General features: G+C 36.8%; 96 protein-coding genes, 3 tRNA genes and 2 pseudogenes. 41 read left to right on the forward strand and 60 right to left on the reverse strand.

The genetic code is table 11. The features are described 5' to 3' along the window. From ACR2MV_RS12500 to ACR2MV_RS12515, 4 genes and pseudogenes are all read left to right on the forward strand, one after another. A pseudogene (locus tag ACR2MV_RS12500) lies at positions 1–125 on the forward strand (FKBP-type peptidyl-prolyl cis-trans isomerase); the annotation flags it as partial. Between the two features lie 182 nt (positions 126–307). Continuing rightward, positions 308–1,309 (forward strand): metal-dependent hydrolase, encoded by a 1,002-nt coding sequence (locus ACR2MV_RS12505; protein ID WP_434022256.1) that lies wholly within the window; start codon positions 308–310, stop codon positions 1,307–1,309. A 673-nt stretch (positions 1,310–1,982) separates the two neighbouring features. Next, positions 1,983–3,257: an alpha/beta hydrolase family protein gene (locus ACR2MV_RS12510; RefSeq protein ID WP_434022257.1), complete on the forward strand. Its 1,275-nt coding sequence runs from the start codon at positions 1,983–1,985 to the stop codon at positions 3,255–3,257. Positions 3,258–3,353: 96 nt separating this feature from the next. Beyond that, positions 3,354–4,580 carry a multidrug effflux MFS transporter gene (locus ACR2MV_RS12515; protein WP_434022258.1) on the forward strand — a complete coding sequence of 409 codons (1,227 nt, stop codon included), beginning with the start codon at positions 3,354–3,356 and terminating at the stop codon, positions 4,578–4,580. 2 nt (positions 4,581–4,582) lie between these two features. On the opposite strand, the gene ACR2MV_RS12520 is transcribed toward ACR2MV_RS12515, so the two are convergent. Beyond that, on the reverse strand, positions 4,583–4,765 hold the full coding sequence (locus tag ACR2MV_RS12520) for a CPXCG motif-containing cysteine-rich protein (protein WP_434022259.1): 183 nt from the start codon (positions 4,763–4,765) through the stop codon (positions 4,583–4,585). 97 nt (positions 4,766–4,862) lie between these two features. Here ACR2MV_RS12520 and ACR2MV_RS12525 point away from each other — a divergent pair, with 97 nt between their 5' ends. Together ACR2MV_RS12525 and ACR2MV_RS12530 are read left to right on the forward strand one after the other, a co-directional pair. Continuing rightward, positions 4,863–6,269 carry an exonuclease domain-containing protein gene (locus ACR2MV_RS12525; protein WP_434022260.1) on the forward strand — a complete coding sequence of 469 codons (1,407 nt, stop codon included), beginning with the start codon at positions 4,863–4,865 and terminating at the stop codon, positions 6,267–6,269. Between the two features lie 16 nt (positions 6,270–6,285). After that, on the forward strand, positions 6,286–6,885 hold the full coding sequence (locus ACR2MV_RS12530) for an SOS response-associated peptidase (protein ID WP_434022261.1): 600 nt from the start codon (positions 6,286–6,288) through the stop codon (positions 6,883–6,885). 64 nt (positions 6,886–6,949) lie between these two features. On the opposite strand, the gene ACR2MV_RS12535 is transcribed toward ACR2MV_RS12530, so the two are convergent. The 11 genes from ACR2MV_RS12535 to ACR2MV_RS12585 form a co-directional block, all read right to left on the reverse strand. Continuing rightward, the gene (locus ACR2MV_RS12535; RefSeq protein WP_434022262.1) at positions 6,950–7,546 is read right to left on the reverse strand and encodes a 3-keto-disaccharide hydrolase; all 597 of its coding nucleotides are present in this window, start codon (positions 7,544–7,546) and stop codon (positions 6,950–6,952) included. Positions 7,547–7,626: 80 nt separating this feature from the next. Then, positions 7,627–8,157 (reverse strand): 5' nucleotidase, NT5C type, encoded by a 531-nt coding sequence (locus tag ACR2MV_RS12540; RefSeq protein WP_434022263.1) that lies wholly within the window; start codon positions 8,155–8,157, stop codon positions 7,627–7,629. Positions 8,158–8,315: 158 nt separating this feature from the next. After that, positions 8,316–10,682, reverse strand: a complete 2,367-nt coding sequence (locus ACR2MV_RS12545) for a GH36-type glycosyl hydrolase domain-containing protein (RefSeq protein ID WP_434022264.1) — start codon at positions 10,680–10,682, stop codon at positions 8,316–8,318. A gap of 38 nt (positions 10,683–10,720) precedes the next feature. Then, complete coding sequence (locus tag ACR2MV_RS12550; protein WP_434022265.1) at positions 10,721–12,370, reverse strand: MFS transporter; 1,650 nt, start codon at positions 12,368–12,370, stop codon at positions 10,721–10,723. Between the two features lie 108 nt (positions 12,371–12,478). Further along, complete coding sequence (locus ACR2MV_RS12555) at positions 12,479–13,210, reverse strand: sulfite exporter TauE/SafE family protein (RefSeq protein ID WP_434022266.1); 732 nt, start codon at positions 13,208–13,210, stop codon at positions 12,479–12,481. A gap of 81 nt (positions 13,211–13,291) precedes the next feature. Then, positions 13,292–13,906 (reverse strand): nucleotidyltransferase family protein, encoded by a 615-nt coding sequence (locus ACR2MV_RS12560; protein ID WP_434022267.1) that lies wholly within the window; start codon positions 13,904–13,906, stop codon positions 13,292–13,294. Positions 13,907–14,023: 117 nt separating this feature from the next. Continuing rightward, positions 14,024–14,698, reverse strand: coding sequence for an OmpA family protein (locus ACR2MV_RS12565; protein WP_434022268.1), 675 nt, complete (start codon positions 14,696–14,698; stop codon positions 14,024–14,026). A gap of 11 nt (positions 14,699–14,709) precedes the next feature. Continuing rightward, positions 14,710–15,216: a hypothetical protein gene (locus ACR2MV_RS12570; protein WP_434022269.1), complete on the reverse strand. Its 507-nt coding sequence runs from the start codon at positions 15,214–15,216 to the stop codon at positions 14,710–14,712. A gap of 75 nt (positions 15,217–15,291) precedes the next feature. Continuing rightward, on the reverse strand, positions 15,292–17,271 hold the full coding sequence (locus ACR2MV_RS12575) for an alpha-ketoacid dehydrogenase subunit alpha/beta (RefSeq protein WP_434022270.1): 1,980 nt from the start codon (positions 17,269–17,271) through the stop codon (positions 15,292–15,294). A gap of 142 nt (positions 17,272–17,413) precedes the next feature. After that, complete coding sequence (locus ACR2MV_RS12580) at positions 17,414–17,899, reverse strand: Lrp/AsnC family transcriptional regulator (RefSeq protein WP_434022271.1); 486 nt, start codon at positions 17,897–17,899, stop codon at positions 17,414–17,416. Positions 17,900–17,993: 94 nt separating this feature from the next. Further along, positions 17,994–19,103, reverse strand: coding sequence for a M14 family zinc carboxypeptidase (locus ACR2MV_RS12585; RefSeq protein ID WP_434022272.1), 1,110 nt, complete (start codon positions 19,101–19,103; stop codon positions 17,994–17,996). A gap of 296 nt (positions 19,104–19,399) precedes the next feature. Here ACR2MV_RS12585 and ACR2MV_RS12590 point away from each other — a divergent pair, with 296 nt between their 5' ends. After that, positions 19,400–19,795 (forward strand): helix-turn-helix domain-containing protein, encoded by a 396-nt coding sequence (locus tag ACR2MV_RS12590; protein WP_434022273.1) that lies wholly within the window; start codon positions 19,400–19,402, stop codon positions 19,793–19,795. Between the two features lie 51 nt (positions 19,796–19,846). Here the strand turns inward: ACR2MV_RS12590 and ACR2MV_RS12595 are convergent, their stop codons facing one another. From ACR2MV_RS12595 to ACR2MV_RS12615, 5 genes are all read right to left on the reverse strand, one after another. Then, on the reverse strand, positions 19,847–22,309 hold the full coding sequence (locus ACR2MV_RS12595) for a M1 family aminopeptidase (protein WP_434022274.1): 2,463 nt from the start codon (positions 22,307–22,309) through the stop codon (positions 19,847–19,849). Positions 22,310–22,440: 131 nt separating this feature from the next. Then, positions 22,441–22,998 (reverse strand): DUF4252 domain-containing protein, encoded by a 558-nt coding sequence (locus ACR2MV_RS12600; RefSeq protein WP_434022275.1) that lies wholly within the window; start codon positions 22,996–22,998, stop codon positions 22,441–22,443. Positions 22,999–23,008: 10 nt separating this feature from the next. After that, a complete protein-coding gene (locus ACR2MV_RS12605; RefSeq protein WP_434022276.1) occupies positions 23,009–23,533 on the reverse strand; it encodes a DUF4252 domain-containing protein in 525 nt (174 codons plus the stop codon). A 25-nt stretch (positions 23,534–23,558) separates the two neighbouring features. Further along, positions 23,559–24,029 carry a hypothetical protein gene (locus ACR2MV_RS12610; protein WP_434022277.1) on the reverse strand — a complete coding sequence of 157 codons (471 nt, stop codon included), beginning with the start codon at positions 24,027–24,029 and terminating at the stop codon, positions 23,559–23,561. Next, on the reverse strand, positions 24,016–24,525 hold the full coding sequence (locus ACR2MV_RS12615) for an RNA polymerase sigma factor (protein ID WP_434022278.1): 510 nt from the start codon (positions 24,523–24,525) through the stop codon (positions 24,016–24,018). Before ACR2MV_RS12615 ends, ACR2MV_RS12610 begins: the two co-directional genes overlap by 14 nt. Before the next feature lie 140 nt (positions 24,526–24,665). On the opposite strand from ACR2MV_RS12615, the gene ACR2MV_RS12620 reads away from it, so the two are divergent. Genes ACR2MV_RS12620 through ACR2MV_RS12635 form a run of 4 tightly spaced genes read left to right on the forward strand, consistent with a single transcriptional unit; the run spans position 24,666 to position 27,662 of the window. Then, positions 24,666–26,192, forward strand: a complete 1,527-nt coding sequence (locus tag ACR2MV_RS12620) for a S41 family peptidase (protein WP_434022279.1) — start codon at positions 24,666–24,668, stop codon at positions 26,190–26,192. A 15-nt stretch (positions 26,193–26,207) separates the two neighbouring features. Then, on the forward strand, positions 26,208–26,585 hold the full coding sequence (locus tag ACR2MV_RS12625; RefSeq protein ID WP_434022280.1) for an RNA-binding S4 domain-containing protein: 378 nt from the start codon (positions 26,208–26,210) through the stop codon (positions 26,583–26,585). Continuing rightward, positions 26,575–27,159: an SAM-dependent methyltransferase gene (locus ACR2MV_RS12630; RefSeq protein ID WP_434022281.1), complete on the forward strand. Its 585-nt coding sequence runs from the start codon at positions 26,575–26,577 to the stop codon at positions 27,157–27,159. Before ACR2MV_RS12625 ends, ACR2MV_RS12630 begins: the two co-directional genes overlap by 11 nt. A 5-nt stretch (positions 27,160–27,164) precedes the next feature. After that, positions 27,165–27,662 carry a phosphoribosyltransferase family protein gene (locus tag ACR2MV_RS12635; RefSeq protein WP_434022282.1) on the forward strand — a complete coding sequence of 166 codons (498 nt, stop codon included), beginning with the start codon at positions 27,165–27,167 and terminating at the stop codon, positions 27,660–27,662. Between the two features lies 1 nt (position 27,663). Here the strand turns inward: ACR2MV_RS12635 and ACR2MV_RS12640 are convergent, their stop codons facing one another. Beyond that, positions 27,664–28,182 (reverse strand): shikimate kinase, encoded by a 519-nt coding sequence (locus ACR2MV_RS12640; protein ID WP_434022283.1) that lies wholly within the window; start codon positions 28,180–28,182, stop codon positions 27,664–27,666. A gap of 110 nt (positions 28,183–28,292) precedes the next feature. Here ACR2MV_RS12640 and ACR2MV_RS12645 point away from each other — a divergent pair. After that, positions 28,293–28,368 (forward strand) — tRNA-Lys (locus ACR2MV_RS12645). Between the two features lie 64 nt (positions 28,369–28,432). Then, positions 28,433–28,516, forward strand: a tRNA-Leu gene (locus ACR2MV_RS12650). Positions 28,517–28,590: 74 nt separating this feature from the next. Here ACR2MV_RS12650 and ACR2MV_RS12655 read toward each other — a convergent pair. From ACR2MV_RS12655 to ACR2MV_RS12665, 3 genes are all read right to left on the reverse strand, one after another. After that, the gene (locus ACR2MV_RS12655) at positions 28,591–29,334 is read right to left on the reverse strand and encodes a DUF6090 family protein (protein ID WP_434022284.1); all 744 of its coding nucleotides are present in this window, start codon (positions 29,332–29,334) and stop codon (positions 28,591–28,593) included. Between the two features lie 158 nt (positions 29,335–29,492). After that, positions 29,493–29,939 carry a lipocalin family protein gene (locus ACR2MV_RS12660; RefSeq protein ID WP_434022285.1) on the reverse strand — a complete coding sequence of 149 codons (447 nt, stop codon included), beginning with the start codon at positions 29,937–29,939 and terminating at the stop codon, positions 29,493–29,495. 302 nt (positions 29,940–30,241) lie between these two features. Next, positions 30,242–30,592, reverse strand: a complete 351-nt coding sequence (locus ACR2MV_RS12665) for a hypothetical protein (RefSeq protein ID WP_434022286.1) — start codon at positions 30,590–30,592, stop codon at positions 30,242–30,244. A gap of 314 nt (positions 30,593–30,906) precedes the next feature. Here ACR2MV_RS12665 and ACR2MV_RS12670 point away from each other — a divergent pair, with 314 nt between their 5' ends. Both ACR2MV_RS12670 and ACR2MV_RS12675 read left to right on the forward strand, forming a co-directional pair. Further along, on the forward strand, positions 30,907–31,338 hold the full coding sequence (locus tag ACR2MV_RS12670; protein WP_434022287.1) for a hypothetical protein: 432 nt from the start codon (positions 30,907–30,909) through the stop codon (positions 31,336–31,338). A 134-nt stretch (positions 31,339–31,472) separates the two neighbouring features. Beyond that, the gene (locus tag ACR2MV_RS12675) at positions 31,473–31,745 is read left to right on the forward strand and encodes a hypothetical protein (RefSeq protein WP_434022288.1); all 273 of its coding nucleotides are present in this window, start codon (positions 31,473–31,475) and stop codon (positions 31,743–31,745) included. Here ACR2MV_RS12675 and ACR2MV_RS12680 read toward each other — a convergent pair. The 3 genes from ACR2MV_RS12680 to ACR2MV_RS12690 form a co-directional block, all read right to left on the reverse strand. Then, a complete protein-coding gene (locus tag ACR2MV_RS12680) occupies positions 31,742–32,158 on the reverse strand; it encodes a hypothetical protein (protein ID WP_434022289.1) in 417 nt (138 codons plus the stop codon). The genes ACR2MV_RS12675 and ACR2MV_RS12680 overlap by 4 nt on opposite strands. 245 nt (positions 32,159–32,403) lie before the next feature. Then, entirely contained in the window at positions 32,404–33,417 is a 1,014-nt protein-coding gene (locus ACR2MV_RS12685; RefSeq protein WP_434022290.1) for a pirin family protein, read from the reverse strand. Between the two features lie 107 nt (positions 33,418–33,524). Next, a complete protein-coding gene (locus tag ACR2MV_RS12690) occupies positions 33,525–35,468 on the reverse strand; it encodes a hypothetical protein (RefSeq protein WP_434022291.1) in 1,944 nt (647 codons plus the stop codon). Between the two features lie 810 nt (positions 35,469–36,278). Here ACR2MV_RS12690 and ACR2MV_RS12695 point away from each other — a divergent pair. Continuing rightward, on the forward strand, positions 36,279–36,488 hold the full coding sequence (locus tag ACR2MV_RS12695) for a hypothetical protein (protein WP_434022292.1): 210 nt from the start codon (positions 36,279–36,281) through the stop codon (positions 36,486–36,488). Between the two features lie 32 nt (positions 36,489–36,520). Here ACR2MV_RS12695 and ACR2MV_RS12700 read toward each other — a convergent pair whose 3' ends face one another. Then, complete coding sequence (locus tag ACR2MV_RS12700; RefSeq protein ID WP_434022293.1) at positions 36,521–36,829, reverse strand: hypothetical protein; 309 nt, start codon at positions 36,827–36,829, stop codon at positions 36,521–36,523. Positions 36,830–37,040: 211 nt separating this feature from the next. On the opposite strand from ACR2MV_RS12700, the gene ACR2MV_RS12705 reads away from it, so the two are divergent. Then, positions 37,041–37,114: transfer RNA gene (locus ACR2MV_RS12705), tRNA-Arg, on the forward strand. Positions 37,115–37,489: 375 nt separating this feature from the next. Here the strand turns inward: ACR2MV_RS12705 and ACR2MV_RS12710 are convergent. The 12 genes from ACR2MV_RS12710 to ACR2MV_RS12765 all read right to left on the reverse strand — a co-directional run bounded on the left by ACR2MV_RS12710 (position 37,490) and on the right by ACR2MV_RS12765 (position 46,508). Further along, positions 37,490–37,645, reverse strand: coding sequence for a hypothetical protein (locus ACR2MV_RS12710; RefSeq protein ID WP_434022294.1), 156 nt, complete (start codon positions 37,643–37,645; stop codon positions 37,490–37,492). Positions 37,646–37,760: 115 nt separating this feature from the next. Further along, positions 37,761–38,336, reverse strand: a complete 576-nt coding sequence (locus tag ACR2MV_RS12715; RefSeq protein ID WP_434022295.1) for an electron transport complex protein RnfA — start codon at positions 38,334–38,336, stop codon at positions 37,761–37,763. Further along, positions 38,337–38,945 carry an RnfABCDGE type electron transport complex subunit E gene (locus tag ACR2MV_RS12720; protein WP_434022296.1) on the reverse strand — a complete coding sequence of 203 codons (609 nt, stop codon included), beginning with the start codon at positions 38,943–38,945 and terminating at the stop codon, positions 38,337–38,339. It lies immediately after the preceding gene. A 4-nt stretch (positions 38,946–38,949) separates the two neighbouring features. Continuing rightward, complete coding sequence (locus tag ACR2MV_RS12725) at positions 38,950–39,537, reverse strand: RnfABCDGE type electron transport complex subunit G (RefSeq protein ID WP_434022297.1); 588 nt, start codon at positions 39,535–39,537, stop codon at positions 38,950–38,952. A 2-nt stretch (positions 39,538–39,539) separates the two neighbouring features. After that, complete coding sequence (locus ACR2MV_RS12730; protein WP_434022298.1) at positions 39,540–40,547, reverse strand: RnfABCDGE type electron transport complex subunit D; 1,008 nt, start codon at positions 40,545–40,547, stop codon at positions 39,540–39,542. 1 nt (position 40,548) lies between these two features. Beyond that, positions 40,549–41,877, reverse strand: a complete 1,329-nt coding sequence (gene rsxC, locus ACR2MV_RS12735; protein WP_434022299.1) for an electron transport complex subunit RsxC — start codon at positions 41,875–41,877, stop codon at positions 40,549–40,551. After that, on the reverse strand, positions 41,870–42,811 hold the full coding sequence (locus ACR2MV_RS12740) for a Fe-S cluster domain-containing protein (protein WP_434022300.1): 942 nt from the start codon (positions 42,809–42,811) through the stop codon (positions 41,870–41,872). The genes rsxC and ACR2MV_RS12740 overlap by 8 nt, the downstream gene beginning before the upstream one ends. A 1-nt stretch (position 42,812) precedes the next feature. Continuing rightward, positions 42,813–43,235, reverse strand: a complete 423-nt coding sequence (locus ACR2MV_RS12745) for a SoxR reducing system RseC family protein (RefSeq protein ID WP_434022301.1) — start codon at positions 43,233–43,235, stop codon at positions 42,813–42,815. 225 nt (positions 43,236–43,460) lie between these two features. Further along, positions 43,461–44,402, reverse strand: coding sequence for a sugar phosphate isomerase/epimerase family protein (locus ACR2MV_RS12750; protein ID WP_434022302.1), 942 nt, complete (start codon positions 44,400–44,402; stop codon positions 43,461–43,463). Positions 44,403–44,584: 182 nt separating this feature from the next. Further along, positions 44,585–44,908 (reverse strand): hypothetical protein, encoded by a 324-nt coding sequence (locus ACR2MV_RS12755; RefSeq protein WP_434022303.1) that lies wholly within the window; start codon positions 44,906–44,908, stop codon positions 44,585–44,587. A gap of 104 nt (positions 44,909–45,012) precedes the next feature. After that, positions 45,013–45,576 (reverse strand): hypothetical protein, encoded by a 564-nt coding sequence (locus tag ACR2MV_RS12760; RefSeq protein ID WP_434022304.1) that lies wholly within the window; start codon positions 45,574–45,576, stop codon positions 45,013–45,015. Positions 45,577–45,629: 53 nt separating this feature from the next. Beyond that, positions 45,630–46,508 carry a PPK2 family polyphosphate kinase gene (locus ACR2MV_RS12765; protein WP_434022305.1) on the reverse strand — a complete coding sequence of 293 codons (879 nt, stop codon included), beginning with the start codon at positions 46,506–46,508 and terminating at the stop codon, positions 45,630–45,632. A 102-nt stretch (positions 46,509–46,610) separates the two neighbouring features. Here ACR2MV_RS12765 and ACR2MV_RS12770 point away from each other — a divergent pair, with 102 nt between their 5' ends. Both ACR2MV_RS12770 and ACR2MV_RS12775 read left to right on the forward strand, forming a co-directional pair. Then, entirely contained in the window at positions 46,611–47,042 is a 432-nt protein-coding gene (locus ACR2MV_RS12770; RefSeq protein ID WP_434022306.1) for a hypothetical protein, read from the forward strand. 239 nt (positions 47,043–47,281) lie between these two features. Next, on the forward strand, positions 47,282–48,355 hold the full coding sequence (locus ACR2MV_RS12775; protein WP_434022307.1) for a flavin monoamine oxidase family protein: 1,074 nt from the start codon (positions 47,282–47,284) through the stop codon (positions 48,353–48,355). On the opposite strand, the gene ACR2MV_RS12780 is transcribed toward ACR2MV_RS12775, so the two are convergent. The 4 genes from ACR2MV_RS12780 to ACR2MV_RS12795 all read right to left on the reverse strand — a co-directional run bounded on the left by ACR2MV_RS12780 (position 48,325) and on the right by ACR2MV_RS12795 (position 52,095). Then, on the reverse strand, positions 48,325–49,854 hold the full coding sequence (locus ACR2MV_RS12780) for a serine hydrolase (protein ID WP_434022308.1): 1,530 nt from the start codon (positions 49,852–49,854) through the stop codon (positions 48,325–48,327). The two genes, ACR2MV_RS12775 and ACR2MV_RS12780, sit on opposite strands and share 31 nt — an antisense overlap. 26 nt (positions 49,855–49,880) lie before the next feature. Then, positions 49,881–50,681 (reverse strand): aldose 1-epimerase, encoded by an 801-nt coding sequence (locus ACR2MV_RS12785; RefSeq protein WP_434022309.1) that lies wholly within the window; start codon positions 50,679–50,681, stop codon positions 49,881–49,883. 59 nt (positions 50,682–50,740) lie between these two features. Next, positions 50,741–51,571 (reverse strand): HAD family hydrolase, encoded by an 831-nt coding sequence (locus ACR2MV_RS12790; protein WP_434022310.1) that lies wholly within the window; start codon positions 51,569–51,571, stop codon positions 50,741–50,743. Between the two features lie 131 nt (positions 51,572–51,702). Further along, entirely contained in the window at positions 51,703–52,095 is a 393-nt protein-coding gene (locus ACR2MV_RS12795; RefSeq protein ID WP_434022311.1) for a (deoxy)nucleoside triphosphate pyrophosphohydrolase, read from the reverse strand. Positions 52,096–52,449: 354 nt separating this feature from the next. Here ACR2MV_RS12795 and ACR2MV_RS12800 point away from each other — a divergent pair, with 354 nt between their 5' ends. The 6 genes from ACR2MV_RS12800 to ACR2MV_RS12825 all read left to right on the forward strand — a co-directional run bounded on the left by ACR2MV_RS12800 (position 52,450) and on the right by ACR2MV_RS12825 (position 61,954). Continuing rightward, entirely contained in the window at positions 52,450–54,210 is a 1,761-nt protein-coding gene (locus ACR2MV_RS12800) for a sensor histidine kinase (protein WP_434022312.1), read from the forward strand. A gap of 1 nt (position 54,211) precedes the next feature. Next, entirely contained in the window at positions 54,212–54,877 is a 666-nt protein-coding gene (locus tag ACR2MV_RS12805; RefSeq protein WP_434022313.1) for a response regulator, read from the forward strand. A 259-nt stretch (positions 54,878–55,136) separates the two neighbouring features. Continuing rightward, a complete protein-coding gene (locus ACR2MV_RS12810) occupies positions 55,137–55,889 on the forward strand; it encodes a response regulator transcription factor (RefSeq protein WP_434022314.1) in 753 nt (250 codons plus the stop codon). 140 nt (positions 55,890–56,029) lie between these two features. After that, positions 56,030–58,525: a heavy metal translocating P-type ATPase gene (locus ACR2MV_RS12815; RefSeq protein WP_434022315.1), complete on the forward strand. Its 2,496-nt coding sequence runs from the start codon at positions 56,030–56,032 to the stop codon at positions 58,523–58,525. Positions 58,526–58,762: 237 nt separating this feature from the next. Next, positions 58,763–60,403 (forward strand): alpha-glucan family phosphorylase, encoded by a 1,641-nt coding sequence (gene glgP / locus ACR2MV_RS12820; RefSeq protein WP_434022316.1) that lies wholly within the window; start codon positions 58,763–58,765, stop codon positions 60,401–60,403. Positions 60,404–61,078: 675 nt separating this feature from the next. Next, positions 61,079–61,954: a helix-turn-helix domain-containing protein gene (locus ACR2MV_RS12825; protein WP_434022317.1), complete on the forward strand. Its 876-nt coding sequence runs from the start codon at positions 61,079–61,081 to the stop codon at positions 61,952–61,954. Between the two features lie 12 nt (positions 61,955–61,966). Here the strand turns inward: ACR2MV_RS12825 and ACR2MV_RS12830 are convergent, their stop codons facing one another. Together ACR2MV_RS12830 and ACR2MV_RS12835 are read right to left on the reverse strand one after the other, a co-directional pair. Beyond that, positions 61,967–63,082, reverse strand: a complete 1,116-nt coding sequence (locus tag ACR2MV_RS12830) for a pyridoxal phosphate-dependent aminotransferase (protein WP_434022318.1) — start codon at positions 63,080–63,082, stop codon at positions 61,967–61,969. Positions 63,083–63,519: 437 nt separating this feature from the next. Next, the gene (locus tag ACR2MV_RS12835) at positions 63,520–67,539 is read right to left on the reverse strand and encodes a hybrid sensor histidine kinase/response regulator transcription factor (RefSeq protein ID WP_434022319.1); all 4,020 of its coding nucleotides are present in this window, start codon (positions 67,537–67,539) and stop codon (positions 63,520–63,522) included. Between the two features lie 251 nt (positions 67,540–67,790). Here ACR2MV_RS12835 and ACR2MV_RS12840 point away from each other — a divergent pair, with 251 nt between their 5' ends. From ACR2MV_RS12840 to ACR2MV_RS12870, 7 genes are all read left to right on the forward strand, one after another. Beyond that, positions 67,791–69,173, forward strand: coding sequence for a DUF4625 domain-containing protein (locus ACR2MV_RS12840; RefSeq protein ID WP_434022320.1), 1,383 nt, complete (start codon positions 67,791–67,793; stop codon positions 69,171–69,173). Between the two features lie 108 nt (positions 69,174–69,281). Beyond that, a complete protein-coding gene (locus tag ACR2MV_RS12845; RefSeq protein ID WP_434022321.1) occupies positions 69,282–72,311 on the forward strand; it encodes a SusC/RagA family TonB-linked outer membrane protein in 3,030 nt (1,009 codons plus the stop codon). A 19-nt stretch (positions 72,312–72,330) separates the two neighbouring features. After that, the gene (locus ACR2MV_RS12850) at positions 72,331–73,836 is read left to right on the forward strand and encodes a RagB/SusD family nutrient uptake outer membrane protein (RefSeq protein WP_434022322.1); all 1,506 of its coding nucleotides are present in this window, start codon (positions 72,331–72,333) and stop codon (positions 73,834–73,836) included. Positions 73,837–73,859: 23 nt separating this feature from the next. Next, entirely contained in the window at positions 73,860–75,455 is a 1,596-nt protein-coding gene (locus tag ACR2MV_RS12855) for a glycoside hydrolase (RefSeq protein WP_434022323.1), read from the forward strand. 14 nt (positions 75,456–75,469) lie between these two features. Beyond that, positions 75,470–76,735: a serine hydrolase domain-containing protein gene (locus ACR2MV_RS12860; protein WP_434022324.1), complete on the forward strand. Its 1,266-nt coding sequence runs from the start codon at positions 75,470–75,472 to the stop codon at positions 76,733–76,735. Between the two features lie 6 nt (positions 76,736–76,741). Further along, entirely contained in the window at positions 76,742–79,921 is a 3,180-nt protein-coding gene (locus tag ACR2MV_RS12865; RefSeq protein ID WP_434022325.1) for a glycoside hydrolase family 2 TIM barrel-domain containing protein, read from the forward strand. 89 nt (positions 79,922–80,010) lie between these two features. Continuing rightward, a complete protein-coding gene (locus ACR2MV_RS12870; protein ID WP_434022326.1) occupies positions 80,011–80,940 on the forward strand; it encodes a ketopantoate reductase family protein in 930 nt (309 codons plus the stop codon). A gap of 48 nt (positions 80,941–80,988) precedes the next feature. Here ACR2MV_RS12870 and ACR2MV_RS12875 read toward each other — a convergent pair whose 3' ends face one another. Both ACR2MV_RS12875 and ACR2MV_RS12880 read right to left on the reverse strand, forming a co-directional pair. After that, positions 80,989–81,516, reverse strand: coding sequence for a hypothetical protein (locus ACR2MV_RS12875; protein ID WP_434022327.1), 528 nt, complete (start codon positions 81,514–81,516; stop codon positions 80,989–80,991). A gap of 19 nt (positions 81,517–81,535) precedes the next feature. Continuing rightward, complete coding sequence (locus tag ACR2MV_RS12880; RefSeq protein WP_434022328.1) at positions 81,536–81,889, reverse strand: 4Fe-4S dicluster domain-containing protein; 354 nt, start codon at positions 81,887–81,889, stop codon at positions 81,536–81,538. 62 nt (positions 81,890–81,951) lie between these two features. On the opposite strand from ACR2MV_RS12880, the gene ACR2MV_RS12885 reads away from it, so the two are divergent. Further along, positions 81,952–83,010: an acyl-CoA reductase gene (locus tag ACR2MV_RS12885; RefSeq protein ID WP_434022329.1), complete on the forward strand. Its 1,059-nt coding sequence runs from the start codon at positions 81,952–81,954 to the stop codon at positions 83,008–83,010. 5 nt (positions 83,011–83,015) lie between these two features. Here ACR2MV_RS12885 and folE read toward each other — a convergent pair whose 3' ends face one another. Next, positions 83,016–83,705, reverse strand: coding sequence for a GTP cyclohydrolase I FolE (gene folE, locus ACR2MV_RS12890; RefSeq protein ID WP_434022330.1), 690 nt, complete (start codon positions 83,703–83,705; stop codon positions 83,016–83,018). A 53-nt stretch (positions 83,706–83,758) separates the two neighbouring features. Continuing rightward, positions 83,759–85,129, reverse strand: coding sequence for a histidine--tRNA ligase (gene hisS, locus ACR2MV_RS12895; protein ID WP_434022350.1), 1,371 nt, complete (start codon positions 85,127–85,129; stop codon positions 83,759–83,761). 131 nt (positions 85,130–85,260) lie between these two features. On the opposite strand from hisS, the gene ACR2MV_RS12900 reads away from it, so the two are divergent. Then, entirely contained in the window at positions 85,261–86,682 is a 1,422-nt protein-coding gene (locus ACR2MV_RS12900; protein WP_434022331.1) for a M20/M25/M40 family metallo-hydrolase, read from the forward strand. Between the two features lie 2 nt (positions 86,683–86,684). On the opposite strand, the gene yidC is transcribed toward ACR2MV_RS12900, so the two are convergent. Then, the gene (yidC, locus tag ACR2MV_RS12905; protein WP_434022332.1) at positions 86,685–88,604 is read right to left on the reverse strand and encodes a membrane protein insertase YidC; all 1,920 of its coding nucleotides are present in this window, start codon (positions 88,602–88,604) and stop codon (positions 86,685–86,687) included. A 260-nt stretch (positions 88,605–88,864) separates the two neighbouring features. Next, entirely contained in the window at positions 88,865–89,515 is a 651-nt protein-coding gene (locus ACR2MV_RS12910; RefSeq protein ID WP_434022333.1) for a rhomboid family intramembrane serine protease, read from the reverse strand. Between the two features lie 141 nt (positions 89,516–89,656). On the opposite strand from ACR2MV_RS12910, the gene ACR2MV_RS12915 reads away from it, so the two are divergent. Together ACR2MV_RS12915 and ACR2MV_RS12920 are read left to right on the forward strand one after the other, a co-directional pair. Then, complete coding sequence (locus ACR2MV_RS12915) at positions 89,657–90,562, forward strand: lysophospholipid acyltransferase family protein (protein ID WP_434022334.1); 906 nt, start codon at positions 89,657–89,659, stop codon at positions 90,560–90,562. A gap of 74 nt (positions 90,563–90,636) precedes the next feature. Next, on the forward strand, positions 90,637–91,530 hold the full coding sequence (locus tag ACR2MV_RS12920) for a lysophospholipid acyltransferase family protein (protein ID WP_434022335.1): 894 nt from the start codon (positions 90,637–90,639) through the stop codon (positions 91,528–91,530). A 3-nt stretch (positions 91,531–91,533) separates the two neighbouring features. Here ACR2MV_RS12920 and ACR2MV_RS12925 read toward each other — a convergent pair whose 3' ends face one another. The 10 genes and pseudogenes from ACR2MV_RS12925 to ACR2MV_RS12970 form a co-directional block, all read right to left on the reverse strand. Further along, positions 91,534–92,094 (reverse strand): DUF1697 domain-containing protein, encoded by a 561-nt coding sequence (locus ACR2MV_RS12925; protein ID WP_434022336.1) that lies wholly within the window; start codon positions 92,092–92,094, stop codon positions 91,534–91,536. A 3-nt stretch (positions 92,095–92,097) separates the two neighbouring features. Beyond that, a complete protein-coding gene (locus tag ACR2MV_RS12930) occupies positions 92,098–93,573 on the reverse strand; it encodes an aminotransferase class V-fold PLP-dependent enzyme (protein ID WP_434022337.1) in 1,476 nt (491 codons plus the stop codon). Positions 93,574–93,595: 22 nt separating this feature from the next. After that, positions 93,596–94,987, reverse strand: coding sequence for a phosphoglucosamine mutase (glmM, locus tag ACR2MV_RS12935; protein ID WP_434022338.1), 1,392 nt, complete (start codon positions 94,985–94,987; stop codon positions 93,596–93,598). Between the two features lie 117 nt (positions 94,988–95,104). After that, positions 95,105–96,937: a 30S ribosomal protein S1 gene (gene rpsA, locus ACR2MV_RS12940; protein WP_434022351.1), complete on the reverse strand. Its 1,833-nt coding sequence runs from the start codon at positions 96,935–96,937 to the stop codon at positions 95,105–95,107. Positions 96,938–97,066: 129 nt separating this feature from the next. Continuing rightward, positions 97,067–97,378, reverse strand: a pseudogene (locus tag ACR2MV_RS12945) (DUF2853 family protein); the annotation flags it as partial. A 217-nt stretch (positions 97,379–97,595) separates the two neighbouring features. Beyond that, the gene (locus tag ACR2MV_RS12950) at positions 97,596–98,549 is read right to left on the reverse strand and encodes an AAA family ATPase (RefSeq protein WP_434022339.1); all 954 of its coding nucleotides are present in this window, start codon (positions 98,547–98,549) and stop codon (positions 97,596–97,598) included. A 5-nt stretch (positions 98,550–98,554) separates the two neighbouring features. Continuing rightward, complete coding sequence (locus ACR2MV_RS12955; protein WP_434022340.1) at positions 98,555–99,898, reverse strand: peptidylprolyl isomerase; 1,344 nt, start codon at positions 99,896–99,898, stop codon at positions 98,555–98,557. Position 99,899: 1 nt separating this feature from the next. Further along, on the reverse strand, positions 99,900–100,733 hold the full coding sequence (locus tag ACR2MV_RS12960; RefSeq protein WP_434022341.1) for a hypothetical protein: 834 nt from the start codon (positions 100,731–100,733) through the stop codon (positions 99,900–99,902). Then, the gene (locus ACR2MV_RS12965; RefSeq protein ID WP_434022342.1) at positions 100,730–102,622 is read right to left on the reverse strand and encodes a peptidylprolyl isomerase; all 1,893 of its coding nucleotides are present in this window, start codon (positions 102,620–102,622) and stop codon (positions 100,730–100,732) included. The genes ACR2MV_RS12960 and ACR2MV_RS12965 overlap by 4 nt, the downstream gene beginning before the upstream one ends. Positions 102,623–102,702: 80 nt before the next feature. Then, entirely contained in the window at positions 102,703–102,984 is a 282-nt protein-coding gene (locus ACR2MV_RS12970; protein WP_434022343.1) for a DUF493 family protein, read from the reverse strand. An 85-nt stretch (positions 102,985–103,069) separates the two neighbouring features. Between ACR2MV_RS12970 and ACR2MV_RS12975 the strand changes: the two genes are divergently transcribed. From ACR2MV_RS12975 to ACR2MV_RS12995, 5 genes are all read left to right on the forward strand, one after another. Continuing rightward, positions 103,070–103,612 (forward strand): AAA family ATPase, encoded by a 543-nt coding sequence (locus tag ACR2MV_RS12975; protein ID WP_434022344.1) that lies wholly within the window; start codon positions 103,070–103,072, stop codon positions 103,610–103,612. Next, positions 103,609–105,510 (forward strand): RecQ family ATP-dependent DNA helicase, encoded by a 1,902-nt coding sequence (locus ACR2MV_RS12980; RefSeq protein WP_434022345.1) that lies wholly within the window; start codon positions 103,609–103,611, stop codon positions 105,508–105,510. Before ACR2MV_RS12975 ends, ACR2MV_RS12980 begins: the two co-directional genes overlap by 4 nt. Next, positions 105,507–106,451: a methionyl-tRNA formyltransferase gene (gene fmt / locus ACR2MV_RS12985; RefSeq protein ID WP_434022346.1), complete on the forward strand. Its 945-nt coding sequence runs from the start codon at positions 105,507–105,509 to the stop codon at positions 106,449–106,451. Before ACR2MV_RS12980 ends, fmt begins: the two co-directional genes overlap by 4 nt. Positions 106,452–106,645: 194 nt before the next feature. Continuing rightward, on the forward strand, positions 106,646–106,918 hold the full coding sequence (locus tag ACR2MV_RS12990; protein WP_434022347.1) for an HU family DNA-binding protein: 273 nt from the start codon (positions 106,646–106,648) through the stop codon (positions 106,916–106,918). Between the two features lie 93 nt (positions 106,919–107,011). Beyond that, positions 107,012–107,569: a YqgE/AlgH family protein gene (locus tag ACR2MV_RS12995; RefSeq protein ID WP_434022348.1), complete on the forward strand. Its 558-nt coding sequence runs from the start codon at positions 107,012–107,014 to the stop codon at positions 107,567–107,569. Position 107,570: 1 nt separating this feature from the next. On the opposite strand, the gene ACR2MV_RS13000 is transcribed toward ACR2MV_RS12995, so the two are convergent. Next, positions 107,571–108,398 (reverse strand): aminotransferase class IV, encoded by an 828-nt coding sequence (locus ACR2MV_RS13000; RefSeq protein WP_434022349.1) that lies wholly within the window; start codon positions 108,396–108,398, stop codon positions 107,571–107,573. Positions 108,399–108,445: the final 47 nt, after the last annotated feature.

Below are 108,445 nucleotides of genomic sequence, written 5' to 3' on the forward strand. Positions count from 1 at the left end.
CTGAGGGTGGAGAGCAACAATTTAGAATTGCAAAAGTAGAAGCTGATGATATCATCTTAGACGGCAATCATCCCTTGGCAGGGCAAGATCTTGTTTTTGACCTTGAATTGTTAGAGATTCTTTAAAACAAAGAACATATTGACTAATAAACGTCTTTCATTTTTATGTGAGGCGTTTTTTTATGTTTTTATATAAGGTAGCATAAATGTTCTGCGTTATGTAACATGACCTTAGATTAAAGACGAATTTCATTAACAGTTTCTTGAAAAAAATCTAAAAGGCTTATTTTTGCGATCAAATTTTATCATTGGATTCACTTACACAAATAGTATTGGGAGCCGCAGTTGGAGAAGCTGTTCTGGGCAAAAAAGTTGGCAATAAGGCCTTATTATATGGAGCTATTGCAGGAACGATTCCTGATTTAGATGTGATTTTTGGCAATTTCACAGATACCATTACCGCCATAGAATGGCATAGAGGCTTTAGCCATTCCTTATTATTTAGTATTCTTTTAGCTCCTATTCTTGGTTGGCTCGTTAATAAAATAGAACGAAAATATGCTTTGGGATGGAAAGCATGGAGCAAATTATTTTTTTTAGGACTTTTTACCCATCCGCTTTTAGATGCGTTTACTACCTGGGGGACGCAATTATTTTGGCCATTCTCAACACGACTGGCTTTAAACTCTATTTTTGTAATCGATCCCTTATATACCTTGCCTTTTTTGGTTTGTACAATTATGGTACTTTTTTATAAACGAGATTCTAAAATGCGACGACAAATTAATAGAACAGGGCTCTACATTTCCACTTTTTATTTACTATCTACCTTAGTGATAAAACAAGTAGCCACCCAACAATTTGAAAACGCATTACTAGAACAAAATATTGAATATACCCAGCTCAGTACACGGCCAGCACCATTTTCTACTATATTATGGAATGCTAACATAGATACACCCGATGCTTATTTAATTGCCGATTATTCTTTTTTTGATACACGGCCAATACAATTTAAAAAATATCCTAAAAAACGAGACGCTGCAGTGAAAGAACTAGAATACCCCAATGTTCAACGCTTAATTACTATAAGTGAAGGTTGGTATGTTTTGGAAGAAAAAAAAGGAGACTGGTACTTTAATGATTTGAGGTTTGGCTTGATACCTAAAAAAGATGGCAGCGAAAGTTTTACTTTTTCGTATCTATTAGAACTACAAAACAATAAAATCTATGCCACCGAAGTTCCCAAAACTGGACTTGACGCATCATTTTTATTATATGAGATTTGGGAACGGATAAAAGGGATTTGAGTTTTAAATAAATGCTCGATTGTTTGATTTTATAAAACAATCGAGCATTTGGTAGCGGTAACTGCGAAGCACATCATGAGGACTTATTTAACAAATAAGTAAAACCCGAGTAATTTTACTTAATGGCAAATTATAGTTACAAATAGTGTTCGAATGCTAATCGCTGAGAATCTCTCAGAATAATTTTTATGGATATTTGTACAGAATATGGAAATTATGAGCATTATGTGTAGTAACGAGAAGTTCTTGGGATATTTACATAATATAGAATTATAGCTATTAAACGGAAACAATGCCTTAAACAACATAATGGACATTTGTTCTATATAACCAATAGTTAGAATTCTATTTTAAACTAATAATCCGTATTTCCCTTTAACATAAAAGCTTTGCCGTCTTTAAAAACGACGCGATTAGTTCTAAGCCGTAATTTCTTTTAACATAATATCATTGCCGATATAAGTCTAAAGACGTTATATCTGATATTATGTAAAATGGCCGGAAAAACGGCTATTCAGAAATTACTACATTTGTTCTATAATTAATATTATGTTAAATAGAGTATTTAAATCCGTACCCTGCTAAGGGTATATTTCACAAATAATTCAAAACTTCCGATTCGAATTTGTAACTTTTTTGGAATTATAAAGTCGTATTACAAGAGACCACTTGCATGAAGTTTACACTTTTCTACTTATTAGCTATTACATTTTACACCTTGGTTGCTCAGAATCACATCGCTCCAGGTATATATTCCGGTACTTTTAAACAAGGGAAATTTAAGACTGATGTTGAATTTGACATCCGGTCTGTAGACAATTCTTATCACATTAAGTTCAATAGTTTAGCACAAAATGCTTTCGGGATTCCTGCTGGTGATGTAAACCTTATTAATAACACCCTTGAATTTGCCCTTCAAAGTGATTACTATCGCTATGATTTCTCTTCTTTACCGTCAAGCAACAATGAATTAAAAACGACTATGACGGTCGATGGCAATTCCTATAATTTCAAACTGTTAAAGAAGAATGAGAACCTTCAAGGTAGATTCAGATCAAAGAACATTCGTTTTAGGTCTTCTGATCTACTGCTTTATGGTACCATTTATTACCCTGACAAATCCAATGGCAAAGCGATATACTTAGTGACATCCTCTGGAAATCAAGACCGTAGCGCTTCCAGAGCCGAAGCTATGCTGTTTGCAGAAGCTGGTTTTATCAGCTTTCATATAGACAAACGTGGTACCGGAATATCAGATGGAAACTGGCAATTAGCCAGTATACCTGAATTATGTGAAGATGATCTTCATGCCCTTGAATTCCTGCATCAATCTGAGAAAATAGCCTACGCTAATATTGGAATTAAAGGCAGTAGCCAAGGAGGCACGAAAGTACCTTATTTATTGACGAAAGAGCCCAGATTGGCATTTGGAATTGCTGTGAGTTGCCCTGCTTCCACCTTATTAGAAAGCGATTTAAATTATTGGGAAAACAGAAATAAAGAAGTCATTAAGCCTGAAGATATGCCCCAGGCATCGGCGCTTCAAAAAACGGTATTTCAGTATATCAGTGAAGATGTTTCAAAGGAGGAAATGAATCGAAAAGTCAAAGAAAATGAGTCGGCAGCATGGCTGAGTCATGTCTGGATTCCTCAGGATGATCAAGTAGTATTTGATAAAAAACTAAATTTTTCTCCCATGCCCTATTTTAAAGCTGTTGTAGCGCCTCTATTGGTAATACAGGGTTCGGAGGACGAAATTATTCCTTTGCAAAGTTTAGACCTCATTAAAGCAGATCTTAAAGAATCCGGTAACGAAAAAAACAAATATATCCTCCTGAAGGGGGCCAATCATTCGATGATGCAACCAGATAATCCTGACTTCAAGTATTGGCAGTCACTCCACCCCTCCTATATGAGTTCCATGCTGAAGTGGGCGCAAAAACTATGATTAAATAACTGTCAGGCAAATCCCTTAGAAGTTTAAAGAGCTATTAATTCGTTCTATCCCCGTCTTTCTTATTATTTATTGCCGTATTTTTGCCGGATGAAAAATCAAAACACTTCGCAGTTTGAATTTGTGGCCCTAATGGCTTCTTTGATGTCGATAGTGGCATTAGCTATTGATGCTTTGCTCCCTGCTCTAGACTATATTGGTTTTTCAATCGGAACGACCAAATCCAGTGATACACAACTCTTAATTACCATGATCTTTCTTGGCTTAGGGATAGGTCCTCTCCTATTTGGCCCTATTTCTGATAGCTTGGGTCGTAAACCTATCGTATATATAGGGTTTCTTATTTTCCTTATTGCCAGTATGATATGCATTTATTCTGAGAGTCTTTTTTGGATGGTTGTAGGACGTATTTTACAGGGAGTAGGATTGTCAGCACCTCGAACCATAAGTATTGCCATGGTCAGAGACACCTATAGTGGAGATTATATGGCCAGGATCATGTCCTTTATAACGGTGGTATTTATACTGGTTCCGATCATTGCCCCTGCCATGGGGAAATTTGTGCTGGACCATTATAATTGGCAGGCCATTTTTTATATTCAATTATTCTTTAGTGTGATCGTATCCATTTGGTTTTGGAGAAGACAGGTTGAGACCTTGCCCGAAGAAAAACGAATCAGGTTTTCATCTCATATCTTTCCTGATGGTTTGAAAGAACTTATAAAACACAAAAAAACAATTGGTTATACCGTAATATCTGGCTTTATCACAGGTTCTTTTATGGTATACCTGAGTTCTTCTCAGCAAATTTTTCATACCCAGTATGGCTTAAAAGAGGAGTTTCCATACATTTTTGCTGGTTTGGCCATTTCCATTGGCTCTGCTACTTTCCTAAATGGAACCTTGGTGCTTAAATACGGAATGGAGCGAATCATAAACACGTCAATCATTAGCTTTTTTGCGATTTCATTATTGTACCTGATACTATTCTATAATGCACCTAACCCCAGTGTCATTGTGTTACTGAGCTTTTTTGGTATGCAATTCTTTTCTATTGGATTCTTATTTGGAAACTTACGGGCCATGGCGATGCAACCCATTGGACATATTGCCGGAATCGGTGCAGCCATCACTGGATTTATTTCGACCATTATGGCGGTTCCGATAAGTATTTATATTGGAAAATTTATCGATCAACGTGCTTTACCGCTCTTTATCGGATTTTTGATTTGCAGTTTTTTATCAATTCTCATCATTATTTATTTGAGGTTTGACACGAAAAGGCAACGGGCTAAGGTGATTTCAAAGATCTCATAAATTTATTGACCTAAATTTTTCACTTCAAAATTGATGAGATTTTGTTGTTGGAAACGGGCTTGAATTTCCAGTGGATTGCAACAAACTTCACAGTCTTCAACATAGTGCTGATCCGTTGAAGATGGGTCAAGTAATATTGAAATTTCTTCCCAGCAATAGGGACATTGAAAAAAATGCTCTTCCAAATGAGTAACTTTTAAGAATTTTTATTTATTCAAAATAAGTAAATTTTTCTTTCTTAATTTAGAAGAGAAATAATATTTATAAAATCGACAATATTTAATGGCGGATAACAGCTTAAAATATGCAATAATTGATGTTGAAACGACTGGCATGGGAATCCACGGGAATCGGATTACTGAAATTGCCATTCTATTACATGATGGGCAAAAAGTAATTGATGAATATGAAAGCCTCGTAAACCCTGAATGTTCGATTCCACATAGTATTACCAGACTTACTGGCATCCATGATTATATGGTGGAAGATGCCCCAAAGTTTTATGAAATTGCCAAGAAGGTGATACAAATGACTACCGATTGTATTTTTGTGGCTCATAATGTAAATTTTGACTACAATGTGATTCACAAGGAATTCGCAGATTTAGGTTTTCCATTCAGAAGAAAGAAATTATGTACCGTCAGACTTGCGAGAAAATTGATTCCGGGACTTCCCTCCTATAGTCTTGGGAAATTATGTACATCTGTTGGCATTCCCTTAAATGATCGACATCGCGCCATGGGAGATACCAGAGCAACCACCATTTTATTTGATAAATTATTGACACTGGATACCGATGGAGCTGTTTTCGATTCATTTTTAAAGCCTGGTTCACGGCAAGCTACCTTACCACCTGGTTTGCCTAAATCAGTGTTTGATCAATTGCCGGAAAGAACAGGTGTCTATTATTTTAGAGATCAAAAAGATGAGATCATTTATATCGGTAAAGCCATCAATATAAAGAAAAGAGTGCTGAGTCACTTTTATGATAAGAAGAATCGAGAAGTAGCTATGTGTCAGCAGACGGTAAATCTGACCTTTGAAGAAACCGGATCAGAATTAGTGGCCTTACTTTTAGAATCTGCGGAGATAAAACATCATTATCCGATGTACAATCGGGCCCAAAGAAGAAATAATGAAGGGTTTGGTGTTTTTAGTTATGAAGACCGATCAGGTCTCATGCACCTCGCCTGGAATAGTTTGAAAAATGTACCTCAACCCATTACAAAATTTTATAATACTACGGAAACCAGGCGTTTTATGGAACTGGTATGTGAGAAATTTGAACTTTGTCCAAAATATTGTCATTTACAATCCAATGTCAATTCTTGTTTTCATTACCAGATAAAGAAATGCAAGGGTATTTGCAGAGGCGAAGAGCAAGTAAGTTCCTATAATGAGCGTGTCCGTCAAGCTGTTGCATATATGGGAAATGACAATAAGAGTTATGTGATTCCCCAGCGAGGAAGAAACAATGAGGAACGGAGTTTTGTTCTTATTGAAAATGGTATCTATCAGGGCTATGGTTTTATTGATCAGGAACAACAGGTTTCAACACTTTCTGAATTAAGAGAATTTCTAATCCTTAAAAAAGACAACAGAGATGTTCAACGAATTTTGAGAGGTTTCAGAAATAAAAATGAAAGTAAATTTATTCCCTTGCAGGAAGAATCAGCGTTTATTCTTTAATTTAAACCCCCTTGTCATGTGTTACCAAACAAAGATCACTAAGAAAAAAGAAGAACTACAGAAAAAATTTGACGCGAAAATAACGGGTCTGGATGACTTTGATCCCAGTGAGGTGATCAAAGCCTTCGACTTTCCGAAAACACCTGTAATTACAGATCAGGATGAAGGTGAGATACAATTATACCAATGGGGGCTTATCCCCTATTGGGCCGATGATTCCTGGAATCGAAACTATACATTAAACGCGCGTATAGAAACCTTGAAAGAAAAACCGTCCTTTAAAAACATTGTGACCAACAGATGCTTGATCCTGGTCAATGGATTCTATGAATGGCAACATGTGGACGGATCTAAAATCAAATATGAAATTGGTTTTAATAATGATATTTTTGCACTGGCAGGGCTATATGACCATTGGGCCGACACCAAGACGTACACAGTTGTAACAACAGAAGCTCAGGGGCTTATGAAGGAAATACATAATACAAAACTAAGAATGCCATTTGCACTATACAGTAAACAAGAAATGGATGCCTGGCTCCATGGAGATAAAGTAAAGCCTCGTTTTGATTTTACCACAAACCCTGGATTATACCAGCAGCATACCTTGTTTTAGAAAAAAAATCCCCAAGACGATTGTCTCAGGGATTTCTCAAAAATAACTCAAAATTACTACAAAATTACAATTCCTTTATTTCGATATTCTTCCATTTCACTTTGATTCCGCCACCATCATGGATCTGCAAGGCTACTGAACCTTCTCCCTCGCCAATTTTCGCATCTGTGATGGTAATCATTTCAACACCATTTAAATAAGAAGTAATGGTATCTCCATTAACCACAATCTTCATTTGATTCCACTCACCTTCTTTCAATACTTCTTCTTTAGATGCCTCAGGCTTGATAAGCCATCCTCTTCCATACGATTCATAAACTCCTCCGGTATGTTTTCCTTTCGGAGCAACCTCTACCTGCCATCCACTTACTTTTACACCCTCAATAGTAGATCTGATAAATACACCACTATTGCCATCTGCTTCTTGTTTAAATTCTAGATTTAGTTCAAAGTTTTTATAGTGTTTATCTGTTGCCAGATAGCCATAAGCTTTATCCGGGCCACTCTCACAAATTAACAAACCATCCTCTACGTACCATTTTTCAGTTCCGTAGGCGGTCCAGCCACTAAGATCTTTACCATTGAACAAACTTGATTGTGCCATTAATACCGGTCCTACACCTAAACACACTAATAACATTATGATGCTTACTCGTTTCATTACTTCTTTATTTTAAATTTATATTTATTGATTTATTTTTTTATGCTCTGCATGGTTTTTTCTACTTCAATCAAGGCATTCTATACCTCTCCCAATAATTTTAAAATGTCATTCCATCCATGAACCCGTTGATGGGAATTTTCATCTTTTGCTGAATTATGAGGTTGGGTAAACAATATGGTTTTCCCCTCAAAATAATCCAGATTTTTAAAATGATCATCGATCATGATATCCCCTTTAACACAGGTTTTTGTGCCACAAAGCACCAGTTGCTTCCATGAAATAAAAGGAAAATACTCTTGCATCCAGTAATATTTTTCTTCAAGACTGTTTGGATATTCCATGGCAGATGAAACTACGAATAACTGATAATGCTCATTAAGTTTTTTCAACACTTCTATCGCTCCTGGCATCACGGGGGCATTTCTAAAAAAACCTCTTTCCTTTACAAGCTTTTGGCAATTTGGAAAAGCATCGTTTTCAGTTTTCCCCATTGTTTCTTCAACAGTAATACGTGTACCAGATTCTTCAAACTCCAATTTAATCAGCTGTTTGTAGATATCGGCCAGCACTCCATCCATGTCAACAATTAAGCTCTTTTTGTCTTTCATGTCACCTATTTCATTCCTTGACAGTTGAAATTTACGTATAAACATTCTGATAAAGAATAAAATTCGCCCTACAACCTATCTCGTCTTATAAAGGTCGTATGAAATGATATCAATGCATTTAAATCACAAAAATTAATATCTTAAAAAAGACAAAAGATTTAGACAGGCAAGTGGATCAAAATCTGAATCGTATCTCCTGATTTAAAATCACTTATTAAATTGTCGTCTAAAAGTCTTTCATTCTGATAAACGGTCATGGAATTAACTTCAATACTGCGAAGGATGTTCACATGAAATTCCGCACCTCTAAAGGTCCTTACTACCTGAGCTTTTTGCCAATCGTCAGGGAGTTGAGGCTGAATTCGTAAGCCACCTGGTTCACCTTTTAAACCAAATAAACCGTCAATTAAGCAGCGATAAATCCAATGAGCAGTTCCTGTATTAAACAGCTGGCTTGATCTTCCTGCAGTACGCGGAAACTGTTTAAAGGCTCCTCTGTAATAATTTGGAATAAAAACGGGTAGTTGACCGCGTTGTATCAAATCATCTTCATCGGCTCCTGGTATCATTTTATCAATCAAACGAAAAGCATCATTTTTATACCCTTTGGTATAAAGAGCGTAAATATAAAAAGAGGCAGCATGGTTATACACTGAACCATTTTCCGCAGACCCAGGGTGCTTTTGCGTTACTCTTCCAACATCTTCGCGCATCTTCGTAAAGGAAGGACTCAACATTTCAACTCCATAAGGTGTTTCTAATCGCTCTTTTACCGATGCTATTAACAGACTTTCCTTCTTTGCGTCTGCTGAATCACTTAAGATAGACCAGGCCTGGGGATTCAAAAAGATACTGCCTTCCTGATCTTTCTTAATTCCGAATACCACATTGTCATCGGTAATTCCTCTTGCATACCAGCTACCATCCCATAAATGTTCATTTACGGCATTATTCAAATCCTGTATGCCATTCTCAAATTCTTTATATAAGGTGTCAATTTCAAAGTCCTTACATATTTCTAACCAAACCTTTAGCGCATACGAAGTAGCCAAAGTCAACCATCCAGAGACTCCTTTCCCTTTATAGCCTACCATATTCATCGGGTCGCACCAGTCCCCTTGATTTATATAATTCAATCCTCTGTGGTCCCTATTCTCTAGCAACCATGTCATGGCTTTTGTAATATGATCCGCTACTGTAGCTTTTTCAATGTTGTTTGCAAAACCTACTTTTTCATGTAATAAGGAGCTGTCATTGGTCTCATCTAAATAAGCCTTGAGGCAAACAGGTAACCAGACACAATGATCCGTATGAGGTACTTGATTGATATATTTTAATTCAGCCCCTTCTTCTATTAAGATTCCATCTGGCATGGCGCCTGAAAACTCTTGTTGACCGATGGCGGTAAGAAATGCATTTCGGGTTACCTCAGGTTTAATATAGCCCATTCCCATATTGTCCTGCAGGTAATTTCTGGTTTGAGGATCTGTGCTCAACCTGTTTGTTTCCCCGTGATAATAGATTTGTCTGGGCAGCCAGGTATTGACAAAATTGTCTAATTTTTTATTGGGTGTATGTATGGTAAGACAAGATTTTCCTTGAGAAACATATTCATGATATGCCTTTTTTGCTTTGATAAAACCAGTATCTGATAGTAAGTAATCATCTTTAATTCTCTCAATTTCAGCTCTATCTTTAGCAGGACCAAAAACAAAATTAAACGATTTTTCCTCCTGAGGCAACAAATTGATATTGTACTGCATCGCGCATGCAGGTGTTTCGTAACGGGCTTCACCGTTTTTCAACTGTCCCGTTTGAATAGCCGTCGGATTTTGAAGTCCGCCTTCGCCTTCAAAGGCTTCCTGTCGAACTTCATAGGCATCCGGAGCTGTTCCTGCCAACAGAAATGTCTTGTCTTTATACTCTTTTACTTTGTCATAATCCTGGTATTTCTGATAAGGAGAGATACTGCTGCAGATAATGGCACCGAGTTGCTCGTCATACAGGGCAGATTGATTCATCCATGACATATACCCTACCGGGAAATAAGGAAACACTTGAATTTTTCTTCCTTCAGCTGAATTATTCTTTATCTGAAGCGTCCATAATTCTACTGCATCATTTTTGGTCAAATCGAGCTGCATCTTAATTTCAAGGTTATTCTTTTTCAATAACCATTGGATATCACTTTCTCCTGCTGAAAATATAAATTCATCCATAGGATTTTTCACAGGCTCATGAGGTATGGAAAACAAATCCTGGTTATCTACATCCTTTATATAAAAAAACCTTCCGGCATGATGTGCGTAATACGGCTGCTCAGGTTGCATAAAGGTTTTGGCCTCCAAATTAGGAGCATGGGCATATTTAGCAGGTTCCGGTTGCATAAATTGTGAAACCGCAAAACCCCGACAATTCATATGAATCATCATCTTTTTATTCCATAAAAAGGCAGCTGCCTTAGGCATGGCGACCGGGTCTGTTAAATCCAATCTTTTTCCTTGATCTGAAGTCTTAATTAACATATTTATCTAAGAGTTTTATCTTTAAAAATAGAAGCTCCTTACGAATTTCTTTCTTGAAGTTCCTTTTGAATACGATCCAGTTTTACTCCGCTAAGGTCATAGAACTTTAGAGCAAAAATAGCCACAAAGGCAAAAAATGCCGGCACCAGTGTTTGTAACCAGACAATGCCACTCAGAGACGCCCCTTCTTGAATTTCATTGGCGGCATAGCCCAAAGAGGCCAACACCCATAAGATACCTGCGGACCCTAAGGCACCCCCGAGTTTTTGTGAAAAAGTTGCGGCTGAAAAAGTCATTGCAGTGGCCCTTCTTCCCGTCTTCCATTCATTGAAATCTGCGGCATCGGCATACATAGACCAGGCAATGGGAGATTTTGGTCCCAGGGCTAAACTGATAAGGATGTTCAGAAAGAACATCAATTTAAGTTCTAAAGGAAAATCTGAGCTATCCATAACTACATTCCCCGCATCGTCTAATTTGTAAACACTAATCACCCTATTGGTTTCGTTTCCATTTTCAACTGCCTCTAATTCTAAAATATCCGAATCGTTCCCTATGGTGGTATAGTCTTTTAAAAACCAAAATATGCCCGAATGATGCTCTACCCATTTATAGCTACCTTCTTCGTTATTTGCATCTGCCAAAAGTTCAGAAGCATTTAATGTAATCGCCTTTTCATTACTGACGGTAATAACGCCAATGGTAGATGGCTTTGGAATAAATGAGAATGCCACGCTCAATATCCCGACGATTCCCATGAGCAGCATCAATAATTTGGCTTTATCCATTAATTTGGTGAGATAGGGTGATAACAAACAGCCCACAGCATATGCTGCCATCTGAACTCCAATAAATGCACCCATCAAATCGGGTCTTTCTACAAAATATTTAAAATAATACGTGGCAGAGCTTCCTCTGAATACGATGGTCATCATGATAATCATGGCCAAGGCAAACAAAATGATCCATGGCCTGTTATTTAAAAGATCTTTAATATCGTCCAGGGGTTTTGTATCCTGCCCTTTTGGTGGTTGTATGCGCTCTTTGGTTGTGGCAAAAGTGATAAGAAACAATACCGTGGCAACAGATGCATATAACACCATGGTCATTTTCCATCCATATGCTTCATCTCCATTGGCGAAGTATTCCGCCAGTCCGGGAGTAAAAGCCCCCACAATGATTCCCGTAAAATAGGCAAAGAAAAACCGCCATCCGAAAATTTTATTTCGTTCAGTTGCATCTGAAGTAATTACACCGGCCAAGGAAGAATAAGGAGTGCTCAAAATTGTATAACAAAGCATCATCATGGTATAGGTGGCATAAGCCCAAATGATCTTTCCGCTATCACCCAGGTCGGGCGTGCTCATTGTTAAAATTGCTGCTCCAGCCATGGGTAAGGCGCCAAACAAAAGATAAGGTCTGAACTTGCCCCATTTCGAGTTGGTTCGATCAGCTATGGCTCCCATCGCCGGGTCTGTAAAGGCGTCAACTATTTTGGTCACAAGAAACATCGTGCCTGCGGCGGCAGCTGAAATCCCAAAAATATCCGTGTAAAAATAAGATAAGTAAGAACCGATGATGATCCAGTAAAAGTTAAAACCAGCATCTCCAACTGCATAACCTATAATTTCTTTGGTAGTTAATGACTGTGAACTATCTGCCTTCTCAGCATGCTGTGGTGTTGACATCTCTATGTTTTTCAGGATTAAAATGTAAAAAAATCTCTCAAATGTAAGAATTTGACCTCATAATTACTTGTATCAAATCTCCTGTTTTTGGTAGAATATAATCGGTTATTACCTAAATAAAATGATTAAAGCTCCTGCTGCAGTTACGAATAGCACTAACTTTCTATACAGATCATTATGTATGACCTTTACCAATCTAACACCCAGAAAAAAACCAATGATCAAGGCTGGAGTCAGTAACAAATTCAATTGCAACGTTTTTTCATCTACCGTTTTCCAAACAAAAATGTGAAAGGGCAGCTTAAAAACATTAATTATAAAAAATAGCCATGCCGCCGTACCAATGAATTCGTTTTTTGGAAGTCGAACAGCCAGTAAATAAATACTCGCGAATGCTCCGGCTAAATTACCAATCATCGAAGTGACTCCTGATAAAAGGCCCATAAATCCCGAAAAAGCCCAATGCCTTGGAATTCCAATTGACTTGGTTCTATCCATCCAAATCATTATAACCACGGTGATCAATATAAAAAAGGCCATGATTTGCTTGAACAGTACTTCGGAGATATCATTACCCCACCAAACTCCGATGAGTACGCCTACAATCATCATGGGAAGTAATTTCTTCAAAAAGATCCATTGCGTGTGCCTGTGATAATAAATCACAGCGAAAACATCAGCAGTGATCATCATCGGCATTAAAATACCTGTGGAGGCTTTTCCACCAAAAACCAGGGCCATCAAAGTAACAATCACTACCCCTAAGCCCTTAATGCCGGACTTACCGAAACCCAACAGCAAGGTTGCAGTAACAGCGAGGAGGATGTCCAGATTAGACATATTAAAATATTCTATCAGTACCGTCAAATTAATAGCATCAAAATTTGAATCAAGGCAGAAATAAGACTGATGTCAACATACTTAGCTTCCATATATAGCATAGAATTTTTGATACAATTCAATGGTATCCAAATCGATTTCTGCCTTTGGATCATCCAACAATATCAAATGCTTTAAATGTTTTTTGATAACAGCTTTGGCACCTGTATCCTTATTCAAACACGACAACTCTTCAAAATAATCTCTTCCAAAAACTGCAGGGATTCCATAACTCTTTCCATAAGAAGTTGCTACAATTCTATTACTGTTAATACTACTATTAATCAATTTATTATATGTATTCAACTCAAGTATTGGCTGATCAGATGTTGCGAGAAGTAAAGCGTCTATTTCGATTCCTTCTTTTTGAATGTATGTGGCAATTCTTGCAATAGATGACCCCATTCCAAGAGTCCAGTTCTGATTCAAGACGACCGTGATATTCCTTGTGTCGATCTTGCTTAAAATTTCAGAATGATAAGCTCCCAGAACCAAAAAAACATGGCATGCATCTGATTCTTTTAATTGATCAAGAACATGACTGACCATGGTTGAATCTTTCCATGGAAGTAATTGTTTGATACCCTGCATCCTGCTGGAGCTACCTGCTGCTAAAACTACTGCCCCCACTTTTGTTGGAAAATGACCACCACTCATACGCTTATCTTTACATCAATTGAGAACCTTATCTGCTAATTGAATCAAAAAAAAACTGGCAAAGAGACTTCAAATTGATCCTTGCCAGTTTTCATTATCGTTTAATTTCAATAACTTTTATTCCGTTTGGGCCTTTGCATCTTCGATCATCTGTTGGTTGGCAGCAACACCGATCTCAACACGTCTGTTTTTTGATTGACCATCTTTTGTCCCATTGTCAAATCTGGGTCTGGTTTCTCCAAAAGCTTCAACCTTAAAACGACTTCCGGCGACACCTTTTGATTTTAAATAGGCAACCACTGATTCGGCCCTTCTTTTAGACAACTTCATATTGTAATCGGCATCTCCCACACTATCCGTATGACCTTCTATCATTAGATCCGTGTCAGGAAACTCAATAAATATTTCAGCAACTGCATCCAGATTTTTAGTAGCACTCGAGGTTAGATCAGCACTGTCAAAACCAAAATTAACACCACTTTTGTCATCAAAAATGATCTGAATTCCTTCACCAACCCTTTTTACTTCAGCACCTGGAACAGCTTCTTCAATTTTATCAGCCTGTTTATCCATATGGTTTCCGATAAGACCTCCTGCGGCACCTCCAATAGCAGCACCGATAAGGGCACCTCCAATATTACCTCCGATAAGACCTCCAACCAGAGCACCTGCAGCGACGCCAATCCCTGCACCTCTTTGTGTTTTATTAGAATTTTGAATAGCTGTACATCCTATATTCAATGACAAAATAACCGCCAAAGACAATCCGTATATTTTAATTTTTTTCAACATAAGTTATAATTTTATAAGGCGAAATCTTCAGAAACCTTGGTATAGGTCAATACTACATCAAATTCTTTTCCTTCGTGGGTAGTTTTAACACGCATCAACATGGTATTTTCTTCCAGAGAATCTATGGTGGAACGATACCCTCGGTTGGCAGCATCTATAGGTTTGTTTTTTTCATCTACGTATTTAAACTGGAATTGATACGTCCCATCACCTGGCTCATAGAAAGACCAATGTATGCGTGTTGCCACTGCTTCACACTGAGAACCCTGTTGAATGGCATATTTTCCGGAACCGTTATTAGGAATAAAGACCCATTCACTTCCCTTGAAGCAGGCAGAGTCGGCCATGTCAAAAAGATTGGCCTTGTACAAACCTTCTTCACCTACAAACTTGATATTTGTTATTTCCCAGGTTCCTTTTAAAGTTTTTTTACTTGGCTTGGCCTCTGTATTAGACTGGGTAGATCCACAGGAACTGACAAGTAGCATTACAAATGCTAAAAAAAGTAGTTTTTTCATCGGATAGGTTTTTTAGTTTTAAGTATGAATCTCAAATTTACGAAATATTTCGTTCAAAAACCTTCCTGAAAATGATCAATACGCTATTAATTCTTGAATTTTTGACTCAAATTTTTTATTTGGCAAATAAAGTGCTTCCAGATTTTTAGCAAATGGAATCGGCATATGAGGCGCTGCAACTCTCATTACCGGAGCATCCAGATGCTCAAAGCAATTTTCCATGATCAGGGCGGAAATATCTGATCCTATGCCACCAAAAACGCTGTCTTCCTGTAATATGATTACTTTTCCGGTTTTAACTACAGATGCGTATATTGATTCTTCATCCAGTGGCAATAAGGTTCTCAAATCAATTAAATCAGCCTTTATATCCAGTTTCTCCAATGTATTAATGGCCCAATGAACTCCTGCCCCATAGCTTATTACCGTCACATCCTCACCTTTCTGTACCAAGGCAGCTTTCCCTAGTGGAATCGTATAATAAGAATCAGGCACATCCTGATAAACCGAACGATACAACTGCTTGTGCTCAAAGAACATTACCGGATTCGGATCTTCAACAGCTGCACAGAGCAAGCCTTTGGCATCAACCGGAAATGCCGGATATACCACTTTTAACCCTGGTGTTTTTGTAAACCAGGCTTCGTTGGTTTGACTATGAAAAGGTCCGGCTCCTACACCAGCTCCACAAGGCATGCGCATTACAATATCCGCTGCCTGTCCCCATCTGTAATGTGATTTGGCCAGCAAATTCACAACAGGATTAAAACCAGAACTTACAAAATCACCAAATTGTAACTCAACAATTGATTTGATACCCGATACGGATAAGCCATAAGCAGCTTCGATAATAGATGATTCGCAAATTGGAGTATTCCTTACCCGATCTCTTCCAAAGGCTTCCAAAAAACCTTCCGTAATTTTAAACACCCCGCCATATTCAGCGATATCCTGCCCCATGATGACCATTTTATCGAAGCGCTCCATGCTTTGATACAAACCTTTAGAAATGGCATCAACAAGCCGAATATTACTATTTTCTTCTGAGGGTGCTATCACCTCCAAATCAAAGGGTTGAAATACATCATTTAATTCTAATTCCAACGTTGATTCAATTTCCTGTTCACTAAAAACAAGCGCTAAATTATCGCTTATTTCGTGGGTAAATTCCTTCTTAATGACCACTTCGTTTGTTTCTGAAAGAATATGGTTATCTCTTAAAAAAGCTTGAAAATTCTCTAAAGGATCTTTCATTGCCCATTTCTCCAATAGTTCCTTAGGTACATATTTAGTGCCACTGGCCTCTTCATGACCTCGCATCCTAAAGGTTTTGAATTCCAGAAGAACAGGTCTCGGGTTTGCCCTTAGACTTATGGCGAGCTCTCTCACTTTTGTATAAACAGCTACAATATTATTTCCATCTATGATATGACTTTCCATCCCATAACCAACGCCCTTGTCAGCAATGTTTTCGCAGTTAAACTGTTCTGATGAAGGTGTAGATAATCCATATCCATTGTTTTCAACACAAAATATAACAGGTAAATTCCAGACAGAAGCTACATTCAGGGCTTCGTGAAAATCACCCTCACTTGTAGCTCCTTCACCCGTAAAAACTGCTGTTACTTTTTGTTCTTTTTTTAAAAGACTTCCTAGAGCGATACCATTGGCCACTCCTAATTGAGGTCCTAAATGAGAAATCATTCCGACGATATGAAACTCCCGGGTCCCAAAATGAAAAGACCTGTCCCGGCCTTTAGTAAAGCCATTTTCTTTACCTTGCCATTGAGAAAACAATCGATTCAAAGGGATTTTTCTTGAGGTAAATACAGCAAGGTTCCGATGCATCGGTAAAATATACTCATCTGAATCCAGTGCCAGAGCCACTCCAGCAGAAATAGCCTCCTGACCCATGCCCGAAAACCATTTGGAAATTTTACCCTGCCTTAAAAGTATCAGCATTTTTTCTTCGATCATACGCGATTTCAACATCGCTTTATAAAGATCAATTAGTTCTGCATCCTTTAATTTTGGGCGGCTATAGTCAAAACTCATAGAGAAGTATATCTAGATATGAATGATCAAATTAATACTCAAATATCGAATATTTTATCTTCATACGAACATATTAAACAAAAAAAATCCTCCTCATTAAATGAACAATGAGGAGGAGGATTTTTTCTTTACTTGATACCTTCTAGAAAGCAATTTCTTTAAAGATCTGATGCATCAACCTTTTCTTATCGTTGATAACTTCTTCCAATGAAATGGATGTTTCAGTACGCTTTATTCCATGAATCTTGTCAAGCTTAAAGATAATCTCTTTTGCATGCATGGTGTCTTTCGCTCTGATCTTACAGAAAATTGAGAATTTACCTGTGGTCAAATGCGCAACAGTAACTTCTGAAATTTTTCGAACTTCATCTATAACCATTTGCGTTGTTGAAGAATTTTCCAGAAACAAACCTACATAAGCTATAAAAGTATAACCCATTTTGTTATAATCAACACTTAATGTAGATCCTTTAATCACTCCTTCATCTTCCATTTTCTTCACTCTTACATGAATCGTTCCTGCCGAAACCAATAGGTTTTTAGCGATATCTGTAAAAGGTGTTCTTGCGTTTTCAATCAAGGCTTCTAAAATCTGATGATCAAGTTCATCCAATTTGAATTTTGACATAAGTACTTTGTTTTGTTTAATTTGCAAATATGATAAAAATTTGTAAATTAAATACGCTTTTTATTAAAAAAGATTGCCTTTTAATGGGCTTTATTTAATTAAATCTATTTTTAACCCAATTCTCTGCAGCATTTTTATCTTCGAAATCAAGATGATCAGCTTCAATAATTTCGTCTGCGGCAAAATCCTTTAAATCCATTATTTGATCTATACTAGGCACCAAAATAATGCGATCTTTCTGAAGTTTTTCAATAAGTAATATCCCCAAATCTGTCCGTTCCCCGGCAACAACCACATTTTTATAAATGCGATCGAGGTATTTCTTTTCATTGTTAGGGATTTCTAAATAGGCCTTGTGCATATCTGCGGCATCCTTTGATGCGATATGTCTCAATCCTTCTATCAAAGCCATAAAAGTGGCCTTTCTGGACACCCGCCTTAAAGAATCTCCTTTTGCATGCCCTGACTCAATTAAAATGGTGTTATGCCCCATTTTCTGAAAATTATCTCCGGTTGCCGTCGGATAAAACTCATCGGTATACCTCCCAATTTGTCCTGGGATAAATTTTTGCAGCTCTTTATTTATAGAGGCAATGACCGTCATGGTCTGCTTCCTGCCCTCATTCATCGAGCGCTCTTCATTTATTGATGGAGCTAAAAAAGACATGGTGGCCGTCCTATTATATGGTGCTACACTGAATATGTTGCGTTGATCATGCAGGTTAAAACAATAGGAAGGATTGATTTTCTTTAACCAGAACTGAAGCAATTGACTCTCCTTGGCTTTTTTAGCAATAACATCTCTGTTCAGATCAATTGACTGAGCATTTACTCTTGTATAAGCCACAGCTCCGTCAGGATTTAATATAGGAATACAATATAGAGTGATGGCATTCAAAATATGGTTGGCAAGCTCTTCTTGACCTTCAGGTATTTTGAAAAAACGCAAAAGATCTAAAAGCGCACGTGTTCCTGTGGATTCGTTCCCATGCATCTGTGTCCACAACAAGACCTTTATTTTCCCTTTCCCAATAACTATTTTATTGATGTCCCGCCCTTGGAAAGACTCTCCGATTTTAACAAACTCAAAGTCATCATTCAGAGTCTTTAAAAAAGGGTCTATATCTTTTAATCTGACATAACGTTTATCAAACCCGCGAACCTGGTATTGATCATGCCATAAAGAGATTTTTTCTATATCCATTTTTTTCATTTCACAAATGTAAACAATTACTAATTTACAATTGTAAACATGTAAATTCACCTGTTTGATTACAAATGTAAACAAGAACGCGAAAACAACTTTCTTGATTCAAATGATTTTATCAAAAAAACTTATTTTAACAAGTTCATATTTATTAAATACTATTATTCAGTGTATTACTAATACTAAATTAAGGTATAACTTTAATAAAATTTAAAGTATATCGCTATTTAAATAATTAATTCAATCTCAAAAGAAATAAATTATTTACATTTGTAAATTAAACAATGTTTACAATGATAAACAATTCGGAATTTTCGAATCGACTGAGAACCATCATGGAATTCTATCAATTATCAGCCTCCGGTTTTGCTGATAGAATTCAAGTACCTAGGTCTAGTATTTCCCATCTCCTATCGGGCAGAAATAAACCTAGTCTGGATTTTGTTTTAAAGGTTGTAAAAGTATTCGATGAAGTTGAATTATACTGGTTGCTCAATGGAAAAGGAAATTTTCCAAACAACACATCGCCTGACCAAATCATTGAACAAAAAACGATTCAACCAAAAAAAGAACCAATAGAAAACAATCCCGTAACAACAAGCCTTGCATCAAGCGCACATACTTCCAAAAAGATAGAACGGATTGTTTTGTTTTTTGAAGATGGGACCTTTAAAGAATATATACAATAAAAAAACCCTCAAAAGCATGGCTTTTGAGGGTTTTGAATGTTATTTGGAAACCTATTGCAAACTTGCAATACCTTCCTGTACGATGTTGATCAACGTTTCTTTGTTCTCAAAATCAGAAGCTTTTTTAGCTCCTAACACCTGTGACAATACCTGTATCGCAATTTTATCAGCTCCGTATTGTTTGTATTGAGTTCCCAGTTTCACAAAAGAATCAACCAAGTTCTGAGTTGCTTCTTCATCCGAAGTAGCAGCCACCCATTGAAAACCTTCCTTATATATGTTCTGCTCCTCTTTATCTTCCGTAAAAAACATGCCAGAAATCAGATTTCCGCCTACGAAAGCAATTTGAGATTCTGTTTTATCCATAATGAAAATAGGCATCAAAGCAGCTTTTAAGCCCTCTTTCTCTAAATCATCAGTAATTGAATTCGCATAGGTCAAAGCAGCATCTTTATCAGCCCAGTACAAGGATTTTAAAGCACTCCCTTTAACAGCACTTGAAGGACTTGACAAAGAGGTGTTCAGTAAATCCAAATACTTTTTATCATCATATTCCGCAAGCTTCTTAATAGCCTCCGCCTGGACCAAAGTCTTTTCATCATTGCTAGCCAGACTTTCAATAGTTTTAACCGCTTTCTTAGCATCTGAATGACTCAGGTCAATACCTTCTATTGCCATTATTCTAATGCCGTAATATGAGTCATTTAAAGCGGTTTGAATTGTCTTGAAAGCTTCATCATTACTACCCTGCTCCTCTATTAATCCTTCAACAGCTTCTTTTCTATCCTCATATTTTTTACCCACCTTATATAGGTGAATTAAATTCTCTGTTGTTTTTTCATCAGAAATTTCTGCCAGCAATGTTCTATCGGCATCTACATTGACCAAGTCTGGCTTTTCTGTATATTTAAATGAAAATGAATTACTTTTCTTGTCAACCCAAACCTCATACCTTTTTGGCGAATCACCTTCAAATACTTCAATGGCAAGTGGAAATTCAAAGACATCAGCTCCTGCCTGAGTCTGTTCAATCTGAACCGTTACAATCTTTGCCTCTTCGCTATACACATATTTTACATCTAATACAGGATGACCATTGCTAAAGTACCACTGGTTAAAAAACCAGTTTAAATCTTTACCACTTACTTCTTCAAAAGCAAGTCGCAACTGATGAGCTTCACCTGTTCCATAGGCATTATCGCTCAGGTATTGATTGATTCCTGCCTGAAAAGCTTTATCTCCTAAATAAGCTCTCAGCATATGAAGAATAGCGCCTCCTTTGTTATAAGAAACAGCGTCAAACATATCTTCTTTGCTGTTATAGTGATATCGCACCAAATCTTTTAACTCATTGTCAGGTGTCATATAACCTTCAATTTCTTCTAGGCGATGCGCATCTGCATGATCCCGTCCATATTTGTATTCATACCACAGATACTGGCTGTAATTGGCAAAAGATTCATTAACGGTTAGGTTACTCCAGCTTTCGGCTGTAACAAGATCTCCAAACCAATGATGAAACAATTCATGCGCTATAGTACTTTCCCAGGTATTTTCATCAACGAGTTGACTCGCTGTCTGGTAAGCCATTTCACCATGAATTACTGCCGTTGTGTTCTCCATCGCACCACTTACATAATCTCTACCGATAAATTGCGCGTATTTAGACCAAGGATATTCAATTCCTGTATAATCTGAAAAGAAAGTGATCATCTCAGGGGTTAAACCAAAAATCCCTTTGGCATATGGCTCATATTCCTCCTCTACATAATAGTCTACGGCAATATCCTTCCATGTATCTTCCACAATACTAAATTCTCCAACCCCCATAAAGAAAAGGTAGGGAGCATGTTTCTTGTCGAATTTCCAGTAATCTGTTCTTGTGCCGTCATTATTCTTGGTTTGCTCTTTTAATAACCCGTTCGATAAGGTTACATATTGGTCAGGAACCGTCATATAGATTTCCTGAGAAGTTTTTTGATTCGGCGCATCGATGGTTGGAAACCAGCAGCTACTCGCTTCGGTTTCCCCTTGAGTCCAAATCTGTGTTGGCTTATTGGGGTCTTTTTCCAGCGGATCAATAAAATACAGGCCTTTGGCGCTTGTGATGGCAGCACTACCCTCTTGCTCTACCTCTTCAGGTCGTGCCGTGTATTTGATGTAAACGATGTATTCTTCACCCTTGGCATAGGTATTTCCAAGATCAATGATTAATTTTTGATTATCATATTCATATTTTAATGTTTTGCCATCGGATGTGATTTCATGAATCAACATGGCTTTGGCATCTAGTTCCAACTCACTAACATTATAAAAATGAGGAGTTAAGGTGATCCAGGCCTCTCCTGCCATCTGGCTTTTTGAAAAGTCAAAATTTACTTTTAATTTGGTGTGAACAAGGTCACTCACCTTTTCTCTTTCTGCCCTGTATTCAGTATTGATTTCTTCAGTTTCTTGTGCAATACCCAATCCAACGCTCAGGAAAAAACATAGCAATAATAATTTATTTTTCATATTCTCTTTAAAATTAACGGTTTGAGGCGCAAATATAGAAGAATATAAGGTAAATTACACGTTAAAATAAGGTTAAAAAGAAGCCGCTTCAGACAGGCTAAAGCGGCTTTATATGTGAAGTATGAATCGTTTTAGATTCCTTCGTCACCAAAAAGTTCTGACAATTGAGACAAAGCTTCTCCAGCGCCTCCTTTATCGATATTATTAAAATCCTCTGCCATTTTCATGATTTTTTCCGGTTGCATCTTGTCTCCCAATACACGGGCCAAAGCAAAACCTTTATCGTTGTCAGAGGCCAGCAATAAAAATTCATCGATCGCATCATCCTCTCCTTGGTAATTAATCACAATATTGATTCCTTCATGCTTCATTCGCATAAGTTCGCTATACTGATCACCTTTTAAAATGCTTTTAACCTGAGCCAGCTCTGTTTTGTATTCAGCCGTATTGCTTTCTGTCACTTTAAAGGCAAGAATATTTAATTTTTTAATAGTTGACATGGTTTTTTTAGTCTCTTCTGAGGCTCCATCTTCTACTTTTAAAAGACTGGCCGGCAGGTCAATGGCTATAAAATTATCATTTTCCTGTTTGTCCACATAATACTCCTGAATCGTGGGCTGATTATTACAGGAAACGAACACCAGGGCAGCCATTAGTAATAGAGAGAGTTTTTTGATTGAGTTTTTCATGATCGCTTGTTTATTGATTACTTGCTTTTTCAAGGTGTTCTCCACCGGGAAGGTCCATTTTTTCAGTTAATTTGGCAATCTGGTTTAAATCTATATCTCCGGTAAGAGAAATGATGACAGATTCCTGAGATGTTTTTTCATTGTCTTTCACAAACATAAACAACTCTTTTACAAAGTCTTCAGACTTACCTTCTCTCACATAAATGGAAATATTACTTCCTTCTTCTTTTACTGTCATCAACTTTTCAAGGTTGGCTGACTTCAAATAACTTGTTGCTGCTTTTTCCATTTGAACCGCTACTTCGGCGCTCTCTGTTGCAAAGACTCTCAATGATTCAATGTTCTTGATCAGATCCATATATTCCTGATCTTCTGTTTCTGCCCCTATTTTACTCATTAAGGAGAAGGCTTTTTGTGTTACTACCACCGAGGTTACCCCGTCTATATCTTCGAATTTATCGAATTGTGATTGAGCGCTGGCAATCCATCCAGACATCACAAACACCGTTACTAAAATGATTTTATTAATTTTCATGATTCTATTTTTTAATGATTCTTACTTATTGATTAAACACTTTTTTCTGTACATTCCCAAAGGTTTGGAGCTGGGCCATTGCATCCGTTCCTTTGTTAAATTTATCTAGTTGAGCAATTGCTCCTGTTCCCTTATTTAAGCTGTTTGATATCAAATCAAGCGCTTTTTGAGTTTCCATATAAGCCAATCGGGCTTCTTCCTTTTCTGATTCATTCTTTTGGTATATAGAGTATACTCCGAAGAAGAAAACCAACATGGCAGCGATCGACAACCATCTAAGTGGAATGGTTTTTTTCTTTTTATCGTTTAACTCGATGGTTCTGTTTGACGTTTCCAAGGAGCTGTCACTAAAGAAATTGAACAAATCTTTATGTTCCATTAAATGAGGTGCTACATTATCTTGTGCAAAATATTCTTTTAAAACAGCCTCTTCTTGTATGGTGGTGGTTGCCTCAAAGTATTTTTCCAGTAAATTTTCAATTTTAACCAATTCCATAATTCTGTTTTTTAATAAATTTTTCTCTCAATGTCTTTCTTGCTCTGGACAGGGCCACTCTGATTGCCGTGGGCTCCATATTCATTATTTTTCCTATTTCAGCATAATCATAATTCTCTACATCTCTCAGTTGAATGATCATTCGTTGCTTTTCCGGTAACTCATTCATCATTCTTTTGATGATACTTGCGCTATCCTTATATTCTATATTTGATTCAAGCTCTTCAGATTCATCTTTATAGTTGCTATGTACCAACGTTAAATTTGAAGCTCGTTTCGACTTAAGCTGATCCAGGCAATAATTTTTGGTCATCATCATGGCATAAGCCTCCACATTATCATAGTTTTCGATTTTAGCTTTATTTTTCCAGAGTTTGAAATACAATTCCTGCGTTGCATCTTCAGCTTCATCAGACGATACCAGCAATCTTTTCGCTAAGCGAAACACTTTATCTTTAAATGGTAATACCGTTTCTAGAAATTCTTTCTGGTTCATCAATTCTCAATAATAAAGCAATTTATCAAATCTTGCTACACTTTTAACACGAGCCATTCTTTGATTTGTTACAAGGAATTGAAAAAAAAAGTAAAAAAAGCATTATTTTTACGACTGAGAAAAAAGAAAAAAGTTAAAAAATGAAGAAGTATTTCCCCCAAGGCCTTGTAGTCTTGCTGTTTTTAGGCCTTATAGCCTGTAGTGATTCCAACGATATTCAAGAAACTCCTGTAACACCGGTTGACAAGGTTACTTTAGATGACCCCCTCAATAGTTTTATCTGGCAGGGAATGAATTCTTGGTATAACTGGCAATTGGAATCAGAAAAGCTGGACGATGCTAAAGATGATGATTTAGAAGAATACTATACCTTTTTGAATGGTTATAATGATTATAGAACCCTTTTCTATGATTTGTGTTATAATCATGCAATCAGGGTCGGTGATGAAAATGCCACCGATAGGTATTCCTGGTTTATTGACGATTACGTTGCTCAAAACAATGCGTTCCAAGGGATACGCACCAGGTATGGATTTACACAAAGAACAATTCAAATTAATAATGCGGGCGATGTGGTAATTGCTATTTTATTGGTTGAAAAAAATTCTCCGGCCGAAGGCGCTGGTTTAAAAAGAGGTAATATAGTGAATGCCATTAATGGCACTGTTTTAAATGAGAATAATTTGGAGTCTGCTTTTTCAGGACTATCCAATGAAACAGTAACGCTTTCTCTTGTAACTGAAGATAATGGAGTGTTAACCGACGCGGGAGATATCACTATGACACGCGCGCTGGTGGCGGCAAATCCGGTTCATTATCATAAAATATTTACGGATATAGGTGGAAAAAAAGTGGGGTACCTTTTATATAATTCATTTGCAGATTCCTATAATGATGAACTAAATGCGGTTTTTGCAGATTTCAAAAGTGAAGGAATCGATGAGCTGGTGCTTGACCTACGATTTAATGGAGGTGGATCTGGTCTGGCCACTACATACCTTGCAAGCATGATTTATGCTCAATCAGGGAACGGTGTATTTTACGAAACAAAGTTTAATTCAAAGCATTCAGAATTCAATTCAGCTGATATTTTTCAGGATGTCTTAGAGATTCAGAATACCGAATTAGAAGTAATCGGAGAAGAACCAATTAACAGAATTAGTACCTTAAGTAGGTTGTATGTTTTGACTACTGGTTCTTCAGCATCAGCAAGTGAATTATTGATCAACGGATTAAGACCCTATATGTCTAGTGTAAAATTAATCGGCACACAAACAGAAGGTAAAAATGTGGGCTCTATTACCTTATATGATACTCCTGAAACTGATTTCTTAGGTCAAAACAATGCCAATCCTAATCACAAATATGCGATGCAGCCAATCTGCATTCAGGTATTCAATAAAAATGGCGAGAGTGATTATATTCAGGGTTTTGCTCCTGACATTGAAGTAGACGACTCTTCAAACTGGAATAATGTATTGCCTTTTGGTGACAGGAATGAAGTGATGCTAAAAGTAGCCTTGGATGACATTGCGGGGATTGTTGCTAAACAATCCTTGTCAAAATTGCAGCTTCAGGCCAAGGAAATCAAAATGTCATTTGAGGAAGATAAATTTGCCAATGAAATGTATTTTAATCACCTGATAAAGAGAAACCTTAAAGAATAGAGAAATCTAGTCAATATGCGAATCGACAAGTATTTATGGTGCACACGCTATTACAAAACGCGAAGTATTGCTACGGATGCTTGTAAAAAGGGACATGTAAAAATTGATGGAAGCAATACAAAGCCTTCCAAGGATGTTTTTAGCGGTGAAAAAATAACCGTTCGAAAGAACCAGGTGAATTATGAATTCATTGTTATTGATGTGCCTCCCAACCGAGTTGGCGCCAAGCTGGTTGACCTTTACAGAAAAGATGTTACACCAAAAGAAGCCTTTGAGAATCAGGATATCCTTAAATTTTCTAAAGATTATTACAGAAAGAAAGGAACTGGCAGACCTACAAAAAAAGACCGTCGGGATATAGACGATTATTACGAAGAAGAGCATGAAGCTTGATCAGGATTTTTGGAGTGATAAGTACCAGTCAAATGAATTGGGCTGGGATTTGGGTGGCGTTTCTCCTCCCCTGAAAGCCTATGTCGATCAGATTGATCATAAAGATATCTCCATCCTTATTCCAGGAGCAGGAAATGCCTATGAAGCAGCTTATTTATGGGAACAAGGCTTTCGGAATGTGAACGTACTTGATATTGCTGAAGAGCCGCTTAAGAACTTAAAAAAAAGAGTGCCTGATTTTCCCGATCACCAAATGCATCGGGAAGATTTTTTTGCGCATCAGGGTTCTTATGATCTGATCCTGGAACAAACTTTTTTTTGCGCCTTAGACCCTTCTTTAAGAGTTGATTATATTGATAAAATGAAATCATTACTTACGCTGAATGGCAAGCTCGTGGGCTTGTTGTTTGACTTTCGGCTAGATGATGTTGGACCGCCATTTGGTGGCAGCGAAGATGCCTATACCATCGATTTTAAAAAACGCTTCCAATTAAACACGATTGCCCCTTGTTATAATTCTATAAAACCAAGACAGGGCAAAGAACTTTTTATTATTTTTGAGAAGACAAATTAAGAGCAATGCAAAAAACAGTTATCCTTACAAATGAGCAAATTCAGCATAAGACAAAACGAATTGCTTATCAGATCTACGAATCTAACATTAATGAAAAGCAGGTGATTTTAGCTGGTATCAAAGAAAACGGATTTATTTTTGCTAAAAGAATCAAGCAGGCCCTTGAAAAAATATCACCGATTGAGGTTGTTCTTTGCGAAGTGATCATTGACAAGAAAAAACCGCTTGAAGCCGTAAGCACGAGTCTGTCAGCTGCTGATTACAAGAACAAATCTTTAGTGCTCGTAGATGATGTGTTGAATTCAGGCACAACCCTGATCTATGCTGCAAAATTATTTTTAGAAGTTCCTTTAAAAAGATTTAAAACAGTGGTCCTTGTTAACAGAAATCATAAAAAATACCCCATTAAAGCTGATTTTAAAGGGCTCTCGCTGTCTACCTCTATGCAAGAGCACATCTGTGTGGAATTTGAAGGAAAAGCTGCTCAAGCCTTCTTAGAATAGCTTATATAGGCTGTAGCATATTTATCAGTTCATCGGCAATTTCCTGAGGGCTTTTAGCATCAATTACCACGGTATGATGTGCCTGTTCATAGAAATTTCTTCTTTCAAACAAATGCTTGGCAATAAATTCGGTCAATTTCTCATCACTTAAGGAAGCAATAAGAGGGCGCTTGGCTTTCTCTGAGCTCAGGCGCTGCTTGATCGTTGCAATACTTCCCTTTAGATAAAAAGAAGTAGACATAGCGCGAATCAACTCCATATTATTGGCATAACAAGGTGTTCCTCCACCCAAAGCCACAATGCCTGGTGCCTTATCGGTTAGAACTTCATTCAGGCATTTACTTTCCTGCAATCTGAAATAAATCTCGCCTTTATCCTCAAAAATAGATTTGATACTTCGCTGCTCCTTCCCTTCAATATAATCATCAAGGTCAATAAATGGCAAATTTAATGCCTTGGCCAAGAGTTTTGCTACTGTAGATTTGCCACTGCCCATATAGCCCAAAAGTACCGTCTTCATAAATTACTGATTCAGAGTGTTGTAAATTGCCGACAAATATCTTTAAATTTTTTTTAAAAAAAACGCTTGTTTAATTAATAATTGAATGTATCTTTGCATCCGAATTATTTGACCTGGTAGCTCAGTTGGTAGAGCATCTCCCTTTTAAGGAGAGGGTCCTGGGTTCGAGCCCCAGCCAGGTCACCAAAAGTTCAAATAATTAATCCGTCTTCTGACGGATTTTTTTTTAGATTTGTATCTGCTTTACAAAGCGCATGTGGTGAAATTGGTAGACACGCAGCCTTGAGGGGGCTGTGTTCGCAAGGACGTGCTGGTTCGAGTCCAGTCATGCGCACTTTTTTAATTTCTTTCAAAACTTAGTTAGCATTCATTTTTTTTTACTGAATACCGGCCATAGACATTGCTGAATTAATTATCCAATCTTTCATCTATCAAAATGAGCATCGTTCTGATATCCTGAAGTAACTCTTCTAAAAAAGTATTTTGCAAAATTATAATGTATGAAATTCCATAAAGGTTTGAGAAGAATTCCTGATCAATATGTATGGATAAATTACTGATGTCAGAAAACTGGGTTGACATCCCGAAATTCTTTTGAACGTATTGTTTTGTAACAAATTTCTGATAATTTTCATCGATGATCTTTCTATTCATAATCACAATACGCTCCTGAACCCCTCCGGAATAGTCGTAACTGTAATAATCAATTAGTTGATTTCTAAGATTCACATTTTTTAAAATACTAACTTTTTCTGATGATAAAAGATTGTTCCAGGTAGTCATTTTAGGTTTGAAAACACTGTAGGCTGTAAATGGTTTTGAATAGGTTTCAAAAATATCAAACCGTTGATCATTGGTTAATTCAGCATCAAAAATCTTCATAAATTCCAGGACCATGGCTGTTTTTTTCTCGTTGAACGTCAAAGTCTCATGAATAGCCGTTGAATCTGAGATCAAATTAAACTTCAGTTCGCTTAAATAATTTTGCTCAATCGTTCTGGATTCAATTTCTTGTTTCCAATTATTGATCTGCAAGGCGATCAATATGCCAATCACAACCAAAACAATCTCGCCAATGGCGTATCTGCTATATTTAAGGAATTGATTTTCCTTTGCCAGCTGGTAGCGTATTTTTCGAAAAAATGGAAGCATCGTTACTATTTAGAACTCTAATATAAAAATGCCTGGGTTAAAAGGGTCACTGATTAGGACGAATGGTAACAAATCATTATCCAGCGTACTGAAATATTTATCAGGAGCCTAAAAATAAAAAAACTGTGTCACTTAATATGAAGGAATATGCAAGCGAACTACATAGCAGCTGTTTGTTCTCTGAGAAACTCGATGCTGCTACCATCTTCGTTTGTGATTTTAAGGGTGTCTCCTGAAATATAAAATAGATTTACTCCCGAATTTAGACCCCAATCATTATCAGATAATGGCTCAAAACTAATTCTCAATTCGTCTTCTTTAATACTCCATGTAAAATCGTCGGTTTTACCTGGATCATCCTCGCATTCAATCTCCTGAAGCCTTACATCACCTGAAAGGTTCTCATTGAAAGTGATGAGTATTTTTTCCGTACAACCATCTATCGGAGGTGGTTTAGCACTTGAAGTTTTCTGAACAGGAGTCCTCCCAGCAGAAGGAATATCCGACCAAGAACCCAGCAAATTATGGAATTCATTGTCGTCTGCACAAGAAACAGAAAACAGTATGACCAACAACATGATTAAAAGGGACTTCTTCTTTTTCATAATTTAAAGTGGAATCAGCTTTAAAGATACAACGCCGCTTACAGCTTTATTACGGTAATCAGTAATATACATAGTGGCGACAAAGATATATCAATAATAAATCTTAAACCAAGACAGAAATCAATTTATTCACTTTTGCCAGAGAATATATTCGAATCTGCTCCACATGGATCTAAAATGATTTTATTTTTAATTCAGTGATGCTGCAATCATCGTGGAAGATGTATAAAAAAATGAAGCACAATTACATGTGCTTCATTTAAAGTGCTTACAATAATTAAAAACTAGTAAGGATCCCTTTCTTAAAAGTAATCTGCATCATTTTCTCCTTCGCCTATTGGTTCTTTACCAGTTCTTATATAGCCGAGGTTTGTTTTTTCTGAATAACTGAAATAAACGGGTTTCTCATTTCTAAGAATATCAATGACATTTGGATACATTGACATAGGATATCGCAAATAAACGAGTTTTGAATTCACATCGTGGTAGTTCTCTGGTATGGATTTACCATCAGGATAAAAAGTTGCCTGTAAAACAAAGTCATCATCGTGATAACATTTTATAATCGCTCGGGGATAAACCAGATTGTTTTTTGTTTTTCCAGCTTGAAAGTGCACCCAATAATGATTTATTTCACTAACTATTAATTTCATTTTTTTTGAAGGTTTTATATTAATACTATAAACAAGTTAGTTTATAAATCATGAAATTCTGAATTGATTTGGACGAATGGTATCAAATTATACCCGAGTGATACATTTTATTTACCGAATGGTTCATCCTGTTTGAAAAATTCTATTTTAAGTCATACGAGTTTTAGGTATGGCAATCCAACAACAGAATCTACCTCCTGAACAAAACATTAGAAAAGAATTGTATTATTTTAACTAACTTAAACTGCAAAATCATGTCATTTGTCTTTTTTCTATTGATAGCAGATATTATTCTCTAATAACACCATTACCTTATGAATCCAATTCTTAGAAATATTTTAGCCATCATCCTGGGATGGGTTGCAGGCAGTATTGTTAACATGGGGCTGATTCAGGCTGGGCATGCCGTTTTTCCAATAGAAGGTCTGGACCCAAATGATATGGACGCGCTGGCTTCACTAATGCCTACCCTCAGTTTTGAATACTTTATTTTTCCTTTTTTAGCCCATGCCTTAGGCACATTGGCTGGGGCCATTATTGCTTTTCTAATCGCTTCTAAGCATAAAATGACATTTGCCTTGGCCATCGGAATATTGTTCTTGATCGGTGGAATATGGGTAAATTATTTAATTCCAGGACCTAGCTGGTTTGCCTTTTCAGATATTCTTTTGGCCTATATCCCAATGGCCTGGATAGGTGGTAAAATAGGTGCAAAACTATTAAATAGATACGGATCAGTAGTCTAAAACAAGGAAGCTTCAAAGGCAGATTCAAATCATATGGATTTACACAATTTTACAGAAAGATAGCAGCCTAAAAAAATATAAAAATGGTACAAACCTAATCAACACTCAACGGCTTCTCCTTGTAACTTTGGTGCATGAAATATTCCTCCTACTTTTCATCAGTCACTAAGGAAAATGGACCACCAAACTTAAATCCTGAGCAGTTTAAGCGTCTGATGAATATTACATTTATTGAGGGTGTAATACAAGGATTAAACAAGGTGAAGCAAGAATATAAGGACAGTCCTTATTATTATAAATTTGACACCTTTATATTTAAATACGACATGTTACTTGCTCAATTGACAGGTAATTTAAATCCCAAGGATTTACTAAGAGAAATGTACAACCTTTCTGAAAGGTATTAGTTTAATTTTGGAAATGAAAGGACGCTTAACTCCCTCCTGTTTTGCTGCTCCAGCAAATCCCATGCGCCGTTTTTTGAGGTCTTATAATACACCTCTACAGTGCTTTCACCTGCTGGTATATCAGAAACAGCATGAAGATTGATATCTGATTTTTTATTTTCATTAGACGGATCTATCACATGGTATTCAACAAGCTTTTCCCCATTCACCAGGATTCTATAATACAGAGAGCCTTGATGTTTTTTATCAATCTCTCTTCTATGTCCATTATTAAAAGCAAGGTTAGCTGAAATAAAAATAACGCTTTGGGTGTCTTCTTTAATTTTCAAACTCATTGGAGTAGAAAACTGTGTCCAATCCTTACCTATTTCACTTACTACCTTTTGTGTCCAAGACTTGCTATACGCGTTCATAATTCAAAAATTTACCATCAATCAGGTAAAATTAAGAGGATAATCAAAAAAATACGATGACAAAAGTCATATGAAATCTTGTTTTTGTTGGTTATTTTATTTCCTGAAAAATAAAAAAGCCCCTTAAAACAGGGGCTTATTGGGGAAAAGTTTCAATCTTTTAAGTTTATTTGAGTACCATTTAATGACGGCAGTTAAGAAAGGTCAACATAAATAGACATCTTTTTTTTATTTTTCAAAAAATTCTATTTTTTAACAATACTGCCATCGGCAAATTTTGCGAATCGACCCGCGTCTTTCGCGTGCACATGGTCATGACTTGGCCATGGCCAGCCTCCGAATTGTGTGGACTGAAAAACATGCATGGTGTTTTGAATTTCCTGTGCAGTATTCATCACAAATGGTCCATGTTGCACTACCGGTTCATCAATGGGTCTGCCTTGCAACAAAAGCAGCTGTGCTTCTTCTGCTCCATTTTCGACCAGTACTTCCTGATCAACACCTAAGCGAACAGCATGGTAAATTGGAACTGCTTTTGACGCTATTTTCAGCGAGTCACCTTTGTAAAAATACAGGCGACGGTTAACACCTTCTGACGCCTTAGGTAATTTAAATACCGCGTCTGCTTCCATTCTAATCGTCCAAATAGCAATTTCATTGGCGGGATCAGAAGCCCAGGAGTCGGGTGCCGGATTTACTGCTTTTAAATTGTTTAATTCCCCTGCAATCACATCAACAATTGTTTTATTTCCATTATCATCCAATTGCTCATAAACAGGAATATCCTCCTTCCAGAGCATGGCAAAGTGCGGATCCACCATTTTCTTTGATTTTGGCAGGTTGAGCCAAATCTGAAATAATTCAAAAGGATTCGCTTCTTTATCATTTAATAAAGGGAACATTTCTGAATGCTGCACTCCCCTGCCAGCTGTCATCCATTGCACATCCCCATTCCCAAACCTACCAGCAGCACCGATGGAATCAGAATGATCTACGAGCCCTTTTTTGGCAATCGTTACAGTTTCAAAACCGCGATGCGGATGAGCAGGAAACCCAGGAACGGTAGTGCCATGATACATGCGGAAACCATCTTTTATAGTGAAGTCATTTCCTAAATTTCTACCTTCCAGAGTACTTTCGGGCCCAAGGTCTTTATTCCCTTTGGGATAAAAATCCTCATGATGTACGCAGAATAGAAAAGGGTCACTTGTTTCCCATGGAAATCCCAAAGCTGTAATTTGTTTGACTGGATGATTCATTGAGGTTGATTTATATTAATTTTAACTATAAATATACAAATAAAAAACCCCAGAAATTCTGGGGTCTTTGATATAGATTCGGGGGAATAAATCTACAGATCGGGGGATTAATCTACAATGTTGATCGTTCCAGACATTGATGAATGGAATTCACAAATATAGTATAGTGTATCTGGTGCATCCATAGGCACAGTAAATGTAATAGTATCAGATGAGGCTCCATTATTGGTCACTCCATTGTCATAGGTATCACCAGTTCCTAAGGATGCGGTTGTTTTTATAAAAAATGGGTGTCCAGGAGAATTCACGTTAAACGTATAGGTCTCACCTCGTTTAAATGTGAAGTCTGGATTTGATTCGTTATTCAAATCTCCTCCCGTAAAAATGTAGGCACTAGATCCACTGTTTCCTACAGCATAAGTCACCATTTCTCCTTCTTCACCGTCATCACCAAAATTGGAACCAATATTTCCTTGGGCCACAATGGTTGCTAAATTTTCTGCGCTTAAATGAACATTGATATATCCGTCAAAAGTTTCGATATCACCATATCCGAATGCTGTACCATCATCTAACTGAGCAATGTGAGTAGCACTTGATCCTGTATCACCATTGACAGGATTGAAAGATAAAGCGATTCCTCCTCCTTCAGCGGCAGAATTATTATGAATGTGCGCTGGATGAATTCCACCCATTGGAGTATTCATTAGCTTTATCATGGCAAGAGCTTCACCACTTTTTCTTTCATAAAAAGTAATCATTCCTGAAATTCCAGGAGCATCTTTCTCTGCCAAATCATAAACGATTGTCATACCGGTTAATTCATTTTGTCCTATATCACCTTGTGCCACGATCACCGCTAGGTTTTCAGCACTAAGATGCACGTTGATATACCCATCAAAATTGAGCAGTTCATCATAACTTATGGCGGTACCATCATCTAATGAAGCAATATTCGTATAACTCATTCCAGTTGTTCCGTCCACTGGTGTAAAGCTAACCGCAATTCCTCCACCTTCAATCGCTGAATTATTATGTATGTGTGCAGGATGTACTCCATTCTCAGGTGTATTCATAAGCATCAACTTAGCCAATGTTTCTCCATTATTCCTTTCGTAGAAGTGTACCATACCCGAAATTCCTGGAGCATCTTTCTCTCCTAACATATACATCGTCTCTGATCCATTCAACTCATTTCCACCGATATCACCCTGAGCCACGATTGTAGCCAGCTCTTCAGCACTTAAATGCACGTTGATATATCCATTATATACCATGATGTCATCATAAGAAAGAGCCGTGCCATCATCTAAGGATGCTATATGGGTTGAGCTGATGCCAGTAGTACCATCTACAGGAGTCAAGGAAACCGCTATGCCTCCTCCTTCAAGGGCATTACCATCGTGAATGTGAGCCGGATGCACCCCGCCTTCAGGTGTATTTTCCAAGCGAATTACGGCTAAACTTTCTCCACTGACACGTTCATAAAAAGTAACAGTACCTTGAATACCTGGCGCCATTTTTTCATTGAGATCATAGGTTTTAGACACATTCGTCAGAACGTTTTCTCCGATATCGCCTTGCGCTATAACGGTCCAGAATAATTCACCTTCATCGAGATGCACGTTGATCGAACCATCATAGGCTATCAGTGTATCATAAGTGGCAGTCGAACCATCGTCAAACGCAGTTACCGTGATACTACTCGTACCTGTTGTTCCATCGACAGAAGCCAAAGTAAGTACTATTGCTCCATCTTCAGCTGCTGAATTAGCATGAATATGTGCTGGTAGAATTTCTCCAGAAGGGGTGTTGGCTACATCGAGATCAATGGTTACAGAATTGTCCTCGTTTTCTGTAAACGTGGCTGTTCCTGTAATTTCTGGATTGGTCAAGGAACCAAGCGTGTAGGAGGTTACTCTTCCTTCAAATTCTGGAATTTCAGGTTCGGGCGGATCGACCATAATATCATCATTATCGTCACTACAGGCTGTTAATGTCAGGATAGACATGAATAAGATTAAGAATCTTGATTTAAGAAAAGTTTTCATGATTTATTGTTTATGTTTATTTTAGATTCGTTTAAACAAAATGAACGCAAGCCATAAGAACCATGGGACAATCCCAGACTTGCGTTCAAATTAAAAGTTTGACAACTAATGTGCACTTGTATTTTCTTTGAAAAAATCAAACCAAAACCATATTATGAAAGTCTTTTCGCATTCTTAACAAATCAGTCATAGTGACCGATGAAACGCTTAAATCCTTGCATTTAAAGAAAACACTTGATATCAAATTAAATGTAAAACTCTCACAGTTTTTCATTGTTAGGGTCAATGAAAAACATATTTTTGAGCAATTAAAATTCTCCCTTATGCTAGAGGAAAAGATTCCGTAGTTGGCAGTAAAAAGAATTAAAAAACTCATGTCAATCAATTTATTGTTTAACAAATATACACATAAATATGAACAAAACAAGAGTCTATTGATATTTTTGTCTAATTTATTTACTTTTTACATGAACAATTATGCTCAATGAGAAGATTCTACCCTCTTTTTCATGCTGTAGGTGTCCTGAAAAATCAAAGTGATTTAACTTAAAGAGCCTATTAAGCGGGCTATAATGAATTATTCTGCACAACAAATTGAAATTGAATCTTAAGGCATTTTTCTTAAACAAGATTTGTAGAACAAACTGACCAATGAATTTTACTTTGAGAGAACTCTCTAAAGAAATATCCCGGACTTATAGCATGTTTTAAGAGAACGTTAAGGGTTTATTAACGATGATTTGTGAATAAATAAAGAAGACTGGCATACGATTTGAACATATTATCACGTTATTGTTACAAACAAATACTATGTCAAAGGTTGAACATTTTAGAATAATCGCAGGCGTTATATTAATAACTGCTTTGTTTTCAATTGTAGGATTGATTCAAGGTTTAGAGATTGTGGCCTTTTTAGGCTTGGGAATTGCTGGGATCTATTTCTCTTTCTTCTTTATTAAATATGTGTACGAACAAAAGGATTATCCTATAGATCAAACGGATGAACATTTGAAGGAATAATCAGCTCCATAGTTATACTTCCATGATTGTCATCACTCCACCATTCTATTAATCTCATCATATCTGATAGGAACAAGATTCATATCTATTATTACAGTTTTCTTTTCTCCTTTTGCCCAATACTTTACCAGAACAACATTGTAATTCATTTGTGGCTTCATTTCATGACTTAGTTCAAGTGCCTTCCATTTTTTTATGGTTTTCACCTCGAGATCATCCACTTCAGAGTTTTCCAATTGAATTATAATCTCTTCGACTTTTTCATTGGTAATGCGCACTTGGGCAGAAAGAATGAATGGAATAAACAGTATGCTTAAGAGCAAGTGTAGTGGTTTCATCATCATAAGGGGGGTTAATGATTTACACGCTAAAGATACGGATTTTTTTATCTCGGCAGAATAGGCTACCTAACGAAGCATTTGAGCGAATGAAATTCCTAAAAAATTATAACATATAGTTTGTTTTATTTGGAATGTCAGTTTATATTTGCACCCGCTTAAGATAAGCATAAGGTCTTTTTAAGTCATTCTTGTTTTAAGTAAACCATCAAATGGTCGCGTAGCTCAGCTGGATAGAGCATCTGCCTTCTAAGCAGACGGTCATAGGTTCGAATCCTATCGCGATCACGGATGAATAATAAAAGCCTCACAGTTTGTGAGGCTTTTTTATTTGGAGAAACCGTAGCAAATTTATTTGCTTAAGGATTCGACAAATAAAAAAGAACATCCGTCGATAGACGGAATGGCTTTTGTTATTCTCAAAACGGATGGCATTTAGGATCACGCAAGTAATCCCCGTTGAGTTTTGAATTTCGAATTTCGAATAAGGAATAAGGAATAAGGAATAAGGAATAAGGAATAAGGAATTTAGAACAAGTATGTAAACTTCTGCAAAGAAGATGAACTTTTGTTATTCTCAAAACGGATGATATTAAGGATCATGCGAGTAACCCCTTCAAATGTAAGAATGAAGATGTTTGATTTACGGAAATCAATAAAGCCTTAAGCAGTTGTGTAATTCTGTAAAAACTCATCCATAGACAAGGCTGGTTTTAAATTTCTCGACTTGTAATGTTCGAGATAAATTTTATAACTTCTTCTAGCAAAACTGCCAATTTGTGGTGTACTATTTGAATCTTCGTGTAGTTCTGTTTTCATATTCAAGTTTTTAGAGGGATTAACTATTCTTATCAATTATAAATCAACACGATAGCAATATAACAAAAAATATGATATCAACAGAGTATTAATTGCCCGACATTCAATCCTCCCCTTACACCAATCCTGTAAAACCTAAAAAGGCCAAAGAAAGTAGTCCAGCCACCAATAAATTAATCGGTACTCCTTTCATTCCTTTCGGCAAGTCTGCAAGTTCCAATTGCTCCCTGATACTGGCAAAAACAATCAAAGCCAAGGCAAAACCAATGGAATGAGAAATGGCGAAAAAAACTGCTTTGAGCAAGCTTACATTTTCCAGTCCTAAAGCAAGGATGGCAACACCCAATACGGCGCAATTGGTTGTGATCAATGGTAAGAACACACCCAAAGCCTGATACAAGGGTGGACTGATTTTTTTTAACATGATTTCGACCATTTGCACCAAGGCTGCAATTACCAATATAAATGTAATCGTTCTCAAATAATCTAATCCCGTAGGTACCAAAATAAATTCATGTAAAAGATACGTTACCAAGGTGGCAATGGTCATAACGAATAATACCGCCCCTGACATTCCAACAGATGTTGATACCTTATTGGATACTCCCAAAAATGGGCAGATACCCAGAAACTGTGCCAACACTATATTATTGACAAAAACAGCAGCAATAAGTATGATTATATAGTCCATCTATTCGTTTGTTTTAATTGCTATTTTATTAAAAAGGACACTGAGATAGGCCAGGGCGATAAAGGCACCTGGAGGAAGAATAAATAAAATTAAGGTACTCGCATCTTCTGAAACCAGCTTCAAGTCAAATAAACTGCCATTCCCTAACAATTCTCTCACCAGCCCTAATACAGTCAAGGCAATGGTAAATCCAATCCCCATACCTAAGGCATCAATAATAGATGACCATAAGTTATTTTTGGAAGCATAAGCCTCTGCCCTTCCCAAAATCAAACAGTTTACCACAATTAATGGGATAAAGATTCCTAACTGCTCATATAGAAAAGGAATAAAAGCTTCCAATACCATTTCAACAATGGTTACGAATGAAGCGATAATGACTATGAATGCGGGAATCCTGACCTTACTCGGAATTTGTGACTTGATCAGTGACACTACGATATTTGACATCAGAAGGACAAACATGGTGGCGATACCCATACCCAGGCCATTAAAGCCGGATGAAGTTACACCCAGGGTAGGACACATTCCCAATAGCATTACAAAGACTGGATTGTCCTGAATGATTCCTTTTAGAAAATTTTGTTTTTGACTCATCTCTACTGCCATATGCTTATTGTTTTGATCCCGTTTGTCTGTCCTCAAATATGTCATAAGCCATTTGAGTTGCTTCTCCAAAGGCCCTAGTGGTAATGGTTGCACCGGTTAAAGCGTCAACATCTCCCTGGTCTTTTTTTACCTTAAGATTAAAAGTTGAAGGGTGTTTCCCTTTAAATTGACGGATAAATTTTTCATCCTTCATTTTGGTGCCAAGACCTGGCGTTTCTTTCTGTTCTAACACTTCTATATTGTTGATACTTCCATCTGTGTTAAAACCCACCATTATTTTTACAAGACCGCTAAATCCTTTTTCTGATGAACCAACAATGGCTGTACCTACTTCATTTTCATCCAAAGAGGCAGTATAAACTTCAACGCTGTCTTTTGCCAGCTCGGATTTTAACAGCTGCACGCTTTCAACAGGATTATTATTAAATTCTGGCAATACGCTTCTCAAGGCATTTATTTTTCGTTCTAATTTAGCCCGTGCCTTGGGTCCTTTGGTAATATCATTTATAAACCCCAGGGAAACTCCTGCAACGAGCGTTGTCACAAAAAGTGTGAGTGTCATACTTAAAAATGTGGATGCTTTCTTTGACATAATTACACGATTTTTGCTTGAATCTTATTTCCGAAACGTCTGGGTTTAAAGTAGGTGTTAATCAAGGGTACAAAGGCGTTCATGATTAATATGGCAAAAGATATGCCCTCAGGGTAAGCCCCATATAAACGGATCACAACAGTGATAACAGCTATGCCTATCGCAAAAATGATCATTCCTTTTTTGGTCATAGGGCTCGTTACTAAATCAGTAGCCATATAGAATGCTCCCAATACCGCACCACCTGAAAGTATATGTATCAACGGGCTGGCAAATTGTTCAGGATTTATAAACCAGAAAATACCTGTCATCAAAGCCATTGTAGCGAGAATCGTTACTGGTATATGCCAGGTAATCACTCTTCTTATCAGTAAGTACAGTCCTCCGATGATAAGAGCCAAGGCAGACATTTCACCGGCAGAACCACTGGTTATTCCTAACAATAAATCAGTAGTTGCAGGAATCTTATCTGCTAAGGTAGACATGGTTTCTCCGTAAAGAAGCCCTTCTTTTATGATCCCCAGGGTCGTCTCACCTGTTACAGCATCTGCCATTTTGGTATTATTTTCAAAAGGAGTTGGCCAGGAGGTCATTTGTACCGGAAAGGAGACTAATAAAAACACACGCCCTACTAGTGCTGGATTAAAAATATTAAAACCAAGACCTCCAAAGGACATTTTTGCTACGCCTATGGCCACTAAACTTCCCAAAACGATCATCCAAATAGGCAAATTTGCAGGCAGGTTAAAGGCCAGCAGAATTCCTGTTATCAAGGCCGAACCATCTGTAATTGAGACAGCCGTTTTAAATAAAAATTTCTGGATCAGGTATTCAAAAACAATACAGGATATAATAGCTACTGAAGTTAAGATCAAAGCACTGATCCCAAAAACATAAATTGAAACCATAAATGCTGGTATCAGAGCATAAAGCACATCATACATAAGCCTTTTAGAGGTTCTGTCTGAATGTACATGAGGCGAGGCCGATATGATTATTTTCTCTTCCATATTAATTCTTCGCTGTTTCAAGTTTCTTCACGATGTTTTTTCCAAATCTGATATAGTCCAGCAGGGGTCTGTGCGATGGGCATACATAGCTACAGGATCCGCATTCGATACACGTCATAATATCTTCTGAAGCTGCTCGCTCATACAAGCCTTTTTCTGAAAGATTCATCAATAAATGAGGTTCAAGACCCATTGGACAAACAAAAACACAATTACTGCAACGAATGCAATTCTTAGATTCTTGTCGGCTCGCTTCCTCCTGATTGATAATTAAGATGCCTGAGGTTCCTTTGGTCACAGGAACATCTGTATTCTTTATGGCTTTACCCATCATGGGACCTCCGTTGATAATTTTACGCGTCCCTTCCGGTAAGCCGCCAGCTTCCTGAACAAGATCTTTGATCGGTGTTCCGATTCTCACCCAAAAATTCGAAGCATCTTCAACTTTTTTTCCGGTAACTGTCACAACTCTCTCAATCAAAGGCTGGTTGTATTGTACTGCCTGATAAATGGCAAAAATAGTTCCCACATTGTGAACGATGACTCCTACATCCATGGGTAGGCCTCCTTTTGGGACTTCCCTATTCAGAATTGATTTTATCAGTTGTTTCTCACTGCCCTGAGGATATTTTACCTTTAAAGCGGCTACTTTAATGCGCGGATCAGTCATAGCCGCTACCTTAAGTACTTTTATGGCATCCTTTTTATTATTCTCAATACCGATAACAGCACTCTCGATATGCAGTGCACGCATCAATATCTGAATTCCAACGACAATTTCAGCTGCTTTTTCCAGCATCAATCTATGGTCGGCTGTTAAATAAGGTTCGCATTCAACCCCATTGATAATTAAACAATCCACCTTATGATCATTTTTAAGGTCTAACTTTACATGCGAAGGGAAAGTAGCACCTCCCAGACCAACGATACCTGAATCCGAGATATGTTTTAAAATCTCCTGTGATTCCATCTGAATTTCCTTTTTTAAAGGATAATTGACAGTTTCAAAATTCGTGTCATTCTTTTGATCTGTTCTGATAACAATACACTGTTTTTTATAACCACTGCTATCCACGATCATATCAAGTTTTGTAACCGTTCCGGCTACAGGAGCATGAATATTAGAAGATACAAAGCCGCTCGACTTTGCAATGACCTGGCCAATTTCAACTTTTTGTTTACGTTCAACGATTATTTCAGAAGGGATACCAATATGCTGAGCTATAGGCACATAAACTGCCTTGGGAACAGACATACGCTTGATCACCTTGGCTGAAGTGATTTTATTCTCAGCCGGATGAATTCCACCTTTTGGAAATGTTTTAAGCATTTGCACTTGGTTTTTCAGATTTAACTTCTTCTGTTGTTTTTACAACTGGAGTTGTTTTTTTAACAACTTTTTTCGGGGCTTTCTTTTTTGCTACTTTAGGCTCTCTGTTTTTTCTTGGTGGAAAATTCGTTTCTATGATGGAATCAGTAGGACAAACATCCACACATTTTCTGCATAAGGTACAGAGATGTGGATCTATATATGCCAGTGTATCCGTCATGACCACGGCGTCTTTTGGACATATTTCTTCACATTTATTACAACCGATACATGCTACGTTACAAGCTTTTCTGGCAATACCTCCTTTGTCTTCATTAAGGCAGCCTACAAAAATTTTAAGGTCTCTTTTGTTTTTTGGACGCATTTCAATAATATCTCTTGGGCAGGCTTTAACACAAGCGCCGCAAGAAGTACATTTGTCTGTAATAATGACAGGTAAGCCTGTTTTTTCATCCATGTACATGGCATCAAAATCACAAACATCTACACAATCTCCATCACCTAAACATCCATATTGACAATCTGTTTCCCCGCCATAGACCAATGAAGAGATAGCACATGATCGAGGCCCTTGATATATGGTTGTTTTTGGTCTGACATCGCAACCTCCCTGACAACGTAAAACCGCCACCGTCGGATCTTTTTCGGCCACTTCCTTTTCTAATAGTACTGCCACCTCTTTCATCACATCATTTCCTCCCACCGGACAAAACAGATCAGATATATCTTCGGTGTTCACTAATTTCTCTGCAAATGCCTTACAGCCGGGTGAACCACATCCCCCGCAATTCGCGGCAGGTAGAATCTCATCAACATCCGCTATTAATGGATTCTCATATACGTAAAACTTCTTGGAAACTATATACAATATAGTGGCCGCTACCAAGCCTATGGAGGCAAGTAAAACGGCGCTATATACAATAGATAATGTCATTCTATGTCAATTTAAACAAGGTTACTTTGAATCTTTTTTTAAAAAAAGAATTGAGTAAAAATATCAGCAGGTAATAAGGAAGCAAGGCAACTAAAGATAAGATTCCCGCTTTTGCCTCTGAAACAAATAAGGAACTAATAAACAATGTACTTATCATTAAAATAAAGGGGAAGATATAAGCCCAAAACACGGCCTTTAAACCCTTACTTTCCTCCATGATCACCGCTACTTCTTCGTAAAGATTATAAGGCGTACTACTAGTGGTGGAAATCTGTTGTGTATTTTCAATTTCTATTTCCTTGGCATTTGATTCAGAAACACCACAGGCTGCTTTGGCTTTGCAACCTTCACAATTGATATTCGCTTCCAGCGCAACGGTAATGGTTGAATCAGTTATTTTCGATATGGTTCCTAAATGCTGCATAAACTACTCATAAATAGAAGTTAAGAGCCATACATCTTTATGGATATTTAATCTTTTGGCAACTTCTACAGACAAAATTAGTACAATGAATAGTTATAGAATATGACCATTGTCAGCTATCATCTCAAAATTACAAGTATGTATCTTTTTTTAGGTCCCTTGCGATCTGATGAGACTATGTTTCAGACGGTACATCTGCCAATAAGCAAGCTGAAGAAATATCTATCAAGCTGCTGCCCATAAGTCACGAATAGTTTTCAGATCTTTTTCCATCGCATTAAAAACAGCTTTTTTATCAATACTGATGGCATCTTTTCCCTTTTCGGCTCCTCCAAGTGGATATTCAAGATGTAATGAAGCGGGCGGTTTTAAGTCGTAGGATTTTAGAAGTTTAAAATAGGTTTGAAAATCAACCATCCCCTCACCGATCGGAACATTTACCAGCAACCATTTACCGTTCCTTTTAGCCCATTTAAAATCTTTGAGAACAATGGTTTTAATATTCTGATGCAACAATCGAAGCCCGTTCTCCCAGGAGTAGCCTCCTTCTGCAACTGCATGCCTGATATCAAATTGTACCCCAAAATATTCCTTATTTGCAGATTCAAGTAGCATTTGTAACTCCCAAAAGGAGCCACCAATTTTTGTACCAGCATGGTTTTGATAGCAGCCAATAATGCCACTTTGACGATTTAATTCACTTAATTGTTGAATTTCATTCTGATACAGTTCTATAGAAGCCTCCATCGATCTGTCATCAAAATACTTAAACCAATTGGACCTGTAAAATTCAATTCCTGTCTTACCGGCCATCCGAATAAGTTCTTGATCTAAGGGCTTGCTTGCTTTTTCAATCGCAGTAGTAATCATCTTGCAGGAAGAACCTGCTGTCTCTATACTCTTTATCGCATGTACCAGGTCCCTTGAGACAGATTCGGGTTCGATATGTCCTTTGGGTCTTACAGTGAGATCAATGCCATCAAAACCTAGTTCTGCGGCCACTTGCGCAGCACCTTTCACATCTAAAAACTGCAAATGCTTTGAGAAAATATTGATCTCCAAGTCGTTTTCTGGCTGAGGAAAAACATCTGTTGGTACAGATATGAATGGAAATCCCAATGAAGCGATCGTAATCTTTTTTGCAAAATTTCTTCTTGTCTGGCCCATTTACTTATAAAGGAAAATACATTTCTATTCATTATGGCTCCGATAACCAAAGCGCATGATCTGATAAAAATATTGAAATAAATTGAGTTAAGGGCAAGGAACTTTAGTTTGCTTTCTTCTCATAATAGAGGAGTCAGGTAAAGTCCGGAAGCGTTTACGTTTGTTTGGGTATGCTTCCTTTTTTAGTTTCGCTTTTCCCTTTTTACAATGACCAGCCAATAGTAAAGGGCTACCGTATAAAATATTCCACCAAAGCCCATGAGCATAGCCATAGCAGGTGAAAACAACATGATTAATACGGCAGTAAAATAATAAAGCCCTACTCCTTGTATGCATTTTTTGAGGCGACGTCTTTCATCATCGTCATTGGGCCATAACCTGCTTCCTCTGAAAAAATCTTTATATGCAGGATGCACAAATTTCTCGATGATGATGGCAATCCATAAAATAAGGGTGATGATCACCAAAATCGTACTTCCAACATCAATTAACAGGATTATATTCATAGTTTTAAAGGGTGCAATTAAACAATGCTCCTTCTAGTAAAACTCTAAATATCAGTATTTAGTATATGAAAAATCAAAAAATCTGCTTCAAGGCTCTCCTTACATTATAACTCGTAACTTGATTCTATCCCTGAAGTATCTCCAATACCGGCATTGCTTTTTTTAATTTCCATTTCCTCCGAAAATTCCTGCGGAAGGTCTATAAAGCCTTTTTCATTGTAAACTCGTAACATATTATTTCTGAAATAATAGATATTGATATTATCGTTTTCTAGGTCTATAAAGAAATCATAGGCATTACTGGGACAACTATGTTGTTTGCAACCACTCATGTGAACAATATTATTAATGATGGTGATTTTTGTTTCCGTCTGATAGTTTTGAAGTAAGGCTTCATAATTGAATCTCTCCATTTTTTGCAACCTCTGTGCCAATAGACCTTTTCCAAACAGATTTTCCTGCTTGGCATATTTACCTTTATAATCGATTATATACGACAAGGGGAATTGAGGCCCTGCATCCGGTTTGACAGTCTCATCTAAATTTAATTCAGTTTCCACAGGCAAGGGTGCATCAATGGGTGCATCAATATATTCATTTGTCTTTGTCTCTTGCTTACAAGCGATCATGAATAATAAGATCAACGTATAATAGATAAATCTGTTCATAATTTTCTTTTTTAATTAACAGTGCGCTGACGAACACTTCATTCATATTCGGCTTACTCTTCTCTCAACTGTTTTTTATAGCTTTCAAGATGCGCTTTGATCTTGTCATCAAGGTCCGGTTCTTTAATATCAGAATAGGTTTTCAAGGTGTCCAATAAAGTCTTTGCCACAATATAACGTGCCAGAGGTTTATTATCCGCAGGTATCGTAAACCAAGGAGCATGTTCCCTGGAGGTTTTGTTAATTGCCTCTTGATAACATGCTTGATACTTGTCCCATAATTTTCGTTCTTTTAAATCACCAGGTGAAAACTTCCAATGCTTTTCTTCTTTTTCCAATCGTCTCAGAAGTCTGTTTTTCTGTTCTTCTTTGGAGAGATGCAAAAAGAATTTAAAAATAATCGTTCCGTTCTTAGCAAGGTGATCTTCAAAATTATTAATCTGTTCAAACCGGTCATCCCAAAAATTCTGGTCAATATCATTTACCGAATGGATACCAGGAATGTTTTCACCCAGAATATATTCAGGATGTACTCTGGTGACCAGTACATTTTCATAATGTGTTCTATTAAATATGCCAAACTTACCTTTGGCAGGTAAAGCTATATAATGACGCCAGAGGTAATCATGGCCTAATTCAAGTGGAGTTGGCACTTTAAAACTATGAACGACAACACCACGAGAATTGAAATCTTTAAATACTTCGCGAATCATGCTGTCTTTCCCTGCTGTATCCATGCCCTGAATACAAATAAGTACTGCATATTTTCCATGTGCATATAAAGTATCCTGAAGCTTTCCCAGCTTTTTACGTGTTTTCTTTAGTTCATTTTCTACCTTTTTATCATCTTCCTGTATGTCAAATCTTGTTTGTCTATCCGCTAATTTGATGGTGTTTTCTACTTTAAAAATGTCGGTATTTATTTCTTTCATGGAAACTGCTTTAAGATATTTTTCACTATTGTTTAAAGATAAAGAACAATTTTTAAACGAGATGGCATACTATTTGAATTAAGTGATAATAAATAATAAAAAATGGCATCTTTATTCCCCCTCAGATCAAGACTATTACTGCTCCTCCCCTTGCTATTCTTTACAAGTTCATGTGAAATGTTGACAGAAGAACTTTTAGAATGCAATCAAAAAATTGTTCCGAAACTTCCAGAGAAAGGCCTGTTGCAAGGAAAAGTGGGAGCCCGTTATTCAGAAATCATCTCCGCATATGTTCAGAATGCCGATGAAGAAACTTTTGATTTCCAGTTTTCTGTAATCGGAATACTCCCCGAAGGACTCAACTTCAGAAGTGACGGACGTGTATTTGAAATTTATGGAATACCTTTAAAAGAAGGAATCTATGATTTTAAGGTAAAAGTGAAACTATTGGATGTTATCACTGGCACAGGAGATGGGTTTTGCTTTTCTAAAGATTTCTCAAAACGAAGTTATAAAATCGTAATTGAAGCATAATACTACATCTTTCTCTCAAAAATTTTTCTTTTTTTTGATTTTATTTAAACTCATGGCTCAATTCAAGCAACTCTGAGGGGAAAAGTACCGAACCGAACCAATCATTTAAATATTCGATTTAAACGGAAGCTTGAGAAATATATTGCAATGTCCTGATAGGTAAACACTTTAAAAAGATATCCCAATGACAATTTTAATTGATATTTTTAGCGTCTAATTGTCCCTATTCAAAAACGAAAATGAAGGATGTAATTATTATTGGTGCCGGCTTAACTGGATTGGTCCTTGCCTATTATTTAAAAAATCAAGGACTTAATGTTTTGATCGTTGAGGGGCGCAAACGAAGTGGTGGTCGTATTTTAACTGTCAAAAAGGATAAGGTTCAGGTTGAAATGGGCGCCACCTGGATGCATACAAATCATAGGGAAGTACTCTCGTTACTGAAGAACTTAGGTTTGAACATATTTGAACAGTTTATGGGAGAATCCGCTTTTTATGAACCCATGGCTAACAATCCACATCAACAGGTTCCTTTACCTTTACATCAGGAACCTAGTTTTAGAATACAAGGTGGCAGTTCTTTTTTAATAGAATCGTTGCTACGACAACTGGATGGAACAGAGTTTCTTTATGATTGCAGAGTGACTTCCATCATAAAAGAAGATCATGAGATTGGCATTGAGAGCAATAAAGGTGACTTTAAAGCAAAACTGGTTGTTTCTACCCTTCCTCCATTTCTATTCCATAAAACAATCGAGACCAAGCCATCGTTACCTGATGAAGTGAACAATATTCTAACACAAACACATACCTGGATGGGTGAATCAATCAAAATTGCACTCTCTTATCCAGTAGCGTTTTGGCTTAAAAAACCTTTAAGCGGAACCATATTTAGTAATGCTGGGCCCGTTACGGAAATGTATGACCATTCTAATTTTAAGCAAGATACATTTTCACTAAAAGGCTTTGTAAACCCGGCCTATTTTTCGGTCTCCAAAAAGGAAAGACTTGCACATATCATACAACAACTTCAGCACTATTATGGAGAAGTAGCTAAGACCTATATCTCGTATGACGAAGTGCTATGGAAAAGAGAATCTTTGACCAGTTATCCTTATGAGACGACTCCTTTTCCACATCAAAATAACGGGCATCAGATCTATCGAAGTTCATTTATGAATGGACGACTTTTTATTGCCGGGACGGAAACAGCGTCGTCATTTCCAGGCTATATGGAAGGTGCTATTGTAAGTGCCAAAGAAACTGCTCAACATATCGAGAACTACTTTACTCGAACTGGTTTCAATTCATAAAAAAAGAAATCATCATTGGGTACATCAAAATCAAATCCCAGTACTTTTAGATTATTATCAGTATTGATCTTAATAGTACCAAAACTAAACCAGGCTTGATCTTCATCCCAATGAATTTCATAGGTATCATAATGCCAATGCGTTAAGCTTGCTGATAATAAGGGGTGGTCTTCAAACTTCAGCTTCAGTGTTTCACCTTCTTTTGACAGGCTTATGTTTCCGACAAGGTCAGAGTGATAGGCTCCCAAAATCGTATCTTCTTCAATGCTAGGCTTTGTATTTTGTATTCTCGCTTTTTTTCGATCCTCAATTCTGGTATCATTTTCGTAATACCTATTGACTCTGTCCAAGTATATTGATGACCAATCTTTTGTTTCCACTCCTAAATAATGATCAAGTGCATAATAGGTAGCCGGCGTTATAGGACTTTTAGTACCGTTGGTCAATACAACGACCCCAAGGTTTTCACCGGGTATCATTGTTACGGCAGTGATCATTCCATCAAAACCTCCCGTATGACTTACTCTCATTTTACCGTGATAATCACTCAAGCCCCATCCCAGACCATAGCCACTGAATTGTCGACCAAAATCATTTTCGCTGGTATGATCAACCCTAAAATTATTATGCGGTGTCCAAACCATATTTCTTGTATTCGCTGTTAACAAGGTGTCTTTATCATGGATGCCATGATTCATATTAAAGATCATCCATTTTGATACATCTGCAACACTGGACACAATACCTCCTGTAGCGGCTACTTCTTCCCAATCAACCCAGTCTATCACCCTATTTTCGTTCTCAGTTCTTTTATGAGGAGAAGCATAATTTCCTTTTATCTCTAGTTGTTGTAAGGAAGTAATGCTTCGATTCATACCGAGGGGCTTAAAAATTCTTTCCTGAACATTCTCACCCCAGCTTTTACCTGTAACCGTTTCTATAATCTCTCCAGCAGTTATATACATCAAATTTGAATAGCCATACCCTGCCCTAAAATCATAAGCCTTCGGAACGTATTTAATATTCTTAATTATTTCCTCGGCAGATTTATCAGATTTATACCAAATATTATCCCCACTAAAAGTCCCCAAACCTACCCGATGACTTAACAGATCGCGGATGGTAACATGTTCACTTACCCACTCGTCATAAACGGCAAAATATGGCAGATAGGTTTTTACCTTATCATCCCATTTTAAGCTTCCTTCCTGCACCAGCATTCCAATAATAGCAGAGGTAAATGCCTTGGAATTTGAGGCAATGGCATAGAGTGTATTTTCGTCAGGCTTTTCCTTTTTTCCTAGCTCAAGAACTCCATAATTACCGGTAAAAACCAATTCTCCATCTTTTACAACGCCTATCGAGGCTGCTGGCAAATCCCAATCTTTCACCATTTTTTCAAAATAAGCATCCAGTGCTTTGGTATTTACAGGCTGCTGAGCCATTACAGAAACTGAAAAGAAGCAAATAATAAAAAGTAGTCGATACATGATTCTCATAAGGGGGTTGTTTTGTTTTTTAACTATTATTTATTCGGTCTGATATTGATCTTAAAATGACTGACTTTATTCGGTTCTAAAAACAATTCAGGTGCTAAAGAATCGCTGCCAGTATAAGGATAGGCCGTAATCGGCTCTATGCACAACATGGAGCTTACTTCGGTCCACAACATGAAATTATGAAAGCCTTCTGTACTAAGATGGAGATCTGCCCCATCTGGTTTATTCAATACAATTTCATCCGTATTCAAAACTTTATAGGCTATAGAACCAACATCCAAGACGTCTTGCAAAGAAATACCTGATCCTTTTACAAGCAATGATTCAGTATTGTTTCCCGAGAGCTTAAAAGCAGGATGGTATCCTAACATATAGGGCATTCCCTTTTCAGCATCCACTTCAAATGAAACCAGCAAACTTTTATCATCCAGTTGAAAGCTTTTTTTAAAGTGAAAGTCATAGGGCCAGCTCAAACTTGCCTCTGTTGATTTTTCCGGAAATTTTGAGTTTTTTACTTTTGAATTCTTTTTATAAGATTTTGAAAATTCTGCTGATGAAGAAGCTGTTGTTAAAACTTTATAGTCAAGTTCTCGCAGCAAACCATGCTGATCTTGAATGGCCTCACCTCTATCTGTTTGTACCCTAAAATTATTCGCTTCTGTTGGGCCGATGATCGGAAACATTTCGGTATCAGCATTCCTCCAGCCTCGATCCCCTTTTTGATGTATAAGTTCTTCTCCAAAAAAACTATAACTCACCAACTCTCCATCGTCAATTACAACGGTTGATTCTTTATCAGGGCTTGTAATTACAATTTGACTGACCATAGGTATGATTTTGATTCAAAACAAATATACCAAATCTTTTTAGTCAATGATGTCAATAGCTAGGCGCTTTTTCTGGCCTTATTCATTGATAGAAATCGTTCAATGAATAGGGCTACCCCATCTTCTTTGTTTGTAGCTGTTTGTTTATTTACTACCTCCAACACTTCTGGAATGGCATTCCCAACAGCTACTCCGGTTCCTACTGCTTGAAGCATGTCGATATCATTATAATTGTCGCCAAAAGCAAGTACATTTTCGAGTTGAATCTCAGGGTAGCTATTTTTGATCAAGGCATCTATGGCTGTTTTTTTTGAAATATTCTTAGGCGATATTTCTAAATAAGTTGGTTTTGACCTGTAGCCAATGATCAAGTCACTATAGTTTATTGCAATATAATCAACAAGGGCATCCAGTTCTTCCGGTTCACCCATACACATGATCTTATGGGCACCTTTGCCTTCGCTTGCCCATCGATCTATGGTTTTTTCAAGCTGCTGAACCACAGGAAGCACTTTTGTGTTATTACTTTCCCGGTTTGCCCAGTAATCCATCCCAGGCACATACCACTCTCTTCCATGATATAAACTGGTATGAATAGTTGTATCCTTGCAAAATTCAACAAGATCAGCAGTTGTATCTATCCCTATTTCGGTACTGTGCACTATCTCATTATTCTTGAGAATCAAACCTCCATTATAACAGATCAATGGCAATTCACTGATGTCTAGTTCGGCCTGCAAGTGCTCCATGGCCTGCGGCATCCGTGATGAGATCAAAATAAACGGAATTGAGGGCAAGCCTTTAATTACTTCTATTGTCTTAACAGATAATTCGCGATCTTTATTCAATAAGGTTCCGTCAATATCAGAACAAATCAATTTAGTTTGCATGGAAAGGATTTTGTGTGGTTCTTTTAAATAAAGAAGTTTAGAATGGCAGCTATTTAAATTTCGTGCAAATATACATTGAATAAACGGTTCTAGATACAATCCTTCTCAATTATAAAAACCAGAGAACAACGTCACCTTTTATGAGATTCTTTGATATACTCGATAATTGAAAGATCTGCTTTTGACATCCTGTAGTTTTCTATTTCATCTATCAATACCCAGGCAAATTTATCGTGATCAGTCAACTTAAAATCTGTATCGATTAGAGCTACTTCATAAGCCATTAATTCGATGTGCAAAGTACCTATATGGCATACCACACTTTTAACGAACTGGCCGATACTGGAATTGACTCCTAACTCTTCCATCAATTCTCGTTGCAAAGCAATTTCAGCTGTTTCTCCTGATTCAATTTTTCCACCGGGAAATTCCCACTTCCCGGCATGTTGTTTATGAGAGGCCCTTCTGGCGATCAAATATTGATCATTTTCTTTTTTTATAATAGCTGCCACTACTTTTAGCATAATTGATTTTTAGGGTTTATAAAAAAACAATAAATAAATGATTCAAAACAGTATCAATCAACATTTTCCAAAATTACAGTAAATGAAGGCATATTAATTTTACATAATGGTTCTTAGATTTACATTTTAAAGCTATGCAATTAAAAAGAAAAAATATATATTAGCCTGGCTTGAAAAAACCACATGAAGTACTCTTGTCTCTGCTATTTACTGTTAATTCTTATCCTATTCGGATGCTCACAAGACTCAAAAAAGCATAAAAAGAATGAACCTGTCAGATCATCTTCAGAAATAATTTCACTTTATAATTTTGCCATAAATGACACAAATAGCCACGATAGCAGGCTAAAAAGCTTGAACCAAGCATATACACTTTCAAAAGCGCAAGAGAACAACAGTCTATTAAAAAAAATTCTATCTGAAAAAACTCTTTTGCATTCAGGTCTCAAAGAAAATGACAGTGCAAAGCTTTACGCCCATAAACTCCTTTTATTGGCAAGGCAAACCAATGACTCTGTTTACCTCGCTTCAGCTTACAATAAATTGGGAATATATAATAATAGATTATTTTTCACTGATTCGGCCTATTTATACTTTAATAAGTCTCAAAAGATCTATGTTGAATTGAAGGATAGTATGAAGGTCGCTGGCAAACTGTTAAATATGGCAATCATCTTTAGCAATTCAGGCAGTTATAATCAGAGCGATCAATTAGCCATTAATGGATTGAATTATTTGAACAACAAGAGTAAAGGCCAAATACTCGGCAGCCTGTACAACTGCATGGCTATCAATTCAAAAAAGCAACAAGATTACACAGAAGCCTTGTATTGGTATAAAAAAGCATCCGAAGCAACTAACAATAAAAAAAATCGGTTGGTATATGTTGGAAACACGGCAAATGTCTATCGGTTATTAGGCGATTATGACACCTCAATTTCAATTAATCAGGCACTTTTTAATGATTCGGATATAAGTGTGGATACAAAAGTATATTCAAGAGTCTTGGATAACCTTACCTATAGCAAATGGAAAAAATCCCAAAGTATTTCTCTGGAAAAGGATTTTCAAACAGCCCTGGAAATTAGGGAACAGGAAAATTATAAGTCGGCTCAGGTTACAAGTCATGCTCATTTGTCTGAGTTTTACTTAAAAACGAATAGGGCAAAATCAAGAATGCATGCTAAAAAAATGTATCATTTAGCCACTGAGCTAAATGCAGTTGATGACCGTCTGGAGGCCTTACAAGCACTCATGGCATCTTATGAAAACGACGATAAAAAGTACAATACATATGCCCGAGAATATATCCATTTGGAAGACAGTATTTTTCAGGTGAGAAGTCGAATGGCAAACAAATATCAAAAGATTCAATATGACTCGGAGCTCAACAGGTCTGAGAATATCGCTTTGAGAACCAAGAGCATTGAAGAACAACTGGCGCTTGAAAAATCAAAGCGCATGAATAGTATCTACATCGCACTGGGTGTGATCTCTATGTTTGTTTTTGCCTTTATCATATTAATCTTGCGAGAAAGATACCAAAAAGAGAAACTGGAAGAAGTAGTTCTTACTGAATCAAGAATATCAAAAAAAGTCCATGATGAAGTGGCCAATGATGTCTACCTGCTCATGAGTAAAATGGAAAAAGAAGCCTCTCAAAAAGAGCAATTGATCCATGATTTAGATGGTATTTATCGGAAAACCCGTGATATCTCAAGAGAACACAGCGCATTGGACCTACATCAGGACTTTGGAGAATTGATAAGTGATTTATTAATGAATTATAAAAGTGATGATATAAACATTATCACAAAAGGCTTAAAGAAGGTTAAATGGGATAAAATTAATCCCTTGAAAAAAACCGCGATATTTAGGGTCATTCAAGAATTGATGACCAATATGAGCAAACACAGTCAGGCTCAGATAGTGATACTTACTTTTGATGAAGTAAAGAAAAAAGTACTCATTAAATACAGTGATGACGGTATAGGCTGTGCCATCAAAAAGAACAATGGCTTGCTAAATGCGGAAAACCGTATTATTAGCCTCCGTGGAAAGATTACCTTGCAATCTGAAAAGAATAAAGGATTCAAAGCAACTTTAATCGTATAATATGTTTGGTAAAGTTTTAGTCGCCGAAGACATGGATGATATCAGCAGAGGTATCGTGTCAACACTGGAGGAACTGGGCATTGTTGATATTCAGCAGGTTCAGTATTGTGATGACGCGCTTTTAAAGATTAAAAAAGCTGCCCTGGATGGCGCGCAGTTTGAATTATTAATCACCGACCTCTCCTTTAATCTGGATCACAGAACCCAGAAAATTGCTTCGGGTGATGCCTTGGCTTCAGTGGTAAGACAACATTACCCTGAGATTAAAATCATTATGTATTCAATAGAAGATCGGGCGCAAAAAATCAGACACCTGATAAATGATCTGGGCATCCATGGATATGTATCCAAGGGGCGCCATGGTTTAAAAGACCTTTCAAAATCAGTAGAGCTTGTTTTTAAGGATACGATTTTTCTATCTGAACAAATCAGCCATGCGTTGAACCCGCAACAAGATTTTGAAGTGCAGGAATTTGATCTTATCCTTCTGGATAAACTCTCGAAAGGAAAGTCGCAGGAAGAAATTAGCGCTGAACTGAAAAATGAAGGGGTTAAACCATCAAGTCTGAGCACTATTGAAAAAAGACTCAATAAACTCAAGATTGAGTTCAAAGCAAACAATGCTATTCATTTGGTTGCCAAGGCCAAGGACCTGGGTCTGATTTAAAAGCACTATTCTTTCGAATAATTTTATGTTTTACGGAATGCCGTAAGGATTTACTGGTATTCTAATTTAAGTTTGAAGCATGAATTAAAGCGAAGATGTAAGCCATCTGAATTTTTAATGATAAGGAAAAAGTGTCTTATGATTTAACGCATGAGATCAAAGGGATTTTCCGATTCTGTAATGATTTCATTCCCTCGTGGTTTATTTCACAACTTAGGGAAATCCCAATTCTTCATTTAATTCATTATTTACCAAAATGATGAAAAATAAATATTCCTTAGAGCTAAACAATTCGTGTGAAGCGAGAAATACGGAGGCCCTTGTAAAAATTGCAGGACTTATCGATTTTAAGCAGGCAATTGGAAGGAATACTGAAGGAATAAAAGTACAAAATGAGGGACAGTTTGTTTTAGATGTGACAGATGGTAGCATTTTAAATGCAACGGGATTCACGCCGCTTTTAGGGTATTCTAAAAAAATGTCAATGCTTAAAGACGTAGTACAAATTTGCTTTAAGAAGCATCTTCCTCTTTTAAAGCACCTGTTTCGTACGTATATCGAGTATTGCGAATCACATTTTTTAGCTCAGAGCAGCACCGGGCTAACATTTACATGCAGAGTTCAAAAAAGAAATAAATCATATATTAAAATTCTATGTCAGATTAGTGTCTACGAAAGCCATGAAAATCAACTAACCAAACTTTTGATAAAATTTAGTGATATAGATTTTATCTCATCCAGTTGTGACATGGCTTGGACACTTCAATCCAATAAGGAGCAAGAACTTGTTTATAAGAAAATGGTTTCAGAAAAATTCAGAAATCTATTTTCTCCACGAGAATTGGAAATAGCCAGTGAAATGAAAAAAAGTCACACGAATACTGAGATCGGTGATAAATTATTTATCAGCGCGCATACTGTGGCCACTCATAGAAAAAATCTTTTCAAAAAATCTGGATTGCACAGTACAAATGAGTTAATTTCCTATTGCAGAGAACGAGGCTTGATTTAATCATTTTTGAACTGTAGATTTCCAAGTCAGGCTACCTAACATCCATCTGTTCCCGGTCAAATAATGATCTGAATTCATCTAATAGAAGGGATTAAAAGACTATTTTTGCATCTTTAAAAGACATTATTGATTTATTCATAATGAAGAAAACGTATCAGATACAGGGTATGTCATGCAATGGTTGTAAGAACCATGTTGAAAAACTTCTTTCTGAACCGCCCCAAGTTGAGTCAGTACAGGTGGACTTAGAAAAAGGTATTGCCCAGGTTGAATCAGTGAGCCCGGTTTCAATAGAGGTGTTTGAAAAAGCACTGTCAAGTCATGGAGGTTCTTATACCATTCATCCTGTGGGAACCACCCTGAGAAAACCTTCCAACAAATCAAAAGTTTCCAAAGGACAACCCACAGGGAAGTTTTATTGCCCAATGCATTGTGAAGGAGACAAGATCTATGAAAAACCCGGAGATTGTCCTGTATGCGGAATGGATTTAGTGGAAGAGCAAAAGGTTGATTCAGCAGCTATCAAACAATATACATGCCCCATGCATCCTGAAGTTATAAAAAATCAGCCTGGGGACTGCCCTGTTTGTGGCATGGATTTGGTAACTGTTGATCCCGAGCCAAGTGCAGAAGAAAAGAATTATTTAAAATTGCGCCATAAGCTATGGCTCTCCGTTTTTTTTACCCTACCTGTTTTTATGATAGCCATGTCCGAAATGGTTGTAAACAATCCGTTGTATCGAATAATGGATCAATATTATTGGAATTGGGTTCAGTTATTCTTCTCAGTTCCAGTTGTATTTTACACCTGTTGGATATTTTTTCAAAGGGCTTATCGCTCCATTAAAACTTGGAACCTAAACATGTTCACCTTGATTGGAATCGGGGCCGGCATTGCCTGGGTTTTTAGCTTATTTGGCTTGATCTTTCCTAATTTTTTCCCGGCTGAGTTTAAGAACAGTAACGGTTCGGTACATGTTTATTTTGAAGCCGCCACCGTCATTTTGACTCTGGTACTTTTGGGACAGGTCTTGGAGGCAAAAGCGCATAGTAAAACAAATGCTGCGGTAAAAGAACTGCTAAAGTTGGCTCCTAATAAAGCCTACCTCATTCAAAATGGAATTGAACAGGTAATTAGCACTGAGCAGATCAAGCCAAAAGATGTCTTAAGGGTTAAACCAGGAGATAAAATCCCTGTAGATGGATTCATCACGGAAGGCGAAGGCCTTGTAGACGAATCGATGGTTACTGGAGAACCCCTGGCCGTCACAAAAAGAATAAAAGACAAGGTAATTGGAGGAACCATCAACGGAAATCTGAGCTTTTTAATGGAAGCAGAAAAAGTAGGTTCCGACACCTTATTGTCTCAGATTATTCAGATGGTCAACTCAGCAAGCAGAAGCAGAGCACCGATTCAAAGTTTGGCAGATAGGGTCGCCGCCTATTTCGTACCCATAGTGGTTGCTATATCCATTATAACCTATACCGTATGGGTGTTGTGGGGCCCTGCTCCTGCCCATGTTTTTGCTTTGGTTAATGCCATTGCTGTTCTAATTATTGCCTGCCCCTGTGCCTTGGGGTTGGCAACTCCGATGTCAGTGATGGTGGGCGTTGGAAAGGGAGCACAAAACGGAGTACTCATTAAAAACGCAGAGGCGCTGGAAAAAATGGATCAGGTGGATACGCTGATCCTGGATAAAACAGGCACAATAACGGAAGGGAAACCCAGTGTGGAACGAATAATAGCTTTTGACGACTGCTCTGAAGATGAGATTTTAAGTTATAGTTTCTCATTGAATCAGTTAAGTGAGCATGCGCTGGCCACCGCAATCGTATCTTTTGGGAAATCCAAAGATACTGCTCCTGAAAAAGTTGAGCATTTTGTATCCTTAACCGGTAAGGGTGTATCTGGTGTTATTGATCAAAAAAAAGTAGCCGTGGGTAATGCTAAAATGATGGATGCCTTAGGTGTTTCATTAGATCAAAAATATGCAGTAGCCGCCATAGAATATCAAGTCAAAGGTAAAACTGTGAGCTACGTTTTAGAGGATGATAAGGTCCTTGGATTTTTGGTGATCAGCGATGCCATTAAAGAATCAAGTAAATCTGCCATAGCCACTTTAATAGACAAGGGAATTCAGGTAATCATGCTTACTGGAGATAATGCAAATACATCGGCCTATGTTGCCAGGGAATTGGGACTTTCCGGATTTAAAGCCTCCTGTTTACCAGAAGATAAGCTCAAGGAAATAGAAACTCTGCAACAAAAAGGTCATATTGTTGCGATGGCAGGAGATGGAATTAATGATGCCCCTGCCCTCGCAAAAAGTGATGTTGGCATTGCCATGGGAACCGGTACGGATGTTGCGATAGAAACTGCCTCTATCACATTATTAAATGGAGACTTATACGGAATTGTGAAAGCAAAAAATCTAAGTCATGGCGTGATGAAGAACATCAAACAAAATTTATTTTTCGCCTTGATATACAATACCATTGGAGTGCCCGTTGCAGCTGGTATTTTGTATCCGTTTTTTGGGGTTCTCTTATCTCCTATGATTGCTGCTTTGGCTATGAGTTTTAGTTCGGTTTCCGTAATTGCCAATGCCTTACGACTGAGGAAAATAAACATCTAAGTTATGTACATAGATGGCCACCAGGCACAAGATGCATACCATTGTTTTCCTGTTGTTGCTGCTGGTATTTACATGAGGACGTTGAATAGTTTCTACCTTAAAACTATTCCGAAATATTCTTATAACCCAGTAGTTTCTTATTCAGCTTTTAATAATGGATTCTCTGTTAAAATTTATGTTTCAATACTACATTATTCATTATCTTTGCACCTTAATTTTTTCAAATAGCAAAAGAAAATGGAAAACAAATATAGTTCATGGCACCATCCTTATAAAATTGCAACAGCATATAAGAAAAAGGTCGCTTATTTTAGTATGGAGTTTGGAATAGACCAGGCATTTAATATTTATTCAGGTGGACTTGGATTCTTGGCAGGTTCTCATATGAGGTCAGGTTTTGAATTAAAACAAAACATGATCGGTATTGGTATGTTATGGAAATACGGCTATTATGATCAGGCAAGAAACGATGACCAGACCTTACGTACCGAGTTCAATGAAAAGACATTTGATTTTTTAGAAGATACTGGAATTGAAGTTGAAGTTCAGTTACACGATAATCCACATGTAAAGGTAAGAGCATATGTATTAAAACCAGAAATCTTTGGTACGGTACCCATGTATTTCCTAAGCACTGATGTGGAAGGCAATGATCATTTATCAAGAACTATTACCAACCACTTATATGATGCAAATGAAGTAACAAGGGTTTCACAAAGCATTGTTCTTGGAATTGGAGGTGCAAAGGTTGTTGAAGCTCTTGGAGGATCTGATGTGTATCATTTAAATGAAGGTCACGGGCTTCCTGCCTTCTATTATTTGAGAGATCAAGGAGTTAAGAAAAATCAATTGGTATTTACAACGCATACTCCGGAAAAGGCTGGTAATGAAGAAAGAGATGCGCGTCATCTTAACAGATGTGGATTTTTTGGAAGAAACCTGAACGAAGAGGAATTGCAAAAGGAAATGGTAAATGGTGGAATGGTGAATTATACAGTTGCTGCATTGAGAATGGCTAAAAAAGCCAATGCCGTATCTAAATTACATGCCAAAGTCGCCAAAGATATGTGGAAGGACTATCCTGGGACCTGTCCGATCATTCCAATCACGAATGCTCAAAATCAAAGTTTCTGGCAGGATAAAGTAGTCAAAAGAACCTGGGAAAGAAAACAGGTGAAAGCCTATCAAAAGAGAAAACTGGAACTTAAACAAGATCTATTTAATGAAGTAGCACTTCAGACTGGAAAAACGATGGATCCAAAGGTATTAACCTTTGTTTGGGCACGTCGTTTTGCCGGGTACAAAAGAGCAGATTTATTGCTTCATGACCTTCAAAGATTTGAAAAACTCATTTCTAATGCCAAATATCCGGTTCAAATCATTTGGGCAGGTAAACCTTATCCATATGATTTCTACGCCATTGATATTTTTAATCATTTGGTAAACTACTCAAAGCAAAAACCGAATCTGGCGGTATTGACAGGCTATGAGATTGATTTATCCCGAAGATTAAAAGATGGTTCTGATGTATGGTTAAATACACCGAGAATAACACGTGAAGCATCTGGTACAAGCGGCATGACAGCCGCGATGAATGGATCTGTGAATGTCTCCATTAACGATGGCTGGATTCCAGAATTTCAAAAGAATGGTAAGAATTGTTTTGTATTACCTGAAGTAGATTATAAAATTCCTCATTGGGATCAGGATAAAATGGATGCCGATAATTTATATGACATCTTGGAAAATAAAGTAATACCAACGTATTACGATGCTCCGGAAAAATGGCAGGATATTGTCTTTAAGGCAATGGACGGTGTGATTCCAGCATTTACAAGCCACAGAATGGCAGATCAGTACTATAAGAAACTGTTTTAAGCCACATAGAATTTTGATTCGATTAAAGGTCAGAAAATGTACATTCTTACATTTTTTGACCTTTTTTAGTACCCTGAAATACCGGTTCAATTCCAAAGTTAGTATCGGTTTTGTAGAAGGAATTTCGAACTGAATTCTACAAAAAAACCTGACAGATAAATCTGCCAGGTTAGGTTAGTTTCAAAACTTTTCCCCCGAGTATTTTGAAACGCATTTCGAAATTACGAATTTTTTTCTATTATGTACTAATTACACATTAAAAATGTTTAAGAATTATTAACAGAATCCAATATTAAATTAAACATACTAAAAATCAATACTTTATAATTAGTTGAATTTTGTAACACCCTAAATATAGTGGCCTAAGCATCCTTTCCTCTCTCGTTTTTTATAATACTACTGCTTTAATTCAATTCTTATTTATCCAGTTTTTTGTTAATAATTACGGCAATATTTTTATCATCAAAAGCATATTTATTAAGACATCGATAAAAAATCAATGTTTTTGTCTAACTATTGAAATTTTTGTTCAGGTACAGTGATTTTAATATCCCCGGAACAAATACTGATCGATAGAATTACAATGTATTAAGAATAGACGTTTTTATGTTCGAATGATAAGTACCTCAAAAAATACCTGAAAAATCATTATTTTTAAGGAAATAAATACCATTTATGAAACAATATCTTTCAATAGGAGAATTGCTAATCGATTATAGACAAGAGCACACCTTGTCCCAGCTCGACTTGTCATCATTGATCAATGTTGATATTCGAACCATTCAGCGCTGGGAGAAAGATATCACATTGATCAAACCGGATAAGGAAAAAGAAATTGTTGAAGAAACATTGCTCCCCTATCAGCTTATTAGAAATTTAAATGCCGCTGTTCCAATTCCCACTTATTATGATTTTAGAATCAGAAAATATTCCTTGAACAGATTAAATAATGATCTGCCAAATGCAGATTGGTTCAAAGACCGTGTAAAAGAATTTTCAAATAGAATAAGAACAATCGAACTCTCTACAGATAAAGATTTTATATTCAAGGATTTAATACTTCAAAAAAATAAGCAGGAATTAATATCCAGGGCAGTATTATCGAAGGCTATTGAATTATTGCCGGGCCTAAATTTAATCATCATGGATGATTTTCAAAACTATTCGGGTCATTGTATTGTTTTACCCCTTTCAATAGAGGTGTACGATAAATTAAGACGGCAGGAAATCAAAGATGTTGACATTGAACTGACGGATTTGGTGAATTATAAGACGCAGGAAAAGCCTGTTTTTTTCAATTATGATATTACGGCGGACTGTAACGATAATGTATTTTATTTGGCCCATCAGTATTTAGAGTTTTTTAAAAATATTGATTCGAAAGATTATGAATACTGTTCGTATACCATGCGATATGATTCCTATGACGTTAATAATCAATTGGGCCTGGAACTTTTATGGGAAGAACCTATTCAAAAAGATATTCTAGGTCAAGAATACCACCCGAGATTCTATACTGGAAATTTTAAAAGCTATTTTGATAAAGAATAATATACTACCTGATTAATCAGACATCACTTTTTTCAGGGCCTGAACAAATAGTTTCATATGCTCCATCTTGCCTGTACTTATGCGAGCCCAATCTTGCAAAGGTGGAAAGGGTCTTCCTATCAGAATTTGCTCTTTCTTCATTTGCTCCTGCAATTGTGTAATCGGCCTGCCTGATTCGAAAAACACAAAGTTGGAATGTGAAGGAACATATCTTAAATCCAGTTCATCAAAGCTTTTATACAAAAACAGTTTGGCTTCCATATTTTTAGCAATACTATATTTGTAAAAGTCATCATCCTTCAAGGCTTCCTGAGCAGCTTTGATCGCCAGAACATTGGTGTTGGCCATCACAGATTTTTTTAATTGAGTAGCTATTTCGGGTTTTGCAATCAGGTATCCAACGCGGAGCCCCGCCAGTCCGTACACTTTAGAAAAAGTCTTTGAGACAATGATGTTTCGCCCTTCTTTAACCAATTCTATCATGGACGGATATTCAGGTTCCGTAATATAATCGTAATACGCTTCATCACTGAATATAACTGCTTTATCATCATGAGATTTACAAAAATCAAGCATCGTATTGGCATCGATAATGGTGCCGCTTGGATTATTCGGGTTACAGATAAATATCAATCCTGTCTTCTTGTTTATTCTATCTGCCATGGCTTCTAAATCATGTTCGAGGGCATCGTTTAAAGGAACACGCTGAATTTTCGAGCCATGACTTTCTGCATACGTAAGAAGCGATTGATAGGTCGGATCTGCTGCTATTATTTCACCTCCATCTCTACCGAAAATAAGACCCGCCGCTTTTAATCCTTCTGTTGATCCACCGGTGATGACCACGTAATTTTTTGGAACACCTTCCTTTGCAGCAATGGCTTCAATAAGTTCATCTTCTATTCGAAACGGATACCTGCATATCAAATCAAAATTATCACTGATTTTCTGTTGAATTCTAAAAGAAGGGCTAAATGGGTTTTCATTGGCATTGAGCATGACCAGTCTGTCACTATCAAATTTCTCTTTTAACGGTTCAAAGCCAAAAGCACTTGTGTTTCCCAATACCAGCATTCCGGTACTTAGACCTGCGGTTCTTAACCAATTTCTTCTGTTAATTTGATTCATAAGAGTTGCTTTAAACCTAAAAATACAAATAATTCTATATCTCCGGGCTGGTTTTTCACTGCCAAAAGCTTAGAATAAAAAAAGACCGACATTTTCATGTCGGCCATTCGAAACAAAACTCATACAAATTCAAAATATTTGAAAGAGATTCAAATTTAATTTTCCGTTGTTAACTGCAGGTGAATTTAATATTAAGGTTTTTTAAATATTACCTATTCTTGTTAATTTCTTTTATTTTGATTTCTTCCCCAACATTCATCTTGTCAGCGTTCAAATCATATAAATAATGATATAATTCAATTTGTTCAAGTTCAAATTTGTCGAAATATGTAAGGTTTGTTTCCAATCAAAAGCGCTTAAATTAATTATGCAATGGAAGATTACAGTTTTCAATTGAATAATGCAATGACCCAGGTCATCATATTGAATGGTTTAATCTAAGAATCTGCTTTAACAAGTTTTCTTTTTCTATAAATTGAAGGAACCACACCGAATTGTTCCTTAAAACAATTCCTAAAATATTTCAAGTCATTAAACCCTACTTCGAATGCTACTTGTGAAATATTCATTTCACCCTGATCAATTAGCTTAGCAGCTCTGTTTAATCTTACTTTTCTCACAAATTGATTAATCGAAAGTCCTGTCAGCGCTTTTACTTTTCTGTAGAGAGAAGATCGACTAAATCCAAGATTCTTCGCCAATTCTGGAATAGACTGATCCTTGCCATCAAATTGTTCAATGATCAATTGTTCCATTCGATTCAAGAATTTGTCTTCCAGAGGTTCTGGTATTGTACTAACAGACTCTTCCTTGTTGCCTTGATAATGTTTTATCAGTTTCACCCTGTTCAAAAATAAGTTTTGAACCCGTGCCTTTAAAAAAGCTGAATCGAAGGGTTTTGTAATATAGGCATCAGCACCTAAATTCATACTTTTTAATTGATTTTCACTTTCAAGTTTTGCCGTCAAAAATACAATGGGAATATGACTTGTTTGACTTCTGTTCTTTAATTCTTCGCAAAGTTCTGTTCCTGATTTATTAGGCATCATAATGTCAGAAATAATCAGATCGGGAATATATTTTAAGGCCATTTCAATTCCTTGCTGCCCATCTTTTGCAGTGATAATCTTGTATTGACCTGATAAGATATCAGATACATAGCGCACCACGTCCTGATTGTCATCAATGACAAGTATGACTCTGTCATCTTTTTCAATTCTATCAACCGTTGATTTTTCAGGTAAAGAAGAGCTCTTTAAAAATGGTTTTCTAACTACATAACGATTATTAGTTAAAAATTCTACATTCTCCATTCCTTCATAGTGCGACTTTGATTTATGAAGATAGATACTAAATTGAGCACCCATACCCAATTTACTCTTCGCTTCTATTCTACCGCCGTGAAGATCCATCAATTTTTTGCAAAGCGCTAATCCAATGCCAGTACCATCAATTACTTCATCCAAATCGCTATGGAAATAGAGATCAAAGATAGAGGACAAAGCTTCATTGCTAATTCCCGGGCCAGAATCTTTAACCGAAAGAACAATCCAACCTTCCTTTTCTTTAATTATCATTCTGATGAAACCTCCTTGAGGAGTATACTTGAACGCATTGGACAAAATATTGTTGATGACCAATTGAATCTTTTTGTAATCAAACCAAATTTCTGATAGCCCACTTTCTTTCAATTCAAATTTTATGGACTTTTGATTGGCATAAAATCCAAAATTTGAATGAATTTCAGAAACAAAATTATCAAAAGAATACTGTCCTATTTCCAGGTGATTATGTTCCGTTTCTGTTTTTCTAAATTCAAGCATTTTGTTGATCAATTCCAATAATACGTTTGAATTTCTTTTGATCATATGGAGCTTTTCAAGTTTAGATTCGTTCTTTTCTGTTCGAATCATGTCTTTTACAGGCCCTAAAATCAGGGTCAATGGAGTTCTCAATTCATGAGAAAAACTAGTAAAGAACCGAAATCTCTCCTGGTTAAGGTCTGCTTCCTTTTGTCTGAGTTTTTTCTCATAAAATAAGGAGTTTCTTAATTTAATCTGTCTTCCATAATACTTGGCAATCATGATTAAAACCGCAATTATGACCGCGCCATAAATTAATATGGCCGGCCAAGTTAACCAAAATGGAGGTCTTATAATTACTGTTATCTCCTTTAGCAAACCTAATTCCCCCGAATCTTCAACAATTGCAACCTGAAATAAATAATCGCCTGGAGGTATATTTCTATAAACGGCAGCGGTTGACTTCCCAACAAAATTCCAGTCTTTGTCAAAATGGTTAAGTTTATAGGCATAATTCAAATCCTGTGCAAACGGTAAACTCAGGCCCACATAAGATAAGGTAATGTCGTTTTGATCATGAGACAGAGTTAATAAATTTGCTTCTGAAATGTTGGTTTTAAGCGGACTTTCCTTGTCCTTTGTCGTCACGGATACTGATTCATTAAATAATTTAAAATCTGTGATGAGAATTTTCTCTGGAAGATTTCTTTTCAAGGCCCACTCAGGATAGAAAATATTCATCCCGTTGATACCTCCAAAAACGAGATAACCATCATTTGAAAGGAATCCTGAATTATTATTGAATTGCCCAGCCTGAATACCACTGCTGCTCTTATATTGAATGATATTTCCCGTGTCTCTATTCAGCATATTAACTCCGTCATTGGTACTAAGCCATATGTTTCCTTCATGATCTGGAACAATGGACTGAATCGTGTTATTTGTAAGCCCATTTACTTCTGTAATTTGTTCCAAAGTATCATTTTCAGGATCAAATTTCAACAGTCCTTTATATCGAGTTCCTATCCAAATTTGATCCTCAGTGTCAATATACAAACTGAATATTATATGACTATCGATCTTTTGTATTTCAGGATATTCTTTAAGAGTATTTGAAGCTGGATCGAAGGATAAAAGACCATTTCCGAAGGTTCCCAGCCACAAGGTTCCATTGCCATCCTCTGCAATAGTTCTTATATCTATCCAACCAACCTCTTGCATGAATTCAAAATCATCTGAATCTTCATTATAACGTTGTAAACCACCTCCATTGGATCCAACCCATATTCTTGCACTGCTATCCTCAAAAATAACCCTGACATCATTACTATTGATACTTTCGGGAAGGTAACCCGTCATGTAATTTTTAAATTGGTTTTTATCAACATGATACTTACTGATCCCCCCTGCATATGTACCTATCCAAACATTCTGTTTACTGTCTTCCAATAGGGTTAATATGGCATTATCACTAAGCGAATTTACGTTATCCAAATCATGTTTAAAGTGCTTTGTTTCGTTTGAAACAGGATCAAACAAAACAAGTCCGTCTCCATCTGTTCCTAACCATAACTTTCCATCCTGGGTTTGATTAATGCCCCAAACACTTTGTGTTTCCTTTAAGTTATCCTCAGTCAATTTTGGATAATAATGAATAATTTCACCTGATGGTTGGACGATATCAACACCCCCCTTGTGGCTACCAATCCAAATATTACCCTGATCATCTTCATATAAATAATTGACGGTTCGATGGTGAACGCTCTCATCGGTTCCGTTAGGGGCATGGCCCTTGAAAACAGTGCTTTGTTTATTTGACAATAATTCACGTCTTAGTGTCTTTACAATTCCGGCATTTCGCGTTCCAAACCACAATTCTCCATTGGAATGTTCGAATATGCTCAAAATATCATTATCGACAAGATGAGGACTGTTTTCCATGGAAATTAAGGTGTAGGAATCATCCAATGTATTATATATGGTCAATCCTTTATCCGTTGCTATCCATAAAAAACCTGATTGATCAAGATAGATATCGTTAATCCTGCCTGAGGGAGTGATTGTATTCTCTCCAGACCCAAAGTTTTTCACAGAACCATCTTTAAGATCAATCTTACATATTCCACTATACCAAGTGGCCACCCATAAAGAGTTTTCACCCTGAATTTCTATATCAGAAATAAGAAAAGATGCCAGAGGATCATCACTATTAGGACTAAAATTACGGATAAATTCTTCTCCGTTAAAAACATCTAATCCACCCCCATAAGTACCTATGTAATACATACCATCAGCTCCCTGAGTCATTTTGGTTACACTATTATAACTCAATCCATCATCAACTGTATAGGTATCAAATCGTTCAAAGGTAGGGTCATATTTGTTCAAACCCTGATCAGTCATGATCCAAAGTTTACCATCCTTGTCTAAAAACAAAGACTGTACAAAATTGTTCGAAAGACCATTGTGCTCTTTGAGTGACTCTTTATAATATCGGTAGTTCATTCCGTCATAGCGACAGAGTCCATCATTTGTTCCAATCCATATAAAACCCAATGAGTCCTGAACTATTGCATTTACAGTGTTATTAGGCAAACCATCTTCCACATTTAACGAATGAAATTTAAGTTTTGCCGGTAATCTTGATTGGGCCAAAATCATTGTTGGAACCCCAATCAAAAAAATGAATATAAATAGATAAGTACGTATCAAATTATTTGTAATAGGATCTTGTTTAAATATGGTTTTTCACCAAATGTATTAATTTTCCATTCAAATAATATTAATATTTAACCGATAATATGATTTGGTTAATATACCCCTTCTATTTGAACAAATTATACAGTATTAATCTTCCTTATTGATTCTAATTTAGTCCTTGATAAATCTCAAAATAAACAAACATCATGATTAAAAAATTATTCACAAGGGGATTTCTTAGCCTGGCTATTTTATCTTTTATGCTCATCTCATGTAATGATGACGATGATTTTGACAACAATGTGATTCCTGAATTTCCGGATTTTCCGACTAGTATTTCCAGTGCTCCTGGACATGAATTTATTTTTGAAGGTCTGGTCTCGGACGGGATTGGAATTGAAAGTGTTGAAATGCAATATCCAGAATGGTTTCTCGATAAGGCAATTCAGTTTGATAATGCACCAAAGGAGTATTTATTAAAATATAAATTTCTCGTCCCTGATGAAGAAACTCCGGAATCTTCTCATACCATTAAAGTTTCAGTTACCAATATTGCAGGTAATAAAGTGACACACGATGTGGTAGTGACTTTGGACATGGATGTAATAAAGCCTGAAATTGAGGTCATTTCTCCGACACCGGGTACTTCCGTGGCCAAAGGAGATAATGTGCTGCTTCAGATCAATGTTACCGATGATAAATCTCTTGACTCCATATTTGTATATAATGAAGCTTTTGGAATTGACATGAAGCTTAAGATGGAAGAAGGAACAACCAGTTATCAAATTGACGATTCATTTGATGTTCCTGCAGATGCAGTTGAAGGCACACAGATATTGGCTTTACGTGCAGTTGATAAGGCTGGTAATTCTCAAACAGGTAGTACAGCTGTTATCGTTGGTGAAAAAAATGAGATCAACCAAATGTATGCCGTAGGTGGCTCTATGTGGTGGGAGTGGGATGTCAGTAAAAGCTCACAGATGTGGAAGGATCCTGACAATGAAGATTGGTTTGTCCTAGAGTTTTACTACTGGACGGGTTATGGAATCAAGTTTGTAGGTCAATTGGACTGGGCACCAAATAACTGGGGACTGGATCCCAATGATGAAACCAAAATGATCAACTCTGATGACAGTAAAGAGATTAACTTCCCTGATGGTGATGGGTACTACAGAGTTAAATTCAATCCATATACATTAGAATATACTTATGAGTTAATGACCGTTGACGTTGAAGTGAAAAATGACATGTATATCGTAGGAAACGGATATCCTGATTACCCAAATCTTGACTGGAACCCTGATGGCGCTATCAAAATGGATGCAGATCCATGGGGCAATCCCTACGTCTTTACGGCATGGATTCAGATATCTGATGATACAAGTTTGAAATTCATTGGTCAAAACGATGGATGGTCTCCTTATGACTGTGGTTTTGAAGAAGGGGGCGAAATGACATTCCCGATCAACTATGTGAAGAACAAAGTTGGGGATGGAAGTTCTGACTTAAAGTTCTTAGGACAAGCAGGCTGGTACTTTATCACCTTTGACTATTTCTTATTACGTACCACTATTCATTATTATGAATAAAATGTGTTACTGTTCAATTCAATTGTCTGAATTCGATTTGTTTTTTCAGAGCGTTTCAGACAGTTGAATACAGTTTCATTATCTAACCTTTTGAATTAAAAATTTCATATGATGAAAGCAATAAAACACATTGTAATAGCATCTTTTATGCTATTAATAAGCCTGGCTAACGCCCAGGAAAAACAGATAACCGGTTCTGTAACTTTTGACGGAGAACCAATTCCGGGAGTCTCAATACTAATTAAAAACACCTCGATTGGAACCGCTTCTGACTTTGACGGGAATTATGCGATTACTGCAAGCAACGGTGATATCTTGGTATTTTCTTATGTTGGTTTCACTCCTCAGGAATTTACCGTGGGAACTGATACAACTATTGATGTAAGTTTAATTGAGGATGCTCAAGAACTTGAAGAGGTCGTCCTTATTGGTTATGGAGCCATTAAAAAGAAGGATATGAGCAGTGCCATTTCAACTGTAAAAGGAGAAGAACTTTCCAAAAGAGCAGTTACCAATATTCAAGATGCCCTTGCAGGCCAATTGCCCGGTGTTCAAGTTCAATCTAGTGGAGGGCAACCAGGTTCAGAGGGAACCGTAACAATTCGTGGACTTTCAACGTTGAACAACAACACACCATTGTATGTAGTAGACGACGTGCCTTTAGATGATATTAATTTCTTATCTCCAGATGATATAGAAAGTGTTCAGGTCTTGAAAGATGCATCTGCTTCTGCAATTTTTGGATCCAGAGCTTCCAATGGAGTTATTATTATTAGAACAAAACAAGCAAAAATTGATCGCTTAACAGTTAATATCAATGCAAATGGAGGGCTTCAAAGTGTTGCTAAAAAGCCATCCTTAGCTGATGCCACTGAATATGGGCGTATCATAAATGCTTCCTTAGAAAATGATGGCAACAGTCCGCTATATCCAAATCCTGAAGAATTGGGCACAGGGACCGACTGGTGGGATGAAGTTACTCAATCTGCTCCAATGAGCAATTTTAACGTCAATATTACCTCTGGTTCAGAAACCATGAAAATATCAACGGGTGCGACACATCAATATCAGGATGGTATCATTAAGGGCAGTGATTTCCAAAAATGGAACGTTCGTCTTAATACAGAATTCAAACTAGGAAAAAAAGTTACTATTGGAGAAAATTTTACCCTGGCAAATTCGCAAACAACCAATGGACCTAATCTGGTTTGGGATGTTCATAGACTAGAGCCTGTAACAGACCCTTACCTTCCTGATTATGAACAAGTAGGGCTTAACGAATTTAGTATTTTCTCACCAACCATTACTGATGTACCAAATGCTCTTGGTCAATTGGCCAGGTCATTTAACGAAGATAATTACACCAGAGTTGTGGCCAATTTCTATATCAACTGGGAAATTATTGAAGGCCTGTCATTTAAGTCTCAATATAACATCTATTTCAGTTCGTTCGAAAACAATTGGTTTGAACCTGATTATTATATAGAGGAAACTGATAAAAGAGATGTTAATAAGGTTAGCAGAACTCATAACAACAGAACCAATACCACCTGGAACAATATTCTTACCTATCAAAAAGATTTTGATAAGCATCATTTAAATGTGATGGGCGGTATTATTGTTGAATCGAGAGAGCACAGAACATTGTATGGAGAAGGTGAAAATGTCCCGAACAATACAGAATCTCTGCGATATCTTGATGCAGCAACTGAAGCCTTTTACACTTCTGGAAATAACGAAAACTACAATCTTATTTCATACCTGGGAAGGGCTTCCTATGATTTTGACAATAAATATTTAGTAACGGCAACAGTAAGGGCTGATGGCTCATCATTGTTCCCGGAACAGAACCAATGGGCTGTTTTTCCTTCAATTTCTGCTGGATGGGTTATTTCAAATGAAAGCTTTATGGATAATACCGATTGGATCAATCTTTTAAAGATAAGAGCCGGATATGGTCAAATTGGAAATGACAATAGGAATTCTCTACCTAACTCAGCAAAACTTACAACCATCGGAAATGAATACTATACCTCAGGAGCGGGTCAAAATACCTTGATTGGACAAGCACCTGATAATGTAGGCAATTCGGATCTATTATGGGAAACTGTTGAAGATATAAACCTTGGATTAGACCTTTCATTCTTTAATTCTGAACTAGGTGTCAATCTAGACGTGTATTCACGAACTACTACTGACATGATCATGGAAAAGAGCATTCCTCTTTATCTTGGAGCAGGTTTTATTTACCAATGGGCCAATGTTGGAAGTTTTAAAACCAATGGGGTTGATTTGGGAATTAATTACCGACATGATTTTAATGAGTTTAAGACCAACTTTATATTGAACTTAACTCACTATAATGCTAAAGTGACCAATTTGGCCGACGGAGAAGCCATATGGGATGGGAATCACCAACGCTTAAATAGTCTTGCACGCACTGCTGAAGGTATGGCTCCTGGCCAATTCTACGGCTATGTAGCTGATGGAATTTTTCAAAACAGAACAGAAATCAATAGTCATTCTGACGAATTCGGAAACATTATTCAACCTTTCGCTCAACCGGGAGATATGCGTTTTAAAGATTTAAATAATGATGGTCAGTTAACTGATGATGACAGAACTGAAATAGGAAATCCAATTCCTGATCTAAGTTTTGGTTTCACCATGAAATTTGAATACAGAGGGTTTGACCTGAGTACTCTGTTCACGGGAGCCTATGGTGGAGATATGCTAAATGCAGCAAAACCTTACTTGAATTCGGGAGCCGGCAACTATAATTCTTATGCCGGACTTTATGATGCCGCCTGGGATGGTGAAGGAAGTACAAATTCGCAACCCAGATTATCCAATGATGATCCAAATCAAAATTTCAGGTATTCTAGTTATTATATCGAAGACGGTTCATTTATCCGATTAAGAAACATTCAACTTGGATACAGATTACCTCAAAGCACACTGGAAAGAGCCAACTTAACTAATTTCAGAGTGTTCTTGACTGGTGAAAATGTATTTACGGCAACGTCATTTAGTGGTTTAGATCCTGATATAGGAGGAACCGCGACCCTTCAGGGTGTTGATTGGGGACATTACCCCCTACCGCGTATTTTTAACATAGGTGTAAACATTGCCTTTTAATGAATTAAATTCTAATAAGATGAAACAGATATCATATAGTATTTTAACCTTAATTCTATTGCTGAGCGGATGTTCAGATTATATAGACAACGAAGTGACAGGAAAGCAAAATCTTGATAGTTTTTATTCAAACTATTCGGAATGCGACGGAGCCATCATAGGATGTTATTCTACACTTAGTCCACAGGACTGGTGGGAAGTTGATTTTTTCTGGCTGGTAGGTGATGCCAGCTCGGATGACGCATTCAAAGGAAACAACAATGAAGGGGATCAACGTGACTTTGGAAACCTTGCAGATTTTAATATCAACTCTTCTAATGAATGGGTCGAATACAAATGGAGGTTTTCATATCAGGGAATTTACCGATGTAATTTAGCCATGGAAAGAATTCCGGAAGCTCCTATTTTACAGGAAGAAATTGACGGATTGATAGCAGAAGCCAAATTTTTAAGAGCTGTATTCTATTTTGAACTGGTAAAAAACTTTGGCGGAGTTCCCTTGTTAACAGAACCTATTTCAATACAGGAAGCAAACCTTACAAGGTCCTCAGAAGCAGAAATTTGGAGTCAAATTGAATTAGATTTAAAAGATGCCGCTAATTTCTTGCCAACGAAGAGCCAAATTTCTCCGGACAAAATAGGTCGAGCTACCAAAGGAGCGGCGTTAGCCTTTTTAGCAAAAGCATACCTTTATCAGGAAAAATTTAGTGATGCCTATGATTATGCAGAACAGGTGGAATTACTGAACGAGCATAATCTGAATGATTCTTTTGAAAATGTTTGGAGTATTAGCAACCCAAATGGAAACGGATCAATTTTTGAAATTCAGCATTCTTATGACGACATTTATTACTCAGGAAGTGCCTTGCCTGTTCTATCGAGAAGTCGTGCGGACGGTGGATGGGGTTTTTGTACTCCAAGCAGTCATCTGGATAACTTTATGGGCGATGATCCAAGAAGGGTTCATACCATTATCCGTGAAGGAGAGTATGTGGATGAAGAACATCCTGCTTATGACACTGACCCGGATCAGAATATGACTGGTAGAATTAATAAGAAGTATTATCTTTCTTTTGATGAAAGGCCACCAAAAGATGAACACGTTCGATCAGGTCTAAATCACATTCTTTTTCGATTTGCGGATTTATTATTGATAAAAGCAGAAGCAGCTTATCATGTTGGAAATGAAGGTGAAGCCTTGGCTGCCATCAATAAGGTACGGGAACGAGCAGGTGTTGATGAAATAAATGCTGCTGGACCTGCTCTGCTTACAGCTGTTTTTAACGAAAGAAGGCTTGAACTAGCTATGGAAGGACATCGCTACTACGATTTAAAGAGATCTGGCAGACTACAAAGTGCCATGGAATCTTTCTTAAATTACAATATCAATGAGAGTACCGATCTTTATGATGCAGGAAATGACGAAGGAAAGTATTTCAATGCCGGCATTCATAATTTATTTCCAATTCCACAAACAGAAATTGATCTCTCAAACGGAGACATTCAACAAAATCCTGGCTATTAATCATTAAGTATCATTGTAATACTATGAAAAAAATTAAATTAATACTAAAAACGCTCACCTTCTTTATTTTTGGAATAATTCTCTTTGGCTGCGGTAACGGGTCTTCTGAAGAGGAAGATGGAGGTGGCAGTCAACCACCGAACAGTTATTTAGAAGTGCAGGTAATTCCAACCGGAGGACATCAAAGTATTCACAGTTTCGGAGCTTCTGATGCCTGGTCAACGCAATTTGTTGGTAAAAACTGGCCGTTGGATAAAAGAAATAGGATAGCAGATCTACTTTTTAGCAGAGAATTAAAAGCTGATGGCAGTCCTAAGGGCATTGGTTTGAATAGCTGGCGTTTTAATATAGGTGCAGGTAGTGCATCACAGGGAAGTCCCAGCGGGATTGATGATGAATGGCGCCGGGCAGAATCATTTATGACAGATTCGGGCTATGATTGGACTGCCCATGAAGGCCAACGATGGTTTCTACAAGCGGCCAAACTGAGAGGTGTAGATCATTTTACAGCTTTTTCAAATAGTCCGCCTATTTACATGACTAAAAATGGAAAAGCACATTCATCTGGGGGTGCCTCTTCTAACCTGAATCAGGATAAATACGATGACTTTGCTGAGTTTTTGGCGGCAGTCATTGAGAACTTGTATAGTAATGACGGAATTCAATTTAACTATATTTCACCTTTTAATGAGCCTCAATGGGACTGGACGGGAGGCCAGGAAGGCAGTCCTTGGTTAAATGATGAAGTAGTTGAAGTGACGAAGGTTTTAAATGAAAAACTAAATCAGTCCTCATTAAATACCAAAATTGAAATAGCTGAAGCTGGAAAACTGAATTATCTCTATGAGAATGCAGACAAACCGGGACGAGGGGATCAATTGAATACATTTTTTGATCCAAATTCAACTGCTTACCTTGGTAATTTAGAAAATCTCGCACAAAAAATCGCTGGTCACAGTTATTATTCTACATATGGAACAAGTACCCTTTTGAGCACTAGAAAAAGCGTATTTAATAAAATGAATCGACTAGATCCAACAATGGAGTTCTGGATGACGGAGTATTGTCTGCTTGAAAACAACGAGGAAATAGAAGGAAATGGCAGAGATCTTGGTATTGATCCTGCTCTTTATCTTGGCAGAGTAATGTACGCGGATCTTGCTGTTGCCAACGCTTCCCATTGGAGTTGGTGGCTAGCCGTAAGTCCTTATGATTATAAAGATGGTCTTGTTTATATTGATCCGGACAAGAACGATGGCACTGTTTATGAATCAAAGATTTTATGGGCCATGGGACATTATTCAAGATTCATCAGAGAGGGATATCAACGAGTTGAAATTAAAAGGTCAGATAATCAATCTTTAGAACAATCCATCAACGGCTTATTGATCTCCGCCTATAAGTCACCTGATAGTACCAAGGTGGTAATAGTGATGGTAAATCAAAGAAGTATAGAAATTCCTGTAAAAGTAAAAATTGAAGGAAAACCAACATATGATGCAAAAGTATTCCAAACCACGGCCTCAAAAGATGAAAACCTTCGATATAAAGGAACAATTTCAGGAGAAGACGTTTGGAAGGTACCCGCAAGAAGTATGGTGACCTTTGAAATTCAATAAATCAATTATAATATATGAACAAATTACAATTGATTCGAGGTGTATTCCTTCTAGCGCTCATATTTTTCAACCATTCATGTAATAAAATTGAGCCAACAAAAAAGAAAGAAAACAAAAGCATCACACAAGTAGAGTCAAAAATAGATTCTCTTTTTAAAATTACTGTTGACAAAAATCAAATTCCTGGAGCAGTTGCCTTGATTAAGCATAAAGGAAAAATTATTTTTCATCGTGCTTATGGTCACAGGAACAAAGAGCTTGGTCAAGAGCAGGACACGATGGATATTTTTCGTCTCGCTTCAATGACCAAAGGATTGACTGCTGCTGCCATTCTGCAATTGAATGAAAAAGGACTTCTTGACCTCGATGATGATATTGCAAAATATCTACCAGAGTTCAAAGACCTGATCATTCTTGATTCTGTTCACCAGGATTCTTCATTTTCAGGACATCAAACCAATTCACATATAACGGTTAGACAATTATTGACTCATTCTTCTGGAATAGGATATGGTTTTCAAAATGATCAATATAACAAATTAGTATTGCATCAAGATGTAAGCGAAGGTTTTTGTCAAGACAACAGGACCTCTCGACAGAATACCAGAAAAATAGCCTCCTTGCCATTAATGCAGGAACCGGGGAAAAGCTTCATCTATAGTTTAAGTTATGATGTTCTTGGAACTTTGATTGAAGTTGTGTCTGGAATGCGTTATGATTATTATATTAAAGAGAATCTACTGGAGCCTCTTCACATGCAAAATTCGTATTTTATTATTCCTAAAGAATCAAGAGAAATGTTAGTGCAAGTGTATGAGCCTTCTGAAGACGGTAAAAAATTACTACCGGCTAGCTATAGTGATATTGAGTACCCCTTGATGGAGAGCAGACAGTTTTATTCAGGTGGCGCCGATTTATGTGGAACCGCTGAAGATTACACCCACTTTATTCAAATGATTATGGACGGAGGAATCTATAAAAACACTAGAGTGTTATCAGAAAATTCTGTTAAAATGATGCTAAGCAAACAGACCGAATTTGATGATGGTGATTCCGATCAAGGCTTTTCAACATGGGTAACTAATTCAAAAGGTGCCGAAAACGGTTTTATGTCAAAAGGTTCGTTTGGATTCGGAGGCTTCTTTGATACCTATGGCTGGGCGGATCCACATTTAAACATGAATGCCATCTTACTCTTGCAAATGTATCCGAATAATCAGGTTGATATCCATGGAAAATATCAAAAATTAGTTTATGAATTAATTCATCAATTAAAGTAAAAACAAATGAAAATTGCATCCATAATATTTCTATTATTTAGCCTTTCTACTTGCTCACAAAAGCAACAATATAATGATCAAATTAGCCAAACAGGTTCTATAAATGATTGGGAGAATCCAGAAATTTTTTCCAGAAACAAAGAAAATCCCAGAGCCTCTTTTATTCCGTTTAAAAACAAGGAAATGGCCTTACAAAATGAATCCAACAAATCCTTGTTTTATACATCCTTGAATGGAAAATGGAAATTCAATATCGTAGATAAACCTGCAGACAGACCGGTCGGTTTTCACAAAAAAGACTATGACGTTTCAGACTGGAAAAAAATTAATGTACCATCAAATTGGGAGCTTGAGGGCTATGGATATCCTATTTATACCAATGTGAAATACCCGCATGAAAAAACACCTCCTGTAATTCAGGCTCATTACAATCCTGTAGGCTCTTACAGAACCACATTCAATGTTAATGAAAAAATGCTGGATAGTGATGTATACCTTCATTTTGGAGCTGTAAGTTCGGCCATGAATATATGGATAAATGGTCATAAAGTCGGCTATAGTGAAGATAGTAAAACTCCGGCCGAGTTTCTGATCAATGACCATATTGTTGAAGGAGAAAATTTACTTGCTGTAGAGGTATTCAAATGGTCAGATGCCAGTTATTTAGAAGATCAGGATTTTTGGAGACTTGGTGGGATTACCCGTGATGTTTATCTCTTATCAAGAAATCGGGATCATATTGCCGATTTTGAAGTTGGTTCTAAGCTTGTAAACAATTATAACGATGGTATACTCTCTTTGGATGTTTTGCTTGCTAAAAGTGAGGGCAAAGAATTAGCTATTCTCATTGAATTATACGATAATCAGAACCAATCTGTGTTTCGTCAAGAGGAAAAAGTTGTTGATAATGGAGAGAATAACTCATTCAGTATTAAAGAACAAATCAAAAATATAGACGCATGGAGTGCTGAAAAGCCTACTCTTTACCAATTGTTGATCTCTTTAAAGGATGCTAACGGACAAGTACTAGAATATGTCACAACTCAGGTAGGATTTAGAAATGTGCAAATTGAAAATGGCTTACTAAAGATAAACGGTAAAAAAGTATATCTCAAAGGCGTGAATCTTCATGAACATCATGATCGTACAGGTCACTATGTAGACGAAGCTACTATGATAAAGGATATCAAAACAATGAAAATGCACAATATTAACGCTGTACGGACATCTCATTATCCACAGCCTGAAAGATTTTATGAATTGTGCAACATCTATGGCTTGTATGTAATTGATGAAGCAAATATAGAATCTCACGGGATGGGTGCTGAACATCAGGGTAGTTTTGATACGATTCAACACGTAGCTTACAGGCCAGAATGGAAAGCTGCGCATATGGACCGAATTAAGAATATGGTTGAAAGAGATAAAAATCATCCTTCAATTATTATATGGTCCATGGGAAATGAATGCGGTAATGGACCTGTTTTTTATGAAGGATATGATTGGATCAAGAAACGAGATTCAAATAGATATGTGCTATTTGAACAAGCTGGCTTAAATAGAAATACAGATATCGTTGGGCCAATGTATGCCACAATTGACCAGCTTGAGGCATATGCTAACACTCATAAAGACAGACCGTATATTCTTTGTGAATATGCACATGCTATGGGAAATAGCGTGGGTAACTTTAAAGAATACTGGGACATGATGAAAAAACATGACGTTCTTCAAGGTGGTTTTATCTGGGACTGGGTAGATCAGGGTCTTATCAAAAAGGATGATCAGGGCAAGGAATTCTGGGCATATGGTGGTGATTTCGGACCCGCAGATGTGCCTTCTGACGGAAATTTTTGCCTCAATGGATTAGTGGATCCTGACAGGAAACCTAAACCATCATTGATGGAAGTTAAAAAAGTGCATCAATTCGTTGATTTTTCATTTAATCAACAACAGGAACTGGAACTTACAAATAACTATCATTTTACAAATTTGAACGACTATTATCTGGACTGGGAACTTTTAAAAGATGGCAGAAAGGCTGATTCAGGAAGAGTTGATGAACTTTCAACATCTCCTGGAGGTAAATTTAAAGTTAGTTTACCCCTGAGTTATGACGAAAAAGATTCATCAGAGTACATACTGACCGCCAAATTATTGACAAAATCTGCAGAAGGATTAATACCTGAAAACCATAGCATCGCCTGGGAACAATTTATACTAACCAATCCTAAATCAACTCAAATTCCATTAACTGACAATAAGGTTATTCTAAGTGAAGATCAACAAACCATAACTGTGAGTAATAAGGTCTTGAAAATAAGTTTTAGTAAAACAGATGGGATCATGAAGGAATTGGTACTGGATAAGGAAAATATATTGAAAGATGGTCAGGGTTTTACTCCAAACTTTTGGCGGGCTCCTATCGACAATGATTTTGGAAATGACTTGCACAAACGGGCAAAAGATTGGCGTTTTGCAAGTAAGAACAGAACTTTGAAAGCCATAAGTTCTCATTCAGAAAAAGGTTTTGCGACAGTTAATGTTACCTACTTATTTTCAAATGAAAAAAATGAGCCAATGGCCAACTTGATACTTCAGTACAAGGTCAATGGGAATGGGGCCATACAGGTATCCTACTCCTTGACAAAAGAAAACAAGTCCATGGCTGAAACACCACGAATTGGTCTACAACTCATACTCAACGCAGAAATGAAGGAGTTGACCTGGTACGGCAGAGGACCATTTGAAAGCTATTGGGACAGAAAAAGCGGTGCTCCCCTAGGCATTTATTCCGGAAATGTTTCTGAACAGTATTGGCCCTATATCAGACCCCAGGAGAATGGAAACAAGAGTGATACACGTTGGTTTACGCTGACCAATGAAGCCAAAAACAAAGGCCTTAAAATTATTGGAGTTCCAACCATCGACTTTAGCGTCCATCATCAGCTCATGGAAGATTTTGAATCCCTGGAAAGAACAGATGGAAGGCATCACCAGGGGACCGAAGTAAAAAATCGTCACACCACCGATGTTATAGAAAGAGATCTGACAACAGTAACAATTGATTACCGACAAATGGGAATTGGAGGAGATAATAGCTGGGGTGCCAGAACGCATTCTGAATATTTGCTTAAGGGTAATTCTTATGAGTATTCCTTTGTCATTTTTCCGATAAATAATTAAATATAGCATTTGCAATATGCATTGAGCTTTGGGTATACAGACTCATTCACCTTTTGGCAATAATTCTTATTTTTATAAAAAAATAGAATATGCAAATCGTTATTATTGGTGCCGGTGGTGTTGGTGGATATTTCGGAGGCAAATTGGCCGCAGCTGGTTTTGATACTTCCTTTCTTGTACGAGGAAAAACTCTTGAAGCAATTAAGTCAAATGGTTTACGGGTCAAGAGTATTTCAGGGGACTTTCATGTGCATCCGGCAGCAAGTGATAATTATGACATTATCAAGACGGCAGATTTAATCATTTTAAGTGTAAAATCGTGGCAAATAGATGATATTGCTAAAAAAATCAAGCCATTAATGAACGAAAATACTGTGGTCCTGCCCTTGCAAAATGGTGCTGACAATGCAAACAGACTGACCAAAATAGTAGGAAGTCATCACGTACTCGCAGGTCTGTGCAGAATTGTTGCTAAAATTGACAGTCCCGGAATCATTGATCATTTTGGCTATGAGCCAGAAGTTTTGTTTGGTGAGATAGACAATTCAAAGAGTGCAAGAGTTGAGCTAATTCACAGCATTTTTACAAAGGCGGGTTTTAAAAATAAAATTTCGGATGACATACAAAGAGATATATGGCTAAAATTTTTATTTATAGCCTCCATAAGCGCCATGGGTGCCTTGACCAGAAGTGTTTTAGGAGTGATGCGTGAAGATTCATATATCCGATCTGTTTTAATAAAAACTGCCCGTGAAATTGTACTTGTCGGCCAGAGATTGGGCATAAATATACATGAGCAGGATATCGAAAACTGTTTTGCCATCATTGATAAAATTGATTATCAAACTACCATGTCACTGCAGCGGGATATGATGCAGGAAAAGCCTAGTGAGCTGGATAATTTCAATGGATACATCGTTCAGCAAGGAGATTTGTTGAAAATTGATACTCCCGTAAATGATTTTATCTATTACAGTTTAAAACCCATGGAAAACGCGGCGCGAAATCTTCGTATGTGATTAGGAAGTTCTGAAGGCCACCCCAAAAAAACGACAAGTATTAAATAATTATTCAAAAGACTCCCCTGCCATTGGGTCGAAAATCTGGGAAAAGGCTGAATCAAAAGTGTATAGCACATTCATGGTGCCGGTGGTTCGCTTGATTTGTCCGTCTTTTCTCATGTTGTATTGCTCCAAGGTACCACGAGGATCATTCATTCTCATACCGTTATAATAGATCTTTTCAACAAAATCCGGAAATACTATTTGTTTTACACTCACTCGGTAGCGTCCTTTGATATAATCTACCGAAAGAAAGGCTTCATAATCGTGTTGGGCATATTCGGGCAGGTTATTCCCTACGAGTCTGTATGCCTTGGTTTTTGTCGAGGTAGTAAACTTTAAAATATCAAGATCTGAGGTAAAGTCGTTGCTTTTCAACATACGGTCAAATTCCGCTTTATCGTCTATATCATACCATTTTTGCCACACCAGTTTATAATCAATTACATAAAAGTTTCCTACAGAATCCATTTTTTGAAATTGAGAATACCCTTGAAAACTAATAAGAAAAAAAAGAATCAAAATTCTTTTCATAACTACCTCTTTTATCGAATTAATCTTCCTGATGCAAAAATTTCTTTTTAGCTAAAAGTACTGCCTCATCCTCTACATGCTCATCGTCGGGAACACAGCAGTCTACCGGACATACGGCCGCACATTGAGGTTCATCATGAAATCCTTTACACTCAGTGCATTTATCAGGAATGATATAATAAACTTCATCGCTCACAGGTTCCTGCTCGTCATCAGCATTTACCTCTTTACCATTCGGTAAAACCACATCCCCGCTAATGTCCGTTCCATCTGAATATTTCCATTCTTCAGCTGCTTCATAAATAGCCGTGTTAGGACATTCAGGTTCACAAGCGCCACAATTGATACATTCGTCTGTTATGATTATTGCCATTGTTTTTTTAACTAAATTTGCGCCACAAATATAATGTTTACACATTTATTATCCTATATAGAATGAAGCTTGAAAAAAGAATAGAGGCATTTGTAAAATTGGGAACTTTCTTATCACAATTTCAGCCAGAAGGAATTGTAAGAAATGATGCCATTGAATTAAATGAAACTTTTTTTGATCCATTTAATTTACAGGTAAAAAGGGCTGCTGAATTTAATGGATGGTTTACCTTAAACAATGTATTAGATGCTTTTTCAAAATGGTCTAAACTGCTTAATGGTAATGACTTAAGTAGCTGGACTGACACTTACAATTTAAGCGGTAATTCTGTAAAAAAAATTGGGGTAATTATGGCTGGTAATATACCGCTGGTCGGTTTTCATGATTTTTTAGTAGTCTTGATATCAGGTCATGATATTGTGGTCAAACAATCGAGTTCCGATTCTTATTTTTTACCACTGATAGCAAAATACCTTGAATATGTGGAGCCTGCATTTAAAGGTAAAATTACGTTTACAGAAGACAAGCTTGGCGATTTTGATGCCGTGATAGCTACAGGAAGCAATAACACAGCCCGCTATTTTGATTATTACTTTGGTAAATACCCGCATATCATAAGAAGGAATAGAAATTCTGCTGCCATTCTTTCCGGGAATGAATCTCAAGAAGATTTAAAAAACCTTGGTGAGGATATCTTTCGTTATTTTGGTCTTGGGTGCCGTTCCGTTTCAAAACTATTTGTTCCTGAGAACTATGATTTTGACAAGTTCTTTACCGCTATTTATGACTATAAAGACGTACTTAATTACGACAAGTATGTGAATAATTATGACTATAACAAGGCCGTCTATCTGATGAGTCAATACAAACTACTGGAAAATGGTTTCTTAATGTTAAAAGAAGATGAAAACTATGCTTCTCCCATAGCTACTATTTTCTTTGAATATTATAAATCGGACTCCGCCTTGGCAGAAAAATTAGATCATGATAAAGAATCCATCCAATGTTTGGTTGGTTCCTCTGATGACAATACGATGATTAATTTTGGACAAACACAAAATCCACAATTGTGGGATTATGCGGATGATGTAGATACCTTGGCTTTCTTACAGAATCTTTAAAAAAATTACTCGAATTTAGTTTCCAGTTTGATATAATCCAGTAATTCTCTTTTTACTGATTCATCTTTGAATTTACCACCAAATTCTGAAGTAACTGTACTACTGGCAATATCGCTTACCCCTCTTGAATTAACACATAAATGCTTGGCATCAATGATACAGGCAACATCATCAGTTCCCAATGCTTCCTGCAATGCCTGCACAATCTGCATATTCAGTCTTTCCTGAACTTGAGGTCGCTTGGCATAATACTCAACGATTCTGTTCATTTTAGAAAGCCCAATGACCTTTCCTTTTGAAATATAAGCTACATGAGCTCTACCAACAATCGGAAGTAAATGATGTTCACAGGTTGAATACAAAGTGATGTTTTTCTCGACTAACATCTCGCCGTATTTATAGTTATTGTCAAAAGTCGATAACTTAGGCTTTCTTTCTGGATTCAAACCTCCAAAAATTTCTTTCACAAACATTTTCGCAACCCTTAACGGAGTGCCGCTAAGGCTGTCATCAGTAAGGTCCATACCCAGGGTATGAAGAATATTGGTGAAGTCTTTCTCAATTAATTTTATTTTCTCCCCTTCACTTAACTCAAAGGCATCCTTTCTAACAGGATTTTTAGCCGAACTTGAAACATGGTCATCACCCATTTCGTCAATTATTTCGTTTAACTTACCGTTTTGTCCTTCAAACATTTTCAATTGCGTTTAGTCTGCAAAAATACAATTTTGCTGTGAATAATACTCTTTTAAGATCCGATTAGTCGAATTAATTCTTCCTGATTACAAGTGAACTGTTCACCAGTTGTCATATTTTTCAATTTAAATATTTCATTGGCAATCTCCTGATCACCTACCAGAACTACAAAAGGAATTTGTTTGCTATTGGCATAGTTCATCTGCTTCTTTAACTTGGATGCACTCGGAAACATTTCAACCCTCAATCCCTTATCTCTGAGTATTTTAACGGATTTCATGACATGGCTTGCTTCATTTTCTCCAAAATTTATGAAAAGTGCCTGTGGCCTTGGATTTGGAGCATTTTTAAACAAATCCAGTTCCTCCATTACTAAAAATATTCTATCCAGTCCAAAAGAAATTCCAACACCACTCATATTTTTCAAACCAAAAATACTTGTTAGGTCATCATAGCGTCCACCGCCGCCTATAGAACCCATTTCCACTCCATTAGCTTCAATTTCAAAAATGGCGCCTGTGTAGTAATTTAAGCCTCGGGCCAAGGTCAGATCTAATTTCAAACGGGAGGTTCTTAAACCGAGGTTTTCGATCTGCTCCATAACAAAAGCCAATTCATCCACTCCTTTGGTTCCTTCTTCAGATTCGCCCAACATGTTTTTTAAAGAAGCTAATTTTTCTTTATTTGACCCTTTTAAATCAAACAAGGGCATGAGTTTATCAAGGGCAGACGTTGAAATATCCTTATTTCTCATTTCTTTCAAAACCCCATCAATACCAATTTTATCAAGTTTGTCAAGCGCTACCGTAAAATCAATCAATCTTTCTTTAGCACCAATGATATCTGCAATACCCGCTAAAATTTTTCGATTATTCAATTTGATCACTGTATCACGAAGACCCAAATCAGAAAAAACAGCATCGTATAATTGTACAAATTCAACCTCCTGCCAGAGACTGTCACTTCCTACCACATCTGCATCACATTGAAAAAACTCTCTGAACCGTCCTTTTTGTGGTCTGTCCGCCCTCCATACAGGTTGTATCTGATAACGTTTAAAAGGGAAAACAATATCATTCTGATGTTGCACTACATAACGTGCAAAAGGTACCGTCAAATCATAGCGCAAAGCCTTTTCAGATATTTTCGAAGTCATTTTCTTTGAATCGCGCTCCTGATACAAATCATCATTCACTTTTCTCAAAAAATCTCCTGAATTCAAAATCTTAAAAATCAAACGGTCTCCTTCCTCTCCATACTTACCCATCAATGTACTTGAATTCTCAAATGACGGCGTTTCAATTGGTTCAAAACCGAACAATTGAAAATTGTTTTTAATGGTATCGAAAATAAAATTTCTTTTGGCTAAATCAATGGAAGAAAAATCTCTCGTTCCTTTAGGAATAGTAGGTTTCATTGTAATCTTTAATTAATGTGACATCGCCCAAATGACTCATAGCATTTTGACCGCTGCAAATATCCGAAAATATTTCTTTTAAATATCTTTTTTTGGGACTATGACATTCAAAAGAAGATTTTTATCTTGCAGTATCTATGAAAGCGATTTTCTCCCTCCTTTTAATATGTACACCCCTACTGTTTTTTGGCCAGTCAAAACAGGTCTTGTCTGAAAATGGAGAACTGATCAATATTGAAAAAGTACTTCAAAAGTATATTCAATTTCCATCACTTTCCGAATCAGAAAAAGAAGCCGGCACCTATCTAAAATCGATTTGTAAAAACAATGGTTTGTATATTTCCGATTTTGGAACGGACAATGGGCAATACAATTTTGCAGCCTCCATCCTGCCTTTGAGTTCTGGAAAGCCGAATATTATTTTGCTTAGTCATATTGATGTGGTTCCCGAAAGTGATACTAATTTAAGAAAAGCTTATAGTGGAGAAATAGAAGATGATGTTATCTATGGCAGAGGTGCGATTGACAACAAAGGGGCCGGCATTATGCAACTTTATGGAATGCTGAAATTCAAGGATGTAAATGAAGTTGATGACCTGCCTTACAACATTACATTTCTGGCAGTATCTTGTGAAGAAACCCAATGTCAGGGTGGCATTCAATATGTATTAGACAACCATTTTGAAGAATTAAATGCAGTAGCAGTAGTCGGTGAAGGACCTTCTGAATTAACAGGATTGATAGAAGGTGAATTCGATCATCCTGTTTTTGGAATTTCGTTAATTACCAAACGGCCCTTATGGTTAGAACTGATCTTTACCTCCAAAACCAATGGACATGGTTCGATTACGCCTACGAACTATGCCAATAAGGAAATGGTGGAAGCCTTACACAGGCTCACAAAGAAAAAACCCAAAGTGATCTATAATGATATGAATGTTGCCTTCTTAAAAGATGTAGGCTCCTTTCATAATGGTCCAAAAAAAGCGGCCCTGAGAAATCCAAAACTATTTCGGCCTGCCATTGTTCCTCACCTAAGGAAATTCCCGGAATTACTTTCCTTGTTTACCAACACCATCACTTTAACCAATTTAATCACCAATGGAGGTGCTGTCAATAAATTGTCATCCCAGGCAATTGCTCAATTGGATTGCCGCCTATTGCCTGAAACGAATGAAACCGAATTTTTACATATGATCAGGTCCAGATTGAAAAATGAAGAAATTGAAATAAGAGTATTGGAAAGAGCTCCCAAGGTAGCTCCCAGCCCCTCAAATTCGATCTATCACGAATCTTTGGTGAAGGCTATCACTTCGTATTATCCCAAAGCCAAAACCATGGATATGCTCATGCCTAATACGAATGATCTATTTGCTTTTCGACAAAGAAACATTCCTTCTTACGGAGCTATTCCAGTCTATTTCGACAAAGAAGAAGTAAGAAGTGTTCATGGAAAAAATGAACACCTTCATCTTAAATCTCTGCATGACGGCTCTGAAGTTTTTCTCCGATTTATTCAAATACTTATGGGCGTGCCGTCAACCGGAACAACAAACTAAACTTATTTGCCTTTTTTCTGTCTTTCCTGCTGCTCCTGAGCTTGTTTCATGGCATCATCCAGACGCTGGCGAAAAGCACTCTTTTTCTTCGCAGGACGTTTTTTGTTTTCCTGAATCTGTGCATGAATTTTATCTTCATCAATGATAAAGTGCTTGATGACTAACATGATGACGATCGTCAATAAGTTAGAAACAAAATAATACAAACTTAAACTACTCGCATAACTGTTAAAGAAGAACATCATCATGATCGGTGAAAACCACATCATCATTTTCATCATCTTCTGCATATCCGGCATCCCTTCCTGCTGAGGCTGTTGCATGTTCATTTGTTGACTCTGTGTCATCTGCATATAAAAGAATATCGCTACAGATGCCAAAATTGGGAACAAACTAACATGATCTCCATAAAATGGAATCTTAAATGGCAACTGCAATACTTCATCATAGGCCGATAAATCATCTGCCCATAAAAAACCATTTTGGCGAATATCTATATTGGCAGGAAAGAATCGGAACAAAGCAAAGAACACCGGCATCTGAATCAAGGCCGGAATACACCCACTCAATGGGTTCACTCCTGCTTTTCGTTGTATGGCCATGGTTTCCTGCTGACGTTTCATGGCATTTTCCTTGCCTTTTAGCTTCTCATTGATCTCTTGCATTTCAGGCCTCAACACCTTCATTTTCGCACTGGATAAATATGATTTATACACTACCGGTGACATGATGATTCTTACCACAATGGTCATTAGAATAATCACAATTCCGAAGTTTCCGATAAACGAACTTAAGAAGCTAAATACAGGAATAAAAACGAACTTGTTGATCCATCTGAAAATACCCCAACCCAAACTTACGATTCGGTCTAACTGCTTCCCTTCATACTTGCTCAAAACTGCATAATCAACAGGACCATAATACATATTCATATTATAGCTCAACTCTCCGTTTTTCGCCTGTAAAGGGATATAGGCCTCATATTTTTTGGTGTATACCGTATCAATATCCTCATCGACCACCAAATTCCTTGAAATCAACTTTGCTGATTCAAATTTATCTTCTGCCAACAAAACAGAAGTAAAGAATTGTTGCTTAAATGCTACCCAGTTTAAATTGCTTACATCTTCTTCGTCTTCATCACTCATGGCATTCATATACTCAAATGAACCATTTTCCAAGTAACGCAAATCTGTATATTGATTTTCGTACTTAACACTTTTCTCAGTTCGAAAACTTTTCATTTGCCATTCAAGGTTGATGTCCTGACTTGTATTAATAGCCCTGTCCATCCCTTGGGTCCTGATCGCAAAATCAAGCATATAATCATCTGGTTTTAACTCATATCTATACTCAAGATAGCGATCCGCTGCAACCTTCAGCTTCATAGATAACACCTGGTTGTCTCCATTTTTGCTAAGACTCGGTTCAAAGTATAATTCCTTGGTTTGAAGATTTCTGTTATCCTGCGTAGCAAATGACAGATTCAGCAACGCATTTTGATCTTTAATAATATAAAGTGGAAGTTTGTTATATGTCTGATAATTCTTCAGAAGTACTTCTGTCACCTGACCTCCTTTGTTACTGACACTTATTTTTACCAATTCATTTTCGATAACCGTTACTTCATTTGTCGCTGATGCCAAACCTGCACTATAAGCAAAAACTCCTAAACTATTCTGAGCCTGGGCAAAAGCAACGGAATCAGAAGGATTAATCGGCTCCTGATCAGCCTTTTCGAACGAAGCTTCCTCTGATTTTTTAAGTGCATTGGATTTGTTTATTGAATCCTGCACCTGTTCCATCTTTTGCTTGGCCAGGTCCTCTTGTGTTGGTTGATTTGTATAAAAGTAATATATCATGATCGCACCTAACAGTACGAATCCAATCAAAGAATTGAGATCAAATTTTTTTTCTTCCATTATAGTATGTTTTGTCTATCCCCATCAGTGCACCTAATCGTCGCAACTGATCCTTCATTAGACAGGTTTTTTGAAATGTTCGGCAAATGTAGTGAAATAAGAGAAATTAAAATTTATAATGTGCTATAAATTATCATGAATCAAAGGCCTGTCAGGTTGCTTTATAAAAACAATTTAAATCCCATACGATTAAATCACTTTCCAGTGGGTCATTCCCAATTAATCAATCTTTTTCAGCAGCTTTTAGAAGCAGGTAGAAACTAATTATTTTCAAGTTTATCTTTAAAAATAAACATCAATACGATGGGAATGGCCAAGAGAATAACAATTAATTTATTGTTGACCAATATACTCGGGTAAAAGACGATTGATAAAATATAACCTCCAATAGCTCCACCTATATGAGCACTGTGGCCTATATTTCCCCATTGCTTTTTCATTCCAAAAATCGAATACAATAAATATCCCACAGCAAATATGTAAGCAGGAATTGGGATGGGAATAAAAAACATGTATAAATTCATTCCTGGATTGAGCATGATGGCTGCGTATAGAACACCCATTACAGCCCCTGATGCACCAACTGCGCTATAATAAGGCTCTTTTTTATGAAAACTCAAGGCAAAAAGATTTCCTGCTAATAAAGATCCAAAATACACTGCTAAAAATTTGGGAATACCCAAACCATTGATCACAGGATCTGCAAAAAAATACAAGGTAAGCATGTTAAAAAACAAATGCGATTGATCAACATGTAAAAAGCCCGAGGCCAGCAGCCTTATTTTTTCTCCTTTTACGATGGGGCCCACCTGAAACTTATACTGCTCAAAGAATCCTCGATCCTTAAAACCCTTAAATGAAACGGCCACATTTGCAAGGATGATTAATAATACAGCGGGGTTGATATCCATATGATAGTTTTCTTTAAGGTTTATTTCGAATTGAGAAACGCTACGAATTTATCAATTAATGCTGAATCAAAAAGCATGGGTTCAATTTTTCTCTAAAAAAAACAAAAAAAATCAGATATTTGATATATCAAAAACGAAGTCATGCATTTTTTAGCTTATATACTTCTATCTCCGCCGCTTTGGCTATTGTCCGTCATGCCTATGCGCATGCTGTTTGTGATTTCAGATTTTTTCTATTTTTTAGTGTATCATCTGATCGGGTATAGAAAAAAGATTGTACGAAGGAATTTAAAACTGGCTTTTCCTGAATTGGATAAAAAAGAATTAAAAAATATTGAAAGAAAATCCTACCGTCATTTTATAGACGTATTTATGGAACTTATAAAATCGTTCACCATTAGCGAAAAGGAAATATCTAAAAGGCTTTCGATTACAAACCCTGAATTACTGGATCCTTATTTTGAAAAAGGCAAAAGTGTTATATTTTTATCTGGACATTATGCCAATTGGGAATGGGTTTCCTTTATTGTTGAAAAAAGCCTCAGCTATCATATGAGTGTGGTGTATAAAAAATTGGCGAATCCTTATTTTGACAGACTCATAAAAAAAACCAGAAATAAATTTGGTGTGACCTTTATCGCGGCCAGAGAATTTTATCCTGAAATACTGAAGAATTTAAAGAAAGGCAACATTCAGGCCTACGGATTTCTGGCAGATCAGACACCCAATTGGAATAAAATAAAGTATTGGGGACCTTTTATGGGAATTGAAGTTCCAATCGTAGTTGGTCCGGAAACAATTGCCCGCAAATTAAACCTGCCTGTTTTTTATTTCAGAACAGAACGCATCCGGAGGGGTGTTTATGAATCCACTTTTGAGTTATTAGAGGAAAACCCTAAAGAAGCTACCCAATTTGAATTAACTGATAAGTATATAGCAGCCATAGAACATCAAATACGAAAAGCTCCTGAATTTTATTTCTGGACGCATCGCAGGTTTAAACACATGAATAAAAAGCCGGCTGATTTTTCTACAAATCCTGCTTAGTACCTGTCTACAGAGATACTTTATCGGTATTTTTATTGTCACTGTTATAAATAGAAATATATTTGCGGGCTATTATGATACAATTAATCGCTTTTATATTTATTTACCCCATCATTTTTTTGATATCTATACTCCCGTTTAGAGTATTGTATTTTGTCTCCGACTGTATTTATTTGTTTCTTTATTATGTGATCGGATATCGTAAAAAAGTGGTCATGAGTAATTTAAAGATTGCTTTCCCTGAAAAGTCTGAGGAAGAATTAAAAGTTATCATGAAGAAATTCTTTCGACATTTCATCGATATTTTCATGGAAATGATCAAAACCTTTAGCATTTCAAATGAGGAAATTCTCAAACGTTTTTATTTGACAAACCCAGAAGAACTGGAAGCTTTTATGGGCCGAAACAAAAAAATTCTGCTCATGAGCTCGCATTATGGGAACTTTGAATGGTTGTTTAGTCTCAATTTAAGAGTGGATCATAATGGATTTGCCGCTTACAAGAAAGTCAATAACAAGTATTTTAATGATTATATCGTTCGTTCCAGGAGTCGATTTAACACGACTTTGATTCCTACCAAGCAATTAATGGTAGAACTTGATAAAAATGATAAAAAAGACATCAGCAGTGTCTATGGGATGCTTGTTGACCAATCTCCCAAAATAAACAAAGCCTATCATTGGACCACATTTTTTGGTAAGGAGGTACCAGTGATCACAGGAACAGAGATGCTTGCCAAAAAGTATGATTATGCGGTAATGTATATCGAAACCAATAAGGTGAAGCGAGGATTTTATGAAACTAAAATGGAAGTATTAACTGAAACTCCTCGAGATATTCCTGATTACGAAATCACCGATCTGTTTATGAAAAAGCTGGAAGCTCATATTAGAAAGGCTCCTGAGTATTATTTTTGGAGCCATAAACGCTTCAAATACATGAGGTCCGAAAATGAGAAGAAGCAATAGATTTTATGCTGATTCAGTAGAAATTCCTTCGAGTTTTATACAAAGGTTTTTCATCGTATTGTTATTCCTTGCGGTGACGGATACTTCTAAATTCTTTTCAAAAGCGGCTCCGGTGAGTTTTGACCTGCCAAATCCATTTGAATAATGCACATAGATGGTGTCATCTATTAAGTGCATTTCTTCCACAAATCGTGGGTCCTTTTTTATTCGATCAAAATCCTGCTGTTTTGGGTATCCCATCAGGTGTATATAGTACAGCATTTTAAGATCGAGGTCTGGTCTTTTTAAAAAAGGATTGCTATTGTATGAATTTTCAAATGCAGTTTTGCTGAAAACTTTCACCCTGACATCATAGTCGTAACGCTCTTTTATCAGCAGAGAAATAAGACTTTCCAATTCGTGTGTGCTCTCAATTTTAGATTGAAAAACAACATTACCACTTTGTAAATAAGTGTGAACATCAAACAGATCAGCTCCTGACAGCAACTGCTTCAAATCAGCCATTTTAATGATGTTATGACCTGAAACATTGATAGATCTTAATAGAGCGACGTATGCTTTCACACCTTATGCATTCAAATTAAACCATTGATGGACAAGTTCTTTTTCTTTAGACTGGAACGAGGTATGTAAAAATTCATTACTTGGCGTATCATATGAATAATCCTTGGACCATTCTTCAAAATTAGCCGCAAGTTTCTTGATCGCATCACACATAAACGTAACTTCAGCATCCGTAGTGGTTGGATGAATTGACATTCGAATCCATCCCGGACGTTCAATAAGGCAACCCTGGTCCATTTTCTCTAATAAATCATGCGATTGTTGCTGATCTACATGCAATAAGAAATGCCCATAGGTACCGGCACAGGAACATCCTCCTCTTGTTTGAATACCAAACCTGTCGTTCAATAATTTGACTCCCAGATTATAATGCAAGTCGTCAATATAGAACGAAAATACGCCCAACCTTTCACTGTGTTGAGAAGCCAGTAATTTTAAATTCTTAATCGGCATTAATTCCTTAAAAATATGATCGATAATTTCATTTTCTCTTTCATGAATCTTATCAATGCCCATTTCTTCTTTTAATTGCACAGCCAAGGCAATTCGAATCGTCTGTAAAAAACCAGGTGTCCCTCCATCCTCACGCGTTTCAATATCTTCCAAATACCGATGTTCTCCCCAGGGATTGGTCCAGTTAACTGTTCCTCCTCCCGGATTATCAGGAATCATATTTTTATACAGTGATTTATGGAAAATCAATACCCCGGAAGTTCCGGGACCACCTAAAAATTTATGTGGTGAAAAAAAGATAGCATCCAGACGCTCCTCTTCATCTTCTGGATTCATATTAATTCTGACATAAGGAGCCGAACAGGCAAAATCAACAAAACAGACACCATCATGTTGATGCATTATTTTCGCAATTCGATGGTAATCGGTTTGTATTCCCGTTACATTGGAACAAGCTGTGATGGAAGCAATCTTCATTTCTTTATGCTTGTACTTCTCCAACAGTCCTGCCAGACTATCATACGCTACCAATCCTGTTTCATCACAGGGAATAATCTCAACATCTGCAATGGTTTCTAACCAGGAAGTCTGATTCGAATGATGCTCCATATGAGTAATAAAAACTACTGGCTTTTTAGCATCAGGAATCGTGGCTGCCAGATCCTTTAAGTTTTCTGAAACTTTCAAGCCCAGAATTCTTTGGAATTTGTTAATTACCCCAGTCATTCCGGTTCCCTCAGCAATGAGTGCGCAGTCGGGGCCAGCATTAACGTGTCTCTTAATTATCTGCCTGGCTTCATGATAAGCCAGTGTCATTGCAGATCCGGAAAAGGTCGTTTCTGTATGGGTATTTGCTACAAAAGGACCGAATTCATGTAGCATTTTCTCCTCTATCGGACGGTACATTCTTCCACTTGCCGTCCAATCGGCATAAATCATCTTCTGCACACCAAATGGTGTTTCAAAGGTTTCATCAATACCTATTATTTCCTGACGGAATTTATCAAAATACTTTTCTAAACTCATGCCATTTGTTTTTTTCACCAACTTATATCTTGGCTATTGTCTTAATTTCTTCAATGATTCTTTGGGCCAAAGCCTCTGCATGATCCTGAGAATCACTTTCCGTATAAATTCTAATGATAGGCTCCGTGTTCGACTTTCTCAAATGTACCCATTCTTTTTCAAAATCAATTTTCACTCCATCTATCGTGCTAAGATCTTCATTTTTATAGGTTGATGCCATGGCATTTAAAATACCATCCACATCTATCTGAGGTGTTAATTCAATCTTATTCTTACTCATAAAATAAGCCGGGTAAGAATCTCTTAGGGTCTTAGATGATATTTTCAACTGCGCTAAATGGCTAAGGAATAAGCCGACTCCAACCAATGCATCTCTCCCGTAATGTGATTCCGGATATATAATTCCTCCGTTCCCTTCGCCGCCTATAATGGCCTTGTTCTTTTTCATCAATTCGACCACATTTACTTCTCCTACAGCACTTGCCTCATAAACACCTCCATGCTTTTGAGTTACATCTCTCAATGCTCTTGAAGAAGACAGGTTCGATACCGTATTGCCAGGAGTTTTGGATAAAACATAGTCTGCACATGCTACCAGGGTGTATTCTTCACCAAACATACTGCCGTCTTCATTCACAATGGCCAATCGATCTACATCCGGATCTACGACGATTCCCAAATCCGCCTTTTCTGCTACTACCAATTTTGAAATGTCTTCCAAATGCTTAGGAAGTGGTTCCGGGTTATGAGGAAATTCCCCATTCGGCGTACAAAATAATTTAATGCATTCAACACCTAAAGCATCCAATAACTGAGGAATCACAAGACCTCCGGTAGAATTAACTGCATCTACAACTACTTTAAAACCAGCGCGACGGATACTTTCTACATCTACCAGTGGTAGTTTTAAGACTTCATCAATGTGCTTTTTAAGATAATCCCTGTCTTTGACATAAACACCCAAATCATCAACTTCTGCATAATCAAATTCCTGAGCTGCTGCCAGTTCTAATATGATATTTCCTTCAGCCGCATCTAAGAATTCGCCGTCCTCATTCAATAATTTTAAGGCATTCCATTGTTTTGGATTATGCGAAGCTGTTACAATAATTCCTCCATCAGCCTTTTCCAAAGGAACTGCTATTTCTACAGTTGGTGTTGTTGACAGGCCCAGATCCAGTACATCAATACCCAAACCAACCAGCGTATTAGAGACCAGACTACTGATCATTTTACCAGAAATTCTGGCATCCCTTCCGATTACTACATTCAATTTTTTTCCAGTCTCATTTCTCTTTAAAAGCCACGAACCATAGGCTGAAGCAAATTTAACAGCATCAAGTGGTGTGAGGTTTTCATCTGTAGAACCTCCAATGGTTCCTCGAATTCCCGATATAGATTTTATTAATGTCATTTGTTCTTTTTTAAGCTGTAGCAAATATACCTTTTAACTAAAATTCAACCATAAAAAAACCGTTCAAATTTTGAAGACCAAAATAAGAACGGTTTAGTTATGTATAAAATGGATGGTTTATTTCTTACCTGACTCCATTTTCTTTTTAAGATCAGCCAATCCTGAAATATCTCCCAAGGTTGTTTTTTCAACCTGATCAGCTTGTTTGTTAACAGCTTTGATATTTCTTTCTTCCTGAGCTCTAAAAATAGCTGAGTGAGATACAACCAATCTTCTGTATTCTTTATTGAATTCTAATACTTTAAATTCAACTGTATCACCTTTAACTAATTTAGATCTGTCTTCTTTTTCCATATGACGTCCAGGAACAAATGCCTCAACACCATCTTCAAAAGTTACTATCGCACCTTTATCATTCACTTCTTTGATGGTTCCAGTATGTACTGAATCAATCGTATAGGTAGATTCGTGCTTGTCCCAAGGATTCTCAGTTGTTTGTTTGTGACCTAAATTCAATTTACGTCCTTCAACATCTAATTCAAGAACTTCAACCTCAAGTTTATCACCAACTTTTACAAAGTCAGATGGGTGCTTGATTTTCTTCGTCCAGGAAAGATCAGAAATATATACCAATCCGTCGATACCTTCTTCCAACTCAACAAACACACCAAAGTTAGTGTAGTTTCTTACAGTACCTGTATGCTTAGAACCTACAGGATATTTGGTAGTAATATCTGTCCATGGATCTGGTTGTAATTGCTTGATACCAAGAGACATTTTTCTTTCTTCTCTATCTAGTGTAAGAATTACCGCTTCAACAACATCTCCAACTTTTACGAAGTCCTGTGCAGATCTCAAGTGAGTTGACCATGACATTTCAGACACGTGAATCAATCCTTCAACACCTTCGCTTACTTCGATAAATGCACCGTAATCAGCTATAATAGCAACTTTACCTTTTACTTTATCACCAACTTTAAGATTTTCATCTAAAGCTTCCCATGGATGCTTGCTCAATTGTTTCAATCCAAGTTGAATTCTTGTTTTCTCATCATCAAAGTCAAGAATTACAACATTCAGTTTTTGATCCAATTCAACGATTTCACTTGGGTGGTTAATTCTACTCCAAGATAAGTCAGTAATGTGAACCAATCCATCAACTCCTCCAAGATCAACAAATACACCATATGAAGTAATGTTTTTAACAACACCTTCCAGTACTTGACCTTTTTCTAATTGACCGATGATTTCTTTTTTCTGTTCTGCAAGATCAGCCTCAATAAGTGCTTTATGCGAAACAACAATATTCTTAAATTCATGGTTGATTTTCACAACTTTGAATTCCATATTCTTGTCAACAAATTGATCGTAATCTCTAATTGGTTTTACATCAATTTGCGAACCTGGTAAGAATGCTTCGATTCCGAATACGTCAACGATCATACCTCCCTTGGTTCTACACTTCACATAACCAGTAACGATTTCTTGAGTTTCGTGAGCCTTATTAACTCTATCCCAAGCCTTAATTACTCTTGCTTTTCTATGAGAAAGAACTAACTGACCTGTACTATCTTCAAGTTTATCAACTTTAACTTCAACAGTATCACCTACTTTTAAATGTGGGTTATATCTGAATTCATTTAAAGAAATTACACCTTCAGATTTTGAGTTGATATCAATAATCGCTTCACGATCAGTAATACGAACAACTGTACCGTCAATTACCTGACGCTCTTCAACAAATCCAACAGTATTTTCCAAGGCCTTGTCAAACTCATCTAATTGAACCTGATCAACTGCCTCAATACCTTCTTCATATTTTTGCCAATCAAAATCACTCAGGAATTTACCGGCATCAACAACTGTTTCAGCTTTTTCTGCAACTGGCGCAGCGGTTTCTTTAACCTCTGCAGGAGCCGCAGCTTTTTCTGTTACTTTTTCTTCTATCACTTCTTCTTTTTTTGTTTTTTCAACTTTTTTACTAGCACTTTTTGCAGCTTTTTCTTCCTTTTCAGCTTTTGCAGGAGCTTCTGTTGACTCCTCTTTTGCCTCAGCATACACAGCTTCTGAACCAGTTTCCTTTACCAATAAATAGTAAAACAATGCACGGTACTTTTTTCTGTTACTTGTCCCTAAAGTTTCAATTGCCTTCGCAATACTTGCATCTAACGAAGCATCGTCTTTATCAAGTCCAAGTTTTTTGATTAGGAAATTCTTTTTGATTGTTTCTAATTCATCTTTATTCGATGAAGAAACCAATTCAGCATCCTCTTTGTAGATTGAAGGCCCCAATCCTTTGGTAACCAATTTAAAAAGATCTGCGTTTAATTCTATACCTAGTTTTTCGGCTGCGCCTGTGTATAGATCAATTTTTTCTTGTAGTTTCGACATAGTGTCTTATACTTTGTATCTTACGGTTCCACAGATTTATTAGCGACTAAAACAATAAGAGAAATTATACTTATTTAGCTACACCCTTTGAAAATCTGAAATCGCTCAAAAGGCGTGCAAATATACGAACAAATTGTTGTTCTAACAATACCGAAATGAATAATCTTTAAAAGAATGAAAGGTAGACATACAACTACCTGTTAATCAATAGCTTAATTTAGAGAAGTGAATTGATTATTTGAGTTTCTGTAATTCCTTCCGCCTCTGCCTTGTAGTTTTTCACAATCCTATGATGCAATATCCCATGGGCAACGGCCTGTACATCTGCTATATCAGGAGAATATTTTCCATGAATCGCAGCATACGCTTTAGCGGCAAGTACCAAATTCTGTGAGGCTCGTGGTCCGGCACCCCAATCGATATAATTCTTGACTATTTCTGGCGCATTTTCTTCTTTCGGACGTGTTTTTGTAGATAGTTTCACGGCGTATTCTACCACATTATCAGCAATCGGCATTCTTCTGATCAAATGCTGATAATCCAAAATATCTACTTGTTTAAACACAGCGTTCACAGTAATACTGTCGTCATTAGTTGTGTTTTTTGCAACAAAAACCTCTTCCTCAAAAGAAGGGTAATCAAGGTAAATGCTGAACATAAACCTATCAAGTTGTGCTTCTGGCAAAGGATAAGTCCCTTCTTGCTCAATGGGATTCTGAGTCGCTAAAACAAAAAATGGTAAATCTAATTCAAAACTATGTCCGGCCACCGTTACTGATTTTTCTTGCATAGCTTCCAGCAACGCCGCCTGAGTCTTAGGTGGTGTTCGGTTAATTTCGTCAGCTAAAATTATATTGGCAAAAATCGGTCCTTTGATGAATTTAAATTGTCGGTTCTCATCCAGAATTTCGCTTCCTAAAATATCCGAAGGCATCAGATCTGGTGTAAACTGTATGCGTTTAAAGTCTAAACCTAAGGCCTTGGCAACCGTATTAACCAAAAGTGTTTTTGCCAATCCCGGCACGCCAATTAAAAGTGAATGCCCCCCACATAAAACCGAAAGTAAGACATGATCCACGGCATCGTGCTGACCAACAATTACCTTTCCGATCTCTTTCTTTAAAAGAGAATAACTTTTTACAAGGGCATCGATTTTAGCGACATCAGACATGAATATTAGTTTTTGGCCCAGTTACTTTTGAATTCACAACTCGTGTACACCTCATTGATATTAACATAGGTGTCCATGATCTTTTCTTCCGACCAATTCTCTATTTGCTCTGTCTTTTTCTTTTGAAGTGCCAGTTCCATTATTTTTACATAATCCTGAACCAGATCTGCAGTATGGGCCTCTGTTCTGCTTTTCAATAGCAAAATCTTATACATTTTAAGTCCTTGTCTTGTCTCATCAAGAAATACCTCACTTATCTCTCCTTCTTTTAAATTACTCACCTTTGAATACAATTCAGGATCCATTCTTGTCAAATCAAAATGGGTGTCACCTGATACCGGATTCATCAAAACTCCTTTGCTCAATCTGGTGTCTTTATCCTGTGAATACTTTATTACTGCCTCTTCAAATGGTAATTCAAGTTTCAGTATTTGCTTTCTGTATTTACTGAGAGAATCTCTCACTCGCTCAGCCGCAGCATCATCTGCTTTTGGCTGCATTAAGATATGATATACATCACGCTGCTTTCCTTTTATTTTGTCCACCATCAAAATATGGTATCCAAAATCTGATTTAAAAGGTTGAGATATTTCTCCTTCTTCCATACTAAAAGCAGCTTCTTTAAATTCCTTTACAAAAGGGCTGTTTCTTTCGATAGAATAAAAACCACTATTTTGAGTTACACCAGGGTCATCAGAATACAAGATGGCTTTCATCTTGAAATTACCTCCATCTTCAACTTCCTTTTTGATTTCATTTAATCGATCAATGGTTTTTTGAACTTCTTCAGGGGTCGGTTCAATATTCAATACGATTTGGGACAATTCGATTTCAGCACCTATTTCCGGTAAGTTACCTTCTGCTTCCAAACTATTGTAATAGCGTTTTACTTCTTCCGGAGTAATATCAATGTCTGATGTCAGCTGCTGCTGCATCTTCTCAATTAACAAACCTTCTTTTTCTACCCTGTAAAGCTCATCTTTAAGATCTTTCATATTATCAAAGCCATAGAGCTCCAGCATTTTTTCAGGAGAGCCCAGTTGCTGGGTAAAATATTCAGTTTTACGCTGTACCTGTTGCTGAATTTCGCCTTCGTTCACAGCGATACTATCAATCACCGCATGGTGTGCCAGTAACTTTCTATTCATGATTTGTTCCAACATTTCACAGTCTGATATTTCAATCTGTCCACCACTCTGCTGAATCAATTCCTGTTTAAAGGCATCAATTTCTGAATCAAGCACAATGTTATCTCCTACTACTGTAGCAACACCATCAATTTTAACCTTTTCCTGAGCTTCTAATTGAAGACTGCAGGCAAGTATCGCTATCATTAAAATTCTTTTCATTTTAATACTGTTCAAATTGTTTATTGTTTATGGCATCCACCATAATTGTCTTTTCTATTTCATTCATTAGCTCCAACTTTCGCTTATGCAAAATCATCTGCTTTATTGTTGGAATCACATAATTCAAAGGAGCCACCTCATTTCTAAGGCGCAGATCCTTAACAGCCAGCAAATATACTCCTAATGAATCTTCTTTATGAATATATTGATTCTTTTTTATATTTTTTTCTTCTTTTAAAAAAGGTAATTTCTTTTCCACATCCCTGTAAGCTACCCAAATACTGTCATTAAAGGAAAAAGAATAAAACTCCAGTTCTCGAGCAATCAATTCTTCCAGATCCTCAGGAGCTTCGGATTTAAACATTTTTACAAGATCTTTCTTGTCGTTCATCTCTTCACTAAAATGAATGTACTTCAACTGTATTAACTTCTCATTAAGTCTGTATACATTTTTATTTGACTCGTAATAATCACTGATATCCTTATCCGTGATCACCGTATCCAGTTCCTGCTGCAAGAGGGCCTTTTTATACCGATCAATCAACAGTTCTTTTCTGTAATCTCGAATTAAGTTTTCAATTTCATCATTATCATCTTCCACATTAATCTTTGCTTTTTCCAAAAGCAACTCCTTGGTAGCCCAAATTTTAATATAATTGTTTCTGTAAAGCAAACTGTCTTCACTGCCCAGACCTTGAGGCATTGCTTCATCCAAATCACTTTTCAATAAATAGTGATCATTCACACGAGCGACCGCATTCTGATCTGCTGCTTCCTGTTCGCAACTTACAAAACCGGTAAAAATCAATCCATATATGAGCAGCAGCTTTCTCATTCGAGTTCAAATCTTTGTTTTAGTTCTTTGTAATTTTTTTGATTCACTTTTACAGTATAATAGCCCCTTAATTCCTTGACCCATTCTTCTTCCAGGTAATTCTGATAATCATTCATTACCTCTCCGCGAGTTTCTGTTAACTCTTTTGATTTAGGCTCAAAAATGGCATCTACCTTCATAATTGTAAAATTATGGGCAGCATCTTCATAGATGTCCGAAACACCCATGGATATTTCATAATCAGCTGGTAGTTTGGAGCTCCCTTCTTCGAGTGTACCCTTACTGAATAGCACATGAATACGAGCACCTTCGTTGATCACGTTTTTAATTGAGTCTGTTTCCAAATCTTTCAATAAAAGTTCTTGCACCAATACAGCCTTTTCTTTTTGCGTGCAACTTGCAATGCTTAATTCAGCTCTTTTCTTCCATTTATAACGATCTCTGTTTGCCTCAAAATATTGTTGCAGGCCCAGAGAATCATTTTCTGATTTTTCCCATACTTCCTTTTGCAATAGTTCAAACAATAATAATCCATCCTTGTATTCATTGTATGTCAAGGAAAAATCTTTATTCGTTTCTTCTAAATGATCTTTATAATATTGGATTACCATATTATTTTTAAAATGATCATAGGATTCCGACAAGGTGATTTTCGACAGATTCTTGGCGTACTCATAAAAGTCATTTCCAGTATACATATTGCCTTCAACTTTTAAGAGGGTATCCATACTCATCGAAAAACCATTGATACCTGGATGTAATTGCAATTTAGCCTTATAAGTAACTACCTGATATTCTGCGCCAACTTTTTGCGCCAAAGAGGCTTCTACATAATTTGATCTACTACCATTTTTAACTTTTGAAGCGAGTTTCGCATGTAATTCTTCATAGGATGGAATCGGATATTTTTGCAACAATTTCAATATATGCCAACCATAATCGCTTTTAAAAGGTGCTGAATAATCTCCCTCATTTTGAAGGTCAAAAGCGATATCTTCAAAGGTCTTAATCATTCTTCCCGGACCAAATTTAGGCAAGACGCCGCCTTTTTGAGCCGAACTTAGGTCATCAGAATGCTCCTTGGCAATGGTAGCAAAATCCCCGCCTTGATGCAACTTCTGATAAATTTCATTTATTTTATTTCTGGAGTTATTGGCATCGACAGTATCATTCTTTACCATGATGTGAGCTACCTGAATTTCACCAGGTGATTCACGTCTGTCTACTACCTCAATAATATGGTACCCGAATTGTGTTCTAAAAGGTTGGGAAACATCTCCAACAGATGTTTGATAGGCAGCATTCTCAAAGGGATACACCATAGAAAAAGCTGAAAAATATCCCAAATTTCCTCCGTTTGATTGGGCAGATGGATCTTCAGAATACTCTTGGGCAACCATTTCAAAAGCAGCACCATTCAAAACTTTGTTTCTTGCTTCTATAATTTTATTGAAAGCCTTGAGCGTATCCGCTGGAATTGCATCTGGTTCTAGAAGCACTAAAATATGACTCGCGTTGATTTCTTCCACTGTTCTCTGATAGGCCTCTTTTATAAGGTCTTCAGTAGCTTCCTGATTTTGTAGATATGGTTGAATTAGTTGGTCCCGATAACTCTCCAGCTCCGAAGTATAAGAACGAACCGTGTCCAGCTTCATTTCCCGTGCCTGAGCAAGTTTTAATTTGAAATCGACAAATAGGTTAAAGTAATCGTCAAAACCTTTTCTTTCATCTTCAACTACTATGTCTTTATTCTTTTCGTAAACTCTTATAAATTCCGAGTTATAGACATCTTCACCATTAATACTGAAAAGCTTTTTGTCCTCCACCTGTCCGCTTACAAATCCACTGATCAGCATGGCAGATAAGATCATTACTTTCTTTATCCTCATTTTCAATTGTTTCCTCTCTCTTAACAAATCCTCTAACGGTCAAAAATATTTTATATTTTTTAATTGTCTTGTTAAAATTATCACAAAGAAATGACACCTTCAACTTTAGATACTTCTTTGTATTTTTCAATTATTTCATCGGGTGATTTCATCTTGACCAAAATTGTTAAACTGGTGTATTTTCCTGTTTTTGATGGTTTAGAATTGATGACGGCTCCCAAATTATCAAAAATATTCTCAATCTGCTTGAATTTATCATCTCCACTGGGAATAATGAATTTATACATGTATTTTGTCGGAAACTCAGTAGTTTCAATCAAACTTTTCTTTAATTTTTCGTAAAATTCTGACTCCTTACTCATGCTTATATTTTTGAATTGAAAAGTGTTCAAATTTACAACTATTATTTTCTTAATTTTGAATTGTCTAAAGAATAATTCGATTGCCTTGAAGCAAAATAAAATAGTTATTACCGGAGGACCTGGTACTGGAAAGTCTACTTTAATAGAAGCGCTTCAAAAAATGGCGTTTACCTGTATGCCCGAAATTTCACGAACAATTACAAAACAGGCACAAGAATCAGGTATAGATCAGTTATTTTTAAAAGACCCATTACTCTTTAGCAAGCTTTTGTTAGAAGGAAGGATTGATCAGTATAAAGAGGCTGAAAAACACCAGGTAAATAAGGTGTTTTTTGATCGGGGGATTCCAGATATTCACGCCTATATGGAATATTCAGGTACACAGTATCCAAACGATTATATTGAAAAAAGTATGGAGCATCGTTATGCAAAAATTTTTATGATGCCACCTTGGAAGGCTATTTATAAAACTGACAATGAACGGTATGAATCATTCGACCAATCTGAGTTGATATACGAGCACCTTGTTAAAGCCTATAAAGATATTGACTATGACATTGTTATAGTGCCTGAAGGAAGTGTGAAATCAAGAGTTGCCTTTTTATTAAAGCATACGGAGAGCCTATGAACAAGGCAATTGAAGTATTAAAAAAATATTGGGGTTTTGACTCATTCCGATCACCTCAGGAAGAAATTATAAAGGCCGTTTTAGCTAAGAAAGATGTTTTTGTTTTATTACCTACCGGAGCCGGTAAATCGTTATGTTACCAAATTCCAGCCCTGCTTAATGAAGGCGTTTGCCTGGTGATTTCACCGCTTATCGCATTGATGGAAGATCAGGTGACCGGACTGCAGCAAAAAGGAATAAAAGCAATGGCACTTAGTGCCAAACTAAACAGACATGAAACAATTATTGCCTTTGATAATTTAGCGCATGGAGCTTATAAGTTTCTCTATCTCTCACCTGAGAAGTTACAATCAGAATTCATTCAGGAAAAGATTGCTCAACTGCAGATAAACCTGATTGCCATTGATGAGGTTCATTGTGTCTCTCAATGGGGACATGACTTTAGGCCAGCTTACTTACAGATTCCCATTTTAAATGAATTGCAACCCAACACGCCGAAAATTGCCTTAACAGCTACCGCTACATCAAAGGTCATAGAAGACATTACTGACACCCTGAATTTGTCCACTGCCCAACTTTTTAAAACATCCTATTTCAGGGAGAACTTATGCATCAATATGCACCAAACAGAGAATATTCGAGGAGCTGCTATTCAATTACTAAAATCAGTAGATCAGCCCTCAATTATCTATGTCGGATCCAGGACGAATACAGTTCAAATCTCACGATACCTGCAACAGCATCAGATTCCGGCAACTTATTATCACGGGGGGCTTTCTCACGATGAAAAAAGCAATTCCTTAGAACAATGGAAATCGGAAACCTCTAAAGTAATGGTAGCCACAAACGCTTTTGGCATGGGTATTGACAAGTCAAACGTGCGGCTTATAATCCATATGCATATTCCTTATAGTATTGAAAACTATATTCAGGAAATTGGCAGGGCCGGAAGAGATGGGAAAAAGTCCTGGACCTATTTACTGTATAACAAGAATAGCTTTTACGAAACTAAACAAATGATAGATCAATCCCTGGTAAGCGCCAAGGAATGTCTCGATATATACAGTAAATTAAACGACTTCCTATATATAGGAAAAGGCGAATACCGAGAAGAGCCATTTCAAATAGATCTTCAGGAATTCTCGATTCGCTATAAATTTCCTTATCGAAAGGTGTACAATGCCATACAGCATTTGCAAAACGAACATATTATTTCTGTCGATCAAGGACTGGCTAAGGTGTCAAAAATAAAAATCATTGAGCGTCCAAAGCAATTACTTAAAGCACAAGAAAGGAATGACGACACATCCCAAGTCCTGCATATGCTGTTAAGGTCTTACGGCGGAATTCTGGATCAGTTTATCAATATTAATGAGAATTTTTTAGCCCAAAAACTAAATAAATCAAAGCAAGAAATTACCAATATCATTCAAACTCTTGCCAAAGATGAACGTTTAAAATATGATAGGTCAAGTGGCCTTATGAAGTTGAATTTTCTTGTACCACGAGAAGATAATTTTATCTACCATTCAATAAAAGATCATATTGAAAATCGCAATAAGACGAAAATCAGAAAAGCCATTGCATTGGAAAATATGATTACAAATGACAACTTGTGCAGACAAAGGCTACTACTCGACTATTTTTCCGAGAATCTTGAAGACCCATGCGGTAAATGCGATACATGCAAAAAAATAAATTCAAATGCTGTCCCTGATAAAAACAATTATTCGCAGGAAATCTTAAACCTGCTGAGATCAAAACAGCTTTTGGACATCAATGAGATTAGTTTGCACTTATCCGTAGATAAAAAATTGATTATAAAAACTCTAGAAATATTGGTTGAACAAAAAAGGATAGGTATAGATTTGCAAAATAACTTTTACATAAAAGAATGAAAGATCCACGAATCGTTTTTATGGGCACTCCTGATTTTGCAGTGGCCAGTTTAAATGCCCTTGTTGAAGCAAATAAAAACATTGTTGCTGTAATTACAGCACCGGATAAACCCTCCGGGCGAGGTAGAAAGATCAACCAATCTGCCATAAAGAAATATGCGCTGTCAAAGGATATCAGAATCCTCCAACCAACAAATTTAAAAGATGAAGGCTTTTTAAATGAATTAAAAGCATTAAAAGCGGACCTTCAGATTGTTGTTGCCTTTAGAATGTTGCCCAAACAAGTATGGGACATGCCTGATCTTGGCACTTTTAATTTACACGCCTCTCTCCTACCGGACTACAGAGGAGCAGCACCTATTAATTGGGCGATCATCAATGGAGAAAAGAAAACAGGTGTCACTACTTTCTTTTTAAATGAAGATATTGATACCGGAGCTATTATTCAGCAGGAGTCTTTACCTGTTTCGAATACCATCTCTGCTGGTGCCTTGCATGACCAGCTAATGGACATAGGTAGTAAAACAGTGGTGGAAACCGTTGATTTGATTATGGCCGGTAATCTTGAACCTCAGAAACAGAAAAGCGGAAGCTATAAGGAAGCCCCAAAACTTCATAAAGAAAATTGTAAAATCGACTGGCATCAATCCGGGATTTCAATTTACAATCATATCAGAGGGTTAAACCCATATCCAGGTGCGTGGACACTTCTTGAGAATCATGGTAATCAGATTGAATTGAAAATTTACGAAAGTGAATTGATTGATGAACCTCATGAATTTGAAATTGGTCACCTGATTATTTCAAAGAAGCATATAAGGGTCGCCTTAAAGGATGGACAGCTCGATATTAAAGATTTGAAATTGGCAGGAAAGCGAAGAATGGATGCAGGCAGCTTACTAAATGGTTATGAATTTGACAGAGGTTCAAAAATGTTCTAATCACAATAAATATAAGGACTTAGCGTCATTTTTCTATTTTTTTTATGGGTTTATCAACAAATTCAGCTTAATTATCAACAATTAGATGGTTTTTGAGGAGTAAAACTTGCGTAAACCCTTATAAAATCTATATTTGTCTTGCTATTGAAAGGCAAAAAAACGAATATTTAACCAATTTTAAAAAATTTTAAATTATGAACAAATCAGATTTAATTGAAGCAATGTCTTCAAATGCTGGAATTTCAAAAGCTGCTGCAGGAAAAGCTTTAGACGCCATGATGAAAAGCATCACAGGTGAATTAATGACTGGTGGTAGAGTATCTTTAGTAGGTTTTGGTTCTTTTTCAGTTTCAGATAGAGCTGCAAGAGACGGAAGAAATCCTCAAACTGGTGCAACTATTAAAATCCCTGCAAGAAAAGTAGTAAAATTCAAAGCAGGATCTGAATTAAAAGATTCAGTGAACTAATCAAGTTCTTCAATAAATTATATTAAAACCCTCTATTTTAGAGGGTTTTTTTATTAATTTATTTTTTGTACATTTAATCAGAACTTATTTATTATGACAACTTTAAAACCAACGAAAGGTAAGTTACTCATTGCGGAGCCTTCTATTTTGAGTGATAGTTCTTTCAACAGATCGGTCGTTCTTCTTACAGAACACAACGACAGTGGTTCTGTAGGTTTTATTTTTAACAAACCTTCTCCTTATACAATAAGTGATCTGATTCCTGACGTTGACTCTTCACTTAAAGTATATTTTGGTGGCCCCGTTTCTGAGGATAACCTATATTTTGTACATAAGGTACCTGAACTCATACCGGATAGTCTCGAAATTGCTGACGGCATTTTTTGGGGTGGTGATTTTTCTTCTATTCAGTCTTTGTTAAAAGATGATATCCTTTCGAAACAGGATATCAGGTTCTTTTTAGGATATTCTGGATGGAGTCAAAAACAATTGGAAGAGGAACTACAAACTACTTCATGGTTGATTGTTGAAAATAAGTTTAAAAATCTCTTCTCCATCAATCACAATAACTTTTGGAAGAATGAGCTTTTAAAGTTTGGTGGAATCTACCAACTATGGGCCAATTCTCCAAAAGATCCAAGTTTGAATTAAATTACTTTTTTACCTCTAAAGAAAACAACTGCTCGATCATTGCAGTTTTTACTTTTGCGTACGATTTCTTTCTATAGGTAGCTACTGATTGTATTTCATTTATCGAATTGGTCAGGAAAACTTCATCCACTTTTAATAAATCAAAAGGAGAAATCTTCGTTTCTTGAATAGTAAAGGTATCGTGCTTCTTCAGCATTTCGATTAGTTTCTTTCGAATGATTCCGTTGATACAACCTGTTTCAAGGGAAGGAGTCAATACATCATTCCCTTTGATCAGAAAAACGTTTGCATTGAGCGCTTCTACCAATTCCTTTTTTTCATTGAGTAACATACAATTCTGGTAATTATTCTCCTTGGCAAAAACACTCCCCAAAACATTGATGATTCTGTTATTCGTCTTTATCGTGGAAAGAAGTCCGGAGGCCAAAGGAAAGTCTTTGAAAAGTTCTATTTCAATGCTGTTTTGGTCACGGTCTCGAATCTCACCGACCTGAATCACGTATTCAATTTCATTGGTCTCAGGTGTATATAAACCACCACTTTTTCTGAAAACATCGACACGAATTCTTCCTGAATCATTTAGATCATTTGCCATCAGGGTCAACTTTATCTGTTTGATATAATACTCAAGCGTAAAATCCATAGGGATCTTCATTCTTAGCATCCTCATGGAAGACATCAATCTAAAATAATGGTCTTCTACAAAATTGATCTGCCCGCTCTCAAACTTAAGTGTATCAAAAATACCATCCCCATATTTAAAGGCTCTGTTCTGCTGATCCAGTTGAATTTCCTCTGATTTGATAATATTACCATTCTGATTGATCATACACCTCTTTTAGTTTAAAAAGGCAAAAATAAAAAAAGCCTTGATAA

The sequence above is a fragment of the Lutimonas sp. genome (assembly GCF_051011215.1).
Classification (GTDB): Bacteria; Bacteroidota; Bacteroidia; order Flavobacteriales; family Flavobacteriaceae; genus Lutimonas.

Coding starts and splice junctions, on each gene's coding strand:
- ACR2MV_RS12510 (WP_434022257.1), top strand. CDS start 1,983: ATGAAGTTTACACTTTTCTACTTATTAGCTATTACATTTTACACCTTG.
- ACR2MV_RS12515 (WP_434022258.1), top strand. CDS start 3,354: ATGAAAAATCAAAACACTTCGCAGTTTGAATTTGTGGCCCTAATGGCT.
- ACR2MV_RS12525 (WP_434022260.1), top strand. CDS start 4,863: ATGGCGGATAACAGCTTAAAATATGCAATAATTGATGTTGAAACGACT.
- ACR2MV_RS12530 (WP_434022261.1), top strand. CDS start 6,286: ATGTGTTACCAAACAAAGATCACTAAGAAAAAAGAAGAACTACAGAAA.
- ACR2MV_RS12535 (WP_434022262.1), bottom strand. CDS start 7,546: ATGAAACGAGTAAGCATCATAATGTTATTAGTGTGTTTAGGTGTAGGA.
- ACR2MV_RS12540 (WP_434022263.1), bottom strand. CDS start 8,157: ATGAAAGACAAAAAGAGCTTAATTGTTGACATGGATGGAGTGCTGGCC.
- ACR2MV_RS12545 (WP_434022264.1), bottom strand. CDS start 10,682: ATGTTAATTAAGACTTCAGATCAAGGAAAAAGATTGGATTTAACAGAC.
- ACR2MV_RS12550 (WP_434022265.1), bottom strand. CDS start 12,370: ATGTCAACACCACAGCATGCTGAGAAGGCAGATAGTTCACAGTCATTA.
- ACR2MV_RS12555 (WP_434022266.1), bottom strand. CDS start 13,210: ATGTCTAATCTGGACATCCTCCTCGCTGTTACTGCAACCTTGCTGTTG.
- ACR2MV_RS12560 (WP_434022267.1), bottom strand. CDS start 13,906: ATGAGTGGTGGTCATTTTCCAACAAAAGTGGGGGCAGTAGTTTTAGCA.
- ACR2MV_RS12565 (WP_434022268.1), bottom strand. CDS start 14,698: ATGTTGAAAAAAATTAAAATATACGGATTGTCTTTGGCGGTTATTTTG.
- ACR2MV_RS12570 (WP_434022269.1), bottom strand. CDS start 15,216: ATGAAAAAACTACTTTTTTTAGCATTTGTAATGCTACTTGTCAGTTCC.
- ACR2MV_RS12575 (WP_434022270.1), bottom strand. CDS start 17,271: ATGAGTTTTGACTATAGCCGCCCAAAATTAAAGGATGCAGAACTAATT.
- ACR2MV_RS12580 (WP_434022271.1), bottom strand. CDS start 17,899: ATGTCAAAATTCAAATTGGATGAACTTGATCATCAGATTTTAGAAGCC.
- ACR2MV_RS12585 (WP_434022272.1), bottom strand. CDS start 19,103: ATGGATATAGAAAAAATCTCTTTATGGCATGATCAATACCAGGTTCGC.
- ACR2MV_RS12590 (WP_434022273.1), top strand. CDS start 19,400: ATGATAAACAATTCGGAATTTTCGAATCGACTGAGAACCATCATGGAA.
- ACR2MV_RS12595 (WP_434022274.1), bottom strand. CDS start 22,309: ATGAAAAATAAATTATTATTGCTATGTTTTTTCCTGAGCGTTGGATTG.
- ACR2MV_RS12600 (WP_434022275.1), bottom strand. CDS start 22,998: ATGAAAAACTCAATCAAAAAACTCTCTCTATTACTAATGGCTGCCCTG.
- ACR2MV_RS12605 (WP_434022276.1), bottom strand. CDS start 23,533: ATGAAAATTAATAAAATCATTTTAGTAACGGTGTTTGTGATGTCTGGA.
- ACR2MV_RS12610 (WP_434022277.1), bottom strand. CDS start 24,029: ATGGAATTGGTTAAAATTGAAAATTTACTGGAAAAATACTTTGAGGCA.
- ACR2MV_RS12615 (WP_434022278.1), bottom strand. CDS start 24,525: ATGAACCAGAAAGAATTTCTAGAAACGGTATTACCATTTAAAGATAAA.
- ACR2MV_RS12620 (WP_434022279.1), top strand. CDS start 24,666: ATGAAGAAGTATTTCCCCCAAGGCCTTGTAGTCTTGCTGTTTTTAGGC.
- ACR2MV_RS12625 (WP_434022280.1), top strand. CDS start 26,208: ATGCGAATCGACAAGTATTTATGGTGCACACGCTATTACAAAACGCGA.
- ACR2MV_RS12630 (WP_434022281.1), top strand. CDS start 26,575: ATGAAGCTTGATCAGGATTTTTGGAGTGATAAGTACCAGTCAAATGAA.
- ACR2MV_RS12635 (WP_434022282.1), top strand. CDS start 27,165: ATGCAAAAAACAGTTATCCTTACAAATGAGCAAATTCAGCATAAGACA.
- ACR2MV_RS12640 (WP_434022283.1), bottom strand. CDS start 28,182: ATGAAGACGGTACTTTTGGGCTATATGGGCAGTGGCAAATCTACAGTA.
- ACR2MV_RS12655 (WP_434022284.1), bottom strand. CDS start 29,334: ATGCTTCCATTTTTTCGAAAAATACGCTACCAGCTGGCAAAGGAAAAT.
- ACR2MV_RS12660 (WP_434022285.1), bottom strand. CDS start 29,939: ATGAAAAAGAAGAAGTCCCTTTTAATCATGTTGTTGGTCATACTGTTT.
- ACR2MV_RS12665 (WP_434022286.1), bottom strand. CDS start 30,592: ATGAAATTAATAGTTAGTGAAATAAATCATTATTGGGTGCACTTTCAA.
- ACR2MV_RS12670 (WP_434022287.1), top strand. CDS start 30,907: ATGAATCCAATTCTTAGAAATATTTTAGCCATCATCCTGGGATGGGTT.
- ACR2MV_RS12675 (WP_434022288.1), top strand. CDS start 31,473: ATGAAATATTCCTCCTACTTTTCATCAGTCACTAAGGAAAATGGACCA.
- ACR2MV_RS12680 (WP_434022289.1), bottom strand. CDS start 32,158: ATGAACGCGTATAGCAAGTCTTGGACACAAAAGGTAGTAAGTGAAATA.
- ACR2MV_RS12685 (WP_434022290.1), bottom strand. CDS start 33,417: ATGAATCATCCAGTCAAACAAATTACAGCTTTGGGATTTCCATGGGAA.
- ACR2MV_RS12690 (WP_434022291.1), bottom strand. CDS start 35,468: ATGAAAACTTTTCTTAAATCAAGATTCTTAATCTTATTCATGTCTATC.
- ACR2MV_RS12695 (WP_434022292.1), top strand. CDS start 36,279: ATGTCAAAGGTTGAACATTTTAGAATAATCGCAGGCGTTATATTAATA.
- ACR2MV_RS12700 (WP_434022293.1), bottom strand. CDS start 36,829: ATGATGAAACCACTACACTTGCTCTTAAGCATACTGTTTATTCCATTC.
- ACR2MV_RS12710 (WP_434022294.1), bottom strand. CDS start 37,645: ATGAAAACAGAACTACACGAAGATTCAAATAGTACACCACAAATTGGC.
- ACR2MV_RS12715 (WP_434022295.1), bottom strand. CDS start 38,336: ATGGACTATATAATCATACTTATTGCTGCTGTTTTTGTCAATAATATA.
- ACR2MV_RS12720 (WP_434022296.1), bottom strand. CDS start 38,945: ATGGCAGTAGAGATGAGTCAAAAACAAAATTTTCTAAAAGGAATCATT.
- ACR2MV_RS12725 (WP_434022297.1), bottom strand. CDS start 39,537: ATGTCAAAGAAAGCATCCACATTTTTAAGTATGACACTCACACTTTTT.
- ACR2MV_RS12730 (WP_434022298.1), bottom strand. CDS start 40,547: ATGGAAGAGAAAATAATCATATCGGCCTCGCCTCATGTACATTCAGAC.
- rsxC (WP_434022299.1), bottom strand. CDS start 41,877: ATGCTTAAAACATTTCCAAAAGGTGGAATTCATCCGGCTGAGAATAAA.
- ACR2MV_RS12740 (WP_434022300.1), bottom strand. CDS start 42,811: ATGACATTATCTATTGTATATAGCGCCGTTTTACTTGCCTCCATAGGC.
- ACR2MV_RS12745 (WP_434022301.1), bottom strand. CDS start 43,235: ATGCAGCATTTAGGAACCATATCGAAAATAACTGATTCAACCATTACC.
- ACR2MV_RS12750 (WP_434022302.1), bottom strand. CDS start 44,402: ATGGGCCAGACAAGAAGAAATTTTGCAAAAAAGATTACGATCGCTTCA.
- ACR2MV_RS12755 (WP_434022303.1), bottom strand. CDS start 44,908: ATGAATATAATCCTGTTAATTGATGTTGGAAGTACGATTTTGGTGATC.
- ACR2MV_RS12760 (WP_434022304.1), bottom strand. CDS start 45,576: ATGAACAGATTTATCTATTATACGTTGATCTTATTATTCATGATCGCT.
- ACR2MV_RS12765 (WP_434022305.1), bottom strand. CDS start 46,508: ATGAAAGAAATAAATACCGACATTTTTAAAGTAGAAAACACCATCAAA.
- ACR2MV_RS12770 (WP_434022306.1), top strand. CDS start 46,611: ATGGCATCTTTATTCCCCCTCAGATCAAGACTATTACTGCTCCTCCCC.
- ACR2MV_RS12775 (WP_434022307.1), top strand. CDS start 47,282: ATGAAGGATGTAATTATTATTGGTGCCGGCTTAACTGGATTGGTCCTT.
- ACR2MV_RS12780 (WP_434022308.1), bottom strand. CDS start 49,854: ATGAGAATCATGTATCGACTACTTTTTATTATTTGCTTCTTTTCAGTT.
- ACR2MV_RS12785 (WP_434022309.1), bottom strand. CDS start 50,681: ATGGTCAGTCAAATTGTAATTACAAGCCCTGATAAAGAATCAACCGTT.
- ACR2MV_RS12790 (WP_434022310.1), bottom strand. CDS start 51,571: ATGCAAACTAAATTGATTTGTTCTGATATTGACGGAACCTTATTGAAT.
- ACR2MV_RS12795 (WP_434022311.1), bottom strand. CDS start 52,095: ATGCTAAAAGTAGTGGCAGCTATTATAAAAAAAGAAAATGATCAATAT.
- ACR2MV_RS12805 (WP_434022313.1), top strand. CDS start 54,212: ATGTTTGGTAAAGTTTTAGTCGCCGAAGACATGGATGATATCAGCAGA.
- ACR2MV_RS12810 (WP_434022314.1), top strand. CDS start 55,137: ATGAAAAATAAATATTCCTTAGAGCTAAACAATTCGTGTGAAGCGAGA.
- ACR2MV_RS12815 (WP_434022315.1), top strand. CDS start 56,030: ATGAAGAAAACGTATCAGATACAGGGTATGTCATGCAATGGTTGTAAG.
- glgP (WP_434022316.1), top strand. CDS start 58,763: ATGGAAAACAAATATAGTTCATGGCACCATCCTTATAAAATTGCAACA.
- ACR2MV_RS12825 (WP_434022317.1), top strand. CDS start 61,079: ATGAAACAATATCTTTCAATAGGAGAATTGCTAATCGATTATAGACAA.
- ACR2MV_RS12830 (WP_434022318.1), bottom strand. CDS start 63,082: ATGAATCAAATTAACAGAAGAAATTGGTTAAGAACCGCAGGTCTAAGT.
- ACR2MV_RS12840 (WP_434022320.1), top strand. CDS start 67,791: ATGATTAAAAAATTATTCACAAGGGGATTTCTTAGCCTGGCTATTTTA.
- ACR2MV_RS12845 (WP_434022321.1), top strand. CDS start 69,282: ATGATGAAAGCAATAAAACACATTGTAATAGCATCTTTTATGCTATTA.
- ACR2MV_RS12850 (WP_434022322.1), top strand. CDS start 72,331: ATGAAACAGATATCATATAGTATTTTAACCTTAATTCTATTGCTGAGC.
- ACR2MV_RS12855 (WP_434022323.1), top strand. CDS start 73,860: ATGAAAAAAATTAAATTAATACTAAAAACGCTCACCTTCTTTATTTTT.
- ACR2MV_RS12860 (WP_434022324.1), top strand. CDS start 75,470: ATGAACAAATTACAATTGATTCGAGGTGTATTCCTTCTAGCGCTCATA.
- ACR2MV_RS12865 (WP_434022325.1), top strand. CDS start 76,742: ATGAAAATTGCATCCATAATATTTCTATTATTTAGCCTTTCTACTTGC.
- ACR2MV_RS12870 (WP_434022326.1), top strand. CDS start 80,011: ATGCAAATCGTTATTATTGGTGCCGGTGGTGTTGGTGGATATTTCGGA.
- ACR2MV_RS12875 (WP_434022327.1), bottom strand. CDS start 81,516: ATGAAAAGAATTTTGATTCTTTTTTTTCTTATTAGTTTTCAAGGGTAT.
- ACR2MV_RS12880 (WP_434022328.1), bottom strand. CDS start 81,889: ATGGCAATAATCATAACAGACGAATGTATCAATTGTGGCGCTTGTGAA.
- ACR2MV_RS12885 (WP_434022329.1), top strand. CDS start 81,952: ATGAAGCTTGAAAAAAGAATAGAGGCATTTGTAAAATTGGGAACTTTC.
- folE (WP_434022330.1), bottom strand. CDS start 83,705: ATGTTTGAAGGACAAAACGGTAAGTTAAACGAAATAATTGACGAAATG.
- ACR2MV_RS12900 (WP_434022331.1), top strand. CDS start 85,261: ATGAAAGCGATTTTCTCCCTCCTTTTAATATGTACACCCCTACTGTTT.
- yidC (WP_434022332.1), bottom strand. CDS start 88,604: ATGGAAGAAAAAAAATTTGATCTCAATTCTTTGATTGGATTCGTACTG.
- ACR2MV_RS12910 (WP_434022333.1), bottom strand. CDS start 89,515: ATGGATATCAACCCCGCTGTATTATTAATCATCCTTGCAAATGTGGCC.
- ACR2MV_RS12915 (WP_434022334.1), top strand. CDS start 89,657: ATGCATTTTTTAGCTTATATACTTCTATCTCCGCCGCTTTGGCTATTG.
- ACR2MV_RS12920 (WP_434022335.1), top strand. CDS start 90,637: ATGATACAATTAATCGCTTTTATATTTATTTACCCCATCATTTTTTTG.
- ACR2MV_RS12930 (WP_434022337.1), bottom strand. CDS start 93,573: ATGAGTTTAGAAAAGTATTTTGATAAATTCCGTCAGGAAATAATAGGT.
- glmM (WP_434022338.1), bottom strand. CDS start 94,987: ATGACATTAATAAAATCTATATCGGGAATTCGAGGAACCATTGGAGGT.
- ACR2MV_RS12950 (WP_434022339.1), bottom strand. CDS start 98,549: ATGTCTGATGTCGCTAAAATCGATGCCCTTGTAAAAAGTTATTCTCTT.
- ACR2MV_RS12955 (WP_434022340.1), bottom strand. CDS start 99,898: ATGAAAAGAATTTTAATGATAGCGATACTTGCCTGCAGTCTTCAATTA.
- ACR2MV_RS12960 (WP_434022341.1), bottom strand. CDS start 100,733: ATGAGAAAGCTGCTGCTCATATATGGATTGATTTTTACCGGTTTTGTA.
- ACR2MV_RS12965 (WP_434022342.1), bottom strand. CDS start 102,622: ATGAGGATAAAGAAAGTAATGATCTTATCTGCCATGCTGATCAGTGGA.
- ACR2MV_RS12970 (WP_434022343.1), bottom strand. CDS start 102,984: ATGAGTAAGGAGTCAGAATTTTACGAAAAATTAAAGAAAAGTTTGATT.
- ACR2MV_RS12980 (WP_434022345.1), top strand. CDS start 103,609: ATGAACAAGGCAATTGAAGTATTAAAAAAATATTGGGGTTTTGACTCA.
- fmt (WP_434022346.1), top strand. CDS start 105,507: ATGAAAGATCCACGAATCGTTTTTATGGGCACTCCTGATTTTGCAGTG.
- ACR2MV_RS12990 (WP_434022347.1), top strand. CDS start 106,646: ATGAACAAATCAGATTTAATTGAAGCAATGTCTTCAAATGCTGGAATT.
- ACR2MV_RS12995 (WP_434022348.1), top strand. CDS start 107,012: ATGACAACTTTAAAACCAACGAAAGGTAAGTTACTCATTGCGGAGCCT.
- ACR2MV_RS13000 (WP_434022349.1), bottom strand. CDS start 108,398: ATGATCAATCAGAATGGTAATATTATCAAATCAGAGGAAATTCAACTG.